General features: G+C 70.0%; 105 protein-coding genes and 2 pseudogenes (2 of these 107 running past the window's edge). 60 read left to right on the top strand and 47 right to left on the bottom strand.

Translation table 11 applies throughout. The annotated features are described in order from the left end of the window. On the top strand, positions 1-768 hold the 3' portion of the coding sequence (locus FNH13_RS14180; protein ID WP_143784021.1) for a 6-phosphofructokinase. Its footprint begins 381 nt before the window's first position; 768 of the gene's 1,149 nt are visible here — the last part of the coding sequence; the start codon falls outside the window, past its left edge; the stop codon is at positions 766-768. Here FNH13_RS14180 and FNH13_RS14175 read toward each other — a convergent pair. Further along, entirely contained in the window at positions 762-1,331 is a 570-nt protein-coding gene (locus FNH13_RS14175) for a hypothetical protein (RefSeq protein ID WP_143784020.1), read from the bottom strand. The genes FNH13_RS14180 and FNH13_RS14175 overlap by 7 nt on opposite strands. Positions 1,332-1,467: 136 nt before the next feature. Between FNH13_RS14175 and mreB the strand changes: the two genes are divergently transcribed. The 5 genes from mreB to FNH13_RS14150 all read left to right on the top strand — a co-directional run bounded on the left by mreB (position 1,468) and on the right by FNH13_RS14150 (position 7,473). Then, entirely contained in the window at positions 1,468-2,496 is a 1,029-nt protein-coding gene (gene mreB / locus FNH13_RS14170) for a rod shape-determining protein (protein WP_228266417.1), read from the top strand. Positions 2,497-2,504: 8 nt separating this feature from the next. Further along, positions 2,505-3,380, top strand: a complete 876-nt coding sequence (gene mreC, locus FNH13_RS14165; RefSeq protein WP_143784018.1) for a rod shape-determining protein MreC — start codon at positions 2,505-2,507, stop codon at positions 3,378-3,380. Further along, positions 3,377-3,865, top strand: coding sequence for a rod shape-determining protein MreD (gene mreD, locus FNH13_RS14160; RefSeq protein ID WP_143784017.1), 489 nt, complete (start codon positions 3,377-3,379; stop codon positions 3,863-3,865). The genes mreC and mreD overlap by 4 nt, the downstream gene beginning before the upstream one ends. Before the next feature lie 49 nt (positions 3,866-3,914). Beyond that, positions 3,915-5,963, top strand: a complete 2,049-nt coding sequence (gene mrdA / locus FNH13_RS14155; RefSeq protein WP_143784016.1) for a penicillin-binding protein 2 — start codon at positions 3,915-3,917, stop codon at positions 5,961-5,963. Positions 5,964-6,108: 145 nt separating this feature from the next. After that, entirely contained in the window at positions 6,109-7,473 is a 1,365-nt protein-coding gene (locus FNH13_RS14150; protein WP_143784015.1) for an MFS transporter, read from the top strand. Between the two features lie 18 nt (positions 7,474-7,491). On the opposite strand, the gene FNH13_RS14145 is transcribed toward FNH13_RS14150, so the two are convergent. Continuing rightward, positions 7,492-8,751, bottom strand: coding sequence for an aspartate aminotransferase family protein (locus FNH13_RS14145; protein WP_143784014.1), 1,260 nt, complete (start codon positions 8,749-8,751; stop codon positions 7,492-7,494). A gap of 137 nt (positions 8,752-8,888) precedes the next feature. Between FNH13_RS14145 and FNH13_RS14140 the strand changes: the two genes are divergently transcribed. Continuing rightward, positions 8,889-10,424 (top strand): NAD-dependent succinate-semialdehyde dehydrogenase, encoded by a 1,536-nt coding sequence (locus FNH13_RS14140; protein ID WP_165700124.1) that lies wholly within the window; start codon positions 8,889-8,891, stop codon positions 10,422-10,424. Positions 10,425-10,579: 155 nt separating this feature from the next. Here FNH13_RS14140 and FNH13_RS14135 read toward each other — a convergent pair whose 3' ends face one another. Continuing rightward, entirely contained in the window at positions 10,580-11,287 is a 708-nt protein-coding gene (locus FNH13_RS14135; RefSeq protein WP_228266416.1) for a GntR family transcriptional regulator, read from the bottom strand. Between the two features lie 6 nt (positions 11,288-11,293). Then, positions 11,294-12,025 (bottom strand): maleate cis-trans isomerase family protein, encoded by a 732-nt coding sequence (locus FNH13_RS14130; protein ID WP_143784013.1) that lies wholly within the window; start codon positions 12,023-12,025, stop codon positions 11,294-11,296. A 204-nt stretch (positions 12,026-12,229) separates the two neighbouring features. Between FNH13_RS14130 and FNH13_RS14125 the strand changes: the two genes are divergently transcribed. Then, entirely contained in the window at positions 12,230-13,750 is a 1,521-nt protein-coding gene (locus FNH13_RS14125) for an HNH endonuclease signature motif containing protein (protein ID WP_143784012.1), read from the top strand. 189 nt (positions 13,751-13,939) lie between these two features. On the opposite strand, the gene FNH13_RS14120 is transcribed toward FNH13_RS14125, so the two are convergent. Genes FNH13_RS14120 through FNH13_RS14105 form a run of 4 tightly spaced genes read right to left on the bottom strand, consistent with a single transcriptional unit; the run spans position 13,940 to position 18,494 of the window. Further along, complete coding sequence (locus FNH13_RS14120; RefSeq protein WP_143784011.1) at positions 13,940-15,187, bottom strand: M20 family metallopeptidase; 1,248 nt, start codon at positions 15,185-15,187, stop codon at positions 13,940-13,942. Positions 15,188-15,195: 8 nt separating this feature from the next. Then, positions 15,196-16,413: an aminotransferase-like domain-containing protein gene (locus tag FNH13_RS14115; protein ID WP_143784010.1), complete on the bottom strand. Its 1,218-nt coding sequence runs from the start codon at positions 16,411-16,413 to the stop codon at positions 15,196-15,198. A 36-nt stretch (positions 16,414-16,449) separates the two neighbouring features. Then, on the bottom strand, positions 16,450-17,673 hold the full coding sequence (locus FNH13_RS14110; RefSeq protein WP_143784009.1) for a M24 family metallopeptidase: 1,224 nt from the start codon (positions 17,671-17,673) through the stop codon (positions 16,450-16,452). Beyond that, positions 17,670-18,494 (bottom strand): maleate cis-trans isomerase family protein, encoded by an 825-nt coding sequence (locus tag FNH13_RS14105; protein ID WP_165700123.1) that lies wholly within the window; start codon positions 18,492-18,494, stop codon positions 17,670-17,672. Before FNH13_RS14105 ends, FNH13_RS14110 begins: the two co-directional genes overlap by 4 nt. Positions 18,495-18,559: 65 nt before the next feature. Here FNH13_RS14105 and FNH13_RS14100 point away from each other — a divergent pair, with 65 nt between their 5' ends. The 3 genes from FNH13_RS14100 to FNH13_RS14090 are packed head-to-tail and all read left to right on the top strand — an operon-like array spanning position 18,560 to position 21,507. After that, positions 18,560-19,543: a D-2-hydroxyacid dehydrogenase gene (locus tag FNH13_RS14100; protein WP_228266415.1), complete on the top strand. Its 984-nt coding sequence runs from the start codon at positions 18,560-18,562 to the stop codon at positions 19,541-19,543. Then, positions 19,540-20,973: an amidase gene (locus FNH13_RS14095; protein WP_321169199.1), complete on the top strand. Its 1,434-nt coding sequence runs from the start codon at positions 19,540-19,542 to the stop codon at positions 20,971-20,973. The genes FNH13_RS14100 and FNH13_RS14095 overlap by 4 nt, the downstream gene beginning before the upstream one ends. A gap of 27 nt (positions 20,974-21,000) precedes the next feature. After that, positions 21,001-21,507: a DUF3830 family protein gene (locus FNH13_RS14090; protein WP_143784007.1), complete on the top strand. Its 507-nt coding sequence runs from the start codon at positions 21,001-21,003 to the stop codon at positions 21,505-21,507. A 47-nt stretch (positions 21,508-21,554) separates the two neighbouring features. Here the strand turns inward: FNH13_RS14090 and FNH13_RS14085 are convergent, their stop codons facing one another. The 3 genes from FNH13_RS14085 to FNH13_RS14075 all read right to left on the bottom strand — a co-directional run bounded on the left by FNH13_RS14085 (position 21,555) and on the right by FNH13_RS14075 (position 23,485). Continuing rightward, the gene (locus FNH13_RS14085) at positions 21,555-22,229 is read right to left on the bottom strand and encodes a PepSY domain-containing protein (protein WP_143784006.1); all 675 of its coding nucleotides are present in this window, start codon (positions 22,227-22,229) and stop codon (positions 21,555-21,557) included. Positions 22,230-22,353: 124 nt separating this feature from the next. After that, the gene (locus FNH13_RS14080) at positions 22,354-22,737 is read right to left on the bottom strand and encodes an HNH endonuclease (protein ID WP_228266414.1); all 384 of its coding nucleotides are present in this window, start codon (positions 22,735-22,737) and stop codon (positions 22,354-22,356) included. Between the two features lie 43 nt (positions 22,738-22,780). Continuing rightward, entirely contained in the window at positions 22,781-23,485 is a 705-nt protein-coding gene (locus FNH13_RS14075; protein WP_228266413.1) for a class I SAM-dependent methyltransferase, read from the bottom strand. A gap of 66 nt (positions 23,486-23,551) precedes the next feature. Between FNH13_RS14075 and ppc the strand changes: the two genes are divergently transcribed. Further along, a complete protein-coding gene (gene ppc, locus FNH13_RS14070; protein WP_143784005.1) occupies positions 23,552-26,299 on the top strand; it encodes a phosphoenolpyruvate carboxylase in 2,748 nt (915 codons plus the stop codon). Positions 26,300-26,510: 211 nt separating this feature from the next. Further along, positions 26,511-27,059 (top strand): DUF488 domain-containing protein, encoded by a 549-nt coding sequence (locus tag FNH13_RS14065; protein ID WP_143784004.1) that lies wholly within the window; start codon positions 26,511-26,513, stop codon positions 27,057-27,059. A 5-nt stretch (positions 27,060-27,064) separates the two neighbouring features. Here the strand turns inward: FNH13_RS14065 and FNH13_RS14060 are convergent, their stop codons facing one another. After that, entirely contained in the window at positions 27,065-28,957 is a 1,893-nt protein-coding gene (locus tag FNH13_RS14060; RefSeq protein WP_143784003.1) for a hypothetical protein, read from the bottom strand. A gap of 58 nt (positions 28,958-29,015) precedes the next feature. Between FNH13_RS14060 and FNH13_RS14055 the strand changes: the two genes are divergently transcribed. After that, positions 29,016-29,849 carry an Fpg/Nei family DNA glycosylase gene (locus tag FNH13_RS14055; RefSeq protein WP_143784002.1) on the top strand — a complete coding sequence of 278 codons (834 nt, stop codon included), beginning with the start codon at positions 29,016-29,018 and terminating at the stop codon, positions 29,847-29,849. 210 nt (positions 29,850-30,059) lie between these two features. Here the strand turns inward: FNH13_RS14055 and FNH13_RS14050 are convergent, their stop codons facing one another. After that, on the bottom strand, positions 30,060-30,782 hold the full coding sequence (locus FNH13_RS14050) for a PIG-L deacetylase family protein (RefSeq protein WP_143784001.1): 723 nt from the start codon (positions 30,780-30,782) through the stop codon (positions 30,060-30,062). 179 nt (positions 30,783-30,961) lie between these two features. Here FNH13_RS14050 and rpsO point away from each other — a divergent pair, with 179 nt between their 5' ends. After that, positions 30,962-31,231 carry a 30S ribosomal protein S15 gene (rpsO, locus tag FNH13_RS14045; RefSeq protein WP_143784000.1) on the top strand — a complete coding sequence of 90 codons (270 nt, stop codon included), beginning with the start codon at positions 30,962-30,964 and terminating at the stop codon, positions 31,229-31,231. Positions 31,232-31,403: 172 nt separating this feature from the next. Next, entirely contained in the window at positions 31,404-33,977 is a 2,574-nt protein-coding gene (locus FNH13_RS14040) for a polyribonucleotide nucleotidyltransferase (protein ID WP_143783999.1), read from the top strand. Between the two features lie 110 nt (positions 33,978-34,087). On the opposite strand, the gene FNH13_RS14035 is transcribed toward FNH13_RS14040, so the two are convergent. The 6 genes from FNH13_RS14035 to FNH13_RS14010 form a co-directional block, all read right to left on the bottom strand. Beyond that, positions 34,088-34,327: a helix-turn-helix domain-containing protein gene (locus FNH13_RS14035; RefSeq protein WP_143783998.1), complete on the bottom strand. Its 240-nt coding sequence runs from the start codon at positions 34,325-34,327 to the stop codon at positions 34,088-34,090. Further along, complete coding sequence (locus tag FNH13_RS14030; protein ID WP_143783997.1) at positions 34,327-34,935, bottom strand: DUF2975 domain-containing protein; 609 nt, start codon at positions 34,933-34,935, stop codon at positions 34,327-34,329. The genes FNH13_RS14035 and FNH13_RS14030 overlap by 1 nt, the downstream gene beginning before the upstream one ends. A 503-nt stretch (positions 34,936-35,438) precedes the next feature. Then, positions 35,439-36,611, bottom strand: coding sequence for a heparan-alpha-glucosaminide N-acetyltransferase domain-containing protein (locus FNH13_RS14025; protein WP_165700121.1), 1,173 nt, complete (start codon positions 36,609-36,611; stop codon positions 35,439-35,441). Between the two features lie 5 nt (positions 36,612-36,616). Further along, entirely contained in the window at positions 36,617-36,925 is a 309-nt protein-coding gene (locus FNH13_RS14020; RefSeq protein WP_143783995.1) for an AzlD domain-containing protein, read from the bottom strand. Further along, positions 36,922-37,665 (bottom strand): AzlC family ABC transporter permease, encoded by a 744-nt coding sequence (locus FNH13_RS14015; protein ID WP_143783994.1) that lies wholly within the window; start codon positions 37,663-37,665, stop codon positions 36,922-36,924. The genes FNH13_RS14020 and FNH13_RS14015 overlap by 4 nt, the downstream gene beginning before the upstream one ends. Next, positions 37,662-38,228: a GNAT family N-acetyltransferase gene (locus FNH13_RS14010; RefSeq protein ID WP_228266412.1), complete on the bottom strand. Its 567-nt coding sequence runs from the start codon at positions 38,226-38,228 to the stop codon at positions 37,662-37,664. Before FNH13_RS14010 ends, FNH13_RS14015 begins: the two co-directional genes overlap by 4 nt. 120 nt (positions 38,229-38,348) lie before the next feature. Here FNH13_RS14010 and paaA point away from each other — a divergent pair, with 120 nt between their 5' ends. The 5 genes from paaA to paaE are packed head-to-tail and all read left to right on the top strand — an operon-like array spanning position 38,349 to position 42,052. Next, positions 38,349-39,353, top strand: a complete 1,005-nt coding sequence (gene paaA, locus FNH13_RS14005) for a 1,2-phenylacetyl-CoA epoxidase subunit PaaA (RefSeq protein ID WP_143783992.1) — start codon at positions 38,349-38,351, stop codon at positions 39,351-39,353. Next, positions 39,350-39,676: a 1,2-phenylacetyl-CoA epoxidase subunit PaaB gene (gene paaB / locus FNH13_RS14000; protein ID WP_143783991.1), complete on the top strand. Its 327-nt coding sequence runs from the start codon at positions 39,350-39,352 to the stop codon at positions 39,674-39,676. Before paaA ends, paaB begins: the two co-directional genes overlap by 4 nt. After that, positions 39,673-40,428, top strand: coding sequence for a 1,2-phenylacetyl-CoA epoxidase subunit PaaC (gene paaC, locus FNH13_RS13995; protein ID WP_143783990.1), 756 nt, complete (start codon positions 39,673-39,675; stop codon positions 40,426-40,428). Before paaB ends, paaC begins: the two co-directional genes overlap by 4 nt. A 5-nt stretch (positions 40,429-40,433) precedes the next feature. Next, on the top strand, positions 40,434-40,943 hold the full coding sequence (paaD, locus tag FNH13_RS13990; protein ID WP_321169198.1) for a 1,2-phenylacetyl-CoA epoxidase subunit PaaD: 510 nt from the start codon (positions 40,434-40,436) through the stop codon (positions 40,941-40,943). After that, the gene (paaE, locus tag FNH13_RS13985; protein ID WP_143783989.1) at positions 40,943-42,052 is read left to right on the top strand and encodes a 1,2-phenylacetyl-CoA epoxidase subunit PaaE; all 1,110 of its coding nucleotides are present in this window, start codon (positions 40,943-40,945) and stop codon (positions 42,050-42,052) included. The genes paaD and paaE overlap by 1 nt, the downstream gene beginning before the upstream one ends. 43 nt (positions 42,053-42,095) lie before the next feature. On the opposite strand, the gene FNH13_RS13980 is transcribed toward paaE, so the two are convergent. Both FNH13_RS13980 and FNH13_RS13975 read right to left on the bottom strand, forming a co-directional pair. Next, entirely contained in the window at positions 42,096-43,043 is a 948-nt protein-coding gene (locus FNH13_RS13980; protein WP_143783988.1) for a dihydrofolate reductase, read from the bottom strand. Positions 43,044-43,056: 13 nt separating this feature from the next. After that, positions 43,057-43,869 (bottom strand): thymidylate synthase, encoded by an 813-nt coding sequence (locus tag FNH13_RS13975; protein WP_143783987.1) that lies wholly within the window; start codon positions 43,867-43,869, stop codon positions 43,057-43,059. Positions 43,870-44,167: 298 nt separating this feature from the next. Here FNH13_RS13975 and FNH13_RS13970 point away from each other — a divergent pair, with 298 nt between their 5' ends. After that, positions 44,168-45,853, top strand: coding sequence for a ribonuclease J (locus tag FNH13_RS13970; protein ID WP_143783986.1), 1,686 nt, complete (start codon positions 44,168-44,170; stop codon positions 45,851-45,853). A 92-nt stretch (positions 45,854-45,945) separates the two neighbouring features. Here the strand turns inward: FNH13_RS13970 and FNH13_RS13965 are convergent, their stop codons facing one another. Beyond that, positions 45,946-46,731, bottom strand: coding sequence for a hypothetical protein (locus tag FNH13_RS13965; RefSeq protein WP_143783985.1), 786 nt, complete (start codon positions 46,729-46,731; stop codon positions 45,946-45,948). Further along, the gene (locus tag FNH13_RS13960; RefSeq protein ID WP_143783984.1) at positions 46,728-47,384 is read right to left on the bottom strand and encodes a SatD family protein; all 657 of its coding nucleotides are present in this window, start codon (positions 47,382-47,384) and stop codon (positions 46,728-46,730) included. The genes FNH13_RS13965 and FNH13_RS13960 overlap by 4 nt, the downstream gene beginning before the upstream one ends. Before the next feature lie 118 nt (positions 47,385-47,502). Here FNH13_RS13960 and FNH13_RS13955 point away from each other — a divergent pair, with 118 nt between their 5' ends. The 9 genes from FNH13_RS13955 (at position 47,503) to FNH13_RS13915 (ending at position 57,047) form a co-directional block, all read left to right on the top strand. Further along, positions 47,503-48,564, top strand: a complete 1,062-nt coding sequence (locus FNH13_RS13955; RefSeq protein ID WP_143783983.1) for an endonuclease/exonuclease/phosphatase family protein — start codon at positions 47,503-47,505, stop codon at positions 48,562-48,564. 494 nt (positions 48,565-49,058) lie between these two features. Next, positions 49,059-51,659 (top strand): FtsK/SpoIIIE family DNA translocase, encoded by a 2,601-nt coding sequence (locus FNH13_RS13950; protein ID WP_228266411.1) that lies wholly within the window; start codon positions 49,059-49,061, stop codon positions 51,657-51,659. 11 nt (positions 51,660-51,670) lie between these two features. Beyond that, positions 51,671-52,375, top strand: coding sequence for an ion channel (locus FNH13_RS13945; protein ID WP_143783981.1), 705 nt, complete (start codon positions 51,671-51,673; stop codon positions 52,373-52,375). Positions 52,376-52,404: 29 nt separating this feature from the next. Then, positions 52,405-53,388: a YeiH family protein gene (locus FNH13_RS13940; RefSeq protein WP_202878786.1), complete on the top strand. Its 984-nt coding sequence runs from the start codon at positions 52,405-52,407 to the stop codon at positions 53,386-53,388. A gap of 72 nt (positions 53,389-53,460) precedes the next feature. Further along, positions 53,461-55,047 (top strand): 30S ribosomal protein S12 methylthiotransferase RimO, encoded by a 1,587-nt coding sequence (rimO, locus tag FNH13_RS13935; RefSeq protein WP_143783980.1) that lies wholly within the window; start codon positions 53,461-53,463, stop codon positions 55,045-55,047. Next, entirely contained in the window at positions 55,044-55,643 is a 600-nt protein-coding gene (gene pgsA / locus FNH13_RS13930) for a CDP-diacylglycerol--glycerol-3-phosphate 3-phosphatidyltransferase (RefSeq protein ID WP_143783979.1), read from the top strand. The genes rimO and pgsA overlap by 4 nt, the downstream gene beginning before the upstream one ends. Positions 55,644-55,652: 9 nt before the next feature. Next, positions 55,653-56,219 (top strand): CinA family protein, encoded by a 567-nt coding sequence (locus tag FNH13_RS13925; protein WP_321169197.1) that lies wholly within the window; start codon positions 55,653-55,655, stop codon positions 56,217-56,219. A gap of 80 nt (positions 56,220-56,299) precedes the next feature. Next, positions 56,300-56,638 (top strand): helix-turn-helix domain-containing protein, encoded by a 339-nt coding sequence (locus FNH13_RS13920; RefSeq protein ID WP_143783978.1) that lies wholly within the window; start codon positions 56,300-56,302, stop codon positions 56,636-56,638. 22 nt (positions 56,639-56,660) lie between these two features. Beyond that, positions 56,661-57,047 (top strand): VOC family protein, encoded by a 387-nt coding sequence (locus FNH13_RS13915; protein ID WP_143783977.1) that lies wholly within the window; start codon positions 56,661-56,663, stop codon positions 57,045-57,047. 71 nt (positions 57,048-57,118) lie between these two features. Here the strand turns inward: FNH13_RS13915 and FNH13_RS13910 are convergent, their stop codons facing one another. The 3 genes from FNH13_RS13910 to FNH13_RS13900 all read right to left on the bottom strand — a co-directional run bounded on the left by FNH13_RS13910 (position 57,119) and on the right by FNH13_RS13900 (position 63,111). Beyond that, positions 57,119-57,970, bottom strand: a complete 852-nt coding sequence (locus FNH13_RS13910) for a DNA-formamidopyrimidine glycosylase family protein (RefSeq protein ID WP_143783976.1) — start codon at positions 57,968-57,970, stop codon at positions 57,119-57,121. 27 nt (positions 57,971-57,997) lie between these two features. After that, positions 57,998-62,821 (bottom strand): Lhr family ATP-dependent helicase, encoded by a 4,824-nt coding sequence (locus tag FNH13_RS13905; RefSeq protein WP_143783975.1) that lies wholly within the window; start codon positions 62,819-62,821, stop codon positions 57,998-58,000. A gap of 86 nt (positions 62,822-62,907) precedes the next feature. Further along, on the bottom strand, positions 62,908-63,111 hold the full coding sequence (locus FNH13_RS13900) for a hypothetical protein (RefSeq protein WP_143783974.1): 204 nt from the start codon (positions 63,109-63,111) through the stop codon (positions 62,908-62,910). A 165-nt stretch (positions 63,112-63,276) separates the two neighbouring features. On the opposite strand from FNH13_RS13900, the gene FNH13_RS13895 reads away from it, so the two are divergent. After that, on the top strand, positions 63,277-63,498 hold the full coding sequence (locus FNH13_RS13895) for a DUF3046 domain-containing protein (RefSeq protein WP_407669900.1): 222 nt from the start codon (positions 63,277-63,279) through the stop codon (positions 63,496-63,498). A gap of 14 nt (positions 63,499-63,512) precedes the next feature. Here the strand turns inward: FNH13_RS13895 and FNH13_RS13890 are convergent, their stop codons facing one another. Together FNH13_RS13890 and FNH13_RS13885 are read right to left on the bottom strand one after the other, a co-directional pair. Beyond that, a complete protein-coding gene (locus FNH13_RS13890) occupies positions 63,513-64,616 on the bottom strand; it encodes an aspartate-semialdehyde dehydrogenase (RefSeq protein WP_143783972.1) in 1,104 nt (367 codons plus the stop codon). 5 nt (positions 64,617-64,621) lie between these two features. Then, positions 64,622-65,962: an aspartate kinase gene (locus tag FNH13_RS13885; protein ID WP_143783971.1), complete on the bottom strand. Its 1,341-nt coding sequence runs from the start codon at positions 65,960-65,962 to the stop codon at positions 64,622-64,624. 173 nt (positions 65,963-66,135) lie between these two features. Between FNH13_RS13885 and FNH13_RS13880 the strand changes: the two genes are divergently transcribed. From FNH13_RS13880 to FNH13_RS13870, 5 genes and pseudogenes are all read left to right on the top strand, one after another. After that, positions 66,136-67,281 carry a PIN domain-containing protein gene (locus FNH13_RS13880; protein ID WP_143783970.1) on the top strand — a complete coding sequence of 382 codons (1,146 nt, stop codon included), beginning with the start codon at positions 66,136-66,138 and terminating at the stop codon, positions 67,279-67,281. 238 nt (positions 67,282-67,519) lie between these two features. Further along, positions 67,520-68,170: pseudogene (recA, locus tag FNH13_RS19995) on the top strand (recombinase RecA); the annotation flags it as partial. Then, positions 68,162-69,022: pseudogene (locus tag FNH13_RS19990) on the top strand (intein-containing recombinase RecA); the annotation flags it as partial. The pseudogenes recA and FNH13_RS19990, both read left to right, overlap by 9 nt. 171 nt (positions 69,023-69,193) lie before the next feature. Continuing rightward, positions 69,194-69,754, top strand: coding sequence for a hypothetical protein (locus tag FNH13_RS19845; RefSeq protein ID WP_407669982.1), 561 nt, complete (start codon positions 69,194-69,196; stop codon positions 69,752-69,754). Positions 69,755-69,759: 5 nt separating this feature from the next. Continuing rightward, positions 69,760-70,428 (top strand): regulatory protein RecX, encoded by a 669-nt coding sequence (locus FNH13_RS13870; protein WP_228266410.1) that lies wholly within the window; start codon positions 69,760-69,762, stop codon positions 70,426-70,428. A gap of 72 nt (positions 70,429-70,500) precedes the next feature. Here the strand turns inward: FNH13_RS13870 and FNH13_RS13865 are convergent, their stop codons facing one another. The 3 genes from FNH13_RS13865 to FNH13_RS19760 are packed head-to-tail and all read right to left on the bottom strand — an operon-like array spanning position 70,501 to position 73,222. Beyond that, complete coding sequence (locus FNH13_RS13865; RefSeq protein ID WP_143783968.1) at positions 70,501-71,493, bottom strand: LLM class flavin-dependent oxidoreductase; 993 nt, start codon at positions 71,491-71,493, stop codon at positions 70,501-70,503. A gap of 26 nt (positions 71,494-71,519) precedes the next feature. Beyond that, positions 71,520-73,094 carry a class I adenylate-forming enzyme family protein gene (locus FNH13_RS13860; RefSeq protein WP_143783967.1) on the bottom strand — a complete coding sequence of 525 codons (1,575 nt, stop codon included), beginning with the start codon at positions 73,092-73,094 and terminating at the stop codon, positions 71,520-71,522. Further along, positions 73,091-73,222: a hypothetical protein gene (locus FNH13_RS19760; RefSeq protein WP_267873002.1), complete on the bottom strand. Its 132-nt coding sequence runs from the start codon at positions 73,220-73,222 to the stop codon at positions 73,091-73,093. Before FNH13_RS19760 ends, FNH13_RS13860 begins: the two co-directional genes overlap by 4 nt. A 17-nt stretch (positions 73,223-73,239) precedes the next feature. Here FNH13_RS19760 and FNH13_RS13855 point away from each other — a divergent pair, with 17 nt between their 5' ends. Next, a complete protein-coding gene (locus tag FNH13_RS13855; RefSeq protein WP_143783966.1) occupies positions 73,240-73,695 on the top strand; it encodes a PNPOx family protein in 456 nt (151 codons plus the stop codon). A gap of 4 nt (positions 73,696-73,699) precedes the next feature. Here the strand turns inward: FNH13_RS13855 and FNH13_RS13850 are convergent, their stop codons facing one another. Next, positions 73,700-74,233, bottom strand: coding sequence for a DUF5709 domain-containing protein (locus tag FNH13_RS13850; protein ID WP_143783965.1), 534 nt, complete (start codon positions 74,231-74,233; stop codon positions 73,700-73,702). 92 nt (positions 74,234-74,325) lie between these two features. On the opposite strand from FNH13_RS13850, the gene FNH13_RS13845 reads away from it, so the two are divergent. Genes FNH13_RS13845 through FNH13_RS13830 form a run of 4 tightly spaced genes read left to right on the top strand, consistent with a single transcriptional unit; the run spans position 74,326 to position 78,237 of the window. Beyond that, entirely contained in the window at positions 74,326-74,931 is a 606-nt protein-coding gene (locus FNH13_RS13845) for a class I SAM-dependent DNA methyltransferase (RefSeq protein WP_143783963.1), read from the top strand. Positions 74,932-74,964: 33 nt separating this feature from the next. Beyond that, entirely contained in the window at positions 74,965-75,780 is an 816-nt protein-coding gene (locus FNH13_RS13840; protein WP_202878785.1) for a YoaK family protein, read from the top strand. Positions 75,781-75,803: 23 nt separating this feature from the next. After that, complete coding sequence (gene miaB, locus FNH13_RS13835; RefSeq protein ID WP_143783961.1) at positions 75,804-77,327, top strand: tRNA (N6-isopentenyl adenosine(37)-C2)-methylthiotransferase MiaB; 1,524 nt, start codon at positions 75,804-75,806, stop codon at positions 77,325-77,327. 7 nt (positions 77,328-77,334) lie between these two features. After that, positions 77,335-78,237, top strand: a complete 903-nt coding sequence (locus FNH13_RS13830) for a hypothetical protein (RefSeq protein ID WP_143783959.1) — start codon at positions 77,335-77,337, stop codon at positions 78,235-78,237. 659 nt (positions 78,238-78,896) lie between these two features. Here FNH13_RS13830 and FNH13_RS13825 read toward each other — a convergent pair. The 3 genes from FNH13_RS13825 to FNH13_RS13815 form a co-directional block, all read right to left on the bottom strand. Next, positions 78,897-79,169, bottom strand: coding sequence for a hypothetical protein (locus FNH13_RS13825; RefSeq protein WP_143783957.1), 273 nt, complete (start codon positions 79,167-79,169; stop codon positions 78,897-78,899). After that, the gene (locus tag FNH13_RS13820; RefSeq protein WP_143783955.1) at positions 79,166-80,242 is read right to left on the bottom strand and encodes a DNA polymerase III subunit beta family protein; all 1,077 of its coding nucleotides are present in this window, start codon (positions 80,240-80,242) and stop codon (positions 79,166-79,168) included. Before FNH13_RS13820 ends, FNH13_RS13825 begins: the two co-directional genes overlap by 4 nt. 66 nt (positions 80,243-80,308) lie before the next feature. Next, positions 80,309-80,779, bottom strand: coding sequence for a pyrimidine dimer DNA glycosylase/endonuclease V (locus FNH13_RS13815; RefSeq protein WP_143783953.1), 471 nt, complete (start codon positions 80,777-80,779; stop codon positions 80,309-80,311). A 93-nt stretch (positions 80,780-80,872) separates the two neighbouring features. Between FNH13_RS13815 and FNH13_RS13810 the strand changes: the two genes are divergently transcribed. The 3 genes from FNH13_RS13810 to FNH13_RS13800 all read left to right on the top strand — a co-directional run bounded on the left by FNH13_RS13810 (position 80,873) and on the right by FNH13_RS13800 (position 87,287). Next, positions 80,873-81,289, top strand: coding sequence for a hypothetical protein (locus FNH13_RS13810; protein WP_143783951.1), 417 nt, complete (start codon positions 80,873-80,875; stop codon positions 81,287-81,289). Between the two features lie 101 nt (positions 81,290-81,390). Then, positions 81,391-81,876 (top strand): helix-turn-helix domain-containing protein, encoded by a 486-nt coding sequence (locus FNH13_RS13805; protein ID WP_143783949.1) that lies wholly within the window; start codon positions 81,391-81,393, stop codon positions 81,874-81,876. A gap of 122 nt (positions 81,877-81,998) precedes the next feature. After that, complete coding sequence (locus FNH13_RS13800; protein ID WP_143783948.1) at positions 81,999-87,287, top strand: cell wall-binding repeat-containing protein; 5,289 nt, start codon at positions 81,999-82,001, stop codon at positions 87,285-87,287. A 75-nt stretch (positions 87,288-87,362) separates the two neighbouring features. On the opposite strand, the gene FNH13_RS13795 is transcribed toward FNH13_RS13800, so the two are convergent. Next, positions 87,363-91,625, bottom strand: a complete 4,263-nt coding sequence (locus FNH13_RS13795) for an FtsK/SpoIIIE domain-containing protein (protein WP_165700120.1) — start codon at positions 91,623-91,625, stop codon at positions 87,363-87,365. Positions 91,626-91,875: 250 nt separating this feature from the next. Between FNH13_RS13795 and FNH13_RS13790 the strand changes: the two genes are divergently transcribed. The 8 genes from FNH13_RS13790 to rpsT all read left to right on the top strand — a co-directional run bounded on the left by FNH13_RS13790 (position 91,876) and on the right by rpsT (position 97,093). After that, positions 91,876-93,114 (top strand): CpaF family protein, encoded by a 1,239-nt coding sequence (locus FNH13_RS13790; protein WP_143783944.1) that lies wholly within the window; start codon positions 91,876-91,878, stop codon positions 93,112-93,114. Further along, a complete protein-coding gene (locus FNH13_RS13785; RefSeq protein ID WP_143783943.1) occupies positions 93,111-93,977 on the top strand; it encodes a type II secretion system F family protein in 867 nt (288 codons plus the stop codon). The genes FNH13_RS13790 and FNH13_RS13785 overlap by 4 nt, the downstream gene beginning before the upstream one ends. Then, positions 93,974-94,903: a type II secretion system F family protein gene (locus FNH13_RS13780; RefSeq protein ID WP_143783941.1), complete on the top strand. Its 930-nt coding sequence runs from the start codon at positions 93,974-93,976 to the stop codon at positions 94,901-94,903. Before FNH13_RS13785 ends, FNH13_RS13780 begins: the two co-directional genes overlap by 4 nt. Before the next feature lie 80 nt (positions 94,904-94,983). After that, positions 94,984-95,172: a hypothetical protein gene (locus FNH13_RS13775; RefSeq protein ID WP_143785144.1), complete on the top strand. Its 189-nt coding sequence runs from the start codon at positions 94,984-94,986 to the stop codon at positions 95,170-95,172. Continuing rightward, on the top strand, positions 95,169-95,594 hold the full coding sequence (locus FNH13_RS13770) for a TadE/TadG family type IV pilus assembly protein (RefSeq protein ID WP_143783940.1): 426 nt from the start codon (positions 95,169-95,171) through the stop codon (positions 95,592-95,594). Before FNH13_RS13775 ends, FNH13_RS13770 begins: the two co-directional genes overlap by 4 nt. A 44-nt stretch (positions 95,595-95,638) precedes the next feature. After that, entirely contained in the window at positions 95,639-96,043 is a 405-nt protein-coding gene (locus FNH13_RS13765; RefSeq protein ID WP_228266409.1) for a pilus assembly protein, read from the top strand. Beyond that, positions 96,033-96,515 carry a pilus assembly protein TadG-related protein gene (locus FNH13_RS13760; RefSeq protein WP_165700119.1) on the top strand — a complete coding sequence of 161 codons (483 nt, stop codon included), beginning with the start codon at positions 96,033-96,035 and terminating at the stop codon, positions 96,513-96,515. The genes FNH13_RS13765 and FNH13_RS13760 overlap by 11 nt, the downstream gene beginning before the upstream one ends. 317 nt (positions 96,516-96,832) lie before the next feature. Further along, complete coding sequence (rpsT, locus tag FNH13_RS13755; RefSeq protein WP_143783936.1) at positions 96,833-97,093, top strand: 30S ribosomal protein S20; 261 nt, start codon at positions 96,833-96,835, stop codon at positions 97,091-97,093. A 193-nt stretch (positions 97,094-97,286) separates the two neighbouring features. Here the strand turns inward: rpsT and FNH13_RS13750 are convergent, their stop codons facing one another. Beyond that, a complete protein-coding gene (locus FNH13_RS13750; RefSeq protein ID WP_202878784.1) occupies positions 97,287-97,739 on the bottom strand; it encodes a CoA-binding protein in 453 nt (150 codons plus the stop codon). A gap of 94 nt (positions 97,740-97,833) precedes the next feature. On the opposite strand from FNH13_RS13750, the gene FNH13_RS13745 reads away from it, so the two are divergent. Continuing rightward, positions 97,834-98,853: an LLM class F420-dependent oxidoreductase gene (locus tag FNH13_RS13745; protein ID WP_143783935.1), complete on the top strand. Its 1,020-nt coding sequence runs from the start codon at positions 97,834-97,836 to the stop codon at positions 98,851-98,853. A 12-nt stretch (positions 98,854-98,865) separates the two neighbouring features. Here the strand turns inward: FNH13_RS13745 and FNH13_RS13740 are convergent, their stop codons facing one another. Then, on the bottom strand, positions 98,866-99,432 hold the full coding sequence (locus FNH13_RS13740) for a Uma2 family endonuclease (protein ID WP_165700118.1): 567 nt from the start codon (positions 99,430-99,432) through the stop codon (positions 98,866-98,868). A gap of 102 nt (positions 99,433-99,534) precedes the next feature. On the opposite strand from FNH13_RS13740, the gene FNH13_RS13735 reads away from it, so the two are divergent. After that, positions 99,535-100,695 carry an acyl-CoA dehydrogenase family protein gene (locus FNH13_RS13735; RefSeq protein WP_143783933.1) on the top strand — a complete coding sequence of 387 codons (1,161 nt, stop codon included), beginning with the start codon at positions 99,535-99,537 and terminating at the stop codon, positions 100,693-100,695. A gap of 182 nt (positions 100,696-100,877) precedes the next feature. Continuing rightward, complete coding sequence (locus FNH13_RS13730; RefSeq protein WP_143783932.1) at positions 100,878-101,669, top strand: class F sortase; 792 nt, start codon at positions 100,878-100,880, stop codon at positions 101,667-101,669. Between the two features lie 5 nt (positions 101,670-101,674). Here FNH13_RS13730 and selA read toward each other — a convergent pair whose 3' ends face one another. The 4 genes from selA to FNH13_RS13710 are packed head-to-tail and all read right to left on the bottom strand — an operon-like array spanning position 101,675 to position 106,293. Beyond that, positions 101,675-102,988: an L-seryl-tRNA(Sec) selenium transferase gene (gene selA / locus FNH13_RS13725; protein WP_143783931.1), complete on the bottom strand. Its 1,314-nt coding sequence runs from the start codon at positions 102,986-102,988 to the stop codon at positions 101,675-101,677. A 7-nt stretch (positions 102,989-102,995) separates the two neighbouring features. After that, the gene (locus FNH13_RS13720; RefSeq protein ID WP_143783930.1) at positions 102,996-103,889 is read right to left on the bottom strand and encodes a universal stress protein; all 894 of its coding nucleotides are present in this window, start codon (positions 103,887-103,889) and stop codon (positions 102,996-102,998) included. A 27-nt stretch (positions 103,890-103,916) separates the two neighbouring features. Continuing rightward, the gene (locus FNH13_RS13715; protein WP_143783929.1) at positions 103,917-104,942 is read right to left on the bottom strand and encodes a class I SAM-dependent methyltransferase; all 1,026 of its coding nucleotides are present in this window, start codon (positions 104,940-104,942) and stop codon (positions 103,917-103,919) included. 4 nt (positions 104,943-104,946) lie between these two features. Beyond that, positions 104,947-106,293: an LCP family protein gene (locus FNH13_RS13710; RefSeq protein ID WP_228266408.1), complete on the bottom strand. Its 1,347-nt coding sequence runs from the start codon at positions 106,291-106,293 to the stop codon at positions 104,947-104,949. A gap of 94 nt (positions 106,294-106,387) precedes the next feature. Between FNH13_RS13710 and FNH13_RS13705 the strand changes: the two genes are divergently transcribed. Beyond that, positions 106,388-107,359 (top strand): glycosyltransferase family 2 protein, encoded by a 972-nt coding sequence (locus FNH13_RS13705; protein WP_407669979.1) that lies wholly within the window; start codon positions 106,388-106,390, stop codon positions 107,357-107,359. 110 nt (positions 107,360-107,469) lie between these two features. Here FNH13_RS13705 and FNH13_RS13700 read toward each other — a convergent pair whose 3' ends face one another. Genes FNH13_RS13700 through FNH13_RS13690 form a run of 3 tightly spaced genes read right to left on the bottom strand, consistent with a single transcriptional unit; the run spans position 107,470 to position 109,681 of the window. Beyond that, positions 107,470-108,108 (bottom strand): 3-oxoacid CoA-transferase subunit B, encoded by a 639-nt coding sequence (locus tag FNH13_RS13700; protein ID WP_143783927.1) that lies wholly within the window; start codon positions 108,106-108,108, stop codon positions 107,470-107,472. Positions 108,109-108,111: 3 nt separating this feature from the next. Further along, entirely contained in the window at positions 108,112-108,906 is a 795-nt protein-coding gene (locus FNH13_RS13695) for a CoA transferase subunit A (RefSeq protein WP_143783926.1), read from the bottom strand. A gap of 49 nt (positions 108,907-108,955) precedes the next feature. Next, positions 108,956-109,681, bottom strand: a complete 726-nt coding sequence (locus tag FNH13_RS13690) for a TIGR03089 family protein (protein WP_143783925.1) — start codon at positions 109,679-109,681, stop codon at positions 108,956-108,958. Positions 109,682-109,742: 61 nt separating this feature from the next. On the opposite strand from FNH13_RS13690, the gene FNH13_RS13685 reads away from it, so the two are divergent. Continuing rightward, the gene (locus tag FNH13_RS13685) at positions 109,743-110,693 is read left to right on the top strand and encodes a DNA-3-methyladenine glycosylase family protein (protein ID WP_228266406.1); all 951 of its coding nucleotides are present in this window, start codon (positions 109,743-109,745) and stop codon (positions 110,691-110,693) included. A gap of 125 nt (positions 110,694-110,818) precedes the next feature. On the opposite strand, the gene FNH13_RS13680 is transcribed toward FNH13_RS13685, so the two are convergent. Then, positions 110,819-111,889, bottom strand: a complete 1,071-nt coding sequence (locus FNH13_RS13680; protein ID WP_143783924.1) for a coenzyme F420-0:L-glutamate ligase — start codon at positions 111,887-111,889, stop codon at positions 110,819-110,821. Next, a complete protein-coding gene (cofD, locus tag FNH13_RS13675; RefSeq protein ID WP_143783923.1) occupies positions 111,886-112,872 on the bottom strand; it encodes a 2-phospho-L-lactate transferase in 987 nt (328 codons plus the stop codon). Before cofD ends, FNH13_RS13680 begins: the two co-directional genes overlap by 4 nt. Positions 112,873-113,201: 329 nt before the next feature. On the opposite strand from cofD, the gene FNH13_RS13670 reads away from it, so the two are divergent. Next, positions 113,202-113,456 (top strand): WhiB family transcriptional regulator, encoded by a 255-nt coding sequence (locus FNH13_RS13670; RefSeq protein ID WP_143783922.1) that lies wholly within the window; start codon positions 113,202-113,204, stop codon positions 113,454-113,456. Positions 113,457-113,496: 40 nt separating this feature from the next. Continuing rightward, positions 113,497-114,432, top strand: the 5' end (the start) of a protein-coding gene (locus FNH13_RS13665) for a glycosyltransferase (RefSeq protein ID WP_143783921.1). The gene runs 2,220 nt beyond the window's last position; only the first 936 of its 3,156 coding nucleotides appear in the window; it begins with the start codon at positions 113,497-113,499; the stop codon falls past the right edge of the window.

Below are 114,432 nucleotides of genomic sequence, written 5' to 3'. Positions count from 1 at the left end.
GGCGGCGACGACACGCTGTCCTATGGCCTGCGGATGCACCAGGAGGGCGTGCCGACCATCGCCATCCCCAAGACGATGGACAATGACGTCAACGGGACCGACTACTGCATCGGCTTCTCCACGGCGGTGACGCGCGGGGTGGAGTTCATCCACAACCTGCGCACCTCCACCGGTTCGCACGAGCGGATCGCGGTCGTCGAGCTGTTCGGCCGCTACTCGGGTGAGACGTCCCTGATCACCGCCTACCTGGCGGGCGTGGACCGCGCGCTGATCCCGGAGGTGCCCTTCGACATCGACCGGGTCTGTGACCTGCTCATGGCGGACAAGGCCAAGAACCCGTCCAACTATTCGATGGTCACGATCTCTGAGGGGGCGACCCTGGCGGGTGGGGAGATGATGCTCTCCGGTGAGGCCGACGCCTACGGGCACCGCAAGCTGGGCGGCATCGGTCAGCTCACCGGCGAGCTGATCAAGGAGCGCACGGGTGAGGGCATCATCTATCAGCAGGTGGGTTATCTGATGCGCTCTGGCTCACCGGACTCCCTGGACCTGATGGTCGCCACGAACTACGCGGTCATGGCCGCCGACCTGGCCCTCGACGGCTCGACCGGGCGGATGGTCGCGCTGCGCAACGGCTCCTACTCCAGCGTGCCGATCTCGGTCACCGGCGAGGGGGTCAAGCGGGTCGACGTCGATGAGCTGTATGACGCGCCGAACTACCGCCCCACCGTCCGCCACGTGCGTGGCAAGCCGATGTTCCTCTACTGATCGGGCTGCGCGAGGGGCGCGGGGCGCTCGGCCGGGTGAGCCCGGGCGTGCTCCTCCTGCGCCTCGGCGCGCTCGCGCAGGTCGACGTGGAGCTGCACACACGCGTCGCCAGCTGGGAATCCATCAGGCCGGGGACGCCCGTGGTAGGCGTACATGATGATCACGTGGTCGGCCAGGAGCCAGAGCCAGGTGCCGCCGTGCTCCGTGGACTCCTCTGCCTCCGTCGGTATGCCCTGTGCCTGCGTCAGGAGGTCGGCCAACGCATGGGCCGCGGTCATCACCTCGTCGGAGGAGGACCCGCGCCAGAGGAACCAGTTGACGCCGACGAACTCGTCGCGGAACGTCCCCCAGCCGGCGTCCGCGGTGCCCCAGCCGTCCATCCTGGCGCGGGCCCAGCTGTGGCCGACGCCCCTGCCGCTGGTCCGCTTGGTGGCAGAGTCGGGGTCGATCCCGTGCCGTGTCAGCCACTGCCGTGACTCGTCGCCTGTCGTGGGCCAGGCCGCAGACATCATGTCCGCGAGAGTCCTCGCGACGTCGGCCGGTGAGGGGGTCAGCTCGGACATGGCCCTCAGTATGCCGTATGAGACTGCATGTGCTCGGTGGCTTGGATTCTCGCAACCGCGTGCGCTCGGTGGAGGGAAATCTCGCCACGCGTTGCGCTCGGTCGGGTGGGAGGAATGGTTGCGTAGGATCGGTCAGGTGAGCATCGGTCGGGGTCTGTTGGGGCGGGACCTGGCCCTCGATCTTGGCTCGAGCAACACCCTGATCCACCAGCAGGGGAAGGGCGTCGTCTTGGACGAGCCCACCCTGGTGGCCGTCGACGCGGCCACCGGGCAGCTCGTCGCCGGCGGTCAGGGGGCGGTGGAGATGCTGGGCCGCACCCCGGCGTCCGTGATCACCGTGCGCCCGATGGTCGACGGGGTCGTCACCGACGCGGACCTCACCGAGTCGATGCTGACCCACTTCCTGCAGCAGCTGCACATCTCGCGGCTGGTGCGTCCCCGCATGGTCGTCTGCGTGCCCAGCAGCGTCACCCCGGTGGAGCGCCGGGCACTGGAGGACACCGCCCTGCACGCGGGGGCCCGCCGGGTCTATGTCCTCGAGGAGGCGATGGCCGCCGCGATCGGTGCGGGGCTGCCGGTGCACGATGCGACCGCGAGCATGGTCGTCGACATCGGCGGCGGGACCACCGAGGTGGCGGTGATCAGCCTGGGTGGCATCGTCAATGCGCGCAGCCTGCGCGTCGGCGGCGACGAGGTCGACGAGGCGATCGTGGCCGGGGTCCGGGCCAGCCACAACCTGCTGCTGGGGGAGCGGTCCGCCCAGGACATCAAGTTCACCCTCGGCTCGGCCTATCCGATGGCCGAGGAGCAGGAGATGAGGGTGCGTGGCCGTGATCTGGGCACGGGCCTGCCCAAGACGGTGAGTCTGACCTCGACGCAGGTGCGCCGGATGATCGAGCCGGCCGTCCTGCAGATCGTGGACGTCATCAAGGCGGTGCTGGACATCTGCCCGCCCGAGCTGTCCGGGGACGTGCTCGACAACGGAGTGATGCTCACCGGCGGCGGTGCCCTGCTGCGCGGCCTGGACGAGCGGCTGCACCGCGAGCTCGGTGTCAAGCTGCTGGTCGCCGACGACCCGGCGCGCGCGGTGATCCGCGGAGCCGGGGCCTGCGTCGACGACTTCGCGGCGCTCGAGCGGGTCCTGGTCACCCCGCGCCGGGGCTGAGGGCCGGCGTGGCAACCACCCGCAGGCGTCTGCGCCGCCCGGACTGGGCCCGGCGGGGCACGGTGCTGCTCGGGATGCTCGTGGGGCTGACCGTCCTGGTGCTGCTCGCCGACCTGGCCCGTCCCGCCGTCACCGAGCCGGTCCGGCGCAGCGCGGCGAGCGTCTTCGCGCCCATCCAGGCCGCGATGACCGGCTGGACCGACGACCGGCTCACCGAGGTCACCCGGGAGCGCGACGAGCTCGACGCCCGCGTCAAGGAGCTTGAGGCGCAGGTCAGCACCCACGAGCAGCTGAGCAGCCTGGAGCGGTCCGCCGCGGGCTGGGGAGGCCACCAATTGCTGCCCGCGAGGGTGGTGGGCTTCTCCTCCGACAGCGCACCCGTCGGCGGGCGGACGGTCACGATCGACGTCGGGGAGGTCGACGGGGTCCGGCAGGACCAGACCGTGATCAGCTCCGACGGCCTGGTCGGGCGGGTGGTGCGCACCGCGCCCTCGAGCGCCGATGTGCTGCTGCTCGGCGGCTCCGACGTCGTTGTCGGGGTGCGCTTCGGCGCCGACGGGGCACTCGGCTCCGTCGACGGGCGCCCCGTCCCCGGACTGCCGGCACGCGCCCCCGGGGACCTCACCCTGACTGCTCTGGGAGACAGTCACATCGCCGTCGGGGACCAGGTAACCACCCTGGGCAGCCCCGACTCCATCCCGTATGTCGCCGCGATCCCCCTCGGCACGGTCACCGCTGTCGACCCGGACAGTGGGCAGCTCGGGCGCACCGCTGTCGTCCGTCCCCTCGTGGACAACGACACCCTCGACCTGGTCGCGGTGGTCCAGTTGGGTGGGCCGGGTCGCCAGTTCGGTGCGCCAGCTCCCGGTGAGAAGGGCCGATGAGCACTCTCCCCTCGGTCGTGGTCCGCGCGCTGCTGCTCCTCGTCGCGGTCCTCGTGCCCACCCTGTATCCCACCGGCATGCCGGGTCGCCCCGACCTCGTCCTGCTGGTCGTCGCGGCGGCCGCCCTGCTGCAGGGTCCGGTCACGGGCGCCCTGGTGGGCCTGGCCGGCGGATGGCTCGTCGACCTGGTGCCTCCGGGTGGGGAGCCGTTGGGCGCCTCGGCGCTGAGCTATGCCCTGGCCGGCGCGCTGATGGGCGCGGCCCGTCGCTGGGCGCCGTGGTCGCCGCTGGTCCCGTGGATTGCCGCAGTCGCAGGAGCAGCGCTGATCCAGGCCCTGCGCGGGCTGGTGTCCGCCGCCGGCGTGGGGGTGGCCCACCCGGTGGATCTCCTCTGGTCGGTGGTCGCGACGGCACTCTTTGCACTCCTGCTGCTGCCGGTGCTGATCGGCGTCGAGCGCTTCCTGCTGTCCAGGGGGTGGGCGTGAGCACGCGGGCCCTGGACGCTGCACCGGACGGCGTGCCCAGGGGGCGGGCATGAGCGCCTCGCGCCGGCCGCAGGTGCGGGTGCGGGTGCCGCGACCGCAGACCAGCCCGCCGGTCGCTCGACGACGTCGCAGCGTGCGCCCCCTCTGGGCGCTGGTCGCCGTGGCCCTGCTGCTCGGCACGGTGCTGGCCGGGCGGCTGGTGGACCTGCAGGTCGTGAACCACCAGCAGCTGGCCGGGCAGGCGGCGCAGGTCAACACCCGGGTGGTCACCGAGCCGGCGCTGCGCGGCAGGATCCTCACCTCAGACGGCACCGCGCTGGTCACCAACGCCCCGACCACGGTGGTGACCATCGACCCCACGACATTGCTGGAGTCCGACGACGAGGGGCGGGCGCTCATCGAGGACGTGGCCGCCGAGCTGGACCTGCCCGTCGAGTCGCTGTGGGGACGGACCCGACTGTGCGGGACGCAGGGAGCGCCGCCGGTGCCGTCCTGCTTCTCCGGCTCGCCCTACCAGCCGATCCCGATCGCCTTCGACGCCGACCCGGTGGCAGCGCTGGCCATCCTGGAACGCCCCGAGCGCTTCCCCGGGATCGCCGTGGACACCCGCCCGGTCCGGGACTATCCCCAGGTGAGCCTCAACGCCGCGCACGTGCTGGGCTATCTGGGGCGGCCCACGCGCCAGGAGGTCGAGGCCCAGGAGGAACTGAGCGCGGAGGACCTGGTCGGCCGCGCCGGGCTGGAGGCGAGCTACGACTCGGTGCTGCGCGGCACCCCCGGGCGCAGCACGCTCAGCGTGGATCCGCGCGGCGTGGTGACCGGCCAGCTCGATCACTCCGACCCGGTCAGCGGGCACGACGTGGTCACCCACCTGGACGCCGAGGTCCAACCGGCGGTTGAGCGGATCCTGGCGAACACGGTCCGACGCTCCCGCGCGGGTGGCTGGCCGGCTCCGTCCGCGGCGGCGCTCGTGCTGGACGTGCGCACCGGTGGGGTCGTCGCCTCGGCGAGCTACCCGACATACGACCCGCAGATCTGGACCACAGGTGTGACCCAGGAGGAGTATGACGGGCTGACCGGCGCGGACTCCGGCAACCCGTTGCTCAACCGGACGATCGGGGAGACCTTTCCACCCGCCTCGACCTTCAAGGCCATCTCCTTGCCAGCGGCGCTGGCCTCCGGTGTGGACCCTGAGGAGAGCTATCCCTGCCCGGGGGCGGTCAGCATCGGCGGCCGCCGGTTCACCAACTACGAGTCGACCGCCCACGGCTCGCTGACGGTGCAGCGGATCATGGAGGTCTCCTGCGACACGGTCTTCTACACCTGGGCCTACGACGAGTGGCGTGAGCAGGGAGGGCTGGAGCAGGATTCGGACCTGACCGACCCGTGGGTGCTCACCTCCGAGCAGTTCGGACTCGGGCAGACGACCGGGATCGACCTGCCTGGAGAGGCGGCTGGCGTGGTGCCCGGGCGGGAGTGGAAGCGGGCCTACTGGGAGGCGACGCGGGAGGAGAGCTGCGCGCGGGCCGAGTCGGGCTACCCGGAGGAGAGTGACCCCGACCGGCGGGAGTTCCTGGAGCTCTTGGCGCAGGAGAACTGCGTTGACGGCTGGCAGTACCGGCCCGGTGATGCCGCCAACTTCTCGATCGGTCAGGGCGACGTGGCGGTCACGCCGCTGCAGTTGGCGGTCGTCTACGCCGCCATCGCCAACGGCGGGACGCTCTGGGAGCCGCAGGTCGTCGATGAGATCCGGACCGGCTCCGGAGAACTCGTCGAGGACGTGGTGCCGGTGCCAGCCGGTGAGGTGCAGCTGGACCCCGAGGCGCTGCAGATCGTGCGGGACGGGTTGGCCGGGGTCAACACCAACGGCACCGGGTCACCGGCCTTCGCCACCTTCGACCTGGACCGCTATCCGGTCGCCGGCAAGACCGGGTCGGCCGAGTCCTTCGGGCAGCGGGCGACGGCCTGGTATGCCTCCTACGGCCCGACCACGGAGCCGGAGTATGCCGTGGTGGTCGTCATCGAGCAGGGCGGCATCGGCGGCGACATCGCCGCGCCCGCCGCCCGGCAGATCTGGGATCTGCTGGCTGAGCAGTAAGGCACCAGCGCTGTCGGATGGTGGCATCCCCGGCACAGGAGTAACTTGTCGGATTGTCTACAAAGGGACTAAGGGCAGGCGATGGGACGTCGCGGCGCTTCGGTGACTTCCTCGCTGGGCTCGAGAGCGCGAGACCAGGAGTGAGATGAGCACACCCAGCGCCACCCAGAAAAATGTCGACCCGTCCGTTCTGCGCAAGGCCATCGGTGCCTCCGCGATCGGCAACGCCGTGGAGTGGTTTGACTACGGCATCTATGCCTATGGCACGACCTATATCGCGATGGCACTCTTTCCCGAGGACTCCACGAACGCGGTGCTCTTCACGCTTGTCGGGTTTGCGCTGTCCTTCCTCATCAGACCGCTCGGGGGGATCTTCTGGGGTCCACTCGGCGACAAGATCGGTCGCAAGAAGGTCCTGGCCCTGACCATCATCCTGATGGCCTCGGCGACCTTCTGCGTCGGTCTCATCCCGTCATACTCCACGATCGGCCTGGCGGCCCCGATCCTGCTCTATCTGCTGCGCATCATCCAGGGCTTCTCTACCGGCGGTGAGTATGGCGGGGCGGCCACCTTCATGGCGGAGTACGCTCCGGACCGCCGCCGTGGCTTCTACGGCAGCTTCCTGGAGTTCGGCACCCTCGCCGGCTTCAACGGTGGCGCCCTGCTGATGCTGGGCCTGATCACCTTCCTCGACGAGTCCGCGATGCAGTCCTGGGGGTGGCGCATCCCGTTCCTGGTCGCCGGCCCGCTCGGCCTGGTGGGGATGTACCTGCGCTCCCGCATCGAGGACACCCCGGTCTTCCGCGAGCTGGAGGAGCGGACCGAGGAGGCCGAGGTCGGTGCCATGACCAAGCTCAAGGAGGTCCTGAGCGACTACCTGCCGCAGGTCCTCAAGCTCTTCGGCCTGGTCATCGCGCTCAACGTGGTCAACTACACCCTGCTCAGCTATATGCCGACCTACCTGCGCAACACCATCGACCTGGGGCAGGAGGGGGCCCTCATCGTGCCGATCATCGGTCAGCTCATGATGATGGTCGTGCTGCCCTTCGTCGGTGCCCTCTCCGACCGGGTCGGACGCAAACCCATGTGGGCCGTCTCCCTCGTCGGGCTGGCCGTCCTCGCCATCCCGATGTTCCATCTGATGGGCACCGGCCTGACCGGGGCGATCGTCGGGTTTGCGGTCCTGGGGTTGCTGTACACCCCGCAGCTGGCCACCATCTCGGCGACCTTCCCAGCGATGTTCCCCACCCAGGTGCGGTTCGCGGCGCTGGCGCTGTCCTACAACGTGGCGACCTCGCTGTTCGGCGGCACCGCGCCGCTGGTTAACGAGGCGCTCATCGAGAACACCGGCGACCAGATGTGGCCCGCCTACTACATGATCATCGCCTGTGTCATCGGCCTGCTGGCGCTCTGGAAGGTCGTCGAGACCAAGGGGGTCTCGATCCGTGGCTCGGAGGTGCCCGGCACGCCGGAGGCCTTCGCCGAGCAGGAGGACCTGGCCAAGACCTGAGCAGGTCAGGCGAGCAGGTCAGGCGCCGCTGAGAACCGCGGCGACCGACTCCTCCCAGATGCCGACCGCCTCGACGACGTCCTGCTCGCCGACGACCAGGGCGGGGATGAAGCGCACGCACTGACCCCAGGCGCCGTTGTTGAGCAGGATGAGGCCGCGCTTGGCCGCCTCCTGCTGGACCGCAGCGGCCGTCTTGCCGTCGGGGGTGCCGCTCTCGTCGCGGAACTCGTTGGCGATCATCAGCCCGAGGCCGCGGACATCGGTGATCTGCGGGTGCTGGGCGGCGACGTCCTCCAGGGCCGACTTGAGCTGCTTGCCGCGGGTCGCGCTGTTCTCCACCAGGCCCTCCTCCTGGATGACGTCCAGGGTGGCCAGAGCTGCGGCGCAGGCCACGGCGTTCGCGCCATAGGTGCCGCCCTGCGAACCGGGCCATGCCTTCTCCATCAAGGCGTGGGACGCGGCGATGCCCGAGAGCGGGAAGCCGGAGGCGAGACCCTTGGCGGTGACCACGATGTCCGCGCGGGCGTCGAAGTGGTCGCCGCCCCAGAACTTGCCGGTCCGGCCCCAGCCGGTCTGCACCTCATCGACCACCAGCAGGATCCCGTGCTTGTCGGCGCGCTCGCGCAGCCCAGCGAAGAACTCGGTGCTGGCCGGCACATAACCGCCCTCGCCGAGCACCGGCTCCACCAGGAAGGCAGCGGTGTCCTCGGGGGAGGACAACGTCTGCAGGGTGTAGTCCAGCTGGCGCAGGGCGAACTCGGTCGTCTCCTCCTGGGGCCAGCCGAAGTGGCCGGGGTCCGGGAAGGGGGAGACCTGCACACCAGCCATCAGCGGAGCGAAGCCGGAGCGGAACTTGGTGCCGGAGGTGGTCAGCGAGGCCGCGGCCACGGTGCGGCCGTGAAATCCGCCGTGGAAGACGACGATATTGGGCCGGTGGGTGGCCTGTCGGGCCAGGCGCAGGGCCGCCTCGATCGCCTCGGACCCGGAGTTGGCGAAGAACATCCGATCCAGCCCCTCGGGCAGCACCTCACCGAGGCGGTCGACCAGCTTCAGCAGCGGCTCGTGCATGACCGTCGTGTACTGCCCGTGGATCAGCTTGCCGACCTGCTCCTGGGCGGCCGCGACGACCTTGGGGTGGCAGTGACCGGTGCTGGTGACCCCGATGCCGGCCGTGAAGTCCAGATAGCGACGATCGTCTGCGTCGAACAGGTAGACACCCTCGCCGCGGGTGGCGACGACAGGCGTAGCCTGCTTCAGAACAGGCGAAAGCTCGGCCATGATTCCTCCTCGGTTGCTGCCCTCTCACGCTCGCGGGGACGCTCGTCGCCAGCGTGTTAGATTGTCGACAATCAGCGTATCGCATGGCCCGGAAGAGAATGCGACCCGAGGGGGATGCCCCCTGGAAGGAGCCCCGAATGACTCACCACGAGGGTGCCCAGGTTGACCCACAGAACGTCCAGGATGCCGGTGCCGGGTCGGCGTCGGCCCTGACCGACCGGGAGGCTGCCGTGGTGGCAGCTGTCCCCAAGCAGCTGCTGACCGGTGGACAGTGGCGTGACGCCGAGGGAGGGGCCACCTTTGAGGTCCGCGACCCCTCCACCGGTGCCCTGTTGTGCGAGGTGGCCGATGCGACACCGGCCGATGGCGTCGCCGCCCTGGACGCGGCGGTGGCTGCGCAGGCGGAGTTCGCCGCCATGTCGCCACGGGATCGGGCGGACATCCTCACCCGGGCGTTTGAGCTGCTGCACGAACGGATCGATGACCTGGCCCTGCTGATGACGCTGGAGATGGGCAAGCCGCTCGCCGAGGCCAAGGGTGAGATCACCTATGCCGCAGAGTTCTTCCGGCATTTCGCCGGTGAGGCCACCCGGATCAGCGGTGGCTACCAGACCGCCCCCGCCGGGGGTGCGCGCTTCCTGATCGCCAAACAACCCGTGGGTCCCTGCCTGCTGATCACCCCGTGGAACTTCCCGATGGCAATGGGCACGCGCAAGATCGGTCCGGCGATCGCGGCGGGCTGCACCAGCGTGATCAAGCCCGCCCAGCAGACGCCGCTGTCCATGCTGGCCCTCGGCCAGATCCTCCTCGAGGCGGGACTGCCCGCCGGCGTGGTCAACATCGTGACCTGCCACAACTCCGGTGAGGTCATGGAGCCATTGATCCGCTCCGGCAAGGCTCGCAAGCTCTCCTTCACCGGCTCCACCAAGGTCGGCAAGATCCTGCTGGAGCAGAGCGCCGACAAGGTGCTGCGCACCTCGATGGAGCTCGGAGGCAACGCACCCTTCATCGTCTTTGAGGATGCCGACCTGGAGGAGGCGGTCGCGGGCGCGCTCGCGGCCAAGATGCGCAACATGGGCGAGGCCTGCACCGCGGCCAACCGCATCTATGTACACGAGTCGATCGCCGACGCCTTCGGTCAGCGCCTCGCTGAGCAGATGGGCGGTATGACGGTCGGTCGCGGCACGGAGGAGGGGGTCAAGGTCGGGCCACTCATCGACCAGGCGGCGCAGGACAAGGTGACCGAACTCGTGGCCGACGCGGTCGACCGCGGTGCGCAGGTGGTGACCGGTGGTTCCGCCCCGGAGGGGGAGGGCTACTTCTTCACCCCCACCGTGCTGACCGGGGTCTCACCTGACGCGCGGATGGGCAGCGAGGAGATCTTTGGTCCGGTGGCTGCGATCACGCCGTTCTCCACGGAGGAGGAGGTCGTCGCCGCAGCCAACGACACGCCATACGGCCTGGTGGCCTATGTCTTCACCAACGACCTGCGACGGTCCCTGCGGGTCGCCGAGACGCTGGAGACCGGCATGGTCGGCCTCAACCAGGGCGTCGTGTCCAACCCTGCGGCACCCTTTGGTGGGGTCAAGGAGTCGGGCCTGGGGCGTGAGGGCGGCGACACCGGCATCGAGGAGTTCCTGGAGACCAAGTACATCGGCGTGGCGCTGGCCTGAGGTTCCGGCACGCTGGTCTGAGCAGGCACGCACGCTCAGGGTGCAGGCGTGGTGCTGGCCTGAGTTTCCTGCGCGCTCGTCCGAGCAGGCACGCACGCTCAGGATGCAGGCCCGCAACAGGACTGCTAGACAGAGGGACTCGGCTCTGACGCGTCCTAGGAGGTGGGACCCGGTCGGGCCGCTGTGACGGCTGTCGTCAGGCGCTCGACCGCGTCCGCCATGTGCGCCACGAGCAGCCGGTCCGTGAGTGCTGCGTCACCGTCGACAAAGGACTGGGCGATGGCTCGGTGCTCCTCCACCCGCACCTGGTCCCCAGGGGTGTAGAGGGGGGTGAGGGCCGTGATGCACATCCGCGTCTCCGTGATCAGGATCTCGTGCATCCGGGACAGCCGCGGACTGGCCGCCCGGGCGACCAGGAGTTCGTGGAAGGAGACGTCCGCCTCGCTCTGCACCCGCTGGTCGCGGGTCCGGGCCATCCGGTCGATCACCTTCAGCAGCGCCTCGCCGCTGCCGACCGGGTCTGCCTGATGGATCTGCTCAGCGGCGGCGCGCTCGACGGCCTGCCGCGCGACATACATGTCACTGACTCGCTCCGGGGTCATCTCGATGACGAAGAGGCCGCGGTTGCGGATCGAGATCAGCAGGCCCTCGGCGGTGAGGCGCTGCAGTCCCTCCCGCAGCGGGCCGCGGCTCACGCCCAGCTCCTTGGCCAGGTTGGCTTCCCCCAGTTGCGCGCCCGGAGCGATCACCCCCGTGGCGATCGCCTCGCGCACGCGACCGGCGATCATGGCCGGCGTGGACTCCTGCCGCAACGGGTCCATCCGCGGTCGGTCGTTCACCGGTGATTCGGTCTTGGTGGTCATCGCAGATCAGTCTCCTCCGCCGCGGGTGAACAGGGTGCCGAGCGCGCTGATGTGAGGGATCGGGCCGAGGAGGTTGAGGCCCTGCCAGATCGTGACCTGGTTGGCGGTCAGGACCGGCACCCCGGCCGCCTGCTCGAGGGGCTCGATCCACTCCAGCGTGTGCATCGCGGTGTCCGGCACCAGGACTGCCTGTGCGCCTCCGGTCAGGTCAGCGCCGCGCACAATCGCCTCCACCTCGGCATACCCGAGCGTCCCGACCTCGGCCGCCGTCACGATGCCGTGGCTGCCCATCGCGGTCACCTGGATGCCGCCACGACCCAGGTAGGAGACGAACTCCTGCGCGACATCCTCAGGGTATGACGCAGCAACACTGACGCGGGTCAGGTCCAGTGAGCGACAGGCCTCCACGAAGGCGATCGAGGTCGAGGAGGTGGGTAACCCCGTGGCTTGTTCCAGCAGGGCGACCTGCTCGTGCGCACCCTCCCACCCGAAGACGAACGAGCCGGATGTGCAGGCCCACATGATCACGTCGGGGGAGTGCTCAGCGAGCAGGACGCGGGCGCCCTCGGCCAGGCGCTCTGGTCCGCCGAGGTCGAGCAGGGCATCGACACGATGGGCGTCCTCGCCGACCGAGGTATGCACGAGGGGCAGCTGCAGGTCGCCACCGATCCGCGCCTCCAGGGCAGGGAAGTCGTCCTCGGCGCTGTGGCCGGGATACAGCAGCCCGATGGACGGCATAGTTCTCCTCTTGGTGGATTGTCGACAATAATAGGGGACTTTGCTCCGGACGTGGGTTCGACGATTGTCCACGGGTCAACCTGTGCTCTGTCGAGGCTCTGGGCGGTCGTGGTTGGTAGCGGTTTGCACGGGAAGCGTGCTCGCTCGTTTGTGGTGTTTGTGCTGGTCAGGGCATTGTCAGTGGTGGGTGGTTAGATCATCTGTATGAAGTCATCGGGAGTCGACACCACGGCCGGGCAGGACCTGGCCGGTGTCGACCTGCCCGGTGTCGACCTGCCCGGTAGCGACCTGCCCGGTAGCGACCTGCCCGGTAGTGACCTGCCCGGGGCTGAGGGCGAGGTGGTGGCGGGGTTCGGGGCGTGGGAGGCGGCGGTGCGCACCGACCTCGGTGAGGCTGGTGATCCGGAGAGTGCGCAGTTCTGGGCGTTGGTCGCCCAGATCGACCAGGCCGAAGCCGAAGCCGATGCCGGCGCTGATGGCGGCTTGGTGGGTGGGGGTCGGTGGGTGGACCCGGCCCAGGAACTGATGGTTGGGTTGGCCGGGGCCGGTGCCAACCTCGCCCGAGCCTCCGCGGTGGACGCTGAGGACCTGGTGCGGGTCTTCGAGCCCGGGATCGTCTCCGCCCTGGAAACGGTCGGGCGGGTCCGGGCACAGGTCGAGGGCCTGGGGTTCGCCCTGGCCGTGGAGGCCTCCACCCGAGGGCTACCCACCCAGGTCGGGTTGACGTTGGGCGAGTGGCTGCGGGTGCGCTGCCCGTGGATCTCGCGCCAGGAAGGCGCACAGATCGCCGACATCGTCCGGGCCGGGAAAACACCCTGGGGCACCCAGCTGGGCGCTGACGTCGCAGCCGGGATCACCCCGGTGCGGCGGGCGTGGCGGGTGGCCAAGACCATGTTCCGCCTCGCCGGATGCCTCCAGGTCGACCAACAGATCGACTACGCCCAGATCGCCACCAGCGCCGCAGCCAACCCCGACATCACCGACCCCGAGCTGGAACTGGTCTGCAAGAAACTGCTGATCGACCTGCTCGACAAAAAACCACGCGAAGACGCCAAACGGTTCGCACACGAGCTGCGGTGCGTCTCCCGCCGCCCGCTAGCCACCGGACTGACCCGCTTGACCATCGACGCCCCCGACGCCGACGCCGCCCTGCTCGAAGGAGTCCTCAACGGACCCCTGGCCGCACCCGCCCCGGCCCAGGACGGCACCGCCGACCAACGGTCCTGGGGACAACGGGCCTACGACGCCCTCATTATGGTCATCAACCGCGGCATGTCCAACCCCGGTTCCCCACCCTCCAGTGGGCGGGCCTCGGTGATGATCACCATCAAGGCCGACCCGACCACCGGCAAACCCGTCGGTGCCGGCGTCACCGCCCTGGGACAGATCCTCGACCCCGAACAAGTCGGACGCTTCGCCTGCACCGGAGACGTCACCCCCATCGCCCTCGGCGACTATGGCGAACCCCTCTACCTGGGCCGCACCGTGCGGCTAGCGACCCCGGGACAGTTCAAAGCCCTCCTCGTGCGCGACGGCGGGTGCACCTTCGCCGGATGCACCGTGCCCGGCACCTACTGCGACGCCCACCACCTCGCCTGGTGGTCCCGCGAAGGCGGCACCGACATCCTCAACCTCGTCCTACTCTGCCCACGACACCACACCCTCGTCCACGACAAAGACCTCACCGCCACCATCCGAGGATCCAACGTCACCTGGCACCTCTAACCACCACGCCCCACAGCCCGGCCCCACCAGCCGGGCCACAAGCACGCGCCCAGGGCCGCCATTGGCAGGCAGATCCTGGCCGGCACCCCAGACGCCGCCATGGCCGACCCGATCGTTCAGAGCGCCTACCTGGTGGGCACCATGAGGTCATCTCGTGCTCTCGTGCGTTGCCCGGTGTGCGGTGCCCACTCAGTCCCGCGGGCCGTCAGCGTGCGGCGATTCACCCAGCAGGCGGAGCGCGGTCAGGGCATAGACACGAGCCGCCACCACCAGGTCGTCGACAGCAACAGATTCGTCCGGGCGGTGAGCCTGGTCATTGACTGACCCTGGCCCCAGCACCAGCGTGGGGACACCGCCGTCACGGGCGATGAATCCGCCGTCGCACGCGGCTGTCCAGCCAGCCAGCCCCAGGTCCGGTCCACCGGACTCCTGCAGCGCCTGCTCGGTCACCGTGACGAACTGGTGCGCTGCGGCGGTCTCGAAGCCCGGCATCGACATCGGCATCGACATCTCGACGGTCAGCCCGTCATCGGCCAACCCGAGGGATCCGATCCTGGTGCGCACGTCGGCCAGCACCTGCTCCGCGTCCTCGCCGGGCAGCAACCGCCGGTCGGCGCTGATGAGCGCCTGGGCGGGCACGGTCGAGGTTCCCTGGCCACCGGAGAGCAGCCCGACGCTCCAGGTCGGTGGACCCACGAGGGGGTGGGCGTGCTCCTTCAGCTCGTCGTGCCAGCGGCGCAGGTCCTCCACGATGCGCGCCGCACCATAGATCGCGTTGCGCCCGTCGTCGGGTCGCCCCGAGTGGGCGGCCAGGCCGTGCACGGTGATCTCGACATAGCAGTCGCCCCGCGCCGCGATGATCGTCTGCAGATCTGTCGGCTCAGCGACGACGCACCCGAGAAAGGGCGGCCGGGGACCGGCATCGAGCTGAGCCATGTAGTGGCGGATGCCGAGACCGGTCTCCTCCTCGTCGACCAGTGCAGCCAGCTCGACCGGCCCGGACAGCTCCACGCCGGCCCGCCGCAGCGCGTCGAGGGCGATGACGCAGGCGGCCAGACCGCCCTTCATGTCAGCAGTGCCCCGACCATAGAGCCGTCCCTCCCGCAGGCCGGCCTCCCAGGGGCTGGCGCTCCATCCCTCGCCTGGGGGAACCACGTCGGTGTGACCGAGCAGCAGCAGACCTGGTCCGGCACCACCAGGCAGCTGGGCCGAGATGTTGGGGCGTCCGGGTGCGACCTCGGTGACCTCGATCCGCAGGCCGCGGGACCGGCACGCCTCGAGGAGCACCTGCGCGGTCGCCGCCTCCTCACCGGGTGGGTTGTGTCCGGGCGCCCGGACCAGCTCCTTGGTCAGGGCGACCAGGTCGTCCTGATCGATGAGTTCCAGGACTCGAGCCTCGTCCGGGGTGAGAGAGGGGCGGTCGTGGGTTGTCGGCATACGGGCGCTCAGGCCTGTGCGGCGAGCTGGTCCACCGCCCGGCGCAGCCGCGCCACGCCCTCGCGGATCCGGTCCGGCGGGGTCGAGGCGAAGCACAGGCGCAGGTCGTGGGGGAAGGCCTGGCTGGGGGAGAAGGCGTTGCCGGGGATGTAGGCAACCCCCTCGGCCAGGGCCACCGGGAACAACGCCTCGGTGAGCACCGGCTGCTCGAAGCTCACCCAGAGGAAGAAACCGCCCTCGGGGTCGGTCCACCGGGCGATGTCACCGAAGTGCTCGGTGAGGGACTCCTGCATGGCGACCTTGCGGCGGAGGTACTCCGCGCGCTGGGTGACTAGGTGCTCCTCCAGGTGACCACCGGCCAGGAAGCCGGCCACCAGACGCTGCGCCGGCAGGTTGGTGCACGTGTCCATCGCCTGCTTGGCGTTGATCAGCAGTTGTCCGAGCTCGGGAGCGGCGTCCACCCAGCCCACCCGCAGCCCGGGGGCGACGATCTTGGAGAAGGTGCGCACCGAGAAGACCAACGGGTCACCGCCGCCGAGCTCGCGCAGGGTGGGCAGTGGCTCGCCAGCAAAACGGAGCATGCCGTAGGGGTCGTCGTCGATGACGACGCTGCCCCAGCGGCGCGCCAGGTCCAACAGCCGGTGGCGTCGCTCGAGGGACATCGAGGCACCAGAGGGGTTCTGGAAGGTCGGGACGGTGTAGATCGCCTTGGGGGTGCGCCCGGCCGCCTCGACCTGTGACTCGAGTGAGTCCACGTCCAGGCCCGCGTGATCGACCGGCACCTCGAGCAGCTCGGCCTGGTAGGACAGGGCGGTGGCGCTGCCGTTGGTGTAGGTCGGTGACTCCACGACCACGAGGTCCCCGGGATCGACGAAGAGCTTGCACGCCAGGTCGAGACCCTGCATGCCGCCGGAGGTGATCGTCAACCGGTCGGAGGTCGTGGCGTCGCTGGTGCCCTCGAGCATGCTCAGCAGTGCCTCACGCAGGGCAGGGTCGCCCTCGGTGGCGGCATAGTCGAAGGCATCGGCCGCGTCTGGCCCGAGCGCCTGGGCGCCGATCTCGGACAGGATCTGGGTGGGCACCGCCTCGGCTGCGGGGCTGCCCATCGCGAAGCGCACGATGTCGTGGGTCTGGCTGGCCAGCAGCGAGGTGCTCGAGTCGATGACGGAGCCGACGAGGCCGGAGGCCCGCTCCGCAAGCGGCAGGGTCTGGGGCTGGGTGGTCATGGCGCCTTCCGTGGGTGGAGTGTGTATGTCGTGTGCTCAGGTCTTGATGGTCAGCCCACCAGGGACGTTGGTGAGTCGCTGCGGTCCGGTGGCCGTGACCAGGAGGGGCTCGGAGGTCTCGTAGCCCCACGTGCCCATCCACATGCCCAGGATGACGTGGAAGGCCATGCCGACCTCCAGCACGGTCTCCGAGCCATGGCGCAGGCTGACTGTCCGTTCGCCCCAGTCGGGTGGGTAGCCGATGCCGATGGAGTAGCCGATGCGGGACTCCTTGGTCAGCCCGTGCTTGGCGATCTCGCGGGTGAAGGCCGCATGGACCTCATGGGCGGTCCGCCCCGGACGCAGCTCCTCGAGCAGCGCGTCGCGGCCCTCGCTGACCGCGTCGGCACAGTCGACCAGGTGCTTGGGTGGGGGCCCCAGGCTCAGGGTGCGAGCCAACGGGGCGTGGTAGCGCTGATGGACCCCGGCGAGCTCGATGGTGGCCGCCTCCCCGGAGTGCATGACCCGGTCGCTCCAGGTCAGGTGGGGGGTGCCGGCGGTCGCCCCGGTGGGCAGCATCGGCACGATGGCCGGGTAGTCCCCGCCGAGACCGTTCAGGCCGGAGGTCTGGGCGCGCTGGATGTCGGCCACGATGTCGCACTGGCGCCGGCCCGGCTCGATCGCGCCGATCGCGGTGCGCATGGCGTGCTCGGCGATCCGTCCGGCGGTGCGGAGCATGTGCTGCTCGGCGGGGGACTTGACCAGGCGGACCCAGTTGATCAGCTCGGCGCTGTCGACGAGCTCGGCACCGGCCAGTCCCTCCTGCAGGGACAGATAGCCACGGGGGGAGAAGAAGTGCGCGTCGAGCTCGGCCGCGACCCGGCTGCCCGGGCCGGTCGGCAGCAGACCCAGCCCGACGGCGGTCTTGGTGACCCAGACCATCGGATGGGTGTCCGGACGGTGGACCAGCTCCTCGGGATAGCCGTGGATCTGGTGGGGTCCGAGGTCAGCGGTGTAGTGCGCGCCCTGCGCGTCCATCGCGCGCGCGAACAGGTGCGGTCCACCCTCGACCGGCACCACGAGGCACTGCGGGGTGTAGAACGACCACGCGTTGTAGCCGGTCAGGTAGTACATGTTGGCCGGATCGGTGACGACCAGTGCGGACAGCTCGCGAGTCGTCATCTCCGCCTGGACCCGCCGCAGTCGGGCTGCGAACTCACGTGGGGAGAAGGGCCTGCTGATCTCGGGGGAGACCCTCAGCCCGGTGATCGGTGCCGTCATGCAGGCGCTCCGTGGGTGGTGCGGTCCTCCGCGGTGGCGGGGCTCGCATCGTGCCCCAGGGGGGAGCGGCTCGCGGCTGCGTCGCGCGCTTCTGGTGCGAACAGAGGACCGTGCGTCAGCAACCGCTGGCCGGCGCCGACCGCGTCGATGCCGACGGCCCGCAGCGCCGCCCACATGGTGACCTGGTTGGCCGTCAGCACCGGGACGCCCAGCTCTGCCTCCAGCTCCGTGATGATGTCGAACGTGGGCAGGTTGGTGCAGGAGATGAAGACCGCGTCGCAGTCCGGGGTGAAGGTGCGGCGCACGATGTCGACAGTCACGGCATACGGCACGGTCCAGATCCGCCCCTCCAGGCCCAGGTGCCGGCTCCCGGTGACGGTGACCCCGGCCGCCTCGAGGAAGGTGCGCAGGCCCAGGCTGATGGTCGCGTCGTAGGGCGTGGCCAGGGCGACCCGGGCGACGCCTAGGTGCTGCATGGCCTGGACCAGCGCGCCGCTGGTGGTCACGGCCTGCGTGGCCCCGGCGGCCTCCATGGCGGCGACCAGGGCCTGCTCGCCGGTCGTGCCGCGGATGAAGCTCCCGGAGGTGCAGGCATAGGCGAAGGCGTCCGGCTGGATCGCCATCAGGTCCGCGGTGCAGCGGCTGACGACCTCGGGGTCTCCGATGACACAGGCCTGCTCCAGGGACACCGGGAGGGGCGCATAGGGGGTGCGGGTCAGGTGCAGTGTCACGCTGTCGGGGACCCAGCGCCACAGCTCCCGGTCCAGCGCGAAATCGTATGGCGCGATGACGCCGATCCCGACCATGCCAGTGGTGCTCATCTGCCCATGGTGCACTGAAATCACATTGTTGACAATCAGACACCACGATCCACTAGATTGGCCGCGTGTCCCGGTCCCGTCCCGTCATCGTCGTCCTGGGGGAGAGTGCCGACGACCGGCCCCCTTTTCTCGACGCGCTCGAGGGTCGAGCCGACCTGCGATTCACCGATGCTGCGGGTCTCGGCGAGGCTGTCCAGGGCGCTCAGGCGCTCTTCCTCTGGGACTTCTTCTCCACGGCGCTGTCCCAGGTCTGGGAGCACTGCGACGGGGTCGAGTGGATCCATGTCGCGGCGGCAGGGGTCGACAGTCTGCTCTTCGACGAGCTGCGCGACTCTGAGGTGACGGTGACCAATGCTCGGGGGACCTTCGACCGCCCGATCGCCGAGTTCGTCCTGGCCAGCGTCCTGGCCCAGGCCAAGCTCGTGCATGAGAGCTATCGGCTGCAGCAGCAGCACGTGTGGCGCCACCGCGAGACGCAGGGGTTGGCCGGCTCACGGGCCCTGGTGATCGGCACCGGTGCCATCGGGCGGGAGATCGCCCGCCTGTTGCGCGCCGTCGGCATGCAGGTGCGCGGCGCCGGCCGGACTGCCCGCGAGGGCGACCCGGACTTCGGCACGGTCGTCGCCAGCGCGGACCTGGCCTCCGAGGTGGGCTGGTGCGACCACCTGATCAACGCGGCGCCCCTGACACCGGCCACGACGGGACTCATCGACGCTGAGGTGCTCGCGGCCATGAAGGCGACCGCGCACCTGGTCAACATCGGGCGCGGGGCCAGCGTGGTGGAGGCAGACCTCGCCGCGGCACTGGCCGGCGGGCAGATCGCCGGTGCCTCCCTCGACGTCTTTGAGGTCGAGCCCCTGCCCGCCGACTCGCCGCTGTGGGAGGCGCCGGGGTGCGTCATCAGTGCCCACATGTCCGGTGACGTCGTCGGGTGGCGCGACACCCTGGCGAGGCAGTTCCTGGCCAACGCGGAGCGCTGGCTCGCCGATGAGCCCCTGGAGAACGTCGTGGACAAGCAGCTGGGCTATGTGCCAGGAGGAGCGCCGTGACCGGATCGGGACGTATGCCGCAGGGTCGGGACCTCTCGTTGTGTTCCGCCGAGGAGTTGGCGAGCGGCTTCCGTGTCGGGGAGTTCACCCCGGAGGACGCCGCCCGGGCGGCACTGGCGGCCATCGCCGTTCACAACGACACGGTCAACGCGATGGTCCTCGTCGACGAGGACGGTGCACTGACGGCGGCGCGCGAGTCGACCCAGCGGTGGGCGCGCGGCACGCCACTGAGCCCAACCGATGGCGTGCCGATGACGATCAAGGACCTGTTCCTGACCAGTGGGTGGCCGACGCTGCGCGGCAGCACCCTGACCGACCAGGACGGTCCATGGGAGACCGACGCGCCGTCTGTCGCGCGCCTGCGCGAGGCCGGTGCCGTCCTGCTCGGCAAGAACACCACGCCGGAGTTCGGCTGGAAGGGCGTCACCGACTCGATCCGCCAGGGGGCCACCGGCAACCCCTGGGGCGCCGGCCTGACCAGTGGCGGCTCCAGCGGCGGTGCCGCGACAGCGGTCGGACTGGGCATGGGCACCTGGTCGATCGGGACAGATGGCGGCGGGTCGGTCCGGATCCCCGCCTCGTTCACCGGGACTGTCGCCCTGAAGCCGACCTTCGGCCGGATCCCGCTCTTTCCGCCCAGTCCCTACGGCACGCTCTCGCACGCCGGCCCGATGACCCGCACGGTGCGCGATGCCGCGCTGCTGCTGGACATCATCGCCCAGCCCGACCCGCGGGACTGGGCGGCGCTGGACCGCCCGGCCAGCTCCTACCTGGAGGGGATCGAGGACGGCGTCGAGGGCCTGCGGATCGCCTACTCCCCGACGCTGAGCTATGGCACCAACGACCCAGAGGTTGAGGAGGCCGTCACCGCCGCCGCCCGGGTGTTCGCCGAGCTGGGCGCCCACGTCGAGCAGGTCGACCCGGACATCACCGACTGCGTCGACGCCTTCCACACCCTCTGGTTCACCGGTGCAGCTAAGGTCGTCGAGCACTATGGCGAGGGAGCCCTGGATCGCATCGACCCCCGTCTGCGGCAGGCTGTCATTGAGCTGGGCACGGACGTGTCGGCCTCCGATTACCTGGACGCTAGCGCGATCCGGATGGACCTCGGGGTGCGCATGGGAGCCTTCCACCAGCAGCACGACCTGCTGCTGACCCCGACGATGCCGATCGCGTCCTTCCCGGTGGGCCAGGACGCCCCCGACGGCTGGCCCTCGACGCTGTGGACGTCGTGGACGCCCTACACCTACCCGTTCAATATGACCCAGCAACCGGCACTGTCGGTGCCCTGCGGGTTCACCTCCGATGCCCGCCCGGTCGGTCTGCAGCTGGTGGGGCCACGGCACGCGGAGGCCCTGACGCTGCGCGCCGGTCGGGCCTACGAGCGGGCGACCGACTGGCACCTGGCCCGGCCCACGCTGCTGTCCTGACGGCTGCACTCACTCACGGAGGTTCCCATGGCCCGCTTCATCACCATCACCCTCGAGCAGCGCGGCGTGAGCTGCACGGCGCGGCTGCTGGACGAGGCCGCGCCGCGGACCGCCTCGGCCGTCTGGGACGCGCTGCCGCTGTCGGCGCCGGTCTTCCACGGCAAGTACGCGCGCAACGAGATCTATGGGCTCTATGAGCCGTTCGCCGAGCGCGACCCGGGCCGGGAGAACACCACGATCACCCCGATCCCCGGCGACCTCTGCTGGTTCACCTTCTCCGGGGACGACCTGGGCAACCCGGCCTATGGCTATGAGACCGAGGAGGAGCACCGGGCTGCCACCGGGATCATCGACCTGGCGATCTTCTATGGCCGCAACAACCTGCTGATCAATGGCGATCAGGGGTGGGTGCCGGGCAACGTCTTCGGCGAGATCACCGAGGGGCTGGCGGAGATGGCGGCGGCCTGCCAGGACGTGTGGATGGGCGGGGCGCGGGGTGAGACGCTGACCTTCGCGCGCTCCCACGAGGACTGAGCCTGCCCGGCCCGGAGGGGCGGCCCGACGACGCGGCCGGTGCCGCATCAGCTGTCGGTGCCGAGCACCTCGCCGGTCACGCTGATCAGCACCTCGATGTCGTCGCGCGAGTCGGTGTCGACGCTGACCTCCCAGTGGTGCGGGTTGCCGTCGTCCTCGCCCTCGAGCTCGGCGTCGTCGAGCACACCGCCGACCTCGGAGATGGCCAGTTCGATGGCGTCCTGCAGCGTGATCGTCGCCGCGTCCAGAGCAGCCCGGTCGTCGTCGTCCAGGTCGTCCTGCTCGGTCTCGAGCACCTCGGTGCCGTCCTTGCTGACGGTCACCTCGACGGAGTGGTCGTCGACGCGCACGTCGATCTCCCAGGTGCCGTCGTCGTCCAGGTCGTCGATCTCGTAGGCCGTCCCGCCGGTCTCGGCCTCGGCCGTGTCGATGGCGGCCAGGCCCAGGGCGGTCAGGTCGTCCGCCGCGCCGCCGGTCGCGTCAGCGGCGTCATCCGTGGCTGTGTCGTCGGTGGCGGTCTCGCCGGACCCGTCGTCGGCGGCGGTGTCGTCCGCCGCGTCATCCGTGGTCGTCTCGTCGGCGCCGGTTTCTGCCGGGGTGCTCGCGGAAGGGGCATCCGCGGGGGCGTCGGTGTCGGGCTCGCTGTCGCCACAGGCTGCCAGGCCGAGAGTCATGGTGAGAGCCAGAGCGGTGGTCAGGGTCAGTCGCTTTGAGTTCCTCATGGCATGAATTCTGGCAGGGCAAAGTGAGAGGCCTTCTCATGAAAAGGTTCTCATACTCTGCGGTATTGCGGCCGGGCGAGTGGTCGTCCGGTGCCCGTTGTCCAGGGGCCGCGGGTGGTGATGCTCAGGGCTCACGGGTGGTGATGACCGTGACGATCTCCGTGACGACCTCCGTGACAATCTCTGTGACGATCTCGGCCTGGCGCACCAGGAAGACGCGCTCGTCCAGTCTCTTGCGCCGCATCCACGTCGTGACCTCGGTGTTGCACTTGCTGGCGTTGCAGGAACCGCAGGCGGGCACGACGTTGGTGAGCGTGTAGCGCCCTCCACGAGACACCGGCAGCATGCAGTCCTTCTGGAGCCGGCCGTCACCATCGCCGCAGTACGCGCACCCGCCCCAGGCCCCGGTGAGCGCAGTCCACTGCTCGTCCGTCAGGTCGTGCTCCACCCTGGCCATCCGGGCCTTACGGCGGCGGGCGTAGACCACTGCTCGTCTGCGTGATGCCACGCGGTGAGGCTACCTCCGAAGCCCCACTCCGGGGGGTCCTGAATCAGTCGCGTGTCCAGGTGTGCAGGAGATAGCCGTAGCTGAGGTGCGTGCGATCCGGGTGGGCCCGCAGCCAGGTGCCGGCCACGTCGTCGGGAAACTCCAGGTGCAGCACCGCCTCGAGGTCTGCGCGAGAGTCGAACTCCCAGGAACTCATGACTGCGGTCGTGTGTCCACCCCTGCGCCTCCACCAGTCGCTGGCGTAGGTGTCCTGCCCCTGGCTGGCTGCCCAGAGGCTGGCCCGGAGGAGCTGTGCGAACTCTCCGTGCTCGGTGTCGTTGTCGATCACGACGAGGCTGCCACCGGGCCTGAGCACGCGCCCGACCTCGACCAGGCCCGGGGTGGGGTCGAAGTCCTGGTGCGGGAAGAAATAGGCGAAGCGGGCATGCACCACATCGACCGACGCATCCGGCAGCGGGAGGTGCTCGGCCGAGCCGTGTAGGACGCGGGCGTTCCCCGGCTGGTCCCCAGCCAGACCCAACAGCGAGGTGTCCGGCTCGACGCCGATGACTTCGGCCGCATCCTGGTAGCGCGGCAGCCAGAACCCCGATCCGCAGCCCAGGTCGAGCAGGACCCGGTCCTGCCACGGAGCCAGCTCCTGCAGTGCCGACCACAACTCACCGTGCCGGTCCATCGCGGCGTTCTCGACGTCATACAGCGCGGGGTTCGCGCCCTGGTTGCCGGATCGCACAAAGTCTGAGAGGTCCACGGGTCACATCCTGCGTCTGGAAGGACCGACCCCCAAACGGCAATGCGCGCTCGGTAGGCTCGCACGGTGAGCCAGGATCCCATCAGCCCCGAACTCCGTGCCGACGTGCGACGTGTGTCCACCCTGCTCGGCCAGTCCCTCGTGCGCCACCACGGGCAGGAGCTCCTGGACCGGGTCGAGGAGGTGCGCCTGCAGACCAAGGCCGGCCAGGCCGGCGACGAGGCGGCCGCCGCGCAGGTGCGAGAGCTCCTCGGCAGCCTGCCCCTGGAGGTGGCGACTGACCTGGTGCGGGCCTTCGCGGCATACTTCCACCTCGCCAACGCCGCCGAGCAGGTGCACCGGGTGCGCTCGTTGACGGACCGCCCGGAGGACCAGGGGTGGCTGCAGACCACGATCACGGCCATCGCCGAGGCGGGTGGTGCCGAGCTGCTCACCGACGTCATGGGTGAGCTCGACGTGCGGCCGGTCTTCACCGCCCACCCCACGGAGGCGAGCCGCCGCTCGGTGCTGACCAAGATCCGCCGGCTGTCCGATGAGCTCGCGGTGACCACCGAGGCCGGCAGCGTCGCGCGGCGCCGCCAGGACCGACGGCTGGCCGAGCTGGTCGACCTGATCTGGCAGACCGACGAGCTGCGCCAGAACCGGCCCACGCCGATGGACGAGGCGCGCAACGCGATGTACTACCTGGACGAGGTGCTCGCCGAGACCGTCCCTGACCTGCTGGGTGACCTGGGGGATCTGCTCGCCCAGCACGGGGTCGCGGTCGACCGGCGGCATCCGCCGGTGCGCTTCGGCACCTGGATCGGCGGCGACCGCGACGGCAACCCCTTTGTCACCCCGCAGGTCACGGCCGAGGTGCTCGAGCTGCAGCATCAGCACGCGATCCGGCTCGCCCTCGGGATGGTCGACGTGCTGGCCTCCCGCCTGTCCAGCTCGACGGTGATCGTCGACGTCGAGCCTGAGCTGGAGGCCTCGCTGGCCAAGGACCTGGAGCACCTGCCCGGTCTGGACCCGCGGGTCAAGGAGCTCAACGCCGCCGAGCCCTACCGGCTGAAGCTGACCTGCATCAAAGCCAAGTTGATGAACACCCGGAAGCGGGTGAACGCCGGCTCGCCCCACGAGCCGGGTCGGGACTATGCCACCACCAGCGAGCTGCTCGATGACCTGGACCTGGTCGCCGACTCGATGCGCCGCAACGGTGGTGAGCTGATCGCCGACGGACCCCTGGCCCGGGTCACCCAGACCCTGGCTGGCTCCGGCCTGCACCTGGCCACCCTGGATGTGCGGGAGCACGCCGAGCACCACCACGCCGCTGTGGGGGAGATGCTGGACGCGGTGGGCGGCCTCTACAAGCCGTATGCCGACACCAGCCGGGGCGAGCGCCTCGCCATCCTCTCCGCCGAGCTGGCCTCCCCGCGTCCGTTGCTGACCCCGTCCGCCCCACGTGTCCGCACGCTTGCCGTCTTCGACGAGATCCGCACCGCGGTCGCGACCTATGGGCCCGAGGTCATCGAGACCTACATTATCTCGATGACGCAGGGACCGGACGACATCCTGGCCGCGGCGGTCCTGGCCCGCGAGGCCGGACTGCTCGACGTGCACGGGGCTGCTGAGGGGCAGGACGCCTTCTCACACATCGGTTTTGCGCCGCTGCTGGAGACCGTCGACGAGCTGCGCGGCGCCGCCGAGCTCGTCGACGCGCTCTTGAGCACCCCGGCCTACCGCGAGCTGGTGCGCCTGCGCGGGGACGTGCAGGAGGTGATGCTCGGCTACTCCGACTCCAACAAGCAGTCCGGCGTGCTGACCAGCCAGTGGAGCATCCACCAGGCGCAGCGGGCGCTGCGCGACGTCGCCGCCAAGCACGGGGTGCGGCTGCGGCTGTTCCACGGCCGTGGCGGCTCGGTCGGTCGCGGTGGTGGCCCGACCTACGAGGCGATCATGGCCCAGCCGCACGGGGTGCTGGAGGGGGAGATCAAGTTCACCGAGCAGGGTGAGGTCATCTCCGACAAGTACTCCCTGCCGGCCCTGGCCAAGGAGAACCTCGAGCTGTCCCTCGCCGCGGTGCTGCGTGCCTCGGCCCTGCACCGTGACGCCCGCTCGACCGCCGAGCAGCTGCAGCGTTGGGGCGCCGTGATGGACTCCGCCTCCGACGCGGCCTACCGCGCCTATCAGGACTTGATCGACGATCCTGACCTGCCGGCATACTTCGTCGCCGCCACCCCGGTGGACCAGCTCGGGGCGCTCAACATCGGCTCCCGGCCCAGCAAGCGCCCGGACGCGGGCAAGGGGCTGGAGGGGCTGCGGGCGATCCCCTGGGTGTTCGGGTGGACGCAGACCCGGCAGATCATCCCGGGGTGGTATGGCGTGGGGTCCGGTCTGCGGGCCGTGCGCGAGGCCGGTCACGGGGAGACCCTGCGGGAGATGATGGAGCACTGGCACTTCTTCCGCGCCGTGGTCTCCAACGTCGAGATGACGATCGCCAAGACCGACCTGGACATCGCGGCGCTCTATGTCGAGACGCTCGTTCCCACCGAGCTGCGCCACCTCTTCGAGGACATCCGGGCCGAGTTCGAGCTCACCGTCGCCGAGCTGCGTGCCCTCACCGGGGAGGAGGACCTCCTCGATGACCAGCCGGTGCTGAAGCGGTCCCTGGCTGTGCGCGACCAGTACCTCGACCCGATTTCCTACCTGCAGGTGGAGCTGCTGCGGCGGTTGCGCGAGGACGACGGCGGCGGGGACCAGGTTGAGGAGCTGCAGCGTGCGCTGCTGATCACGGTCAACGGTGTTGCCGCAGGCCTGCGCAACACCGGCTGAGCCGCCCCCCGCACTTCGGCCGAGCCCGTGGGGTGGCGCTCCGGGACCTGACCCAGCGACCGGTGGACACGTGACGTCGACCTGTCACAGTGGAGGGAACTGAACAGACCAGGACCCACGGGAGGCACGTCATGAGCCAAGACTTTGCGGTCGGCGACCACATCGCGATGCACGAGGGCGACGCCCTGCACAGGGTGGACTGACCCGGCCGATGACGCACGCGCGGGAGATGTGGACAATCGGGCACTGGACCTGTCCGATCCCGACCTTCCTGGAGCCCCTGGACGCAGCGCGCATCGACCTGCTCGTCGATGTGCGGGCCCACCCCGGTTCGCGCCGCAACCCGCAGTTCGGCAGCGCCGAGATGGCGCAGTGGCTTCCGGAGCACGGCGTCGACTACCGCCACCTCCCGGCACTCGCCGGTCGGCGGCGCAGTCAGCCCGACATCGACCCCAGCATCAACGCAGGGTGGCAGAACGCCAGCTTCAAGAACTACGCCGACTACACGCTCACCGACGCCTTCCGTGATGGCTTGGCTGACCTCACCGAGCTCGGCCAGGCCCGTCGGGTGGCGATCATGTGCGGTGAGCCGATGCCCTGGCGGTGCCACCGCCTGCTCATCTCCAACGCTCTCACCGCCCAGGGGTGGACCGTGCGCCACCTGGTCGCCGGTGGCCCGACCCGTGAGCACGTCCTCGGGCAGTGGGGGGCGACCCCGACGGTGCACGACGGGCACGTCACCTATCCGGACCAGCCCTAGGTCGGCTATTCCTGTGGAGGTGCGGGCACGGGGCTGCCGACCTGGGCGTCGCCCACGCAGACGTTCACCGTGGGGTCGAGGCCGTCGATGACGACCTCTGACCCCCCTCCGACGAGGTGCACGGTGAGCTCGCCGAGCCCCTCGTGCAGCTCGACCTCTTGCGACGCGCTCCCGAGGCGGACGGTGCCCTGCGTGTCGCTACCTGCGAGATAGCCGATGCGCACTGCCCAGTCCCACTCAAAGGCGGTGTCGGTGAGTGGGACAGCCACGCGACCGCCCTCGGACTGCCAGCCGCAAAGACCCTCAAAGGGCTCGGGGGAGGCTATGCCGTCAACCCGCATCGCCTGGAAAGTGCCGTCCGGCGCGAGGAGAAGTGGTTGCGTGAACACCTCACGAGACGCCATGTCGCTGCGCTGCTGCTCGGCGGCAACGGGTGCGACGAACGAGTGCACGCTGATCCACTCGTCGAACAGGCCGTCCATCACCCCGTTGGGCACCTTGGTGTTGTAGACCTGGCTGCCCTCAGGAAGAGCGGCCAGGGACTGGCGCGTGGTCTCGACAAAGTCCTTGTGGGGATTTCCGGCAGCGAACTCGGCATAGCCGTTGGCGCTGTGCAGCGCGAGGGCCAACCACACCGTGCAGGCGACGCCACTGACCCAGACCAGCGTCGACCGGGGAACCGCCGCCAGCCAGCGTCGGGCGTTGGGCAGCCAGGCATCCTCCTCATCGTCCAGTGGCATGAGACACATGCCGACCACCACGATGAGCGGGACGATCGCGTCCGCGAGATAGCGCGTCTCCAGGGCAGCGGCCGGACCCGAGAGCGCGACCCTGCCGACTGCTAACGCCGTGATCGAGCCACCGACGTAGACCAGCAGCGCGAACCAGGCCCGTCCGATCCGCCTCCTCGTCAGCAGGGACAGGACCACAATCGCCCCGAACACGATCCAGCAGGCCCAGTCGAAGAACCGGGGCGAGTCGACCATCGCCCCGGCATAACTGACCGGAAACCAGTCCCACGGCCCGCCGAGCGCGCCGGGAATCATCGTCCGGAACAGGCTCATATAGACGAAGTCGCCGAGTTGATCAACAGACGGCGCGATCACGTCGGTGCTGGCCTCCGCACGGGAGGACCCGTCGAGATAGATCACCAGATAGACGACGCTCGCTGCGGCATAGCCGGCCCACACCAGCCAGGTGCGTCTGAGGAGTCCGAGGATGTCACGCAATGTGATCCGCAGGGTGGGGGAGACGGCCAGGCTGAGGACGGCGATGAAGGGGACGTAGATGACGATCTTTTCAAAGCTGGCCAGCCCGAAGCAGTACCAGAAGATTGCCCACACCGCGTCCTCCCACTTGCCCGAGCGCAGGTAGACAACGTGGTTGGCGATGCCACCGGCCAGGGCCGCGGTCAGCGGCAGCCAGATGATGGCCGCCGACAGCCAGGTGAAGGCCGGGATGGTCAGCGGTGTGAGGCAGTAGAGCGCGAACGGGATCAGGATGAGGCCCCGGCGTCCGAAGAGCTCGGTGAGCATCCGCCATACGAGAATCGCGACCAGCACCTGGGCGACCAGCATGGCCAGCATCGCCACGTCCCAGTTCCACGGCGCGACCTTGGTCAGCAGCCACATGAAGCCGAAGCCGATGGGCTCGAAGTGGCCGGTGTGCACCCGGGTGAGGTAGTCCCAGCCGAGCTCGTGCTCCACGGCCCGGCTCTGCAGCATGAAGTCGTCGGTGACGAAGTGGCTGTCGCGCAGGATGTTGAACCGCACCGCGACCATCAGCGCCACAATCGCCAGGAAGCCCGTGCGGATCGGATCGCGCAGCAGCCAGGGGGTCTGTTCGGCCTCCGGGCCGCTGTCGGAGACGTCGGTCGAGGGCGCCTCCGCGGTCGTCATGCCCGCAGTATTCACCACCCGGTGACGATTGCTGGGCAGGCTCTGTGACGATGTCGGCATGCCTGAGGGACACACACTGCACCGTCTTGCCGGGGAACTCACCGAGGCGTATGCCGGGCACGCGCCCTCGGTGACCAGCCCCCAGGGCCGGTTCGCTGAGGGGGCTGCGTTGCTGGACGGGCACCTGGTCGAGCGCGGCTCCGCGTGGGGCAAGCTGCTCTTCCTGCACTTCGCGGGCGAGCGGGTCCTCTATGTGCACCTGGGCCTGATCGGCACGTTCGTGCTCTCCCCGGTCGAGGGACAGTCAGACCCGCCAGTTACCGGGGTGGTGCGGCTGCGGCTGCTCGACGACCGCACGGTCGCCGACCTGCGCGGACCGATGGCCTGCGAGGCTCTCACCCCCGAGGAGGCTGAGGCGCTCGTGGCCCGGCAGGGCCCGGACCCGTTGCGTGTCGAGTCCGACCCAGATGAGGCCTGGGCCAAGATCCATGCCTCCCGCCGGACCATCGCCGAGCTGCTCATGGACCAGACCGTGCTGGCCGGGGTCGGCAACATCTATCGGTGCGAGGTGCTGTGGCGACTCCGGATCAAGCCCTCGCTGCCGGGGGAGCGGATCAAGGCGGCCACCTGGCAGGCGATCTGGGACGACCTGTCCGAGCTCATGCCCTGGGGCGTGCGCACCGGTCGGATCATCACCCGTGATGAGGTGCTGCAGGACGTCGCGGACGCGCTGGCTGCGGGGGAGGACCTGCGGACCGTCGACGTGCCGCGTGACTTCTCCGTCTACCAGCGCAACGGGGAGCCGTGCCTGCGGTGCGGCTCGCACGTGCGGCACAAGGTCGTGGCCGGGCGCAACATGTTCTGGTGCGGCAACTGCCAGCGTCGGAGCTAGTCCCACGCCAAAAATAGAGAGGTTTCGTCCCTGCCTCATGCAAAAACATAGCGGTTTCGTCTATGCCGCGGACGGGCGCGCGGATCTTCGCGAACGTCTCCGACCTTGCGGGGTGGACCCACGAAACCCCTGCAAGAAGGCGGGGTGGACCTACGAAACCCCTGCAAGAAGGCGGGGTGGACCTACGAAACCCCTATATTTTTGCGGGGGTCAGCGGCGGTTGATCAGCTGGGCCGCCCAGACCTTGTCGCCGTACTCCCGCAGGTGCTCCATCCCGAGGATCTCGGTGAGCAGCTCGCGGGGTGAGGGGAAGTCCGGGCCGAGCCCCTCGTTGTAGAGCTGGTGCGCCTCAAGGGAGGCGACGGCCAGGTCGAAGGTGTCCGTGACGTCGAGGTAGTGGGTCGGCTGCGTCGAGGCCGCGATCGCGACATAGCGGATCCCGCCCCACGGCTCGAGCCCCTCGCCGAGCAACTCGGGAAAGATCCAGCGGTTGCCGGCGTCGGCGCAGGCATCCATCGCCGCCAGCCCGACGGCGCGGTGGTCGGCCTGGTTGACGAAGCCGCCGGGGAAGAACTCCTCGAAGGTGCCGATCACCAGCAGCTCCGGTCGGACCCGGCGGATGTGCGCCGCGATGGCCTTGCGCAGCGGCAGGCCGTACTCCACGATCCCGTCCGTGAAGTCGAGGAAGTCCACCCGGTCGACGCCGACCTCGGCGGCGCCGTCACGCTCCTCCTGGGCCCGTGCCGGAGCCGCCTCCTCGGGGGACATGCCGTCGATCCCGGCCTCGCCCCGGGTTGCGAGCAGATAGCTGACGGACTTGCCCGCGGCAGTCCATCCGGCGACCGCCGCCGCGGTGCCGTACTCCAGGTCGTCGGGATGCGCCACCACGCACAGCGCGGACTGCCAGTCATCGGGGAACTCAGCGAGCGTCATACTCGTGAGTGTGGCGCACAGAGGCGGTTGCGCACCAGGCCAGAGGCGTGCCTCCGGGCGGATTAACACCGGAGGTCGGGCCGCTGATAGTCTGGTCGATGCCGTATCACCGGCCGCGGGTCCAGAGAGCCCTGGTGGACAAGCCCAGGCGCGCCGCGCAACGAACCAAGGAGATGCCAATGCCATTGGACACTGCTGTGAAGAAGCAGATCATGGAGGAGTACGCCACCGTCGAGGGTGACACGGGCTCTCCTGAGGTGCAGGTCGCGATGCTCACGCAGCGCATCAAGGACCTTACTGAGCACTCGCGGGCGCACAAGCACGACCACCACAGCCGCCGCGGTCTGCTGCTGCTCGTCGGCCGTCGCAAGCGCCTGCTGAAATACCTCGAGGCGACCGACATCGAGCGCTACCGCGCGCTGATCAAGCGTCTCGGCCTGCGCCGCTGAAGTTTCGCAGGGGAGCGGCTCCCATCCCGGGGGCCGCTTCTTTGCGTATGACGGGCTGGTCCCGTCAGGTGGGCATGTCCCGCCACGGGTGGGGAATCTCCCCGCCCCGAAGGAAACAGCCGGGCACAACGACGATGCTCCGAGCTGCTGGATGAGAGAAAAGGAGGACCCGATGGAGGGTCCAGAGATCACATTCGCCGAAGCCGTCATTGACAACGGTTCGTTCGGCACCCGCACCGTCCGGTTCGAGACCGGGCGGCTGGCCAAGCAGGCCGGCGGATCCGTCACCGCCTATCTGGATGACGAGACCATGCTGCTGTCGACCACGACGGCCAGCAAGCACCCGAAGGACCACTTCGACTTCTTCCCCCTGACGGTGGATGTCGAGGAGCGCATGTATGCCGCGGGCAAGATCCCCGGCAGCTTCTTCCGTCGCGAGGGTCGCCCCTCGACCGACGCCATTCTCACCTGCCGGTTGATCGATCGGCCGCTGCGCCCGACCTTCGCCAAGGGCCTGCGCAACGAGGTCCAGGTTGTCATCACCGTCCTGTCCCTGAACCCGGACCACCAGTACGACGTGCTGGCGATCAACGCCGCGTCGCTGTCCACCCAGATCTCGGGCCTGCCGTTCAGCGGCCCCATCGGTGGTGTCCGGATCTCGCTGATCGACGACCAGTGGGTCGCCTTCCCCAACTTCAGTGATGCCGAGCGCTCCACCTTCGACATGGTCGTGGCCGGCCGCGTCGTGGGTGAGACCACGGACGGCAACGGCAATGCTGTCCCGGATGTCGCGATCATGATGGTCGAGGCCGAGTCCACCGAGGCCACCTGGGACCTGGTCAAGACCCTGGGCAAGACCGCGCCGACCGAGGAGGTCGTCGCTCAGGGCCTGGAGGCCGCCAAGGGCTTCATCGCCACCCTGTGCAAGGCACAGTCCGAGCTGGCCTCTTCGGCCGCCAAGGAGGTGCAGGAGTTCCCGCGCTTCCTGGACTACCAGGACGACGCCTACGCCGCTGTCGAGGGTGAGGTCAAGACGGACCTGTCCGCCGCGCTGCAGATCGCGGGCAAGGCTGAGCGTGAGGACCGCATCTCCGAGATCAAGACGGCCATGAAGGGCAAGCTGCTCGGCCTGCGCTGGGACGCCGCAGGCGACTCGGATGTCACCGAGGACGCGCCGTTCGCCGGTCGCGACAAGGAGCTCGACGCGGCCTACCGCGCCGTGCAGAAGGAGCTGATCCGCGAGCGGATCATCACCGAGAAGATCCGCATCGATGGTCGCGGCCTGGCCGACATCCGTGCGCTCAGCGCCGAGGTCGAGGTCATCCCGCGCGCCCACGGCTCGGCCATCTTCGAGCGCGGCGAGACCCAGATCATGGGCGTCACCACCCTCAACATGCTGCGCATGGAGCAGCAGCTGGACACCCTCTCCCCGGTGACCCGCAAGCGCTACATGCACAACTACAACTTCCCGCCCTACAGCACCGGTGAGACCGGTCGCGTGGGCTCCCCGAAGCGTCGCGAGATCGGTCACGGCGCGCTCGCCGAGCGTGCCCTGATGCCGGTCCTGCCGACCCGCGAGGAGTTCCCCTACGCGATCCGTCAGGTCTCCGAGGCCCTGAGCTCCAACGGCTCGACCTCGATGGGCTCGGTCTGCGCGTCCACGATGTCGCTGCTCAACGCCGGTGTGCCGCTGCGCGCCCCGGTCGCGGGCATCGCGATGGGCCTGGTCTCCGTGGAGGTTGACGGCAAGACCGAGTATGCCGCGCTGACCGACATCCTCGGTGCCGAGGATGCCTTCGGTGACATGGACTTCAAGGTTGCCGGCACGCGGGAGTTTGTCACCGCCATCCAGCTCGACACCAAACTGGACGGCATCCCCGCCTCCGTGCTCGGTGGTGCGCTGACCCAGGCGCACGACGCGCGTCTGCACATCCTGGACGTCATGAACGAGGCCATCGACGTGCCGGACGAGATGAGCCCCTACGCTCCTCGCGTCATCGCGGTCAAGGTCCCCGTCGACAAGATCGGTGAGGTCATCGGCCCGAAGGGCAAGATGATCAACCAGATCCAGGAGGAGACCGGCGCCGACATCTCGATCGAGGACGACGGCACCGTCTACATCGGCGCCACCGACGGCCCCTCGGCCGAGGCAGCTCGCGCGGCGGTCAACGCGATCGCCAACCCGCAGATGCCCGAGATCGGTGAGCGCTTCCTGGGCACCGTCGTGAAGACGACGACCTTCGGTGCGTTCATCTCGCTACTCCCGGGCAAGGATGGGCTGCTGCACATCTCCGAGATCCGCAAGCTCGTCGGCGGCAAGCGCATCGACGCCGTCGAGGACGTCATGTCCGTGGGCCAGAAGGTCCAGGTCGAGCTCAAGGAGATCGACCCGCGCGGCAAGCTCTCGCTGGCTGCTGTGGTCGCGGACAACGGTGACGACACCGCTGCCGCGACGGCCGAGGCTCCCGTGCTCGACGAGGGTGCCGCCACCCCGGAGGCTCCGGCGCACGTGCCGGCCGCTCCCGAGGACGCACCGGCGGAGGAGGCCCAGGCTCCGGTCGAGACCGACGGCGACACCCAGGGTGACGCCGACGGTGACGACTCCGACAACGACTCCGACAACGACTCCGAGGGTCGGGACCGCCCGCGCCGCAACCGCCGCCGTCGCGGTGGCCGTGGCCGTGGTGGCAACGACTCCGGTGGCGACAACGCTGGTGGCGACGACTCGGGCAACTCCGAGGACTGATCCACCTCAGGTCTGACCCCTCCCGGGTCGGACCGCCTCCCGCACACACCAGTGGCCGGGTCCCCGAGGGGGCCCGGCCACTGGTGTGTGTGGGGCTTGGGCCACTGACGTCAGCGGTGCCGCAGCCCCAGGACGTCTCCCGGCTCGCACTCGAGCACGTCGCAGATGGCCGTCAGTGTCGAGAAGCGCACGGCCTTGGCACGATTGTTCTTCAGGACCGACAGGTTCACGATCGTCACGCCCACCCGCTCCGCCAGCTCGGTCAGCGTCATCCCGCGGTCCAGGAGGAGTTCATCCAGGCGCGAGACAATTCGGTGGCCCTCGGAGCCATCGATATCGGCCGGGGTCATCAGACGAGCCCCTCGACGTCGTCGGCCAGGAGGGCGCCCCGGCGGAAGAACTCGGCGAGGCACAGCAGCAGCAGCCCGACGCCGATGAAGGCCAGAGGCAGTGACGCGCTCGCCAGGAGCGGACTGCCCGCCCCCAGGAGCTCCTGACCGTCCATCGCCAGGGCCATCGTGCCGAAGCTGTCGGCCATCCCCGTCACGGCGCCCCCAAACAGCACGATCAGAGCCGCAGCCATGAGCCATCGGGCGTTGCGCCGGTGAAAGGGTGTGCCGGTCCGCAGGGACCGGACGACCTGGAGCAGGCAGTATGCCGCGCCGGTCACCACCGCGGGCCCCAGCACCAGGGGTGCCGCGGCCAGCAGCACCTGACCCGTGCTGGCCCCGGTCAGGGTGAGCTCACCTTGCGTGGTCTCGAGGACGGCACCGGTCGCAGAGCCCAGGGGCTGCTGGGTGACAGCGACCGGGATCGCGATCTCACGGTCGGTGAAGAGATTGACGAGCGCGATGGCGCTGAGGATGACGGCCACCAGCATGACCGCCAGCAGCAGGCCCTCGAGGATGATCTGGCTGGGACGGTCCCACCCGGCGATGCGACGGACTCTGGCTGACATTGAACTCCCCTTATCGACAATCGATGTTATCGATAAACATATGCATCGAGTATCGATATGTCAAGAGGCAAAAATCGAGGCCGCCCGGGTGGGGCGGCCTCGATGCGTTGGGGGGTTTCAGGCAGCGCTGCGCGGAGTGTGGCGGGCGTGCTTGGACTCGCCGACGTGCCAGCGCATCTCCATGTGAGTGTGGCCGTCTGTGTCAGTCACGGGGACCCAGCTGACCAGTGGCGCCTGCGGCTTCGTGTCGCGGATGCTCTGCGCCTTGACCATTGCTGTCACCTCTCGTTCATCTTCTGTTTACCTACCGTACCGCGTAAAGACATGAAAGGCCAGCCATATGCCTGACGAGCGCGTTTCGGGTGTGCCTGGTGAGGGGTGTGAGGCTCATGTGACTCATGAGGTGAACGGAAGGTGAACTGAGGGCGTCGAGACGTCGGGCGGGGCAGGCTGGGACGGATCGACCCGGGCGGGTCGGAACGGGTCGACGGGCGACCGCTCGGTCACTGTCGGTGTGGGCCCTCGCGGGGGTAGCCGTCGCGCACGGCTCCGCTGACCTCGGACACGAGGAGCTCCAACGGGCCGCGCATCCTGGTGAGGGCGAAGGCAGCGCCCACGACGAGGGCACCGACGATGTGCCACCGCAGGTCCAGCGCCCAGTCAGCGTGCCCGCTGGCCGCGTCGCTGCGTCCGGCGGCGACGAGGAGGACGTGCACGGCAAACAGGGTCAGAGTCATGGTGCCGGCCCCCGCGGCGACCTGGACCCAGCGCCGCCGTGAGCCGAGGGCCTCCACCGCCATCAGGCTCGCCCCGATGATGAGCATCGACGTGCCGATCGTGTGGGTCAGGTCGACGATCGACCCACTGTGCGGTGACCACACCCACAGCCACGACCAGGATCCGGTCGGGGTGGTCCCGTAGAGCCCGATCCGCAACAGGTGCTCGAGATCGGCCCAGGTGTCCACCTGGCCCCGGTCGAAGGTGATCATCAGGTGGTCTCGCACCGTCTCGCTGCGGGTCATCAACCGGGCCACCGCGAGGCCGAGCAGTCCCAGCCACGCCCCGATGACGAACAGTCGGTGCCGGACGGCGGCAGAGCGCAGGTCGAGTCGGCCGATCGCCATGCCGGCAAATAGATAGGTGGCCCAGGTCAGCACCGGGTAGTAGCCGGTGACCGTCAGCTCGGTGAGCAGCAGGAGGGGGTCGGCCAGCGAGGTGGGGTCGGGGACCACGAACTCCGGTGCGGGCAGGTGGGGGCGCACGGCGAGGCTGGCGATGGGGGAGAGCACGCCCCAGCACAGGGCGAGGATGGCCAGGGACCGTGCCGACCAGGTGATGACCGGGATGGCGACCAGGAAGAGGGCACCATAAAAGGTCAGGATGACGGCCAGGCCGGAGTCTGGCGCGCCGAGGAAGAGTCCGATCAGCGCGATGAGGAGGGCGCGGGTGGCCAGGGCGAGCCGGTTTCCCGTGGTGGTGCGGTCAGGACGTGGGCGGGTCGTGAGCGCGATGGAGACTCCGGCCAGCACGGCGAAGAGGGCCGCTGACCGGCCAGCGGTGATCTGAAACCAGGTGTTGACGCCGCCGGGGCCGTCGTCGCCCTGCGCGAGGTGGGCGGTGATCATGCCGAGCAGCGCCAGGCACCGGGCCAGGTCAATGCCGACGATGCGGGTCATGGGCATCACAGGAAGGCTCGCACGAGCGCAGCGGTCACCGCCGCTGCTGCGACGACCAGCAGGAATGGTGCGCGCAGGATGAGCAGCAGGACCGCCACGGCGACACCGGCCGCGCGGGCGTCCAGGACCGGGTGCCCCTCGGTGGTCAGCACCGCCTGGGTCACGATCAGGGCCGAGAGCAGGGCAACCGGCAGCAGTGGCGTCACGCGGTGCACCCACGGGATGTCCAGGACGTGTTGGGGGACCAGATAGCCCGCGAGCTTCAGGCCGTAGGCCAGCGCGCAGGCGGCGAGCATGGCAAGCCACATCGTCATGGAGCGAGCGCCTCCTCAGCCTCGGTGCTGCGGGTGCGTCGCGGCAGGCCCACCAGCAGGGCCGCCAGCACAGCGGCCAGCACCGGGACGCCGGCAGGGGCGAAGGGGGCGGTCACCACGGTGATCAGCACCGCGAGGGCGGCGACGGCCAAGGGGTCCCGTCCGCGCAGCCGGGGCCAGAGGAGCCCGACAAAGGCTGCGGCCGCGGCAGCGTCGAGCCCGTAGGTGCGCGGGTCTCCCATGGCCTCTCCGGCGATGGCGCCGAGGAAGGTCGTGGCGTTCCACAGCACGAAGATGCCGGCGCCGGTCAGCCAGAAGCCGATCCGCTGCTGTCGGGGCTCGGCCTGGGTGATCGCGACGGCGGTCGACTCGTCGATCGTGAGGTGGGCCGCCAGTGGTCGCGCCCACCGGTGGACACCCAGCAGCTGCGAGACCTGCAGTCCGTAGAAGCCGTTGCGCACCCCCAGCAGGGTCGAGCTGGCGACGGCGGCGATGGGACTGCCGCCGGCCCCGATGACGCCGAAGAAGGCGAACTGCGACCCGCCGCTGAACAGCAGCAGGGACAGTGCCATGGCCTGGAGCACGGACAGCCCCGCAGCCACGGCGAGGGCTCCGGCGGTCACCCCGTAGAGCCCGGTGGCCAGTGCGACTCCCAGGGACTTGCGGATGACGGCACGGTCCTCGGTGGAGCGGTCCGCTGATTCGGAGACCCCAGTGAGTGGCGCCTGCTCGGGCGTCACAGCTCCGCCCGGACCCGGACCTCACGGATCGTCTCGCCCGCAGGCCCCACGACCCGCTCCCGCCAGGCGCCGTCCGGCACCAGGCCGGCAGCGTCGGTGAAGGCGCGGGACTGCTCGTCCAGCGACGGCAGCCACGCCAGCACGGCGGTGCGGTCCCCGGCCCGCAGGGTGTCGGCGGCCGCGTTGAGCAACCGGGATCCGTGACCGACCCGGCGCGCATCCGGGTGCACGGCGAGCACTGCGAGCTCGCCGTCCGTCGCGGTGACCGACTCGTCGGTGACCTCGGCCGGGCCGATAGCGGCGAAGCCGACGACCTGGTCTCCGGCGCAGGCGACCAGCAGCCGGTGCAGCGGGCTGGGCGGGTCCTTGAGGGACTGGCGCCAGACCGAGGCGAAGGCCGGTGCCTCGAAGGTTTCCAGGACCTCGGCAGGGACGGTGTCGGCGAAGGCAGCGCGCCAGACGGTGGCCTGGACCAGCCCCACCGCGGGTGCGTCGCTGACGCGGCCGGTGCGGACGCTGGCGTCGGCAAGGGGTCCGGGCTCGTGGTGGTGGTGGGAGGTCACCCCTCCAGTGTCCAACACCAGCCTGGCGGGTCTGGCACGGGTCGTGGTGTTGTGACACTTGATCCGCCACATGACGACGTGAGTGTTACACAATAGCCCGTCGTGCGGCATACTGGAAGCATGTATGGCAACGACTTCGGTGAGCCCCTGAACGCGGCCGAGACCTCTGACTACACCGACGTAGTCCAGGAGTACTTCGACGGCCTGATCGGTGCGGACAAGCGGATCGAGCCGCGCGACGCCATGCCCGAGGGCTATCGCAAGACGCTCATCCGGCAGATCGCCCAGCACGCGCACTCCGAGATCATCGGCATGCAGCCAGAGGCCAACTGGATCAGCCGCGCCCCGAGCCTGCGGCGCAAGGCGATCCTGATGGCCAAGGTGCAGGACGAGGCCGGCCACGGGCTCTACCTCTACTCCGCCGCCGAGACGCTCGGGGTGGACCGCGAGGAACTGCTCGACAAGCTGCACAACGGCCAGCAGAAGTACTCCTCGATCTTCAACTACCCGACGCTGACCTGGGCCGATGCCGGGGCGATTGGCTGGCTGGTCGACGGCGCCGCGATCATGAACCAGGTGCCGCTGTGCCGCTGCTCCTACGGCCCCTACGCCCGGGCGATGATCCGCGTGTGCAAGGAGGAGTCCTTCCACCAGCGTCAGGGCTTTGAGATCCTCTGGACACTGTCCAACGGCACCGAGGCACAGAAGGCGATGGCCCAGGACGCCGCTAACCGCTGGTGGTGGCCCTCGCTGATGATGTTTGGCCCGCCCGACACCGGCGAGGCCGCGGCCCCGGGCGGGCACACCGAGCAGAACATGGCGTGGGGCATCAAGCGGTTCAGCAACGATGACCTGCGACAGAAGTTCGTCGACATGACGGTCCCGCAGGCACAGAAGCTCGGGCTGACCCTGCCGGATCCCGACCTGGCCTGGAACGAGGAGCGCGGCCACTGGGACTTCGGCCCCATCGACTGGGACGAGTTCTGGCGGGTGCTCAAGGGTGACGGCCCGTGCAACGAGCAGCGGATCACCCACCGCCGCACTGCCCACGAGGACGGCGCCTGGGTGCGCGAGGCAGCCAACGCCTATGCCGCCAAGGCGGCCGCGAAGCAGGAGGTTGCATGACCGCCGACGACCAGACCGCCGCCGTGCAGCCGCAGGGCAGCCGGGACAACTGGCCGCTCTGGGAGGTCTTCGTCCGGGCCAAGCGGGGGCTGTCGCACGTGCACTCCGGGTCCTTGCACGCGCCCGACGCGGAGATGGCGCTGCGCAACGCGCGCGACCTCTACACCCGTCGCCAGGAGGGAGTCTCGATCTGGGTGATCAAGTCCGCTGACATCACCGCGAGCAGCCCCGACGAGCGGGACAGTTTCTTCGACCCGGCCGCCGACAAGGTCTACCGGCACGCGTCGTTCTATGACGTGCCCGAGGACGTGGAGTACCTGTGAGCGACGCCCACGCGTCATACGTCCTCGGTCTGGCCGACGACGCCCTGATCTATGCCCAACGGCTGGGGGAGTGGCTCACCCGCGCCCCGCAGATCGAGGAGGATCTGGCGCTGGGCAACATCGGCCTCGACCTGCTCGGGCAGGCCCGTGCGCTGTTGACCCGGGTCGGGGAGCTCGAGGGCGAGGGACGCGACGAGGACGACCTGGCCTACCTGCGCGACGAGCGCGAGTTCCGCAACGTGCACCTGGTCGAGCAGCCCCGGGGTGACTTCGGTCAGGAGATGGCGCGGCTGCTCTGGTTCGCGTCCTACCAGCACGAGCTGTATGCCGCGCTGCTCACCTCCTCCGACGAGGTCGTGGCCGGCGTCGCCGCCAAGGCGCTCAAGGAGGTCGACTATCACCGCGACCACGCCGGCCACTGGGTTGTGCGGCTGGGTGACGGGACACCGGAGTCGCACGAGCGGATGCAGGCCGGGCTCGAGGCGGTGCTGCCCTATCTGGCAGAGCTCTTCGACGACGACGAGGCCAGCTTGCGAGCTGCCGAGGCTGGTGTCGGTGTCCTGCCGTCGACGCTGCACGACGCCGTCGTCGCGCACGTCTCCGTAGTGGTGGCGGAGGCGACCCTGGACCTGCCCGACGACTCGCGCTGGCGCTCTCGTGGTGGCCGCGAGGGGGTCCACTCCCAACCGATGGGCTATCTGTTGGCGGAGCTGCAGCACATCCACCGCAGCCACCCCGGGGCGAGCTGGTGAGCGCGGTGGCGACGGTGCTGACGGCCGCGCAGGTGGCCGAGCTGGAGCAGAAGATCCGCGACATCCCGGACCCCGAGATCCCGGTCATCTCGATCGACGATCTCGGCATCGTGCGCGACATCAGCGTGGATGCGGACGGCGGCTTGGTGCGGGTCACGATCACCCCGACCTACAGCGGGTGCCCGGCGGTGCAGGCGATCAGCGACCACATCAGCTGGACGGTGCGACAGCAGGGCCTGGAGGCGGAGGTGGACACCACACTGTCGCCGGCCTGGACCACCGACTGGATGAGCGAAAAGGGCCGGGAGTCGTTGCGGCGCTTCGGGATCGCACCGCCCACGGGGACACGCCCCGCCGGGCCTGTCGCGGTCGGACTGTCGGTGCGCCAGGTCGCCTGCCCGACCTGTGGGTCGCTGGAGACCGAGGAGCTGTCCCGCTTCGGGGGGACGGCGTGCAAGGCGCTGCGACGCTGCCTGACCTGCCGGGAGCCGTTCGAGGAGTTCAAGGCGATCTGATGCACCTGACCACCACCAAACCCAAGCGGACGCGGGCCATCTTCCACGCGCTCACGATCAGCCGCGTCGAGCCACTGACCGACGAGGCCATCGCTATCAGTTTCACGATCCCCGACGGGCTGCGTGACGACTATGTCTTCGAGCCTGGCCAGCACCTGACCCTGCGGGCCACGGTGGGCGGCGAGGAGGTCCGTCGGTCCTACTCGATCTGTGTCTCCCGGCTGCGCGCGCGTGAGACCGGGGAGCTGCGGGTCGCGACGGCACGGGTGCCCGAGGGTGCCATGTCCTCCTGGCTGCACGAGAGTGCCGAGCCCGGTGAGGTGCTCGACGTCATGACGCCGATCGGCGGCTTCACCTGCCCGACCGACCCCGGCGCTGCCCGGCACCACGTGGCGATCGCGGCCGGGTCGGGGATCACGCCGGTGATGTCACTGCTGACGACCGCGCTGGAGGAGGAGCCGCACTCCCGGGCCACTCTCATCTTCGGCAACCGGCGCATCGACACCATCATGTTCCTCGAGGAGCTGATGGACCTCAAGAACCGCTTCCCCGACCGGTTCACCCTCTTCAACGTGCTCTCCCGCGAGGCCCAGGAGGTCGAGCTACTCAGCGGACGCATCGACCGGGAGCGTCTCGAGGGCTTCTTCGAGGCCTTTATTCCGGTCGACGACGTGGACGAGTGGTATCTCTGCGGGCCCCTCGGCATGGTCGAGACAGCCCGGGAGGCACTGGCCGTGCACGGGGTGGACAGCCAGCACGTGCACCACGAGGTGTTCCACGTCGCGGACGCGCCGCCACCACCGCCTCCGCCGCCTGCTGACGCCACACCGCTGGCGATGGTCACCGTCACGCTCGACGGACGGATCACGCAGGTGCCCGTGCGCAGCAGGTCGGAGTCGATCCTCGCCGCCACGTTGCGCGAGCGCTCCGATGCGCCATTCAGCTGCACCAACGGTGTCTGTGGCACGTGCCGGGCACGGGTCGTCGAGGGGGAGGTCACGATGGACCGCAACTATGCGCTCGAGCCGGACGAGGTCGCGGCCGGCATCGTGCTGACCTGCCAGTCGCACCCGGTCACCGATGAGGTCGTGCTGGACTACGACGCCTAACCTCCGCCTAACCTCGGATTTTCGGCGGGCGCCGCCGCAATGATCAGCGCCGCCTGAGGTACTCCACCCAGGCGAAGCCGTCCTGCACGTCGCGGCTGTCCTCCCGCCACAGGATCGGATCGATCGCGGGGAAGGTGACCGGGCCCGCTGGCTCTTGCTCGACGTGCGTGATGATCAGCCGGGTGGCGGCCTCGATGGTCTGCTCATAGACCTGTCCGCCACCGGCGATGAACACCTCGGTGTCGCCGGCCATCAGCAGTGCCTCGGGCAACGAGTGGGCCACCTCGGCGCCCCGCGCGGACCACTCGCGGTCGCGCGTCACGACGATGGTGCGCCGGCCAGGCAGCGCACGGCCGATCGAGTCCCAGGTGCCGCGCCCCATGACCATCACACCGCCCATCGTGGTGCGTTTGAAGAACGCGAGGTCCTCGGGCAGGTGCCACGGCATGGAGGCCCCGTCGCCGATGACGCCGTTGCGGCCGATGGCAGCAATCAGGGTCAGCGTCTGGTCGAAACCCCGGGTCAGCAGGACCGGCCGCGTGCCGGAGTCGGGTGCCGCCTGCCCGCGCAGGTGCTCCAGCACCTGACGCTCGTGGGGGACCGTGTGTTCTGGCAGGTCCGCCAGGGGCCACCACCGCAGGTCCTGAGCCTTGTCCGGCTCGGTGATCGCCGGCTCGCCGGCGACATCGGAGGCGGTGAAGAACAGGTCGATGCGCTGCTCGATCGGCCCACCCAGCACACAGCCCCGCTGCAGGACCACCGCCAGGCTCACCTGGCCCGGTGAGATGGTGAGGCCGAGCTCCTCGGCTGCCTCCCGGCATACGGCCTGGTCGGCGGGCTCGCCCGCCTCGACGTGACCGGCGGCCGCACAGGCCCACCAACCCTCCATGTAGCCGGTGGTGCCCCGCAGCTGCAGCAGCACCTCGGTGCCGTGAGGGCTCTCGCGCGTCAGCACGAGGTAGGCCGCCGGGACGACGGAGAAACGGGGCATCAGGGCGGACCGCTCACACCGCGATGGGAGCCTTGATGGTGGGTGCGGCGACGTAGTCCCGCACCTCAATATCCTCCAGCTCGAACGCGTCGATCGCGCGAACTTCGGGATTGAGCCAGAGCGTCGGCAGCGGCCCGGGCTGGCGGGTCAGCTGCTCGTCGGCCTGCTCCAGGTGGTTGGAGTAGAGATGCGCGTCGCCGAGGGTGTGCACGAACTCCCCGACCTCAAGGTCGGTCACCTGGGCGACCATGTGGGTCAGCAGAGCATAGCTGGCGATGTTGAACGGCACGCCGAGGAAGATGTCGGCGCTGCGCTGGTAGAGCTGGCATGACAGACGGCCCCGGCCGCCCTCGACGCCCGGCGCGACGTAGAACTGGAACATCGTGTGGCACGGGGGCAGCGCCATCTGGTCGACATCGGCGACATTCCACGCGGTGACGATGTGTCGCCGGGAGTCGGGATTGGTGCGGATCGACTCGATGACCCGGGCGATCTGGTCGATCGTGCCGCCGTCGGGGGTGGGCCAGGAGCGCCACTGGTGCCCGTAGACCGGACCCAAGTCGCCGTTCTCGTCGGCCCACTCGTCCCAGATCGAGATCTTGCGCTCGTGCAGCCACTGGACGTTGGTGTCGCCGCGCAGGAACCACAGCAGCTCTCCGGTGATCGAGCGCAGGTGCAGCTTCTTGGTGGTCAGCACCGGGAACCCCTCGGTGAGGTCGAACCGCATCTGGTGTCCGAAGACCGACAGCGTGCCGGTGCCGGTGCGGTCGTCCTTGCGGACGCCCTCGGTGCGGACACGCTCCAACAGGTCGAGGTACTGGCGCATGGCAGAACTGTAGTCGGAGCCGCCGACGGCGAGCGGGTGGAGACCGCACCAGGTGCGCCCCAAGGCGCCAGAGGAGGCTCCGCCACGCACTGTGACGCGGATCACACCTCACTGATATGGTTTATTCAATCAGTCTGGGCGAGAGTAGTCATCGATCGCGCCGCTACCCGGACCCCCCGAGCGGGTGGCGGCGCGATCACCTCAGAGCGCTCAGCTGCGGCACCTCATCGAGGACGCGCACGACAGGCGAGCAGAACACCCTCACCGCGCACCACGTGCCAGGCCGTAACCTTGCCGCATGAGCCACCCGCATCCTGAACTCACTGCCCCCGGTCCGCTCGCGAAGAACGGGGTGCGGGTCGTCGCCCTCGGTGGGCTCGGCGAGGTCGGCCGCAACATGGCGGTGGTGGAGTATGCCGGCAAGCTGCTGATCATCGACTGCGGCGTGCTCTTCCCCGAGGACGAGCACCCGGGCGTGGACCTGATCCTGCCCGACTTCGAGTATCTCGAGGGCCGCTGGGACGACATCGTCGCCATCGTGCTCACCCACGGCCACGAGGACCACATCGGCGCCGTGCCCTACCTGTTGCGCCGCAAGGGTGATATCCCCCTGATCGGCTCCCAGCTCACGCTCGCCCTCATCGAGGCCAAGCTCAAGGAGCACCGGATCAAGCCCTTCACCCTCGGGGTCAAGGAGGGTGACCGCGAGACGTTCGGTCCGTTCGACTGTGAGTTCATCGCGGTCAACCACTCCATCCCCGACGCGCTCGCCGTCTTTGTGCGCACCCCCGGCGGCACGCTGCTGCACACCGGCGACTTCAAGATGGACCAGGTGCCGCTGGACAACCGGATCACCGACCTGCGTGCCTTCGCCCGGGTGGGGGAGGAGGGCGTGGACCTCTTCATGACGGACTCGACCAACGCCGAGATGCCGGGGTTCACGACGGCGGAGCGCAACATCGCCCCGGCGATCGAGCGCGTCTTCCACCGTGGCGAGCGGCGCATCATCGTGGCCTGCTTCTCCTCGCACGTGCACCGCGTCCAGCAGGTGCTGGACGCCGCCGAGGAGTCCGGGCGCAAGGTCGCCATGGTGGGCCGTTCCATGATCCGCAACATGGGCATCGCCGCCGACCTGGGTTATCTGCGGGTGCCGGACGGGGTGCTGGTCGACCTGGGTCGGCTGGCCCAGCTGCCCGACGACCAGCAGGTGCTGATCTGCACCGGGTCGCAGGGCGAGCCGATGGCGGCGCTGTCCCGGATGGCCAACCGGGACCACAAGATCGACGTGGGTGAGGGCGACACCGTCCTGATGGCCTCCTCCCTGATCCCAGGCAACGAGAACGCCGTCTACCGCGTGATCAACGGTCTGACCCGGCTCGGCGCCAAGGTGGTGCACAAGGGCAACGCCATGGTGCACGTGTCCGGTCACGCCAGTGCGGGGGAACTGCTCTACTGCTACAACATCGTGCGCCCCAAGAACGTGATGCCGGTGCACGGCGAGTGGCGTCACTTGGTCGCCAACGGTGACCTGGCGATCGCCACGGGCGTGCCGGCCGAGAACGTGATCCTCGCCGAGGACGGTGTGGTCGTCGACCTGATCGACGGTCAGGCGCGGATCGCCGGTGCGGTCGACGTGGGCTACATCTATGTGGACGGTTCCTCGGTCGGTGGCACGACCGAGGGTCTGCTCAAGGACCGCCGGATCCTGCGCGACGAGGGATTTGTGACGGTCATCCTGGTGCGTGACGCCTCGACCGGCAAGGTCGCCGCCGGCCCGGAGATCCAGACCCGGGGCTTCGCGGAGGACGCCGCCGTCTTCGACAAGGTGCGCCCGCGCCTGGAGGCCGCGCTGGAGGAGGCCCGCCAGAACGGGGTCACCGACACCCACCAACTGCAGCAGGTCATCCGCCGGACCGTGGGGTCCTTCGTCGGGGGCAAGCTGCGTCGTCGTCCGATGATCATCCCCATCGTCATCGACGCCTGAGGCACCCGGGTGGGGCGAGTCACCCCGGGACGTATGCCGGGTGCTCGCCCGGGCGCATCCCCACATCTGGCCTCAGGGCAGGTGGGTGACCCTCACGCCAGGTGCGCGACCGCCAGCGCGGCGAGGGCGACCAGCCAGCTGACGAAGCTGCCGATCAGGAAGTACTCGGTCACCTGGTCGATGGGCGCAGCCGTGCCGTCGCTCGCGGCCTGCTCGCGGCGCTCGGAGTCCCGGCTGGCGCGCTGCAGCTCGGGCCAGCGGATGAGGCCCTTGGCGGCGATCACCACACTCGCCGCGGTCACCTGCCCAGCCAGGCCGAGTCCCAGGATGAACACCCGCTCCATCGGGCCGAGGAGCCGGCCGCCCCGCAGGCGGTCGGCCGCCTGCGGGCCCCCTCGCGGGTCCAGGGCGCCGGTGCGCGCCAGGACCAGCCGCACGACGGCATTGCCGGTGGAGAGCTGGGTGAGGAAGAGGCCCAGCAGCAGGACCGCGCGGGTGGGGTCGATGGCCCCCAGGGCGGTGATGCCCGACCAGTCCAGCCACCTGGCCAGCGGTCCGGCGACGTTGGAGGCCCATCCGCTGAACAGCACGGTGACCCCGACGCCGGCCGCGAGGGCCGCCAGGGCCAGCCCCTGCGCGCTGTCCGAGCGCTCCGCCCGATCCACCAGCACCGCCCACGCTCCGGTCGTGACGCCGACCACACCCAGCAGGGCGACGTCGCCCCACCCGTCCAGGTCGGCGAGCAGAGCCAGCGCCGCGATGGACGTCAGACCGACCAGCGTTCCGGCCAGCCGCCCGATGGTCGGCCGAGATCCGTCGCGGGCAGCCACGAGGTCGGTGAGGCCGACGGCGACGAGCAGGAGGGCGAGTGCGCTCACACGACCGCGCGCAGGGACTGGGCTGCAGCGGTCGCGATCGCCAGACCGTCGTGCTTGCGTCGTTGGTTGACCGCCTGCCGGGTCAGTCCCAGCTCCTCGGCCAGGCGGGCCTGGGTCCGGCCGTGCAGGAGTCCGTCCAGGATGTGTCGGGAGCGCCCGTCCATCAGCCCGATCAGATGGTCCTGGCACAGCAGCGCGGCCGTGATGGCCTCGGACGAGGGGCCGGTCGCCACCTCCTCCGCCGGACGGTATGCCGTGCGCACGCTCTCCCATCCGGCCGTGCTCTGCTGGTGCTCGACCCACTCGATGGCGGCACGGGCCGCCCACCAGGCCGGGCCGTCCTGGGTCCCCTGTGTCTGGTCCAGGACGGTGACCTCACCCCAGCCCACGCCGACCCGGACGTCGATCTCCGGGTCGAGTCGCAGTCGGAGCAGCAGCGCGGCATACAGCGCCTCGCCCACGGTGGCGAAGGTGCCCTGGAACTCGTCACCGGCGGTCACCTGGACGTCGTCGACGGTGTCCAGCTCGGCGCTCACCGCGGCCAGCGCCGAGGTCAGGGTGTCGTGCAGCGCCTGACGATCGTCCGCGGACCGGGAGCCGATAACATCGCCGAGCAGTGTTGCGAGCAGCGGTGCGCCCGCCTGGTCGGTCATGGGCGAAGTCTAGCGAGAGTCACCAAGACAAGCAATATCCTTGATTCTCCAAGCAAGCAACCTCATAGCTTGCTTCCGAATGGGAGCAATCGTTCAGCTGGACCGTTAGGCTGCCCGCGTGCGCAGGTGGGCGGGAGACGTGGGGTGGCTCACCGTCCTGGGGTGGCTCTGGTGCTCCGGCGTCGCGGCCCTGTGCCTCGTGCGCTTCCTCGATCTCACCGGGCCGGTGCCCGCGATCCAGGCGGCGCTCCCGATGGCGCTGCTCAGCCTGCTCGTGCTGCTGGTCCTCAGCCTGGTCGGGCGCGAGCCGGTCCTGGCGGCCGCCACCGGGCTGCTGCTGCTCGTGGGAGCCGTCGGTGCCGCGCCGTGGTTCTGGCCGCACCGGGCGGGGCCGTCAGCCGACAGTGACACGGTGGTGCTCGCCGCGAACCTGGAGTTCGGCCGCGGCAGCATGGCAGAGATCGTCGAGCTCGTGCGGGAGCGCGACGTGGACGCACTGGTCCTGCTGGAGGCGACCCCGGCGACCGCCGAGCGTCTGGCTGACAGCCCCCTCACCCAACTCCTCCCGCATGTCTCCGGCACGGTCCGGGACGACGCCGGCGGCACGTTGGTGCTCACCGCGGACCCGCACGTGGAGCTGGCCGACCCGCCGGACAGCACCTTCACGCAGGTCGCGGTCCGGGTCGAGGGGCCCGCGAGCGGCGGCTGCTCGGGCGAGGAGCAGGGACGGGGCCGGAGCGACGAGCAGGGGTGGGACCGGGGCGAAGCGAGGAGCGGAACCGTCGGTGCGGGCACAGACGTCGATGCGACCGTGGGACAGGGCTGGACCCTGGTCGCGGTCCATCCGGCGCCACCGCTGGTCACGACGTCCAGCACCTGGCGAGCCGACCTGAAGGCACTCGAGGCCTGGGTGGCGGCCAATGACGACGACTGTCTGGTCCTGGCCGGGGACTTCAACGCCTCCCAGGCGCACCCGGCCTTCCGCGCCCTGGCTGCAACCCTGACCCACGCGCACCGGGAGACCGGGGCAGGATGGGTGCGCACCTGGCCGATGGGATCGCGCCTGCCCCCGTTTGTTCAGCTGGACCACGTGTTGGCGCGCGGTTTTGGCGTGGAGGAGGCCGGGGTCGCCGACGTCCCCGGGAGTGATCACCGAGCCGTGTGGGCGCGGTTGCGCTGACCCGGCGACTGCCGCATCGTCGACGTGGCAGCGACGGATCCTCGGTGTGCCAGAGGGGGCGAAGGCGCCCGCGGAGTCCAGTGCGCCGCGTCCGAATCCCGAGGATCAGGCGTGTGACGCGTGATACGCACGTGAAAGTCAAGTACCGTGCGAGGGTGGCGAATAGTGCGACGACCCGACGCTCCTCCGGTGGCAAGGCGACCGGAGCCGGTGCGCAGTCGTCGACGCGTCCGCGCACCACGACCGCCCGTGCCACCGGGGGCGGCGCCCGCTCAGGCTCGACCAAGGGCCCGGCCAAGGGCTCTGGACGCGCCGGGAGCACGGGACGCACCGCGAGCTCGAGCCGGGGCGGCAGCGCCGGCCGCCGCACGTCGCGAGCCAGCCGGGGCACGAGCGCAGCTAAGCCGCAACGCACACACCCACCGTTGCCCTGGCGGATGGCACGAGGGACCTGGATGGGGATGGCGACAATGACCGGAGGAGCAGTTCGCAGCATGAGTGCCAGCACCGAGGACCCCGAGGGCGGTCACCGTCGCGACGGCCTGGGCTTCCTGCTCCTGGCGCTCGCCGTCGTGGTGGCGATCCGCGAGTGGTGGAACCTCGAGGGTCCCGTGGGCGGAGCCATCCACGCCGTCGTGGCGGGCACCTTCGGACGCGTCGGCCTGGCCCTGCCCATCGTGCTCTTCCTGTTTGCGATCCGCCTGCTGCGCTCCCCAGCGAGCACGGCAGCCAACAACCGGATGGCCGTCGGCACGATCGCGCTCACCCTCGCGGCGACCGGCCTGACGCACGTCGCTCTCGGTTCGCCGGACTACGGCGAGGGGCAGGCTGCCCTGCAGGACGCCGGCGGTGTCGTCGGCTTCATCGTCGCCAGCCCGATCACCGCCGCGCTGACGCACTACGGCACCATCGCGCTGCTCAGCCTCCTGGCCTTCTTTGGTGTCCTGGTCCTCACCGCGACGCCGGTGCACCGCATCCCGCAGCGGCTGAAGGCGTTTGAGGCGGCGCTGTTCGAGACCCACCACGAGGCTGATGAGGCCCCGGCCCCCGACCGTCCGGCACGCCGCAGGCGCGGCGAGGTGCCCGGAGACCGCGACGGGGACGAGGCCTTCGAGCAGGCTGCCGAGGTGCAACCGGGCTCGGCCAAGTCCCTGCGCGCCCGTGCCTATGCCCGCAAGCAGCGCGATGCGGCAGCGGCGGAGGCGGGCGAGACGACCACGGAGGTCGGCGACACCCCGCGCGCTCGCGCCAAGGGAGGCGCCCAGTCCGACACCCCAGCACCCCAGGGGGCAGCAGCGCAGCCCGGCAGCGGCGATGCCGACACCACCGCGCCGATCCTGCGCCCGGGGCAGAAGCGACCCGGCCCCAGGGAACAGCTGGAGGCCCCGCCGACGACCCCGCTGCCGCAGCGCGTGGAGCAGCTCATGCTCGCCGGCGACGTGACCTACACCCTCCCGGACAACTCCCTGCTCGTCGAGGGCGCGCCGCACAAGTCCCGCTCGGCCGCCAACGACAAGGTGGTCGACGCCCTCACCGGGGTGCTCGACGACTTCGGCGTCGACGCCCAGGTGACCGGCTTCATGCGCGGCCCGACGGTCACCCGCTACGAGGTCGAGCTCGGCCCGGGTGTGAAGGTCGAGCGCATCACCGCGCTGTCCAAGAACATCGCCTATGCCGTCGCCTCCGCCGACGTGCGCATCCTCTCTCCGATCCCCGGCAAGTCCGCCGTTGGTGTCGAGATCCCCAACACCGACCGCGAGAACGTCAGCCTCGGTGACGTGCTGCGCTCCAACGCAGCCCGCAACAACACCCACCCGATGGTGATGGGCGTCGGCAAGGACGTCGAGGGCGGCTATGTCATCGCCAACCTCGCCAAGATGCCGCACCTGCTGGTCGCCGGCGCCACCGGCTCCGGCAAGTCCAGCTTCATCAACTCGATGATCACCTCGGTCCTGATGCGCTCCACCCCCGACGAGGTCCGCATGGTCCTGGTCGACCCCAAGCGGGTCGAACTCACGGCCTACGAGGGCATCCCGCACCTGATCACCCCGATCATCACCAACCCCAAGAAGGCCGCCGAGGCGCTGGCCTGGGTGGTCAAGGAGATGGACACCCGTTACGACGACCTGTCGGCCTTCGGGTTCAAGCACCTCGACGACTTCAACAAGGCCATCCGGGCCGGCAAGATCACCCCGCCCCCCGGCTCGCAGCGGGTGCTGCAGCCCTACCCCTACCTGCTGGTCGTGGTCGACGAGCTGGCCGACCTGATGATGGTCGCTCCGCGGGACGTGGAGGAGTCGGTCGTCCGCATCACCCAGCTCGCCCGAGCGGCAGGCATCCACCTGGTCCTGGCCACGCAGCGTCCGTCCGTGGACGTCGTCACCGGACTGATCAAGGCCAACGTGCCCTCCCGCATGGCGTTCGCGACCTCCTCGGTCACCGACAGCCGGGTGGTCCTGGACATGCCGGGAGCGGAGAAGCTGATCGGCCAGGGTGACGCGCTGTTCCTGCCGATGGGTGCCTCCAAGGCGATGCGCGTCCAGGGAGCCTGGGTTGCGGAGTCCGAGATCGAGGGTGTCGTCAAGCACGTTACCGGCCAGCTCAAGCCGATCTATCGCGAGGACGTCACGGTCGCGCCCGTCAAGAAGCAGGTGGACGAGGACATCGGCGACGACCTCGACCTGCTGCTGCAGGCTGCCGAGCAGGTCATCACGACCCAGTTCGGGTCAACCTCGATGCTGCAGCGCAAGCTGCGGGTCGGCTTTGCCAAGGCTGGTCGGCTGATGGACCTGATGGAGTCGCGCGGCATCGTCGGGCCGTCCGAGGGCAGCAAGGCCCGCGACGTGCTCGTCAAGCCCGACGACCTGGAGGTCACGCTCGCGCTGCTGCAGGGCAAGGAGCCGCCGGCCGAGGAGCCTGCGGCACAGGGCGGTCCGGACTATCTGGACGACGATGACGTGGCCGACGCCGGTGACCACCACGATGGCGGCGGTGGGCAGCGCACGTATGCCGATCCGCTCGCCGGGTCGGACGAGCAGTATGACGCGGCCGAGGAAGACTCCGAGGATGCCTGGGCGCTGACCGGGCGCGAGTAGAGTCACCAGCCGTGTTCACCTATGCAGGAGCCGCGGGCGCGACCTGGTGGCAACGTTGGTTCACGGCCCTGCGGGACCATCCCTCCGGGGTGCTGCTGGTCGTCCAGCTGCTCGGGGTGCTGATCTTCCCGTTCACCGACCAGGATGGTCTCGGACGGACCTTGCTGTCGGCCTTCGGGCTGGTGGTGCTCGGCATCGCGGTCCTCGCGGTCAACAAGACCCCCTCGACGCGGATGGTCGCCTGGACCCTCGGCGCCCCCGTGCTGGTGCTGACCGTCCTGGAGGCGGTCTTCCCCACCCATGACACGGTCATGCTGATCAGCTACATCTTCCATGCGATCTTCTACTTCTACACGGCCGTCTCGCTGCTGCGCTACATGTTCTCCGACGCGTGGGTCAGCCGCGACGAGCTGTTCGCGACCGGCGCGTGCTTCACGGTGCTGGCGTGGGCCTTCGCCTACACCCACGGCGTGGTGCAGATGATCTGGCCCGGCTCCTACGTCCACGCCGGGCACGGCGGCCCGCTGAACTGGATGGACCTGCTCTTCCTGTCATTCACGACGCTGACCAACACCGGCCTGTCCGACGTCACGCCAGCCGCCGACGCAGGGCACGCTCGCTCGATCCTGATGCTGCAGATGCTGGCTGGCCTCAACTACATCGCGCTGGTGGTGGCCCGGCTGCTCGGCCTGACCCTGCTCAAGGCCCGGCGCTGAGCGCGTCCCCGGCCTCGCCGAGCCGACCCGTGACGCGCCTGGCCCCAGGGCTCCTGCTGGCAGGGGGCCTTGGTCTGCTCGCCCACCTGCTCGGCGCCCAGGTGCCGGTCGTGGGCGGCCCGGTCTTCGGCATACTCCTGGGTCTGCTGGCGGGAGCGTTGCTGGGCTCGCGACCTGCGCTCACGCCCGGGACGGCCTTCGCGGCCAAGAAGGTGCTCCAGGCTGCCGTCGTGCTGCTGGGGCTGCGCCTCTCCCTCGGTGAGGTTGCCCGGATCGGCTTCGAGACGTTGCCGGTGATGCTCGGCACCCTCGCCCTGGCACTGGTCGCCGGTCCGGTGATCGGTCGGTGGCTGAGGGTTCCGGGCCAGATCCGCACGCTGGTGACCGTGGGCACCGGCATCTGCGGAGCCTCCGCGATCGCGACGATCAGTGCCGTGACCGGGGCCGGTGGTGTGGCGGTGGCCGTGTCCATCGCCGTGATCTTCACCTACAACGCCCTGGCCGTGGTGCTCTTCCCGGTGCTCGGCCACTGGCTGGGCCTGTCCCAGGAGGGCTTTGGGTTATGGGCCGGCACGGCGATCAACGACACGTCCTCCGTCGTGGCCGCAGCCACGATCTACGGGGCTGTCGCGGCCTCGGCGGCGGTGGTGGTCAAGCTGACCCGGACCCTGATGATCATCCCGATCGCGGTGGGGCACTCGCTGGCCCGGGCCCGACGGGAGGGGGCCGGGGAGGCGGGGATGCCGTGGCGGGCGCTCATCCCCCCGTTCCTCGTCCTGTTTCTGGTCGCCACCGCGATCAACTCCGCCGGGCTCGTGCCTCAGGGCTGGAGCGAGCCGGTGGGGGAGGTGGCCGCCTACCTGACCACGGTGGCGCTGACGGCGATCGGCCTGGGCACCCCGGTGGCGGCGGTGCGGGAGGCAGGGTGGCGCCCGCTGGCCCTCGGCGGCATCCTCTGGGCCGTGGTCGCGATCAGCGCCCTCCTGCTGATCCGGTTGACCGGTCACTGGTGATCGGCCGCCGCTGGGCCCGCGACCAGCCGCAGCGCGTCACCGGGGGCCCCGTGCTCGCCTAAGGTGGACCCCATGAGTTCTCCCGTGATCGACCCTGCTGCCCCTGGGCGGACCGTGGCGCTGGTGACCCTCGGCTGCTCCCGCAACGAGGTCGACTCCGAGGAGCTCGCCGGGCGGTTGACCGCCGGCGGGTGGACGCTGGTGGAGGACGCTGCCGAGGCGGACGTCGCGGTCGTGAACACCTGCGGTTTCGTAGAGCAGGCCAAGAAGGACTCGATCGACGCGCTGCTGGAGGCCAGTGACCTCAAGGAGACCGGCCGGACGCAGGCCGTCGTCGCCGTCGGCTGCCTCGCCGAGCGGTATGGCGAGCAGCTGGCCGAGCAACTGCCCGAGGCCGATGCGGTGCTCGGCTTCGACTCCTACCAGGACATGTCCAGCCAGCTCCAGGCGATCCTGGACGGGCACAAGCCCGCCTCGCACACGCCGCGCGACCGCCGCACCCTGCTGCCGATCTCCCCGGCCGCCCGTCAGGACGGGGCCGGCGCGGTGGCGCTGCCAGGGCACCAGCAGATCCAGCCGGCTGACTTCGTCACCACCAACAGTCAGGGCACGGATGAGGTCGGCACGGCCTCCGGTCCACCCGTGATCCGGGCCCGCCTAGACGGACGGCCCTGGGCACCGCTGAAGATCGCCTCCGGCTGTGACCGGCGGTGTGCGTTCTGTGCCATCCCGATGTTCCGCGGCTCCTTCGTCTCCCGCCGCCCGCACGAGATCCTGCAGGAGGCCCGCTGGCTGGCCGAGCGCGGGGTGCGTGAGGTCTTCCTGGTCAGCGAGAACACCACGTCCTACGGCAAGGACCTGGGCGACCTGCGTCTGCTGGAGCAGATGCTGCCGGAGCTCGCGGCGATCGAGGGGATCGACCGGGTGCGGGTCTCCTATCTCCAGCCCGCGGAGATCCGGCCCGAGCTGCTCGATGTGATGGCGCAGACCACCGGTGTGACGCCATACTTCGACATCTCCTTCCAGCACGCCTCCGGCCCGTTGCTGCGCAGGATGCGGCGCTTCGGCGACCGGCAGTCCTTCCTGTCCCTGCTGCGGATGGTGCGTGAGCGGGTCCCGCAGGCGGGCATCCGCTCCAACGTGATCGTCGGCTTCCCCGGGGAGACCGAGGAGGACGTGGCCGAGCTGACCGCCTTCCTGGAGGAGGCTGAGCTCGATGTCGTCGGAGTCTTCGGCTACAGCGACGAGGACGGCACCGAGGCCGAGACCTATGCCGACAAGCTGCCCCAGGAGGTCATCGACGCGCGGCTGGCCCTGGTCACCGAGCTGGTCGAGCACCTGACGGCCCAGCGTGCCGCAGACCGGGTGGGGGAGACCATCAGCGTCCTCGTCGAGGAGATCGAGGACGAGGACGGGGAGCTGGTCGTTGTCGGCCGCGCCGAGCAGCAGGGACCGGACGTGGACGGCTCGACCGTCCTGACGGACTGGCCGACCGGCCGCGTTCCTCGTGTCGGTCAGATCGTCGCGGCCCAGGTCGTGGACACTGAGGGTGTGGATCTGATCGCCCGGGTGCTCGAGACGCACGACGCGGCTGTGTCCGCTCCTGCGGCCGAGCAGGACCGCCTCGAGGTAGGCGTGGGGCAGGTCCGGACGTCGTGACCACCCCCCCGGATCCGGCTGCGGTGCCTGTGGCGCCCAGGGCCAGCGCGTGGAACCTGCCCAACGCGCTCACCGTGCTGCGGATCTGCATGGTCCCGCTGTTCCTGTGGCTCCTGCTGTCGGAGTCGGGGGAGTCCGAGGGGCACCGGTGGTGGGCGGCGGTGGTGTTCCTGGTCGCCAGCCTCACCGACTGGCTCGACGGGGACCTGGCACGCCGACGCGGGCTGGTCACCAACTTCGGCAAGATCGCCGACCCGATCGCCGACAAGGCCCTCATGGGGTCGGCCCTGATCGGTCTGTCGCTCCTGAGCGAGCTGCCCTGGTGGATCACCGTGGTGATCCTGGTGCGCGAGCTGGGCATCACGGCCCTGCGCTTCTGGGTCATCCGCAGCGCTGTCATCGCGGCGAGCAAGGGCGGCAAGCTCAAGACCCTGCTGCAGGCCATCGGCCTGCTCCTCCTCATCACACCGCTCACCGGGGCCCTCAGCACGCTGGGGCTGTGGATCATGTATGCCGCCGTGGTCGTGACCGTCGTGACCGGCGTCGACTATGTCGTGCAGGCGCTCCGGTTGCGCAGGAACGCCGCAGGGCGCTGAGATGGTGCTGTGACAGCCACCGAGTCCACTCCCTCCGGTCAGCGACGACCTGACCCCACCGAGCTGGACGCCCCCGACCCCGGCCGGGTGGATCCCGTGGCCGGGCGGGTGATCGCCGACCTCGGCAGGAGCGGCCACACGATCGCCACCGCCGAGTCGCTCACCGGGGGGCGGGTCTGCGCGCTGCTGACCACGGTGCCCGGTTCGAGCTCCGTCGTCCTCGGCGGCGTCGTCAGTTACTCCTGCGAGCTCAAGGTCAGCGTCCTGGGAGTCTCCGCGGCGGTCCTGGCCGAGCAGGGTGCCGTGTCCGCGGACACGGCACTGCAGATGGCTCAGGGGGTTTGCCGGGTCACTGGTGCCAGCGTCGGTGTCGCCACCACCGGGGTGGCCGGCCCCGACCCCAGTGAGGGCAAACCGGTCGGCACCGTCTTCGTCGCGGTGGCGGTCGGGGAATCGTGGGGCAGGGTGCGAGCGTTAACCCTGCACGGCTCGCGGGAGCAGATTCGGGCGCAGAGCGTCGACAGCGCCCTGGATCTGGTGCTTGAGGCGCTGGCGGAGTCCGGCGACACGGGCTAGCGGGACAATCCGGGAGGGCTCCTGTCGGCCCGACGTTGTACGGTTGAGACATCCAAGGACGGGATGAGGGAGGTTCGGCAATGATTCTCTTGCGACGCGAGTTGGGCGACGTGCTCCGTGAGGAGCGTCAGCACCAGGGCCGGACCCTGCGCGAGGTGTCGGCCTCTGCCTCCGTCTCGTTGGGTTATCTCAGCGAGGTCGAGCGCGGCGAGAAGGAAGCCTCCAGCGAGCTCCTGGCCTCAATCTGCAAGGCTCTCGACCTGCCGCTGTCCCGGATGCTGACCGACGTGGCCGACAAGATGAGCCTGGCCGAGGCCGCGGACCAGCAACTGACCAGCGTGCTCACCGACGGTCTGGCCAAGCCGATCCACCACGACGCAGTCATGTCCAAGCGTCGGCTGATCAGTTCCGCCGCCTGAGCTTCACCCTCTCCACCGAATTATGCGACTGCACCACATGCAGGTCTCCATGCCCCCGGGCGGGGAGGAGCAGGCCCGGGCGTTCTACGCGCGCGCCCTGGGGATGGTCGAGGTGGAGAAGCCACCTGAGCTCGCTCGTCGGGGTGGCTGCTGGTTCCGGTCCTATCGCGGTGACCAGGTCACCGCCGAGATCCACGTGAGCGTCGAGGAGCCGTTCGTGCCGGCCCGCAAGGCCCACCCAGCGCTTGAGCTGGACAGCATCTCCGAGTTGGAGAGCCTGGGGCAGCGGGTCGCCGCGGCCGGCTTTGACGTCTCCTGGGACGAGCGGCATACCTTCGACGGCTATGAGCGGTTCCACTGTCGAGACGGGTTCGGCAACCGCGTGGAGATCCTCACCGCTGCGAACTGAGCGGCGGAGTCGGCGGTGAAGTCCGCGGCAGCGTCAGCGGGGGGAAGTCAGCGGCGGGGCGGACAACCTGGCTACTGCTGACAGGTGGGGCAAAAACTGACTACTCTCTCCTGGGGCTGCCGGCCGATTGGCCGCTCTTCGATTGGGGTGCCGCAGCGCCGGCACGACCGACCCCGCCGACCAAAGACCCGATAGGTGCCCGGCAACCACCCGTCCGCCGGGCGCTGCCGCAGAGGATCAGCAGGGGGAGCGTGCCCCACGCGACAGGAACGCACCATCCACAGGCGGGCGGTGTCGACCACCCGGCCAAGCACCTCCGGGTCCAGCTCGCCGACCGGGGTCCATGGGCTGACCTGGTGCTCGTGCAGGGGCTCGCTGGCATAGATCGTCCCGATCCCTGCCAGGTTGCGCTGGTCCAGGAGCGCCTCAGCGACCGCACGGGTCGGCTCCGCGCGCAGGTTGCTCAGCGCTAACTCCCGGTCGAAGGCGCGGTCGAGCACGTCAGGGCCGAGGTGACCCACCAGCCGTCCCTCGTGCCGGGTCTCGATCAGGTCCAGCATGCCCAGACTGTCACCGACGGCGAGATGCGCCGCGGTCCAGAGGACCGCGCGCACCGTGTGCCGACGGGTGGCCGGGTGTTGCGGGGTGGCCCTGTGCTGTGGGGAGTCCGGGGAACCGGCGGCGGTGGCAGCGGCCAGCACGCGCCACGACCCGTCCATCCGCAGGTGGCTGTGCAGTGTCACACCGCCCTCGAGTCGGTGCAGCAGGTGCTTGCCGCGTGGGATGACCTCGATGGTCGTGCGGCCGGACAGGTCTCGCGTGGCGAGAGCCGGCACGCGCAGGTCAGATCCCAGCAGCACCGCACCAGCGAGGGCGGCGTGCAGGCGGCGGGCTGTGCGCCAGACCGCATCGCCCTCAGGCATGGCACCTGCTCCGCGGGGTGCGCCGGCTCATCGGCGCAGCCGCAGTCCCTGCGGGGCCGTGTGGAAACCAGCCTGCTGCAGCGCGCTCCCGAGCGGGTGCGTCGAGCTGAGGGCACTGACCCCGTCGATCTTGCCCACCGTCAGGGCAGCCAGGTGGCCACTGCGGACCCGGGCGGCGAGGGCGGCAGCCACGGCCGTGACGACCTCGCCGTCATCGGTGTAGGTCAGGGCCGTCCGGCCACCCCGCTCGAGATAGAGCACCAGCTCACCGTCCACCGTCACTACCAGGGCGCCGGCCTTGCGGCCCGGGCGGTGACCGGTGGTGGCCTCCGGGCCGGGAGCCTCTGGCGCCACGCGGTCGGGCCAGGGCACGGCGGCGCCGAACGGGCTGGCCGGGTCGGTCGCGGCCAGCACCAGCGCCGCCCCATCGCCCGTGCCCAGTGCCCGCAACCGGTCGACAGCACCGGTGGAGCCAAACTGCGAGGCCCCCAGGTGCTCGACGAAATAGCCACGGCGGACCCGCCCCGCCTCCTCTGCGGTCGCCAGCACCCGATAGACACCGGCGAAACCGCCGGGCACGGACTCGGCGACCACGCTGCCCCGGGTCAACACGCCATAACGGTCCAGCAATTGCTCGGCGGTCGCCACCGCCCGGGCGGTCGCGTCGGTCTCGACGACCGGCAGCGCGGACCAGCGGCCCACTCCCGTGGGCGGGCCAGACCGCGTCGGAGCCGTAGGACGGCTGGCGCGGGGAGTCAGCGCAGTGCCCCGGGACCAGCGGGTGGAACGCGTTCCGGACTGACGACTGCGGTGCGCGCCGCGACCACCCGAGACCAGTGCGCGGACCGGGGCCAGGGTGTCCCCGGTGACCCGACCCGCCCAGACCTCGGCCCACAACTCCGCGAGCAGGGCGGCATCGTCGGTGCGTCGCAGGGTGTCCGCCAGGGCGCGGAAGAAGAACGCACCTCCCTGCTCCAGCAGCTCCAGGAGCTCGTGGGGTGGGGTCTCCCCGGGGCCGCCATCCGGTGCCGGATCTCCCTCCGGCGGGGCCATCGTGAGGTGAGCCGTGTCGGCCAGGTGCAGCGAGATCCACCCGTCGTCGCCGGGGAGGGGTCCGTGTCCCTGCCAGAGCACCTCGCCGGAGGTCATCAGTTCGTCCAGCATTGCCGGGGAGTAGTCAGCCACCCGGGCCGGCAGCACCAACGACTCCAGACCGCTGGCCGGCAGTCGCGCTCCCGCCAGCTGCTCGACCGCACGGTGCACCCCGTGGCTGCCGCGCAGCGCACCGACCGACTGCCAGACCGGCAGGAACCTGGCGAAAACCTCCTGCGTGACCGGCTCGACCTCCTGACGCAGCGCAGCCAACGACCTGCGCCGCAGCAGGCGCAGCACGTCGGCGTCGCACAGGTCGGGCGCAGTCTCCCGCGGGTCCGGCGACCCGGTCAGCGGAGCCAGAGCGCCCTGCACCAGGCGTCCGTCGACGACCAGCCGCCGGACGACGTCGGAGAGCACGGCCTGACCGAGCCCCAGTCGCTCGGCCAGGGCCGCGAGACGGTAGGGCGTGTGCGTGCGCGACCAACGCACCACCAGGTCGGCGAGAGGATCCGGGACGGGCTCGAGGAAGGTTGCTGGAAGACCCGGCGGCACAGCCACACCCAGGGCGTCGCGCAGCCGGGCGGCGTCCTGGGCGTCGGCCCAACGGTCCTCGCCCGCGATGCGGACCGCGATGACCTGACGCAGCCCCGCCAGTGCGTCCAGCCACGAGAGCACGGTGTCCCGCAGGTCCGGTGTCGTGCGTTCCTGGATCTCCTCGAGCGACTGGGGCCCGAGGGTGCGCAGCAGGTCGAGCACGTCCTCGCCGTCGCGGGCGTGCCGCTCAGGGACCAGCCGTTGCAACTCTGCCTCGGTGCGCGCCACGACCTCCGGGTCCAGCAGGTCGCGCAGCGCAGCGCCCTCCCCGCGGCCGAGCAGCTCTGCCAGCAGCGTCGGATCCAGCGACAGCGCCGCCGCGCGCCGCTCGGCCAGTGGGGAGTCGCCCTCATAGAGGAACTGCGCGACATAGCCCATCAGCAGCGAGCGGGCAAAGGGTGAGGCGGTGCGCGTCTCGACGGTCACCAGGCGCACCCGACGAGCCGCGACGTCACGCATCAGCTGAGCCAGGGCCTCCACGTCATAGACGTCCTGGACGCACTCGCGGACCGCCTCCAGCACGATCGGAAAGCTCGGGAACTGGGCGGCGACCTGGAGCAGCTGCGCCGAGCGTTGCCGCTGCTGCCACAGGGGCTGACGCCGGTCCGGGCGACGGCGAGGCAGCAGCAGGGCCCGCGCCGCGCACTCGCGGAACCTGGCGGCGAACAGCGCCGAGCCACCGATCTCGGTTGTGACCAGGTCGTGCACCTCGTCGGCGTCCATGACGAGCACCTCGGCCAGGTCCCGGTCGAGCTGCTCGACGTCCGCCAGCTCGGGCAGCCGCAGCACGATCCCGTCGTCCGCGGCCATGGCCTGCACGTCGGCGCCATAACGCTCCCGCATCCGTGCCCCGATGCACAGCGCCCAGGGAGCATGCAGCGGCGTGCCGAACGGACTGTGGATCACGACCCGCCAGTCGCCGATCTCGTCACGGAAGCGCTCGACGACCACGGTCCGGTCATCGGGGACCTGACCGGTCGCCTCGGCCTGCCCGGTGACGTAGTCGAGCAGGTTGGTCACGGCATACTCGTCGAGCCCGAGCTCGGCCAGTCGCGGCCGGGCGCGGTCGGGGGAGGCGGCCACCTCGCGGACGAACGCGCCGACTGCGGCCCCGAGCTCGGCGGGGCGACCGAGGGCGTCGCCCTTCCAGAACGGCAGCTTGCCCAGCTGGCCGGGCGCGGGAGTGACCAGGACCCGGTCGTGGGTGATGTCCTCGATCCGCCACGACGTGGTGCCCAGGGTGAAGACGTCGCCGACCCGGGACTCGTAGACCATCTCCTCGTCCAGCTCGCCCACCCGCCGGCCGGGGCCGTCGCCCGTGGCGAGCATCACGGCATACAACCCCCGGTCGGGGATGGTGCCGCCGCTCATCACGGCCAGGTGCTGGGCGCCGCGTCGCGGGCTGAGCGTGTTGCCGATCCGGTCCCAGACGATCCGGGGCCGCAGATCGGCGAAGTCCTCGCTGGGATAGCGCCCTGCCAGCATGTCGAGGGTCGCCTCGAACAGGCCCCGCGGCAGCGCGGCGAACGGAGCGCTGCGCCGGACCAGGTCGAACAGTGCGTCGACCTCCCAGTCGTCCATGGCGACCATGGCCACCACCTGCTGAGCGAGCACATCCAACGGGTTGGCCGGCACCCGCTGGGCCTCGATCAGCCCCTGGCGCATCCGGTCCACGACCACCGCCGTCTGCAGCAGGTCGCCGCGGTGCTTGGGGAAGAGAACCCCGTGTGAGACGGCCCCGACCTGGTGGCCCGCGCGTCCCACCCGCTGCAGCCCGCTGGCCACGCTCGGGGGGCTCTCCACCTGCACGACCAGGTCGACCGCTCCCATGTCGATGCCCAGCTCGAGCGAGCTGGTCGCCACCACCGCCGGGAGACGGCCCGTTTTGAGAGAGTCCTCGATGTCGGCGCGCTGCTCGCGACTGACCGATCCGTGGTGGGCCCGGGCCAGGACCGGTGGTGCGCCTGAACTGGCCCCGGCCTGCGCCATGACCTGGGCCGGCGGGCGGCGTGATGTGTCGCCTTCCCGCTGCGGTATGCCGTCAGACGCCTGCTCCTGCTCCTCCCAGATCTCGTTGAGCCGGCTGGTGAGACGCTCGGCGAGGCGGCGGGAGTTGGCGAACACCAGGGTCGAGGTCTGCTGGGCGACCAGGTCGACGATCCGCGCCTCGATGTGCGGCCACACGGAGGCACGTTCGGTCGGGTCCTGCGCAGGCATCGACCAGTCGAGGTCCTCCAGGTCCGGGAGATCGTCGAAGTGGTCGGGCCCCTCGCCCTGACCTGCGTCGTCCGGTGGTGGATCGTGGGGTGAGAAGTCGTCGTCTGGTGGGTCGTGCGGTGAGAAGTCGTCGTCCGGTGGTGCGTCCTGGGGCGGAGGCTCCTCGCCCGTCGGGGGTGCGGCGGCTGCTGCCCCGGGATCGGTCATATCGGGCACCGGGACAACGACCCGCAGGTCCCAACGCTTGGTCGACGTGGGGGAGACGGTGGTCACCGGGCGACCGCCGGTGAGGAAGCGGGCGACCTCCTCGCTGGGACGCACGGTTGCTGACAGCCCGATGCGCTGCGCCGGCTCGGGCAGCAGCGCGTCGAGCCGGTCCAGGCTGAGCGCCAGATGCGCTCCGCGCTTGGTGCCGAAGACCGCGTGCACCTCGTCGATAATCACCGTCTCGACCCCCGCGAGGGCCTCCCGGGCTGCCGAGGTGAGCAACAGGAAGAGGGACTCGGGTGTGGTGATCAGCACGTCCGCACCGGAGCGGGCAAACCTGCGACGGTCGGCTGCGGGCGTGTCACCCGAGCGCACCGCCACGCTCACCTGTGGTGCGGGCTGCCCGAGCCGGGTGGCGGCGTGGCCGATCCCGACGAGCGGGGACTGCAGGTTGCGCTCGACGTCGACGGCCAGCGCCTTCAGCGGAGAGACATAGAGCACCCGACAGCGCGGCACGTCGGCCGGGCGCGGGTGAGTCGCGATCCGGTCCAGGGCCCACAGGAAGGCCGAAAGAGTCTTGCCCGACCCGGTCGGGGCAACGACCAGCGTGTGCTCACCACGGCGAATGGCCTCCCAGGCGCCCTGCTGGGCCTGGGTCGGCTCGGCGAAGGACGCGCGGAACCAGGCCCGGGTGGCGGGCGAGAAGTGGTCCAGCACGGACGGCGACGGCTCAGGCATCGCTGGTCACTCTGCCACGCGCCACCGACAGCGGGCGGACGGCTGGGGAGCCCCCGCCGGGGTCGGCCGGGGGACCGACGCCTCGGTCAGTTGTGGTTGTCGTTGCGCTGAGGAACCAGGCGTGGGCGGGTCGCCGTGACGATCTCGTTGCCGTAGGCCCCCGTCACCGGCGGGGGAACGGGGCGCTCCATGTCACGCACCACGTGGTGCATGGTCAGATGAGGCGGCTGCCAAATCTTTGCCTTGATCAGCAACTTCTGCCACCACGCAAAGTCCTGCTCTGGTCGCACCGTGTCCTCCATCTCGCGAGCGGCCTTGGGTCAGCCACCAGTCAGTGACCATCGTCTCACGGCATCCTCTCACCCGCTGAGGGGCGGGCTCACTGGTGTTGGTGTCGGCGCCACGACATATCGTGCGTCTATGAGGTCACCGAGGAGCAGTGCCAGCTGATGCGAGTGAGCGAGTTCTGGCGTGCCGTGGAGGACGAGTTCGGCGGTCCCTACGGGCGCTTCCAGGCGACCAGTCAGGTGCTCAGCGCCCTCGGCGAGCGCACCCCGGCCGAGGCGATCGAGGCCGGGTTCACCGTGAAGCAGGTGTGGATCGAGTTCTGTCGGCACATGGACGTGCCCGAGGAGCGGTGGCTGCCACAGGACGTCAGGCCCCGACGTCGGTCCTGACCTGGTGATCTCGGTCAGTGACCCAGCAGGCCGCGCTCGAGCACGGCCTCGGCGAGCTGCACCGTGTTGAGGGCCGCGCCCTTGCGGAGGTTGTCGTTGCTCACGAAGAACACCAGACCGCGGCCCTGCGGCACCGACTGATCGGTGCGGATCCGTCCGACGAAGGAGGGGTCGGCTCCCGCGGCCTCCAGCGGAGTGGGCACGTCACTGAGGGCGACGCCCGGTGCCCCGGCGAGCACCTCGCGAGCCTCGTCCGGCGAGATCGCCCGGCCGAACTCGGCATGGATAGACAGGGAGTGACCGGAAAACACCGGCACCCGCACGCAGGTGCCCGCGACGGGCAGGTCGGGGATGCCCAGGATCTTGCGCGACTCATTGCGCAACTTCTGCTCCTCATTGGTCTCACCGGACCCGTCATCCACCAGGTCGCCCGCGATCGGCACGACATTGAAGGCGATCGGTGCGACATACGTCGAGGGTGCTGGCAGCGTGATCGCGCGACCGTCGGTGGCCAGGGCCTCGAGCTCCTGGCTCGCGCCCGCGCGCACCTGGCCGGCCAGCTCGGCCACGCCGGCCACGCCACTGCCGGAGACGGCCTGGTAGGTGGTGGCGATCAGCCGCTGCAGCCCGGCCACATCATGCAGCGCCTTCAGCACCGGCATGGCCGCCATCGTCGTGCAGTTGGGGTTTGCCACGATGCGCGGAGCGCCCGGTGCCACAGCGGAGTCCAGCGCCTCGGGGTTGACCTCGCTGACGACCAGCGGGACCGCGTCGTCCATCCGCCACGCGGAGGAGTTGTCGATGACCAGGGCCCCTGCCTCGGCGAAGCGCGGAGCGTGCTGCTTCGAGGCGCTGCCTCCGGCGGAGAACAGGGCGATGTCGATGCCAGACAGGTCGGCGGTGGCGACGTCCTCGACGACGATCTGCCGGGTGTCGGCAGGGGCCCCGGCCCACCAACCGTCCCAGGGCAGCTCACTGCCGGCGGAGCGCGCCGAGGCGAAATAGCGCACGCTGGCGACCGGGAAGCCCCGCTCGGCGAGCAGGCGACGCAGCACCGCACCCACCTGACCGGTCGCCCCGACCAGGGCGAGGTTCACGCCTGACTGAGCGTTCGACATACTGCTCACCGTCCTGTTCCGCCGTAGACCACGGCTGTTGAGTCGGCGTCGAGACGGAAGGCGCTGTGCACGGCGCGCACCGCCTCCTCCACGACGTCCTGATCGGTGATCACCGAGATGCGGATCTCGGAGGTGGAGATCATCTCGATGTTGATGCCCGCCTCCGCCAGCGCGACAAACATCCGTTGTGCCACAGCGGGGTTGGAGCGCAATCCGGCGCCGATCAGGGACAGCTTGCCGACATGGCTGGTGTAGAGCACGTCCTCGACGCCGAGCTCCTGCTGCAGGTCACGCACGGCTGCCACGGCTACCGCCCCGTCGACCTCGGGCAGGGTGAAGGAGATGTCGGACAGGCCCTGCGGGGAGGTGGAGACGTTCTGCACGATCATGTCGATGCTCACGCCAGCGGTCGAGACCGCACCGATCACCTTCGCGGCCGCCCCCGGACGGTCGGGAACCCCGACGACGGTGATCTTGGCCAGGGAGGTGTCGTGGGCGATGCCGGAGATCAGGGGGTCTTCCATGGTGTCCTCGGTCGTGATGGTGTTGGTCGTGATGGTGTCGGGGGTATGACGGGCGGTCCCGTCCTTGTGCAGACCGCCGGTGAGCGGACGGTCGACCAGGATCCAGGTGCCCTCCTGGTCGGAGAAGCTCGAGCGCACGTGTAGCGGGACGCTGAAGCGGCGGGCGTACTCCACCGCCCGCAGGTGCAGGATTTTGGCGCCGTGCGCGGCCATCTCGAGGGTTTCCTCGATGGTGATCCGGGTGACCCGGCTGGCCGTGGGCACGATGCGCGGGTCCGCGGTGTAGAGGCCGTCGACGTCGGTGTAGATCTCACACACGTCCGCGTTGAGCGCTGCGGCGAGGGCGACCGCGGTGGTGTCCGATCCGCCCCGCCCGAGGGTGGTGATGTCGTCGTCATCGGAGACGCCCTGGAAGCCGGCCACGATGGCGACCTCTCCCCGGGCCAGGGACTCGGCGACCCGGGACGGGGTGACGTCGAGCAGCCGCGCGCGACCGTGAGAGCTGTCCGTGCGCATGCCGGCCTGCTGGCCGGTGAAGGAGCGGGCCGCGGTGCCGAGGTCCTGGATCGCCATCGCCAGCAGGGCCATCGAGATCCGCTCACCGGCAGTGAGCAGCATGTCGAGCTCACGCTCGGGTGGTCCGTTGGGGCTGACCTGGGTGGCCAGGTCGAGCAGGTCGTCGGTCGTGTCGCCCATCGCGGACACGACGACAGCGACGTCGTCGCCGGACTGGTGGGCGGCGACGACACGCTGGGCGACGCGACGGATCGCGTCGACGTCGGAGACCGAGGAGCCTCCGAACTTCTGAACGAGAAGAGCCATGGGTGCTTCCGAGCGCAGGGAGTATGACGAGGGGCTGACGCCGTCGTCAGTGCTGGTCAGTCTACGACTGCTCGCCCTCGTCGAGCCGATCCGGTCGGCAGGGTCGGTGCGCACCACCCCAGCCAACCCGGGGTGCGCCGCGCGGAGGGGGGGCGACGTCGTAGGTTAGGGGCGTGGCTAACGAAGAGCGCATCGCGATGTTCCTGGACTACGAAAACCTCGCGCTCGGCGCGCGGGACCACCTGGGTGGGGAGTTCGAGCTCAAGCCGATCACCGACGCCCTCGCCGAGCGGGGGCGGGTCGTGGTGCGCCGGGCGTATGCCGACTGGTCCTACTTTGACGAGGACCGCCGGATGCTCACCCGGGCCCAGGTCGAGCTCATCGAGATGACCCAACGGATGGGTGCCTCCCGCAAGAATGCCGCCGACATCAAGATGGCCGTGGACGCGATCGAGATGGCCTTCTCCAAGGACTACATCTCCACCTTCGTCATCTGCACCGGGGACAGCGACTTCACCCCGCTGGTGCTCAAGCTGCGCGAGCTCGACAAGAAGGTCATCGGTTTCGGGGTGCGGGACTCGACCTCCAAGATGTTGCCGCCGGCCTGTGATGAGTTCCTCTACTACGACAACCTCGAAGGGGTGGAGCCGCTGCCGGCCAAGGAGGTGGCGGCAGCCAGGGCACGCTCTGGTGGGAGCAGCTCAGCCGGTGACAAGAAGTCCGGCCGTGGCAAGAAGAACGACAAGACCTCGGGGTCGGACCCGGTCGCAGCGCCAGCCGCCGAGCCAGCCGCCGGAGAGGATGTCGAGGAGGTCACCGCGGAGGAGACCACGCAGCCCGACCTGGCCGTCCTGGTCGCCCAGACCCTCAGCGGACTGCAGAGCAGCCAGGGAGGCGAGATCACCGCGTCGGTGCTCAAGCGGACCCTGGTGCGCAAGGACCCGACATTCAGCGAGGCGGACTACGGCTTCCGCGCGTTCGGGGAGTTGCTGCGCCACCTGGCCGACCGCAATGTCATCGAGCTGTCCCAGGGGCCCGCCAAGGGAGACCCCGAGATCCTGCTGCCGGAGACCGGTGACAAGGACGAGGCCTTCGCGCTGCTGCGCTCGGTGGTGGAGGAGTTGTCCAAGGGGCAGGAGAGCGTGCCGCTGTCCGGACTGAAGGACCAGCTGCGTCGCAAGGAGCCCGGCTTCTCGGAGAAGAAGCTGGGCTACCGCTCCTTCCTGCAGTTCAGCCGGGCAGCTGCCACAGAGGGGGTCATCGCCCTCGACTGGAGCGATGTTGACAAGGACTACCTGCTGGAGTCGGTAGCTTCCTGAGCCTCTCGCCACGTCGTGGGCGTGTCGCCGGGAGTCGCACACACTTTCGATTACTGTGGTCCACAGGTGCCTGCGGGACACCTCTTCCGTCCACAGGTTTGGTCGTGACCGGGGGAGTGTCGGTGGGGGCATCTAGCGTCTGACAAGACACGGATGAGTACGCGACCCAGTGGGGGTCGGGCACGCCGCGGTCGGTCGCCGGTAGGCGCGCCCACCCACGAGTGCGAAGGAGCAGGATATGGCAGCACGACCCAGCAAGCCCGGTTCGCCGGTGCAGCAGATCCACGGGGACAAGAGCAAGGCGATCGAGTCGGTCCTTGCCCAGATCGAGAAGGCTCACGGCAAGGGTGCGGTGATGCGCCTGGGCGATGACATCCGTCCGCCGATCGCCGTCATCCCCACCGGCTCCATCGCACTGGACGTCGCGCTCGGGATCGGCGGGCTCCCGCGAGGTCGTGTGGTGGAGGTCTATGGACCGGAGAGCTCGGGAAAGACGACCGTGGCGCTGCACGCCGTGGCCAACGCGCAGAAGGCCGGTGGCATCGCGGCCTTCATCGACGCGGAGCACGCGCTCGACCCGGAGTATGCGAAGAATCTCGGCGTCGACACCGACGCCCTGCTGGTCAGCCAGCCGGACACCGGTGAGCAGGCCTTGGAGATCGCGGACATGCTGATCCGCTCCGGCGCGCTGGACGTCATCGTCATCGACTCGGTGGCCGCGCTGGTGCCCCGCGCCGAGATCGAGGGCGAGATGGGCGACAGTCACGTTGGACTTCAGGCCCGCCTGATGTCACAGGCGCTGCGCAAGATCACCGGTGCGCTGAGCACGACCGGCACCACCGCGATCTTCATCAACCAGCTGCGCGAAAAGATCGGTGTGATGTTCGGCTGCTTCTCCTACAGCACCCAGGTCACCCTCGCGGACGGCACGACCGAGAAGATCGGCAAGATCGTCAACCAGAAGTTGCCGGTCGAGGTGCGCACCTACGACCCCGCCACCAACAGCATCGTCAACCGCCCCGTCACCAACTGGTTCAACAACGGTCCGACCGAGCGGTTCCTGCAGTTCACTGTCGCCCGGTCCGGCGGCAATGGCCGCTCGCAGTTCGCAGCGACCGAGAACCACCTGGTGCGCACCCCGGGCGGCTGGTGTGAGGCCGGTGAGTTGATCGCCGGAGACCGGGTGATGGCATCCGAGACCGCACGGCTCAGCGACACCCAATGGCAGACCATCCTGGGTGGCCTCATGGGTGATGGGCACCTGGAGCCCAACACCCGTGGCCGCTCGGGAGTCCGCTACCGGTTGGGACACGGAGCCGAGCAGGTGGACTACCTGGACTGGAAGGTCTCGATGTTGGGCAACATCGGGCACTCGCGCACGATCCAACCGACTGGTGCCGTGCACGTTGACTTCCAGGCGCTGCCCGAGCTCGGTGAGCTGCGGGATGTCGTCTACTTCGGCGACGGCAAGAAGCACATCACGACCGACTACCTGAAGGCGCTGACCCCGTTGGCGCTGGCCGTGTGGTTCATGGACGACGGCTGCTTCACGGTCCGGAGCAAGGGGGCGCAGGTGCGGACGGCCGGCGGGAGCGGGAGCGTCGAGTTCGGTGTCGAGTCGATGAGCCCCGGGTCGCGGGATCGCCTCGTGGACTACCTGCGCGACGAGCACGGCGTGGAGTGCGGGTGGAAGGTCCGTGGCGCGGCGCAGAAGGCCGTGCTCCAGATGACCACGGCGGGGTCAGCGCGCTTCCAGGAGATCGTGGCCCCCTACGTCCACCCGTCGATGGACTACAAGCTGCCGCCCCGCCTGCGCGGTCAGTTCGCGGTGGAGCCGGAGTTCGTCGAGCCCCGGGACGTCCTGGTTCCCAACCGGGTGCTCGAGGTGAAGATCACGCCGCAGACACGGTCCATGGACCGGTTCGACATCGAGGTCGACGGCACTCACAACTACTTCGTGGACGGCGTCATGGTGCACAACAGCCCCGAGACGACCACGGGTGGCAAGGCGCTGAAGTTCTACGCCTCCGTCCGGTTGGACGTCCGGCGCATCGAGACGCTCAAGGACGGCACCGACGCGGTCGGCAACCGGACCCGCGTCAAGGTCGTCAAGAACAAGGTCTCCCCGCCGTTCAAGCAGGCCGAGTTCGACATCCTCTACGGCCAGGGCATCTCCCGCGAGGGAGGCCTCATCGACATGGGCGTGGAGCACGGCTTCGTGCGCAAGGCCGGTGCCTGGTACACCTACGAGGGCGACCAGCTCGGCCAGGGCAAGGAGAACGCCCGGCAGTTCCTCAAGGACAACCCGGACCTGGCCGACGAGATCGAGCACAAGATTAAGACCAAGCTCGGTGTGGGCCCGCGCCCCGAGGGTGAGGACGTCATCGACGCCGAGCTCGCGGCCGTGGGCGATGACCGCGCGGTGCCCGCTGGCGTCGACCCGCGGACGGGTGAGGTCTCGGTCAACTTCTGATCGATATGACGGACAGTTCACCGGGCGGGCCCGGGCCGAGCGAGCGCTTGGCCCAGGCCCGCCGGGCTCTCGAGGCCGCTGAGCACGAAGCCAGCGAGGACCGGGCCAGGGAGGACGAGGCCAGCGAGGACGAAATCCGGGTCGGCGCGCGCGACCGGGACGTTCCCGAGCAGGCGCGAGGGGACACCGAGCCGGACCCGCACGACGTGGCTCGCCAGATCGCCCTGCGCCAGCTGACGATGGCGCCACGCAGTCGCAAGCAGCTGGAGGACAAGTTGCGCCAGCGTGGCTGCGAGGACGACGTGGCACGGGTCGTCCTCGACCGGCTGACCGAGGTTGGCCTGGTCGACGACGAGGCCTATGCCCGCATGCTCGTGCGGAACCGGCAGGAGACCCGCGGGTTGGCCCCGCGTGCGCTGGCCCAGGAGCTGCGTCGTAAGGGCGTGGCTGACCAGATCATCGAGGACACCCTGGCTGACGTCGACCCCGATGAGGACGCCGATCGAGCCCGGGCACTGGTCGAGAAGCGGCTGCGCACGATGCGTGGCCTCGACCGGCAGGTCCAGACCCGACGGCTGGCCGGCTTCCTGGCCCGCAAGGGCTACGACAGCAGCCTGACCTTCCGGGTGATCCGTGAGGCTCTCGACGGGTTGCCGGAGCACCAGCGCGACTGACCCGAGGCCGCAGGTCGGCCTCGGGTCAGTGGGTGAGCGGGGAACAGGTCGCGCAGTGTGAGCCGGTGTGGGCTACATGTCCTCGACCTGCGGCATGATCTCGTTCTTGAGCTGCTTCATGTCGTCCATGGTCTTGGAGACGGGCACGTCCTGGAAGGGCGGCCACAGCATCGGCATGGTCATGCCGGCCTCCTTGTAGCTCTTGAGCCGGTCGGTGATCTGCCGAGCGCTGCCCACCAGCAGGTTGGTGCCCTTGCCCTGATCCGACTGGTCGACGTCCTCGTCGGTGATGGTGAACCAGATCATGCTCGACATCTCCAGGTCGTCGATGGAGCGTTCGGTGTCGAGTTTGTCGAGCTCCTCGGCGATGGCCGTGCGCCAGGTGGCCAGTCCCTCCGGGGAGTCCTGGATCCCGATCCAGCCGGACAGGCCATATTTTGCGACCCGCTTGGCCGACCGCGCCGGGTCCTTCAGGCCGCTGAAGAAGATCGGCGGGAACGGCTTCTGCACCGGCTTGGCCCCGAAGCCTGAGGGTTCGAAGTCGGCGAACTCGCCGTGGTACTCGAAGACCTCGTTGGTCCAGATGCCCTGCATGATCTCCAGCGTCTCGCGCACGTGAGCGTGGCGGCGCGGGAACAGGTGCGGCACGCTGGCCGCAGCGAACTCCTCAGGCATCCAGCCGGCTCCGATGCCCACGTTGAGCCGCCCGTTGCACAGGTGGTCGATGGTGGCCAGCTCGGTCGCCAGGACACCCGGTGCACGGTAGGGGGTGTCGGTGATGCTCATGCCGATCCGCAGCGTGGTGGTCTTGGCGGCGAGCCACGGCAGGAGCGGCCAGCCCTGCAGCCACTCACCGCGCGAGGACACCGGCAACTGCTTCGGGAAGCCCTCGATCATGCCAAAGGAGTGCTGCAGCTCCCCGCGGTCCGAGGCCTCGGGCACGACGATGCGGTCCAGGGTCCAGACGGAGTCAAAGTCGAGTTCCTCGGCCAGGTCGGTGAGGTCCGACAACTCCTGGACGGTCACCTTCTCGCGGAAGTTGGGCAGGTAGAGAGCGAGCTTCATTGCGGGTCTCCTAGAGGGTTGGATGATCACGGGCCGTGCGTTGAGCTGGTGTGGTCCTGAGGTGGTTCGGCCTCGGCGCGGAGCTGGTCACGCAGCTCGCGCTTGACGACCTTGCCGTAGTTGTTGGTGGGCAGCGACGTGAGGAAACGGTAGTCCTTGGGGCGCTTGTAGCGAGCGATGCGCTCCAGACAGGCCGCGTCCAGCTCAGCCGGGGTCGGAGGCTCAGCACCCGCAGCGGGCACGATGAACGCGACCAGCGACTCTCCCCACTGCGGGTCCGGCCGTCCGGTCACCGCGACCGCCTCGACGGCGGGGTGGTGCAGCAGCGCCTCCTCGACCTCCCGGGGATAGATGTTCATGCCTCCACTGATCACCAGATCCTTCGACCGGTCATGCAGCGTGAGATAGCCGTCCTCGTCAAACGCGCCGACGTCCCCAGTGTGCAGCCAGCCGCCGCGCAGGGCCTCGGCCGTCGCCTCCGGAGCCTCCCAGTAACCCGGCATCACCACGTCGCCGCGCACCAGCACCTCACCGATCTCCCCGGCCGGCAGGTCGTGATCCTGCTCGTCCACGACACGGACCTCAACATCTGTGCGGGGCGTCCCGACGCTCTGCAGCCGCTGCTCGTGGCGCGGATGGGTCACATCCGCATGGTCAGCCTTGGACAGCCCGGTGATCGTCATGGGGGTCTCGCCCTGGCCATAGATCTGGGAGAACTTGGGCCCGAAGACACCGAGGGCGTGCTGCAGGTCCGCGAGATACATCGGTCCGCCGCCGTAGATGATCGTGCGCAGGTTGGACAGGTCGGCACTCACCAGGTCCGGGTCGGTGGCCAGGCGCCGGACCATGGTGGGGGCGGCAAACAGCGACATCCCGGACCACCGGCCCAGCAGTGCCGCGATCTCCGCGCCGTCCACACCACCGGAGACCGGGAGGACGCTAGTGGCGCCGCGGGCGATGTGTGGCAGACCATAGAGCCCGGAGCCGTGGGACAGGGGCGCCGCCTGCAGGATGCTGTCCCGCGAGGAGATCGGGTCGATGTCCGCGAAGTAGCTCAGCGAGGCCATCAACAGGTTGCGGAAGGTCAGCGTGGCGCCCTTGGGCTGACCGGTCGTGCCGCTGGTGTAGAACAACCAGGCAGGGTCCTCCGGGCGGCGGTCGATCCGGGGACCATCCGGGGCAGCCAGCAGTCGGTCCCAGTCCTTGCCGGGGGCCACCACGACCGTGCGCAACGAGGGGACGGTGCCGACCAGTGACGTCACGTCCTCAGCGTGCTCGGTGTCGGTGACGACCACCGCTGTCCCACTGTGTCCGAGGACGTAGGCGATCTCCTCGGGGTGCAGCCTGGCGTTGACCGGCACGGCCACCAGCCCGGCCTGCCAGATCGCGAACTGCGCCTCGAGATATTCGGGACGGTTGCGCATCACGATCGCCACCCGGTCCCCGGTCGCCAGCCCGAGCTGGCCGCGCAGGCCACCCGCGAGCGCGGCCGAACGCCCGGCCCAGTCCCGCCAGGTCGCGTGCACCCGTTCGCCCTCCGCGATCGCCGGGTCCTCGGGGCGCTGCCGCGCGTTGCGCGCCAGCCACGCGGAAACGTTCATCGGCGTGCTCCACAGTGCTCGCAGATCGTGACCACCCGGTGCTCACCGATCGGACCGAGGAGGTGCTCGTCAAACGGGTCGCGCCGGTGCTCGGCGACGAGGGCCAGAAGGTGCGCGGGGGCGGGCATGACGGCATCGTAGTGTAATGCGGATCACAGCGGAGCAGGCCCACACCATGCTGGGGGCCGGCGACCACGGCGTCCTGGCCACGGTGCATCGGGAGCGTGGTGTCGACGCCGTCCCGGTGGTGTATGCCGCGTGGGACGGCTTCGTCGGAGTCCCGATCGACCGGGTCAAGCCCAAGGCCTCCACGCTGCTGCAGCGGGAGCGAAACCTGCGCGCCGACCCGCGAGCAACGCTGGTGATTGAGCACTGGGACCGGCTGGACTGGTCCGCCCTGTGGTGGGTGCGCGCCAACCTCCGCTTCGAGGCCGACCCACCCGCCCCCACCGAGACCGCCCTGGCTGACCGACTGGCCGCCACCTATCCGCAGTATGCCGAGCACCCGTTTGTGCGGGTGCTGGTGCTGCGCATCACCGGTGTCACCGGCTGGTCCGGGATGTCAGACCCAGGAGATCAGACCCAGGAGAAGGGCAGGTAGGACCTCAGTCCTCGAGCTCGTCGTCATTGCCCTCGTCGTCATTGACCTCGTCGTCAGTGTCGTCAGAGACGTAGTGCATCGCTGAACCCTCGGGGGATGAGTCCGGGTTGCCGGTCGAGCGCGCCACCATGTCCTTCTCGGAGTCCTCGCCCTGACCCTCGTCCGGGGCCACGAGCTTGGTGACCGGCTCGTCGGACTCGCCCAGCCAGTCCCGGTCAGCCGGGATCGAGTCCTGGTCGTCGCCCCCGACCCGCCCCTCAACGTCCATCCCGCTCTCGTTGTCCGGGGCCCCGTAGGCAGAGTCGGGGTCCGGGACCTCCTGCAGGATGCGCTGCTCGATGGTCTCGTCGGTCCGCTCCTCCTCGGCGGTCGTGCCCCACGCGATCGAGCCGTGCAGCCGGTCCGGCGTCTGGTATCCCACATCCAGTGGGTCCCGGTCGCCGATCAGGGTGTCCTCAGGCTGCAGCTGGTCCTCATCGTCGAGGCTGTAGGTGCCGTACTCACCATCGAGGTTCTCCCGATTGGGCTGGTCGCTCATCGCGGACTCCTTTCGTTGCCGGGTGGCTATCTCCGACCCTAGACCCACACGGGAGTGCTCGCCTCGCGTCCTGCCGTGGCAGGCTGGGCCGCATGGCGAGCGAGCACTTCGACAGCAGAGCGGCAGAGTGGGACACCGACCCGGCCAAGGTCCTGCGGGCCCGGCAGGTCGCCGACGCCCTCGTGGCGGCGATCCCGGTGCCGCACGGCGCCAGGCTCCTGGAGTACGGCGCAGGAACCGGCCTGGTCAGCCAGGCGCTGCGGGAGCACGTCGGTCCGATCGTGCTCGCCGACAACTCAGCCGGGATGCGCACCGTCATGCAGCGCAAGATCGACGACGGGGCCCTGCCCGACGCACAGGTCTGGGACCTGGACCTCGAGCAGGACCCGGTGCCGCAGGAACAGTTCGACCTGGTCGTCAGCTCCCTGGTGCTCCACCATGTCCAGGACCTCTCGCGGGTGCTGGCCGGCTTCGCGGCCCTGCTGCGACCGGGCGGGCACGTGTGCATCGCCGACCTGGACCGTGAGGACGGCTCGTTCCACGATCACGACTTCGGTGGCCACCACGGGTTCGACCGGTCCGAGCTGGCGGACAGCCTGCAGCGTGCGGGGTTCACCGACGTGACGATCTCCGACTGTGGCTCCATCGACAAGGAGGGCACGGCATACTCCGTCTTCCTCGCCGTCGCGCAGCGGTGAGAGCTGTCCTGGGCGCGGTGCGGTGAGCACGCCATGATGCAGTCGCCTCCGGAGCCCGAGCCGCACGACCTCGAGCCGGCCCGGCTGCGCCACCGCGAGGCGGTGGGGGCCTACGGCCGGCAGCTGACCGGTGCCACCCGCAGCGAGCGCGGCAACAGCCACCTCGCCTTCGTGATGACCTTTGTCGCCGGTGCCATCAACGCCGTGGGCTTCGTCGCGGTCGCGATCTACACCTCGCACATGACGGGCATGACCGCCACGGTCTCCGACCACGTCGCCGCGGGCGAGTGGCGGCTGATCCTCCCGCCGAGCACCGCTGTCGTCTCCTTCATCCTCGGCGCCGCGAGCACAGCCATCCTGTTCAACTGGATGCGTCGGCGGGAGACCTCTGGACGGTTCGCGATCGTGCTGGTCCTGGAGTCCCTGTTGATCCTGCTCTTCGGACTGCTGGCCAACAGCCTCGACGCCGCCGGGGCAGAGCTGCTGATCATCGCGGTGCTGGGCTATGTCATGGGACTGCAGAACGCGCTGATCACCAAGGTGTCCGGTGCCCGGATCCGGACCACGCACGTCACGGGAATGGTCACCGACATCGGCATCGAGTTGGGCAAGGCGACCTATCGCAACCGCCGCGCCGGGACCCCGCCGGTGGAGCACGACCCCGCGAAGCTGGCACTGCTGACCATCCTGGTCCTGCTGTTCTTCGTCGGCGGGGTGATCGGCGCGCTCGGCTACATCTGGATCGGCTATCCGACGGTGATCCCGTTTGCCCTCGTCCTGCTCGCCGCGGGCACCCTGCCCGTGGTCGACGACGTGCGCCGCGCCCGCCGGCTCCGGCGCTGGCGCTGACCGCGGTTACCCTTGTGGGTGCTATGGACACTGCTGTGAAGACCTATGACGTGCGCACCCACGGGTGCCAGATGAATGTGCACGACTCCGAGCGACTCTCGGGCCTGCTGGAGACCGCGGGGTATGTCGAGCTGGCCAGTCTCCCCGAGGGGGAGCGTCCGGGGACGGCTGACGTCGTGGTGTTCAACACCTGCGCGGTGCGGGAGAACGCAGCCAACAAGCTCTATGGCAACCTCGGCCAGCTGCGGCCGGCCAAGCTGGCCAACCCCGACATGCAGATCGCGGTGGGTGGCTGCCTGGCGCAGAAGGACCGCAGCACCATCGTGTCCAAGGCACCGTGGGTCGACGTGGTCTTCGGCACGCACAACATCGGCTCCCTGCCGGTGCTGCTGGAGCGGGCCCGGCACAACAAGGAGGCCGAGGTCGAGATCCTGGAGTCCCTCGAAGTCTTCCCCTCCACCCTGCCCACCCGGCGCGACTCGGCATACTCCGCCTGGGTGTCGATCTCCGTGGGCTGCAACAACACCTGCACCTTCTGCATCGTCCCGGCGCTGCGCGGCAGGGAGAAGGACCGCAGGCCCGGTGAGATCCTCGCCGAGATCGAGGCGCTGGTCGCCCAGGGGGTCGTCGAGATCACCCTGCTCGGGCAGAACGTCAACACCTACGGCGTCGAGTTCGGCGACCGTCTTGCCTTCGGCAAGCTGCTGCGCGCCTGCGGGCAGATCGAGGGACTGGAGCGGGTGCGCTTCACCAGCCCGCACCCGGCGGCGTTCACCGACGACGTCATCACCGCGATGGCGGAGACGCCCAATGTCATGCCGAGTCTGCACATGCCGCTGCAGTCCGGCTCCGACAAGGTGCTCAAGGACATGCGTCGCTCCTACCGCAGCGCGAAGTTCCTCGGCATCCTGGACAAGGTCCGTGAGCAGATCCCGGACGCGGCGATCACCACCGACCTGATCATCGGCTTCCCCGGCGAGACGGAGGAGAACTTCCAGGAGACCCTCGAGGTGGTCCGGGCCTCCCGCTTCTCCTCGGCGTTCACCTTCCAGTACTCCATCCGGCCCGGCACCCCGGCCGCCGAGTTCGAGGACCAGGTGCCCAAGGCGGTCGTGCAGGACCGTTTCGACCGGCTCATCGAGGTGCAGGAGGAGGTCTCCTGGGCCGAGAACCGTGCGATCGAGGGCCGTGAGGTCGAGGTCCTGGTGTCCCCCGGCGAGGGCCGCAAGGACGCCGAGACCCAGCGCATGTCCGGTCGGGCCCGGGACAACCGGCTGGTGCACTTCGCAGTGCCTGAGGGCGGCGTCGTCCCCCGGCCGGGCGACATGGTCAGCGTCGCGGTCACCTATGGCGCACCCCATCACCTGGTCGCCGACTCGGGTGTGCAGGGCGGACCGTATGCTGTGCGCCGCACCCGCGGCGGGGACGCCTGGCAGGCGCTGCAGGACACTCCCGGTTCGGGTCGCCCGGCGGTCAGTCTCGGGATCCCGTCCATCGGTCGACCGGCCACCCCGGAGGTCACCACCGCCCCGTGCGCGGTGTCCTGACCCACCGGTGCGCCGCGGTCCTGCTGCCCAGGACGTGGGGCCGGTCATCACCTGGCGTCCGGTCGGGCGCGCCGAGCTGCTGGAGGTCAGTGGCGCGGACCCCTATGTCACGTTCGCGGTGGGCGCGCAGGCGCACGCGGTGGTGGGCGAGCACGGCTGGGCGGTGCTGCACCCGTGGCGGCCGACGGGCCACTGGGGTGGCGGTGCCTTCGTGCACCCCGGTGCCCCCGCCGACGCAGAGTCCGCAGCGCTCAGCGCCCTGCTCGCCCGGGCCCCGGACACGGTGCTGGAGTGGTTCTCCACCGCTCCGGGACGCGCACTCCAGGCGCCCGCCGGACTGAGCCTCGGGGGATCGGGCCGCTGGGACTTCCTGACCACTGACACTGCGCCGTCGATCAGGGACGAGGCAGCTCGGACCGCGGCCGACTCATCCGAGGTGCACCTCGTCGAGCTCGATGATGCCCGGGACGCTGCTGAGATCGAGGACTTCGGCAGGGAGCACAATGCCGACTTCGAGGGTTTCCCGGGGTGGGGCTTCGCGGAGCTGTGGCTCGGCCTGCGGGACAGCGCCGGTGCCCTGCGGGGAGTTGGCGGGATGCACCTACTGGCCACCGACGTGCCCCACCTCAGCGGCATCGTCGTCGACCGCCGGCACCGTGGGCGAGGCCTGCACGGACCACTCGTTCCAGACCCGGACGCTTCAGCAGGCCTGAGGGCTCAGCGCGATGCCGGGGCCGGTGGGACGAGCGCCTCGACCAGGTCGGCCGCCACCAGGACGTCACCGACCGTGAACTCCACCGTCTCGCCGCGACGGGAGGCGAGGACCTGGGTGGCCAGCTCGGCATACTCCGGATGCTGCGCCACCACCCACGCACCGGCCTCGCTCTTGGAGGGGATGGGGCCGCCATAGCTGGCCCCCGGGTCCAGGAACATCGCCAGGCGGGGGGCGCCGAGGACGACCCAGTGCAGCGTCTCCGGGGTGTCCACCAGGTCCTCGGCGCGGCGCTCGGCCAGCGAGTGCCGCAGTCGGCGGGCGAGGTCACTCCAATAGCTGCGCAGGTTGTCATGACTGTGAGTCTGCGCCGCGTCACGGTCGGCGGCGATCTCCACGTCCCCGGGATAGTCACCGGCGACCCGGACCGCGTGCGGCAGGGTGAACCAGGTGAGCGGGTGCACCTCACCACCGGGTCGGTCCAGGATCAGCTCCCCATCGATGCTCTGCGGCAGCTCCCGGCCCGTCTCCGGTGGCTCGGCCAGCTCAGAGATGTCGAGATAGGTCGTGTCATAGCGCACTCCGGGAAAGCTCTCGGCCAGGGCGGCGTGCACGGACCGCAGGGCGGGTGCATCGTCGGCGTCCGCGGGCCCGTCCAGGAGCGTGACCGTGTCGATGTCCGAGTCCACCGTCAGGTCCCGCAGCATGGTCGACCCGGTGAGCCACACCGCGCGCACCCGGTCGGCACCCAGTGCCGCGGTGACCAGGTCGTGATGTGCCAGCGCGACCAGGTGGGCGCGGTCGAGCAGATCCTCATGGTCCATGCCAGCGAGTCTAGGCAGGCGACCGCGGCGGGCTCAGCCCGGTCCGAGCTCGGTGAACCGGCTGAAACAGCGGGAGCAGGCACACAGCTCGAGACGGTGGGAGGTCCCGGCGTTCCACGGGGAGCCGGGGCGGTAGAGCGTCTCCGGCTCCCAGTCCGGAAACGCCCAGGTCTGCACCAGCACCGGCTCGGGGTCGATGTCGCCGGCCCCACGGCAGCAGGCGCAGGCGGTGTAGCCACGGTCGCCACCGTGGTGCGAGGTCTCCCGGTGCCGACACCCCCGGCACACGTGCAGCAACACGCTCACGGCGCGGGCTCTGGCCGGATCGGCATGACCAGCGACACCAGCGCGCCGTCCGGGGAGCGCAGGGCCAGCGGGGCGATCTCGCCGTCGGCGGGCAGCACGGCATAGCCCGCGCCCACCGTGCTGGCCGCCTCCCACAAGAAGGCTCGGTCCACCAGCAGCCCCTGGCCGGTGGACTCGGTCACCCCGGTGTCGTCCAGGTGCACGTGCGGCTCGGAGCGTGTCGCCAGACCCGCGAGTAGGTCGGCGACCGGGACGGTCCTGGCCCTCACCTGGCCGGGGTCCTCGTCGTGCAGCAGCCTGCGATAGTCCGGGAAGTCCAGGTCGAGGGCGTCGCCCTCGAGGTGAGTGCCGTTGACCAGGGTGGCCGAGAAGCCGGTGGGCGAGAGGCGCAGCGTCACCGGGGAGGTCGCGGCCGTCGACGTGTCGTGCTTCGAGGTCGTCGTCGACTCCCACAGCGCCCGGCGTACGCGGTCGACCAGGGCGGTCGGCAGCAGTGACCGGCGGCTGCTGTCGTGGCCTCCCGGGGCGCCGTCCACCTCGGCGACGGCCAGGCGGTAGCGGTCCGTGGCGATCAGCCGCAGCCCACCCGCATGCGGCTCGAGCAGCACCGCGCAGAGCATCGGGAAGTCGGGGTCGGCGGAGGCTGCGTACCGCACACTGTCGATGGCGCGTGCCAACGCGCTCGCCTCGACCGTCAGCTCCAGAGCCCCCTCAGGGCCGCTGGTCAGCAGCCCGCCGAGCCTGCTCACCTCGCGGCGGGCGTCGCTGAGGCCATCCTCCAGGCGCCGCAGATGAGCATCCAGCAGGTCCACGGCAGCCGCCGTGTCCGGCAGGGCCTCCAGGACCGCGGCCATCTCGGCCACCGGCATGCCGACTCGTCGCATCCCCGCCAGGAGCCGGGCCACCCGGACCTGCGCGGGGGAGTAGCGGCGGTAGCCGGTCTGCGGGTCGACGTCTGCCGGGACGAGCAGGCCCTCGCGGTCGTAGAAGCGCACGGCGCTGACGGTCAGGCCGCTGGTCCGGGAGAGCTCGCCGATGGGCAGCAGCCGTGGCTCGCGGTGGTGGTCGGTCACGCCCCCTACTGTGCGCCCTCAACCAGGTTGAGGGTCAAGGCGCTCGCCGGGCAGCGGCGTGGCCGGTCACGGTGCCGGATGTGGACGCTCCCACCAGGCAACCGGCCCGGGGACGACGGCAAACAGCGGGTGGACCTCGACGTCGGCCGCGGACAGCCCGGCCCAGGCCTCGGCGGTCTCGGGGCTGCGGGATCGCAGCTTGCCCATGAGGTGGTCCCACTCGTAGGCGACCTGCCCCGCCGGGACCGCAACACGCCCGGCCCAGTCAGCCCAGGCCAGGGCGTCGACCAGCGGGCGGTCCACGCGCGCCAGATCGAAACGGTAGCCACGGGCGGTGGCCTCCTCCCGCACGCCCGTGAGAAAGGCCCCCACACTCGCCAGCGGGTCCTCGCGGTCGCGGAACCGGGCCAGCTGCGGGTGCTGGGTGTAGCCCCGGGTCCGTCCCGCCAGAACCGCTTGGGCCAGGAGCGCCTCTCGCCAGGCGGCCGTCAGCCCGGGACGATCGAGATAGCGGGGATGCAGAGACCAGAGGCGCACCCGGTGAGGCTACCGGCGCCCGGCCACCCGGCGACGCCAGTGCGCTAGGCCACCGGGCGAGGCCAGTGCGGGCTCGGCGATTACCCTTGCGCCATGCCTGCAGCCTCGTCCCCACCCACCGACCGTGAGCTGCTGCTCGGCCGCGTCGCCGCCGTGCTCCTGGGGACCGAGGTGGTGGCGATCGCGGGCTTCGCTGTCTTCTATCTGGTCGAGCTGGTGCTCGGCGAGGGCAGTGACCCGATGATCGTGCTGATGTCCGCGGTGACGATGCTGGTCTTCGTCGTCGGGCTGGGCTACGCCACGGTGGGGTTGTGGACCCGGCACCCACGGGCGCAGGCGCCGGCCATCGCGTTCAACGTCATCCTCGTGCCGCTCGGGATCGCGATGTTCCAGTTCGCCTCACCGTGGCTGGCCGCAGCGGTGCTGATCGGCGCGGTGGCCACGATCGCCTCGACGTTCCTGATGGGCACCCTGGACGGCTCGGCGGTCAGCCGGGGCGCCAGGCCCTGACAGGTCGCCCTCGGCTCACACGTGGTCACCAGGAGGGCGCAGGACCGGTCGGAAAAAAGAAGTGCTGGACCCATCCCCGTCGGACGGGCCAGAATCGTGCCGTGCACCCTTTGCCGCACCCAGACGCCGCGTCGGCGACGATCGTGCTGATCGTCTCCTCGGATGCTGGTGAGCGCGATCGGCTGCGGCGCTGTGTGCCGCCTGGTGTCGCGGTGCACTGCGTGGCCACCGAGGGGGAGGCGCTGGAGAAGCTGGGGTCTGGTGCCGGAGGAGTCACGGCTGCGCGGCCGGTGGCCACCAGCAGGCCGGGGGTGCAGCTGCTGCCCGACGGCGCCCTGGTGGCGGGAAACCTGGTCCGGCTCACCCCGCTCGAGCACGCCATGCTGCGGTGCCTGCTCACACCGACCGGCTCGGTGTGGAGCCTGCTCGCGCTCAGCGAGCAGGTCTGGGGGACCTCGTTCGTGGGGAACGGGTCCCAGGTCCGCGCGGTCCTGAAGCGGCTGCGTCGCAAGTTGCTCATGGCCGACGCAAACGTCCAGATCGAGGCGGTCCGAGGTCGCGGACTGAGGCTCATCGACGGCCCCTGAGCCGGTCCGGGAAACTGCCCCACAACTGCCCCAGTGAGTCCGTAGCGGAGCCCGTCTGATCCGCCCTACGGTGCCGTCATCCGGGCTATCAGTGGCCCGGTCACGGGGACAGGAGCGGGCACATGAGCAGATCAACGGTGGGGAGGGGGTGGACGGCTGCGGCGGCGGGACTTGCGCTGCTGGTCACCACGATGGGCGCGGGCGCAGCACAGGCGGATGCACGGCCTCTCAGCAGCGCCCCCGCGTCCGACGACACCGTCGTCAGCGCGGACGTCCTGGCTGACCTGGAGGAGCGGGGCCGGGCCGACTACTGGGTGCGCTTCGACGCACGGCCGGACCTGGGCTCGATGCAGCAGATCAGTGACTGGGACGCGCGCGGCCAGGCGGTCTATGACGCCCTCGCGGAGACGGCGGAGGCGAGCCAGGCTGGGCTGCGGGCCGAGCTCGACGCGAGCGGGACGGCATACACCCCCTTCCTGATCACCAACGCAGTCCTGGTCCGGGCCGGCGACGAGGAGTCCGTGCGTGAGGCGGCCGCCCTTCCCGGGGTCGAGGGGATCTACCCCACCCGGGACTACGAGCCCCCGGATCACCGTCCCGGGAGCCTGACCGAGGTCGGCCCGTTGGCCACCGAGTGGGGGATCTCCGACATCAAGGCCGACCAGGTCTGGTCCGACGTCGGCGTGCTCGGCGAGGACATCGTGGTCGCCAACCTGGACACCGGTGTGCAGTTTGACCACCCCGCGCTGGTCAACAGCTATCGCGGCACCAACGGTGACGGCACCTTCAGCCACGACTACAACTGGTTCGACGGAGCCAACTTCTCCCCGGACGAGCCGGCTGACTATGACGGTCACGGCACCCACACCGTCGGCACCATGACCGGTGACGACGGGGGCAACAACCAGATCGGCGTGGCGCCCGGGGCACACTGGATCGCCGCGGGCACGGACTGGAGCGATGCCTCGCTCTTCGCCGCCGGTGAGTGGTTCCTGGCCCCCACCGACCTGGAGGGTGCCAACCCGGACCCGGCGATGCGTCCGCACATCATCAACAACTCCTGGGGCGTGCCCGGACTCACGGACCCCTTCATGCCGGACATCCTGGCGGCCTGGGAGGCCTCCGGCATGTTCGGCGCGTGGGCGGCGGGCAACGAGGGCCCGTCGTGCGACACCCTGCGCAGCCCACCCCTGATGCAGATGACCTATGCCACCGGGGCCTACAACTCCGCCCGCGAGATCAGCGACTTCTCCAGCCGCGGCCCGGGGGAGAACGGGGAGACCAAGCCCAACATCGCTGCCCCCGGAGAGGGCGTGCGCTCCTCCGTGCCGGGCAACGCCTATGAGATCTTTGACGGCACCTCCATGGCTGCTCCGCACCTGGCCGGCTCGATCGCGCTGATGTGGTCCGCCTCGCCGGCGATGATCGGCGACGTGGCGGGCACCAAGGAGCTGCTGGACGAGACGGCGAGCGATGCCCCGGACCTGCAGTGCGGCGGCACCGAGGACGACAACAACGTCTACGGCGAGGGCCGGTTGGACGCCCTCGAGCTGGTGCTGGCCGCCCCGGTCGGTGATGTCGGCACGGTCGAGGGGACCATCACCGACGCCACCAGTGGCGACCCGATTCCTGCCGTGCGGCTGACGCTGACCGGCCCGCAGACGCGCACCGTGATCAGCGGCGCCGACGGGGCCTTCCGTGTCCGCGTGCTGGCCGGTGACTACACCGTCACGGCGGAGAAGTTCGGGTGGATCTCGCAGACGACGACCGTCAGCGTCCCGGCGGAGGGCACCGTGGCGCTCAACCTGCAGCTCGAGGCAGCTCCCACGGGCACCCTGTCCGGCACGGTGACCGACGGGTCGGGCCACGGCTTCCCGCTCTATGCCAGGGTCAGCATCTCTGGCACGACCCTGGCCACCTTCACCGACCCGGTGGACGGGAGCTACAGCCTCGACATTCCCCTTGACACCTACGTGGTCGTCGTCGTCGACGCGCAGTATCCCGGCTACCAGCAGGGAACCCGCGAGGCGCAGCTCAGTGGCGACGCCGTCGAGAACTTCGCGCTGGTGGTCGACTCGATCTCCTGTGTCGCCAACGGCTACTCGCCGCACCACGACGGGGTGACCGAGACGTTTGACGAGCCGACAGCGCCACCGGGCTGGACGGTCGTGGACGACATCGGCAACGGTCAGGTCTGGGTCTTTGAGGACCTCAACTTCTGGGGCAACATGACCGGCGGCGAGGGCGGCTTCGCGGTCGTCGACAGCGACTACTACGGCCCGGAGGGGCAGCAGGACACCTCGCTAGTGAGTCCGTCATACGACCTCAGCGACATGGGCAACCCGGTGCTGAGCTTCCGGCACTTCTATCTGCCGGTCGGCGACCGGGCTGACGTGGATGTCAGCCATGACGGTGGCGCCAGCTGGACGACCATCTACACCGCTGGTGAGTCCGAGGGGGTGCAGGAGGTGCTGGAGGTGCCGGTCGTCGCGGACATGTCCGACGTGCGCGTCAGGTTCCACTACGAGGCCGCCTGGGGCTGGATGTGGCAGGTCGACGACGTCTTCGTCGGCAACTATGCCTGCCTGCCGGACCAGCCGGGTGGCTATGTGGTCGGCAACGTCTCCTCCACGCTGACCGGCGACCCGGTCCGCGGGGCCACCGTGACCAGCGTGGAGGCCCTCCAGGACCGGGGCATTACCGTCGACACCCCGGCCGACGAGCACCTGGACGACGGGTTCTACTGGCTGTTCAGCACCCTGACCGGCACGCACCCGTTCGAGGCGACGGCCCGCCGGATGAGCACCGAGACCCAGGACGTCGCCGTCCCGGACGGCGGCGCCGTCCGAGCCGACTTCCAGCTCAGCGCGGGCATGCTGGAGGTGGACCCTGAGCAGATCGACACCCAGGTGATGCTGGGCGAGGCGGACACCGTCGAGCTCACCGTCACCAACGCCGGCGACGGCACGGCCGAGGTCGAGCTGCGGGAGGCCGCCGGAGGGTTCGAGATGCTGCGTGCCGACGGCAGCCGACTGGACACCAGTGATCTCGGACCGGGGGCACCGCTGCGCACGGTCGAGGCTGACGTCTCCTACGGCGCAGCAGCGGAACGTGCTGCGGCCGAGCCGGCGCAGCGGCAGCCCGCCGGACCGGCGGAGGAGCCGTGGACCGACCTGACGTCCTACCCCTTCGAGGTGATGGACAACAGGGTCGTCAACCTCGACGGGGAGTGGTTCACCATCGGCGGCACCGACGGCTTCGCCGGCACCGCCGACGTCTTCCGCTATGACGCACCGACCATGTCGTGGACGGCTGTCGCCGGACTTCCGGAGCCGCTGTCCGCGATCACGGCTGGAGTGGTCAACGGGCAGATCGTGGTCAGCGGCGGGTGGAGCGAGGACGGCAGCACCAGCGCCCGCACCTATGCCTACGACCCTGGGTCGGACGCGTGGTCCCAGGTGGCTGACAACCCGTCGGCGGTGTCCGGAGCGGGGCAGGCGGTCCTGGACGGCCTGCTCTACTCCGTGGGCGGCTGCTCGACGGGCGACTGTGTGCCGATGAGCTCGGCCGTGACGGCCTACGACGCGGGCTCCGACCAGTGGCTGGAGGTGGCCGACTATCCGGTCGAGGCAGCGTTCCTCTCCTGCGGTGGCCTGGGCGGGGCCCTGGTCTGCACCGGCGGGGTCAGCGACGCCTCCGACTACGCGGCGACCTACTCCTACGACCCGGCAGCAGACGCCTGGTCCGAGGTCGCGGAGGCTCCCTTCACCTGGTGGGGCAGCTCGTATGCCGTCGCGAACGGCATGCTGGTGGTCACCGGCGGCATCGTCAACGGTGACATCTCGAACGAGGCGCTGGGGTATGACCCTGCTGCCGACGAGTGGGTGGACCTGCCCAACCCGAACACGCCGGCCTACCGCGGCGGTGCCGCGTGCGGCTTCGTGCGGGTTGGTGGCGATGTCGCGGGGTTTGTCCCCACCGATGCGGTGGAGTACCTGCCCGGCTTCGACGACTGCGGCTCGGCCGGTGCAGATGTCGACTGGCTGTCCCTGTCCGAGACGAGCACGGTGCTCGAGCCGGGTGAGTCGTGGACGGTCGAGGTCACCACCGACGGTGCGGTGCCGCAGCCTGGCACCTACACCGCTGGGATCCAGGTGCTCGGCGGCCTGCCAGGCACCGACCCGCAGGTCCCGGTCACGATGGAGGTTCTCCCGCCGAGTGCCTGGGGCAAGCTGATGGGCACGGTCAGTGCGGAGTCCTGTGACGCCGACCTGTCTCCGCTCCCCGGAGCCGCGGTGACCCTGGTCCCCACGGACGGGGGCGAGCCTCGGTGGTATCTGGTGACCGATGCTGACGGCGCCTACGCGCGGTGGATCGACACCCGGGTCGGGGAGCTGGAGATCTCGGCCTTCAAGGCTGGGTATTACCCGGAGTCGGTGGTCATGGCGATCCCGCGAGGGCTGGTCACCGTGCAGGACTTTGAGTTGCTCGACGCGCAGTGCGAGGCGCCGGTGCCGATCCACCCCGACGTGCAGCGACTGTCCGGTGCTGACCGCTACGCGACGGCCGTGGCGGTGTCCTCCCACTACGAGCCGGGTCTGGACACGGTCTTCCTCGCCACTGGCACGGACTTCCCGGACGCGCTGACCGGAGCGGCTGCGGCCGGGAGCCAGGACTCCCCGGTCCTGCTGACCAGGTCGGACAGGTTGGTGAACGTGACCGCGGACGAGCTGCGTCGCCTGCAGCCGGACCGGGTCGTCGTGCTCGGTGGGACGATGGCGATCTCCAACACCGTCCTGCAGGACGTGAAGGCCGTCACCGGCGCGAGCGTGGTGAGGTGGTCCGGCGCCAACCGCTATGAGACCGCCGCGGCGATCTCGGGCAGCTTCACCAGTGCCGACGTGGTCTATGTGGCCACCGGAGCGGACTTCCCGGACGCACTGGCCGGATCGGCACGCGCGGGTGCCCTCGATGCGCCGGTGCTGCTGGTGCGACACGGCTCCGTGCCGAACGCCACGATCGCCGAGCTGGAGAGATTGTCACCCACCACGATCCGGGTGCTGGGCGGCGAGACGGCCGTCTCAGGGCAGGTGGTGAGCACGCTGGGCGGCTATGGCACGGTCGAGCGCCTGGCCGGTGGTGACCGTTATGAGACAGCGACCCTGATCTCGGGCGATCACGACACCTCCCGCTTCGCCTTCGTCTCCAACGGGACGGCCTGGCCGGACGCGGTCACCGCCGCGGCGCTCGCCGGCCGTTGGGACGCACCGCTGCTGCTGGTCAAGCAGAACGCGGTGCCCGCGGTGACCTGGGGCGAGCTGGACCGCCTCGACCCGGAGTCCGTGTATGTGATGGGCGGCAAGCAGATGGTGTCGGAGCAGGTCGTGGGCAGGCTCCGGACTCTCGAGTAGGGCGCGTCCGCCCCTGGCGTGTGACGGGTCGCGCGCCAGGGGCGGGTGGTGGCATCGGGGAGCCATGCCCTGGTCTCACACGTGTGCCACCTGCAGCGCCGTGCACACTCCGCGCACGACCAGGACGCCCCTGCCGGGCAACGGCTCGTCGCCCGTGGGGACGGTGGCTCCCAGGGCCGCCCCGTCGGTGGGCGCGGAGGGTTGGAGCACGATGCCGGTGCGCTCGCGCTGGACGCGGGCTCCCAGGCCGCGAAAGCCTCCGAAGTCCTCGGGACCGCCGGTCATGACCAGCAGGCGTCCGCTGCACCCCTCGGTCGGGGCAGGCTCCTCGAGCCAGGAGAGCAGCGTGTCCTCGACGGTGGTCTGCGCGAAGCGGTCGATCCCGTCGACCGTCACCAGCACGCTGTGCGCACCGGTGGGTGCTGAGCTGGTGTGGGTCGGGTCGCTGCTCTGGTGCAGGGCGGAGCGCAGCGTCGAGGGGTCCCGAAGGTGGTCGGGGCTCACCTGCACCACAGACCACCCGAGGGTCCCGGCCGCGGCCTCCAAGGTCCGCAGGGTCGTGGTCCGTCCGCTGCCGGGAGGGCCCACGACACCCAGCATGCTGCCGGACGGTGGCAGTGGCAGCCCGACGGGCTCGGCCGCGTCACCACCGACTCCCAGCAGCAGGACACCTGCCGATGCTCCGGTGATCTCGTCCAGGGGCACGGTGCGTGGCAGTGGGCGGAAGGCGGTCGGTCGAGGTGGGCCGGTGGATGGCCCGTTTCCAAGCCGGCTGGTGAGGGCTGCCACCTGCGCTGCGCCGTCGGCGTCGGCCCCGACGACGGCGACCTGACCCACCACACCGTCGCGGAGTCGGACCGCCCGACCTGGGGGCATCGTCGCGGGCACCTGTGACCGGGTGAGACCGGCCATGAGCAGGTCCGAGTTGTCGCTGAGCCGCAACGCCCACATCTCGGGCAGGAGCGGCGCGATCCGCCCGACCAGCAGCGAGCGGTCACCGGTGACAACGGCGACCACTCCGACGGCCTGACCCTCGCGCAGCACTTGCAGGATCTGTTCGAGGGGGCGACCACGGTCCGTCTCGCCATAGAGCTCGGCGAACCGTGGCCACCCGTCGATGACCAGGAGCACGAGCGGCCACGGGTCGTCACCGGTGCTGTGCTGCTCCTGCAGGGAGGTCAGGCCGTGCGCCGCAAGTGCTTGCTGTCGATGGGCCACCAGGGTGCCCAGATGGTCGATCACCCGGCGGCCGCGGACCACGTCACGGGCGCCCAGCACCGCCCCGACCTGGACTGACTGGTCCAGGGGCCCGAGCGCGCCAGCGAGGTCGAAGGCATAGACATGGGTGTCCGCCGAGTCTCGTGCCAGGAGCGCAGCGAGCACGGTGCGTGCCACCGTGCTGCGCCCGGAGCGGGTGGCCCCGGCGACCCCGAGGTGCCCGTCGGTCAGAGGCCGCCAGCAGTGAACCGGTTGGCGTTGCTGGGCCGGGAGGTCGGTCAGCATCAGCGGGACCTCGATCTGGGTGCCGTCGTCGTGGCCTGAGCTGAGCTCCCCGAGGGTGACCAGGGCGGGCAGGCCCGGCAGCCACGGGGAGGGCGGGGGCACGGCACCGATGAGCTGCGTGGCACGGACCGTTGCTCCTGCGGCGCACGACAGGGTGGTCTCCTGGTCGGTCACCTGCGACCCCACCTGCGACACCACCTGCGACACCACCTGCGACACCGACTGCGACACCGACCCTGACTGCCCGGCATTCTCGTGCAGGTCCGGAGCCCACACGTCGGACACGCACATCACGCTGAGCCGGAGTCCGGCTCCCACACCGCCGGCGCGGTGCGCCGACGAGGCGCTGGCGACCTGCACGAGCCGGGCCGGGGAGGCGCCAGTGCGGATCAGGGCCCGGCCCGGGATCCCCTCAGGGAGGTCGGCTGCAGCCGGGGAGTCGATGACGTCATAGGAGTCTGAGCCGTCCCGGACGCGCAGCGCGATCCGCAGGTTGACATTGGCCCGGACGTCGGCAGAGACCACCCCACCGGGTCGTTGCGTGGCCAGCACCAGGTGGACCCCCAGGGAGCGTCCCAGTGCGGCGATGCGCACCAGGCCGTCCAAGAAGTCGGGCAGCTCCTCGGCCAGGGCGCGGAACTCATCGATCACCAGGACCAGTCGGGCGAGGCGCTGCTCACTGCCCAGAGCCTGGTATGCCGGGAGGTCGGGTGCCCCTGCCTCGGCCAGGATGCGCTCGCGCCGTTTGAGCTCGGCGGTCAACGAGGTGAGTGCCCGGTCGGCCAGGTGTGGGTCCAGATCGGTGATGAGACCCACCACGTGCGGCAGGGCGGACGCCTCGGCAAAGGCGGATCCACCCTTGTAGTCCACCAGGACCATGACCAGCTCGTCTGGCCGGTTGCCTAGCGCAAGCGAGGTGACCAGCGTGCGCAACAACTCGGACTTGCCGGACCCGGTGGTGCCGGCCACCAGAGCATGTGGCCCGTCCCGTGCCAGATCCAGCCAGATCTCGCCAGTCGGCCCCATGCCCAGCAGGAAGCTGGTGGTGCGGGGGTTGGCGCGCCACGTGCGTTCGAGGGTGGCGGAGTCGATCGGGACCGGGACGATGGAGCCGAGGTCGACCTGGTCAGGCAGGCCACTGCTCTCCCCTTCCGCCCCTCCTGTGGTGAGCCCCGCCAGGGCGCGAGCAGCCCGAACGGCGCGTGGCAGCGAGAGCAGGTCGGGGCGTGCGCTGAGCTGGTGCCGTCCGCTGCTGATCTCCAGACGATCCTGGGTGACGGTCACCACCGTCGCGGCGTCCGGAGCCTCGGCCACGGTGCGGCACAGGATGATCGGGATGGAGCACGGCACGTCTGATGGCTGGTCTGCAGCGGAGCCCGGGGGCTTCTCGGACGTCGGACCGCCGGCAACCGCCACGAGTCGGTTGGGCCGTTGAGGCTGGGAGCTCACCCCCGGATGAGGTGAGGTGAGGTCGAGCACGGACACGCTGGCCCGTGGTGTGCCGGGGCCCGGAGCGTCAGCGTGCGGCAACCAGGCCAGCCAGTCCCACGAGGTCTCGGGTCCACTGGTGGATGCGGATGTCTCTTCGGCGTCATGCCCAGGAGAGCGCCGTGAAGGCTCGGGGTGCATGAGCTCGATGCTGAGCTCACTCGGGGCGTGGAGCACAGCGAGCTGCACCAGCACGCTCCGCGCGAGCGCACGGGTCACCCCCGCCGGGCCGACCAGCACGAGACCTCCGTCGAGGTCGACCTCCAATGGCAGGTGGTCTGCCTGCTGCGCCGAGCCGTCCACCGTGACTGCGGTGGTGTTGCGGCCGAGGCCGAGTCGGCATACCAGCCGGGTGGCCCGCCGGCTCCACAGCAGGTCCCCGGTGCTGTGCGCCTGCTCCAGCAGCTGCGCCAGATCAGGCACGCGTTCCCGTCGCACCCGCGCCTCCGCTCTCAGCGCCTGATCTGTCACCGCACTCAGATCGGCGAGCGAGCGCTGGTGAGCTGCCCGTGCCGCAGTGCACTCGCGGCGATAGCGTCGACGGTCTCCGACGTAGCCACCCAGCGACATCGCCGGGGCCATCAGCCCAAAGAGCATGAGCGCCGGCATGGACAGGACAACGGCCAGGAGCACGGAGACCGCGACCGGCAGCAGCCACCCCAGTGCTGCCGGGGCGGTCGGCGCCGTGGGCAGGGTCAGCTCAGGGGTGGTCAAACTGACGGCGACCAGGGGCTCGGGGTCGCGCGTACGGGGCGCCACCACGACCCGGCCGGCGCCGTCGGGGCGCCCCCTGCGCATCGTGGCCAGTTCAGGGCTCAGCTCGAGACAGGTTGCGCCGGCGCGCAGCGGCACCCCCGGTGTCCACACGGTGGGGCTCTGCAGCAGCACCCCGCCGAGGCTGGTGCCGTTGGTCGACGATGCGTCCTCCACGAGGACGCCGTGCCGAGTGGTCGAGACGGTGAGGTGGTGGCGGGAGAGACCAGGGTCGTCCACGACGATGTCGCAGAAGGGGCCACGGCCGACCGTGAGTCGACCGCCGGGCCTGACCGGATAGGACCCCGAGACGTCCGGGCCAGCGGTGACTCGGATGCGCACCGGAGCGCGGCGCTCGAGCTGGCCCCCGGGTGTTGCCGGCCGGATGGTTGCGCCGTGGATCAGTGGAGGTGACCCTACGAGCAGGTGAGGAGTGAGCGGCACCGAGGCACCGGCATACTCCACCACCAGGTCCCCTCCGGGCAGGCGACAGGGCAACGCGGCGGCGACCTCGGACCAGAGTGTTCCCGGGGACGCTCGGATGCTCACCGTCTGGATCCGCGGCCCGTCGACGAGAGAGATGCGCAGCTGCACGTCTCCGATGGTGCAGCCTGAGCGGGGGCACGTAGGAGACTTATCCACAGGGACCCGACGGCAGCCAGAGGGAGGGGACCGGACCTCTAGTTATCCACAATTTGGCCTGTGTCCCGTAAAGACTGTGTCAATTCTGTTTACCTCGTCGTGGGCACACGGTTATCTGGAGCCCCACGGGGAGGACCTCTCTCCGTGACGTGGTGGCGGACCGGCGGTGAGGGCCGGGGAGAGGCGGCGGGGGGTTCTGACCGTGCACGCAACGACTTTTCAGTCCCTGGAGGGCGAGGTACGGGAGCTGATCAGGGCTCGGCGCCTCGATCCATCGATCGATGACGTGGCCCTCCGTCAGGTCGTGCGCGAGGTCGTCGCCGGGTTCGACGAGCGAGCGCTCCAAGGGGGTATCCGGCCACTCACAGACCCCGACGAGGCGGGGCGTCTGCTCCTGGAGTCGGTCGCTGGACTAGGACCGTTGCAGCAGTACCTCGATGACCCGCACGTCGAGGAGATCTGGATCAACGAGCCGGGGAAGGTCTTCGTGGCCAGGCACGGTCGGTCCGAGCTGACCCCCACTCTGCTCACTGAGCAGCAGGTGCGTGACCTGGTCGAGCGGATGCTGCGCTCCTCGGGCCGCCGCGTGGACTTGAGCAGCCCTTTTGTCGATGCCGCGCTCCCGGACGGTTCGCGTCTGCACGTGGTCATCCCGGACATCACGAGGCGGCACTGGGCGGTCAACATCCGTAAGTTCGTGGTGGCGGCCGATGAGCTGGGCGACCTGGTGCGGCTGGGCACACTGACCCGGGAGGCGGCGGCGTTCCTGGCCGCCGCGGTCGAGAGCGGCCTGAACATCCTGGTGGCCGGTGGCACGCAGGCTGGCAAAACCACCATGCTGAATTGCCTTGCGGCCGCCATCCCGCCCACCGAGCGGGTGGTCTCCTGCGAGGAGGTTTTCGAGCTCAAGATCCCGCTGCGTGACGTGGCAGCACTGCAGTGTCGGCAGGCCAGTCTGGAGGGCACGGGGGAGGTGCCGTTGCGTCGCCTGGTGAAGGAAGCGCTGCGGATGCGGCCCTCGCGGATCCTGGTGGGCGAGGTGCGTCAGGAGGAGAGTCTCGATCTGCTGATTGCCCTCAACAGTGGGCTACCCGGCATGTGCACCGTGCACGCCAACAGTGCGCGTGAGGCCGTGACCAAGATGTGCACGCTCCCGCTCCTGGCCGGGACCAATGTCGCCAGCGGATTTGTCGTCCCGACGGTCGCCAGCTCGATCGACCTTGTCGTCCACCTCGCCCTGCACACCGACGGTCGACGCCGGGTCCAGGAAATTGTCGCACTGCCCGGGCGAGTGGAGGCCGACGTGGTCGAGGTCGCTGACATCTTTGTGACCCGTCAGGACGAGCTCGTTCGTGCGGAAGGTTTCCCTCCGCACCAGGAGCGTTTCGCCCGTGCCGGTCACAACCTGTCGACGCTGCTGTCTGGCGGTGCACGTCGATGAGTGGCGCCATGGTGGGTCTGACTCTCGGATTAGGCCTGGCGTGCATCTGGTGGTCCTTCTGGCCACGTCCTGAGCACGCCCCCCAGCGTCGTCGGATCGCGCTGCTGGACGGGCTCGATGACGATCTCGTGCTCGCGGGCATCCGTGCGGTGCGCTGGCCCGGTCTGCTGGCGGTCTGCCTGATCGGGGGAACGATCGTCCTGGTGCTCGCCCTCGCGCTGACCCGTGTGCCAGCTGTCAGCCTGGCGTTCGCGGTGATGGCTGGTGCGCTGCCCCTCGTGGTCGTGCGGGCCCGGGCGCGTCGGCAACGCTCCCGGCTCCGGGAGGTGTGGCCGGATGCTGTCGACCACATAGCCTCCGGGGTCCGAGCGGGGCTGTCGTTGCCGGAGGCCCTCATCCAGCTGGGTCAGCGCGGACCTTCGGAGCTCAGGCCGGCGTTCGAGGCGTTTGGACACGACTATCGGGCCAGCGGACTGTTCACCGACTCCCTGGACCGTCTGAAGGAGCGCATGGCAGATCCGGTGGCGGACCGCCTCGTCGAGGCCGTGCGGCTGGCCCGCGAGGTCGGCGGCAGCGATCTTGGGCGGGTGCTGAGGACGCTGTCGACGTTCCTGCGTGAGGACGCGAGGTCGCGGGCCGAGCTGGAGGCACGACAGTCCTGGACCGTGAACGCGGCACGGCTGGCGATGGTCGCGCCCTGGGTCGTGCTCCTCCTGATGTCCACGCGGGGGACAGCCCTGCAGGCCTACCGCGAACCGACCGGAGTCGTCATCCTGGTCGTCGGCGCCGTGCTCTCTGTCGTGGCCTACCAGGTGATGGTCCGGATCGGTCGGCTACCCGAAGAGCAACGGGTTCTGCGATGACCGGGCCACTGGTTCTCGGTGGGCTCCTAGCTGGTGCCCTGGCCACTGGGCTGTGGCTGATCCTCGCGGGGCTGCCCCGCCCTGGACGCTCCGACCTGGCTGCCCGGATCGAGCCATATCTGGACAAGCTGCCGGGCGAGAACTCCTCGTGGCGGCGTGCCACGGAGCCGTGGAGTCTCACAGACTCCGTGACCAGGCTGGGGAGGAGGGCAGCCCGTCTCGTGGACCGGGTGTTCGGTGGAGCTGACTCGGTCAGTCTGAGGCTTCAGCGCGCCGGGTTGCCTCCTGATGTCGAAGGATTTCGGATCCAACAGGTGCTCTGGGGCACGGCATCGGTGGTCGTGGTGTCCATCCTCGGGTCCGTCCTGATCTGGACCCGGGGAGTGAGCCCGACCGCACTGATCGTCGTCGCCGTCTCTGCCGCACTGGGCGGAGTCCTGCTGCGCGACCAGCTGCTGACCCGTGCCGCAAGTCGACGCGAGCAACGGATCATGGGCGAGTTTCCTGCGATTGCCGAACTGCTGGCGCTCTCCGTGACGGCAGGGGAGGGCACCACTCAGGCCTTGGACCGGGTGGCTCGCCTGTCCCGAGGTGAGCTCGCCTCCGAGCTGGAACTGTGCCTGGCTCAGGCGAGGACGGGCGCCACCATGGCCGAGGCTCTCCAGGGTCTTGGGGCACGGACGGGCCTGGGCCCCATCGTGCGTTTCGTCGACGGCCTCGTGGTCGCCATCGAGCGAGGCACCCCGCTCGGTGAAGTGCTGCGTGCCCAGGCTCAGGACGCCCGGGAATCAGCACGACAGCAACTCATCGAGGAGGGCGGGCGTCGAGAGATTCTCATGATGATCCCGGTTGTCTTCCTCGTCCTGCCCGTCACGGTCCTGTTCGCCGTCTACCCCGGCGCGTCCTTACTGCGCCTGACCGTCTGACCTCGACACCGACTCTTTCGCGACCGACCCAACAAGGAGAAGAACACATGCAGGCACTACTGCACCGGCGCAGCCGCGTGATGCGAGCAGCAAGCGCATACCGGGCACGGCTCAGTGACTGGAAGGCGCAGCCCGAAAGAGGTGATGTCCCGGGCTGGGTCCTGATCACGATCATGACGGCTGGACTCGTCGCCGCGCTGTGGCTGGTGGCCGAACCACTACTGTCCGACCTGTTCGTCTCGGCCGTGTCGGGTGTCAGCGGGCCATGACCCCGGCCCGGGCCGGTGACCCGGACTCCCGGTCCCGCTGGGGCGCTCGCCGCGTCGAGGTTGGAGCCGCGCCCGTCGAGTTCGCCCTCGTCTCGGCCCTGCTCGTGCTCCTCTTCCTGGCCGTTGTCCAGATTGGCTATGCGCTGCACGTGCGTAACACGGCCACCGCCCACGTGATTGAGGGCGCCCGGGTGGGGGCGCGGGCAGACAACACTCCGGCTGACGGAGTGGCACGAGCCGAGGAACTACTGGCTACGACGCTTCCTGGCCGATATGGCACCACGATCTCTGGTGCTCGAGCGGACGTGGGTGGTGTCGCCGTGGTCCGGGTGTCGGCCGACCTGCCCTTACCGGTCCTAGGTCCCCTCGGCATCCCGGGCACGATGACGGTGACGGGCCAGGCCTACGCGGAGGACCAATGATCCTGCGGTCACGGTCGCATCCCGGTGACCCTGAGCGAGGGTCGATGCTCGTGGAGACCGCCTTTCTCCTCGTGCTGGTCGTGCTGCCACTGTTCTATCTGGTCGCCACCCTGGGTCGGCTTCAGGCAGGTGCGTATGCCGTCTCTGCGGCGGCGCGCGAGGGCAGTCGCACGTTTGTGGCCAGCGTCGATGACGCGACGGGTCACGCAGCCGCCGAGGTGGCAGCATCCTTGGTGCTGGATGCTCACGGCTTCAGCTCCGCGGATGGCGGCATCTCGCTGACCTGTGAGTCCAGCCCCTGCCTCACTCCTGGCAGCACGGTGCAGACTCACGCGACCGTCGCCGTGGAGCTGCCACTCGTGCCCGACTTCCTCGATGGTGCGCTCCCCACCTCGATCACCCTGTCCTCAACTCATGTCTCGCCGGTGGATGAGTTCCGTGAGCAGTGAGGAAAGCTCCTCATCGGGAGAGCTCGGGGCGGATGGCCGCGAGAGCGGTCAGATCAGCGTGCTGCTCATCGGCATGGTCTCGATCGCTCTCTTGCTCATCCTCGGCGTGGTGGGCGCCACATCGGTCCAGCTCAGCCGCATCCACCTGCTCGATGCTGCGGATGCCGCAGCTCTCGCGGCTGCGGACACGGTCGACACCGACAGCCTCTATGAGCATGGCCTGGGAGAGGGAATCCCGCTGACCTCCGCCGGGGTGACCCAGGCTGCTGGAGATCACCTGTCCCGGCAGCCGCTGCCTGATCGACTCAACTCCTGGGCCATTGCACCGGGGACCGGCACGCCTGATGCACGCACGGCTGTGGTCAGGCTGCAGGGCGAAGCGCAGATACCGGTGATCAGCACCATCCTCCGCTCACTGGGCGGCAGTGTGTCGATCACCGTCGAGTCCCGCGCCCGCTCGGAACTGGACTGACATGGCCGGGGGGGGGCGAACTGGACTGACATGTCCGGGGGCCGAACTGGACTGGCACGGCCGGGGGCCGGCGACTGACTGCTCCACGGCATACGGCTGCGCCTGCGCCCGCTGGTGGGGTGCTCACCGGACCAGCCCCGCCTGAGTTTGTCCGGTTCCGCCGCGGACTGGTAGATTTGATCCTTGCGTGCGCGCTACAGGTCGTGCGCGCATGCAGCACAACTCTCACGAGACTCACGCAAGGGTGCCCCACGCCCGGTCCCGAGTCTCGTGTGTCGCCCTCAACGACACAATCCGACCAAGCAGGAAGACTCTTCGTGGCAAACATTAAGTCCCAGATCAAGCGCATCAAGACCAACGCCAAGGCGACCGAGCGCAACCGCGCTCACAAGGCCGAGCTGCGCACCTGGATCCGCAAGTTCCGCCAGGCGCACGCCTCCGGTGACGCCGAGGCGACGCAGAGCGCTCTGCAGGCCGCCTCCCGCAAGCTGGACAAGGCTGTGTCCAAGGGCGTCATCCACAAGAACCAGGCGGCCAACAAGAAGTCTGCGATGGCCAAGCAGGCTGCCTCTCTCTGAGAAGCCTGAGACCACGACGCGAGGGCGTCCACCCGGATGGGTGGGCGCCCTCGGTCGTCGTTGGGCCACGCGCGCTGCGTTCGGTGGGGTGAGATCGCACCACGCACTGCGCTCGATGGGGTGAAACGCACTACGCGGTGCGCTCGGTGGCGTGAATCGCACCACGCGGTGCGCTCGGCCGGGGGAGTAGCAGTCAGAAGCCGCTGGGGGTGCTGTACTCGATCTTGGGGCAGGTGTCCATCACGACGCTCAGGCCGGCGTCCTTGGCCCGCTGCGCCGCGTCCTGGTCGACCACGCCGAGCTGCAGCCAGATCGCGGTGATGCCCAGCCGCGGTGCCTGCTCGATCGCCTGGTCGACGACGGCGCCCACCCGCGAGGAGTTCACGAAGCAGTCCACGACGTCGACGTGGGTCCCGTCCGGGATGTCGGCAAGGCGGGCAAAGCCCTGCTCGCCCAAAGCTGCCTCCGCGCGCGGGTGGATCGGGATCACCCGGTGCCCCAGTGACTCCTGCAGGAATCGGGCCACTCCGTAGGCGGTGCGGGTGCGGTTCTGCGACAGGCCCACCACCGCCCAGGTGCTTGAGGTGTGCAACAGCCGGGCGATGACGCTGTCGTCGTTGCGGTGCAGGCGACGGGTCTGGGTCATGTCCCCAGTATCTCTCGTCCCGGGGGGCCTAGCGATCGGGTGGGTGGTCGGGGCCCGTTATGCGCACCCTGATCTCCCGACATACGTTAGGCGCATGCGCTTCGGAATCTTTGTGCCCCAGGGCTGGCGGATGGACCTGCACGGAATCGCCCCGGCCGACCAGTGGCAGGTGATGCGTGACCTGGCGGTCCGCGTGGACGAGCGGCCGGCGTGGGAGTCGCTGTGGGTCTACGACCACTTCCACACCACCCCTGAGCCGACCGAGGACCCGACACACGAGGCCTGGACGCTGATGGCAGCCTTCGCGGCCGTCACCTCCCGGGTGCGGCTCGGGCAGATGTGCACGTGCATGAGCTACCGCAACCCGGCCTACCTCGCCAAGGTCGCGGCGACCGTGGACGTCGTGTCCGGCGGCCGGATCGAGATGGGCATCGGGGCCGGCTGGTATGAGCACGAGTGGCGCGCCTATGGCTATGGGTTCCCGCGGGCCGGGGAGCGTTTGGCGATGCTGCGCGAGGGGGTCGAGATCTTCAGGCAGGCGTGGACCACCGGATCCGCGACCCTGGACGGGGAGCACTACCAGGTCGACGGCGCTCTCGTGCACCCGCGACCGCTGCAGGGCACGAGTGTCCCCGGCTCGGAGGCCAACGGCATCCCGATGTGGATCGCCGGCGGTGGCGAGAAGAAGACGCTGCGCATCGCGGCGGAGTATGCCGACTACACCAACTTCGCCGGTGACCTGGAGGGCTTCACGCACAAGTCGCAGGTGCTGGCCGGGCACTGCCGGGACATCGGCCGCGACGTCGACAGCATCGTGCGCAGCTCCAACTTCAACACGATCGTCGGGCGTGACGAGGCTGAGGTCGAGGAGCGGCTGAAGTGGTTGCACGACCACCTGATCAAGACCGGCCACACCGAGGACAAGGCGGACCAGGCGGTCGAGAGCATGCGTCGGCAGCCGGCCGTCGGCACCCCTGAGCAGATCGTCGAGCAGATGGGCGCGCTGCGAAGTGCCGGACTGGGCTACGCGATCCACTACTTCGCCGAGACCGCGTGGGACACCTCGGGGGTCGAGCTCTTCGAGACCGAGGTCATCCCCGCGCTGGCGGGGTAGCGGCCGGCGAGGTCAGCGGACCAGATCGGCAGGGCAGAGCGTGATCTCGACCGGGGTGATCGCGGTCCATCGATCCTGGCCGACGACGTGGGCCTCCTCGCGATAGGCGCCATCGGGACCGAGCCGATAGACGGTGATGGACGGGGTGTTCGGTGCCATCACCCAGTAGTGCTCGACTCCCGCTGCGGCGTAGGCGTCGCGCTTGATCCCGAGGTCACGCCGCCAGGTTGATGCGGACAGCACCTCCACGATGAGGAGGGGCGGGCCGCTGAGCGCGATCTCTCCGGGGGAGAAGGGCGCGACGAACAGATCTGGCTGAAGCAGAGTTCCTGTCCCTGGGACGTCAAGGTCCAGGTCCAGGGGAGCAGTGAGGATCGCCATATCGCTGAGCGGTATCGACTCCAACAGCGCCATGAGTCGGCGCACCACGTGTTGATGCAGGACTGAAGGTGACGGTGTCACGAGAATCTCACCGTCCAGCAACTCGTAACGGGCGTGGTCGTGGCGACCTTCCCGGAACGCCTCGAACTCGGCCCGGGATACCCGGTGCTCGTGTGCGTGATCGGTGAGCGTCGGCATACTCATCATGCTTCCCCTTCCCAGGCATGACCGCAACCATGCCAGGATCAGGGAGCCGGAGGCTGGCTCCGTCCACAACCGCTGGGTGGGTAGGCTGCGCACATGAGCGATTTCGACCTGTTCCGCATCTCCGAGGACCACGAGGCACTGCGTGAGGCGGTGCGGGAGGTCTGCGAGAACAAGATCGCGCCGCACGCCGCCGATGTGGACGAGGAGAGCCGCTTCCCGCAGGAGGCCCTGGACGCCCTCCAGTCGACCGACTTCCATGCCCCCCACATCGCGGAGGAGTATGACGGGGTTGGCGCCGACGCACTCGCCACCTGCATCGTCATCGAGGAGGTCGCGCGGGTCTGTGCGTCCTCCTCGCTCATCCCGGCCGTCAACAAGCTGGGCACGATGCCGCTGATCCTCGGTGCCAGTGACGAGATCAAGGCCAAGTACCTCCCGCCGGTCGCGCGTGGCGAGGCGATGTTCTCCTACGGCCTGTCCGAGGCGGGCGCCGGCAGCGACACCGCCGGCATGAAGTGCAAGGCGATCGAGCAGGCCGACGGCACCTTCCTGCTCAACGGTCAGAAGTCGTGGATCACCAATGCAGGGGTCTCGGAGTACTACACGGTGCTCGCCGTGACCGATCCGGAGGGGGAGCGGGGGCGCAACGTCACCGCGTTCGTCGTCGAGAAGTCCGACGAGGGCTTCACCTTCGGCAAGCCCGAGAAGAAGCTCGGCATCAAGGGCTCGCCCACCCGCGAGCTGCTCTTCGAAAACTGCTCGATCCCCGGGGACCGCATGGTCGGTGCACCGGGGGAGGGCCTGAAGATCGCGCTGCGCACCCTGGACCACACCCGGGTCACCATCGGCGCCCAGGCCGTCGGCATCGCCCAGGGTGCCCTCGACTTCGCGCTGGGCTATGTCAAGGAGCGCCAGCAGTTCGGCAAGTCGATCTCGCAGTTCCAAGGCGTGCAGTTCATGCTCGCCGACATGGGCATGAAGCTTGAGGCTGCCCGCCAGATGGTCTATGTCGCCGCCGCCAAGTCCGAGCGCAACGACCCTGACCTTCCCTTCTTTGGCGCAGCCGCCAAGTGCTTCGCCTCGGACGTCGCCATGGAGGTCACCACCGATGCCGTGCAGCTGCTCGGTGGCTACGGCTACACCAAGGACTTCCCGGTCGAGCGGATGATGCGCGACGCCAAGATCACGCAGATCTACGAGGGCACCAACCAGGTGCAGCGCATCGTCATGGCGCGCCAGTTGCTCAAGGGCTGATCCGGCAGCGGGCCACTGGCCCACGCCCGGCCGACGGCTGACCACGCCGTGACGGTCAGACTCTCGCGGAGCTGAGAGATCGGCCGACACACCGGCCAGACGGTTCCCTTTGTCGCGATCCTTGCGCATGCTGGTCACGGCAGTTAACCAGAGTGACTGATGTGACTGGAGGGACGGGGAGAGTGACGGCGCAGCCCGAGCTACCGCGCGTGGGGAACCCGTGCGGCGACGCCGCAGGTCCCGCCGATGGCCACCAGGACATCTCCGAGCCGCCAGACGACTGGGGACTGCCCGAGCACGGCGGGCCGGATGGGCAGCGCGGTGACCCGGCGGCGCGCCCCCGCCCGGTGAGGCGTCCCCTCTCCGCGGAACGTCGGGCGCTCTATCGGCGGCGCCGCATCGTCGCCGGGATCCTGGCGCTGCTCCTGATGCTCCTGCTGGTCCTCGTCATCCAGGGCGCCGCCGCGCTGCTGACCAGGCTGACCGGTCCCAGCGAAGCAGTCGCTGCCCCGGCGCTGCTGGCCGCAGCCGACAGTCCGGTGCAGTTGAGCGTCCCTGCGGTGGGGGTCAGCCTCCCGCTGACAGGGACGGGTGTCGACGACAGGGGCCTCATCAATCCACCTGCCGGACAGGCCATCTGGTATGCCGGCCACGACCGGGTCGCTCCTGGCGACCTGGGCACCGCCGTGGTGGCTGGCCGGGCGACCGGAGACGACGGAGAGGCGACCCCGTTTGCCAAGGTCACCTCGCTCACGGAGGGCGACCGGATCGTGGTGACCTTCGGCGACGGGGTCACCCTCGAGCTGGACGTCGTCAGCACCGCCCTGGTCGCCCGATCAGACCTTGAGTCCGTCGAGGTCCTGTGGGACGACCAGCGGGAGACCCGCCGCGTCGCGCTCGTCACCTCCGACGAGGTCGCCGATGCCGACGGGGACAGCCGCGGCTCCTTCCTGGCCGTCGCTGAGCTGGGCTGAGTCCCTCAGGCTCGGCCAGCATCGAGGGCGGACAGCACTGCTGCCGCCACCGCGTCGTCCGACTCCTCGGGCACGCACCGCAGGTCGAGCAACAGCTCATCGGCCTCGACCCGACCGACCACGGCCGGGTCGCCGGTGCGCAGGGGCAGGGCGAGCTCAGCAGGCAGGGCCACCGCCCACCCGGGGAGCACCACCCCCGGCGCACCGCCGCCACCGACGAGCCCGTCGTGCCGGCGCAGCCGTCCCCCCACCTGGGAGGCCAGCGCGCTGGCCCGGTGCTGGAGCTGTCCCTCAGGGGCCGTGCGATAGGTGGTCACCGGGGCCGGGCCACCGCGCAGGGTGGCCTCCAGCGCGGCCAGGGTGAGCTTGTCCACCCGCAGCGCCCGAGCCAGCGGGTGCCGACGCAGCCGCTGCACCAATCCCGTCTCACCCAGGACCAGACCGGCCTGCGGCCCGCCGAGTAGCTTGTCGGCGCTGGCGGTCACCAGCTGGGCCCCGGCCCGGAGCGCGCTCGTGGCGTCGGGCTCGTCGGGGAGCTGCGGGTCAGGCGCCAGCAGTCCCGAGCCGATGTCCACGATCACCGGGGCATCGAGGGTGGCCAGGTCTGCCACCGCGACTTCGCTGCTGAACCCCTCGATCCGGAAGTTGCTGGGGTGGATCTTGACCACGGCACCGGTCTCGGCGCCGACCGCTGCGGCATAGTCGGCCAGGCCCGTGCGGTTGGTCGTGCCCACCTCCCGCAGCCGCGCGCCCGTGGAGACCATCAGGTCGGGCAGGCGGAAGCCGTCCCCGATCTCGACGAGCTCGCCTCGGCTGACCACGACCTCCCGCCCTGCGGCCAGGGTGGTCACCGCGAGCAGCAGGGCCGCAGCACCGTTGTTGACCACGAGTGCGTCGGTGCCCTCGGGCAGGGCTCGCCGCAGAGCAGCGAGCACACCCTCTCCCCGGGTCCCTCGCTGACCGGTCTGCAGGTCGAACTCCAAGTCGCTGTAGCCAGCGGCCCGGACGACCGCCTCGATGGCGTGGTGCGACAGCGGGGCTCGACCCAGGTTGGTGTGCACCACCACGCCTGTGGCGTTGAGGACGGGGCGTTGTGCGGAGGAGGATCCCGGCAGTGCGGCGATCACCTGAGCCAGCACGTCCTCGGGGGCGATCTGCCCCTGACGGGCCAGGTCCTGGGCCGCGTGGATGGCCTGCAGTATGTCGGAGCGCCCGAGGTGCGGTGAGGCGGCGGTCAGCGTGGGGTGAGTGAGCAGATCATCCGTGCGCGGGATCCGGCGTCGAGGATCGTCCTGACCGTGCGGGTCCGGAGGCGTCATCACGACATCAGCGGACGATCAGCACGGGCACGGTGGCCAGGTGCAGGACGGCCCGACTGGTCGACCCCAGGAGCAGGCTCGCCAGGTCACCCCGCCCACGTGCCCCCACCACGAGCAGGGCCGCGTCCGCAGACTCCCGCGCGATGGCTTCTGCGGCACGCCCCTCGGCCAGCGCGGAGGTGACCGTCAGATCCGGTTGAGCCTGGGTGGCTGCCTGCACAGCGCTCTCCGCGACGCGGGCAGAAGCCGTCCGCACCGCCTCCTCGGCCTCGGCAGGGGAGCCCAACCCCGCCGGTGGCCGGGCGTACCGGTCCTGCGCGGGTCGTTGCCAGACGGTCAGCACCCGCAGCGGCGCACCGTAGTGTGCTGCCAGCTCCGCGGCCTGCTCGACGGCCTTCGCCCCGCTCTCCGAACCGTCCGTGGCCACCACCACCCCGGCTCCGGGGCCGGGCAGCGGCAGATCCGCCGCACCCGGGACCAGGACGACGGGGCACCGCGCGTGAGTGGCGACGTGAAAGGCGGTGGATCCGAGGAGCACGCCGGCGACCCGCCCGTGCCCGCTGTTGCCGACCACGACCAGTCGGGCGCCGACGGAGTGCTTCTCGAGGGCAGCAGCTCCGCTGGCCAGCGAGGAGGCGGTGCGCACCGCCAACCCCGAAGCGGTGGCTCGGGCGACCTCGGCGCCCCGCTCTGCCGTGGCCAGGGACGCCTGGTGCGCCTCCTCCGGGGTCCACAGCCCGACCCCGGCGTCGGGGACGAACTGGATGTGGTTGGACGCGCACACGACGACGAGCGGGGCCTGCCCGCGCTCGGCGGCCCGTGCCGCCCACTCCACGGCTGTCGTTGCGCGGTCCGAGCCGTCGAAGCCGACGACGACGGGGCGGGAGTCCTGGCTGTTCATGGTCGCTCCTAGGAGGGGTCCGGAACCCTATTCTGCCAGGTCAGCAGCGCTGGCCTCTGGTGGGTGGACTGGCGGGTGGACGGAGCCTGCGCGGCGGTCCGCGACCAGGTGTGCCTTGACCACCAGCAGGTCCTCACTGGTCAGCTGGTCGTAGGGAGGCACCAGATCCAGCCCCTCCACCTGCCGGGCCTTGCGGGTCGTCAACTGCTGACCGGTCACCAGCCAGCCGCTCTCGCGCAGGAGCCGGCGGTAGTCACTGATCCGCAGCCGATTCTGGTAGGCGAGAGCATTGTTGGCCAGACGCCACCGGCCCGGGCTGAGCGTGAGGAAGTGGAACTCGGTGATCCGCGGGTCGAAGCCGGCGTAGTGGTCGGCGAGGTCGATGTAGTGACTCATCCTGGCGTCGCTGGTGCCGACACGGTGAAAGGCCGCGAAGATGCCGCGGAGCACCTCGGCGGGGATGTGCTCCAGCGTGTTGTTGGATACGAGGAGCTGCGCCCCGCTGGCGTCCGGGACGGCGCTCAGATCCTGCGCGTCGCCGATCCGCGCTCGCACACCCAGGGGGGCGAGGAGCTGTGCGGCACTGCGCTCCCGGTTGTCAGCGAGCAGCTCCTGCAGCACCGCGACCCGCTGCGGCGAGGCCGCCGCGAGGCGGCCACTGGTGAGCAGGTCGTGCAGCACCTGCATGCTCAGCCGCACCCGCTGCGCGTCCAGGTGCTTGGCCTTGTCGAGGGTGAGGACCGTGGCGCCGTGCAGCGCCAGGCCGAGCGGCACGAGGGGGAACCACCCGGTCCCGAGCTCGAGCACCCGGGTGTCACCCACGTCCTCGCCGGGGCGGCGGTGCAGGGCGGCGAGGTGCTGCTCCACATGGCGCCACTTGCCCAGCGCGTAGGCCTCGGTGAGGTAGGGACGGCGCAGCCGTCGCCGCAGCTGGTCATCGATGCGGTGGGCTCCGGGCAGCGCGGCCAGCCCGCCCTGCGCCATCGCCTTCAACCACCACCGGTTCAGGGATCTGCGACCTCGTGGGTCGTGGGTCACGGCGCGCGTCGGCACACGATCACGGCTCGATCGACAGCGGATCGCCCGTGCGGAGCGCCTCGAAGAGCTCAGCCGCCTTCGCCTCGTCCCACAGCACGCTCGATCCGGCGTTGGTCTGGTAGTTCGCGTCCGCGACCGGAACGGTGACCGACTGACCGTCGCCGTTGGAGATGGAGCGCATGCCGCGTGCCATCTGCACGGTCTCCCACATGGAGGTGTCCTCGCCCAGGGTCATCGCGGAGCCGGTGGCGGTGCCCACGTCGTGCAGGCGCCACGGGACCAGCACGGTGCTGGGGGTCGCCATCTCGTGGGTGAGTGCCGCCAGGAACTCGCGCTGCCGCTCCACCCGGCCGAGGTCGCCGCGCGGATCGCCATAGCGCATCCGGACGTAGTTGAGCGCCTCGGCGCCCTCGAGGACCTGGCAGCCCGCGGGCAGGTCGAGCCGGGTCTTGTCGTCCTGGACCGGCTCGTCGAGGCACATCCGCACACCGCCCACGGTGCTCACGACGTGCACGAACCCGCCGAAGCCGATCTCCAGATAGCCGTCGATCCGCAGGTCGGTGGCCTGCTCGACCGTGTCGACCAGCAGCTTCGGGCCGCCGCTGGCATAGGCGGCGTTGATCTTGTTGGCGCCGATCCCCGGGATGTCGACGTAGGAGTCCCGGGGGATGGAGACCAGGGTCGGGGTGCCCGAGTCCGGCAGGTGCAGCAGCATGATCGTGTCGGCGCGTGATCCCTCGGCGTGCCCGGTGACCAGGTCGTTGCGTTCCGCTCTGGTCAGGTCCTCGCGGCTGTCGGTGCCCACGAGCAGGAAGTTGCTCCCGGAGCCGGCGGCCGGTCGGGCGCTGTTGGTGGGGGCGGCATCGACCCGCTCGATGGAGTTCCAGATGCTGGCGACGGCCCAGATCATCGAGCCGACATAGGCCAGGACCAGCAGGAGCAGGATCGCGAGGGTGCGCCGCAGGGCATAGCGCTTGCGGGTGCGTCGTCGCGGGGGACGCCCCCCGGGGCCCGCGGGGCCCCCGGGACCTCCGGGGCGCCCCGGAGGGCGGTGTTCTGGGTGACGGTCGCGACCGGCCAGCTCACCGGCATACTCCCGCTCGACCCACTGCTCGTCGGCGAACTCATCCTCGGCGTAGCCGTAGTCAGCCGCCGTCGCGCGCCGCCCTGCGGGGAGCTCCCGCGTGCGGTCATCAAACCCGTCGTAGCCGGGCCCACCAAGGCCCGCGTGGTGCTCGGAGCCCTCGTAGCCGTCCTCGGGACCGTCTTGCCAGGAGTCCTCCGGCCGTCGACCAGCCGAGCGCCCACCCGAGCCGCGCGGTCGCGGCATCGGGCGGGTCCAGTCGTCCTCAGGATGGTGTGGCACGCCCGTCAGGGTAGGCGTTCGATCTGGGTGCATGTTGCGTCCCACGCCGGATCGGCCCGTCGAAGCCGCGTCGACCAGTGCCGCAGGTAACCTCATCGACGTGACTGATCCCCGTCCTGCCGTCTCCGTCATCATGCCGATCCTCAACGAGGAGCGGCACCTCGCCGAGGCGGTCGGGTCGGTGCTGGCGCAGGAGTATGCCGGGGAGATGGAGGTCGTGCTGGCCATCGGACCGAGCAGGGACCGCACCCAGGAGGTCGCCGAGCAGCTGGCTGCGCAAGACCCGCGCCTGACCCTGGTGGCCAACCCCTCCGGGCGCACCCCGGACGGTCTCAACGCGGCGCTGGGGGCGGCCTCGCACGAGATCATCGTGCGGATGGATGGTCACGGAGAGCTCTCCGAGGGCTATATCGACGCGGCCGTGCGGATCCTGGAGGAGACCGGCGCCGCCAATGTGGGCGGGGTGATGCTCGCCGAGGGGCAGACCCACTTCGAACGCGCCGTGGCCGCGGCGATGGGCTCCCGGCTCGGGTTGGGCGGGGCCCGCTTCCACGTCGGTGGGGCGCCGGGCGAGGCCGAGACCGTCTTCCTGGGGGCCTTTCGCCGGGACTGGCTGCGGCGTGTGGGTGGTTATGACTCCTCCTACGCGCGCGCCCAGGACTGGGAGATGAACTGGCGCATCCGGCAGGCGGGCGGGGTGGTCTGGTTCACCCCGGAGCTGACCGTCACCTACCGCCCACGCCGCGACCTGCCGGCCCTGGCCAGGCAGTACTACCGCACCGGTCAGTGGCGCCGCTTCCTGGTGCGCCAGCACCCGGAGTCGGTCAGCGCCCGATACCTGGCCCCGCCGACCGCCCTGGTGGGTGTCGTGGCCGGTGCCGTCGGTGGGCTCGTGTGGCGCCCGCTGCTGGCCCTGCCCCTGGGATATGCCGGGCTGGTCGTCGTCGGCGGGGCGGTGATCGGTGCCAAGCACGGACCCCGCGTTGCCGCGCAGGTCCCGGTGGTGCTGGCCACGATGCACCTGTCATGGGGGTCCGGTTTCTTGCGGGGGACCACCGGCGACTGACCTTGTGCAGCGACTGACGGGTGCAGCGCTGGCCCGGGTGCAGCGACTGATGGGCGGGGACCGTCGGGTCCCCGCCCGTCAGCGCAGCAGCGTGGGTGGAGCTGTGCGGGTCAGGCCAGGTCGACGATGAGCGTGGGTCCGGTCTTGTCCTGGACCTCCTCGGGCGTGACGCCCTCGGGAACCTCGCGCAGGACCAGACCCTCGTCGGTGACGTCGATCACCGCGATGTCGGTGATGATGCGCTGCACGACGGCCAGGCCGGTGATCGGCAGCGAGCACTCCTGCACGATCTTGTGGGTGCCGTCCTTGGCGACGTGGTCCATCAGGACGATGACTTTCTTGGCGCCCAGGACCAGGTCCATCGCGCCGCCCATGCCCTTGACCATCTTGCCGGGGATCATCCAGTTGGCGATGTCGCCGGCTGCGGAGACCTGCATCGCGCCCAGGATGGCGGCGTCGACCTTGCCTCCGCGGATCATGCCAAAACTGGTGGCCGAGTCGAAGATCGATGCTCCGGCACGCAGCGTGACGGTCTCCTTGCCGGCATTGATCAGGTCGGGGTCCTCGTCGCCCTCATAGGGGTAGGGGCCCACCCCGAGGATGCCGTTCTCGGACTGCAGGACCAGCTCGACGTCGTCGGGCACATAGTTGGGCACCAGGGTCGGCATGCCGATGCCGAGGTTGACGTAGTCGCCGTCGCGCAGCTCCAGGGCAGCGCGGGCAGCCATCTCCTCGCGGGTCAGTGCCATGGCTCAGGCCTCCTCAGTGTTCGCGGCCGGACGCGGCCGGGTGGTGCGCTTCTCGATGTCCTTGGCCGCGACCTGCTCAGGGGTCAGTGCCAGCACCCGCTGGACGTAGATGCCGGGCAGGTGCACGTCGTCGGGGTCGATCTCACCGGGCTCGACGAGCTCCTCGACCTGTGCGACGGCCACCCCGGCGGCCATGGCGCACAACGGGTTGAAGTTGCGGGCGGACTTGTTGAAGACCAGGTTGCCGTGACGGTCGCCCTTGGCGGCGTGCACCAGCCCGAAGTCGGCGAAGATCGAGTCCTCGAGCACGTATTCGCGGGTGTGGCCACGGACGGTGTACTCGCGCTTCTCCTTCGGCGGAGAACTCTTGATGACGTTGCCCTCGGAGTCATAGAGCCAGGGCATGCCACCCTCGGAGACGAGTGATCCCACCCCGGTGGGTGTCCAGAACGCGGGGATGCCGGCGCCGGCCGAGCGCATCCGCTCCGCCAGGGTGCCCTGCGGGGTGAGCTCGACCTCGAGCTCGCCGGACAGGTACTGCCGGGCGAACTCCTTGTTCTCCCCGACATACGAGGCGATCACCCGGCCCACGCGCTGGGCGGCGAGGAGCACGCCCAGGCCCGCGCCGTCGATGCCACAGTTGTTGGAGACGAGCTCCAGGTTTGTGGCGCCCTTGGCGAGCACGGCATCGATCAGGACGGCGGGGATCCCGGAGATCCCGAAGCCCCCCACGGTGAGGGTCATGCCGTCCTCGATGCCCTCGACGGCTTCCTCTGCGCTGCTGACAACCTTGTCCATGCGACCAGACACTACCGGTGCCCTGACGCTCGCCGGTGGGCGGGCGCCGCTACGTGCGCAGGGTCACTCCCTCGCTCGCCAGTCGCCCGTCATCATCTGCACCGGATCCGCGCACCAGGACCAGGGATGAGCCGGCGACCAGGGCGTGCAGCAGGTGCTGCAGGAGGTCGTGTGCCGAGTCGCTGGTCACCAGGACGCGGGAGCCTGGCGGCCACCGGTGGTCCGCGTCCGCAAAGGGTGCGAACAGCTCTCCGTAGGAGGTCCGGGTGCCTTCGTGGACCAGGGCGGCGTCGTCCTCCTCCGGCTCGTCCCACGGGGAGAACCCGTCGCCAAAGCTGGAGACCTCCTTGGCCTCGTCCATCACCCCGGAACGCAGGTCGCCGACATACTCGCGGGCCAGCGCCGCGAGGGTGACGGCCACGACCTCGTCCGCGTCCTCCGCGGTGGGGGAGTCCGGGGTCGTGGTGATCAGCACGTCGGCGCCCTCGTGGGGGTCCAGCGTCAGGGTGGCGCCGACGGCCCACACGGCCAGGGCCCAGTAGCAGGCGCGCCAGTGCGGGGACGGCAGGTCCAGCAGCACCACGGACCCGCGCTGCACGTCAAGCCCCTCCTGCAGCGCGTTGGCGGCCTTGGCGACCCAGTTGTCCAGCACGCGGCGCGAGATCTCGATGCGCTCGCCCTGCGTCGGTCCGGGGGTGTCGTCATAGAACGTCACGGCGGGCCGGGTGGGGTCCTCCCGGACGAGGTCGGTGAGCGCCTGGTGAGGGGTGAGCACGGGGTCACGCTAGCCGAGACCGGGCGTGCTCGTCGGATCACGCCGTGTCATTCTGGCGCTTGTGACAGTCCGGACCACCTCGATGCGACCCCTGGCGCGGATCTGGGTCCCGGGGCGGACGGTCGACATCGTGGCGACCTGGGGACCGCTGCGTCGCGGGGCGGGCGACCCGACCTGGAGGTCGGAGGAGCGGGCCCTGTGGCGTGGGGTGCGCACCCCACGTGGGCCGGTGACGCTGCGCCTGGCCGTCCGCGCCTCCGAGGGGCGGATCGCCTGCCACGCCTGGGGATCGCCCGAGGCGGCGGACTGGCTGCTGGACCGGGTGCCCCAGATGCTCGGCCAGGACGACAACATCTCGGGCTTTGTGCCGCACCATGCACCGGTCGCCGCGGCCCTGGCCCACCGTGGCGTCGGCTGGCGCGTGCCCCGGACCGGCCTGGTGCTGGAGTCCCTGGTGCCGGCGATCATCGAGCAGAAGGTCACCGGGCAGGAGGCCTTCGCCGGCTATCGGCGCCTGGTGCGCCGGTTCGGCGAGATCGCTCCTGGCCCGGGCGGTGAGTTCGGGCTTTATGTCGCCCCCGACGCCGAGCGCCTGCGCCAGGTGCCGTCCTGGGAGTGGCTGCGGATGGGCGTCAGTCCGCAGCGCGCCGACACCCTGATGCGGGTCACCCGTGTGGCCGAGCGCTTGGCGCAGGTCACTGACCTGCCACTGCCGCAGGCGCATCGGCGGCTGAGAGCCGTGCCGGGGGTGGGTGTCTGGACGGCCTCCGAGACCGCACACCGGGCGCTGGGGGATGCCGATGCGGTGAGTTTCGGGGACTATCACGTGGCGAAGAACATCGGGTGGGCGCTGACCGGTCAGGAGGTCGACGACGACGGCCTCGCCGAACTGCTCGAGCCCTACCGGGGGCACCGCTACCGGGTGCAGCGCCTGCTCCAGCTGGCCGGGGCGATGCGCCCGCGCAGGGGCCCCCGCATGGCCCCCCGCACCCACCTCCCCACCCATTTTTAGAGGGGTTTCGTAGGTGGCTCACGTCTTTTTGGAGGGGTTTCGTCGGCGGCTCGCGTCTTTGTGGAGGGGTTTGGTAGGCGGTCGGTGTGGCCTTGGTGGTCAGGCGCCGACTGGAGCAGAACCCGTCACGCGGTCGCGCGAGTGACATGCACGCCGGTGAGTCCCTCGCTGGCCAGCGCCACCTCGAGACGGGCAGCCACCCGCCCGGCCACGTAGGGGTCCTGGGCCTGCACCGTCAGCTCGCCCGAGCCGCCCGGCACCGGCGTCACCGACGCCGCGCCCTCCCCGTGCACGGCGAGGCGGATCGCGCGCTCCAGCCGATCGGCATACTCCTCCGGTGCAACATCCGGGATGCCGACCTCCTCCGCCGCGGCGGTGCCCGGCGGGACACCCAGCGCTGTGCGCACCGCCTCCACCGAGCCCAGGGCGAACCAGTCACCGGGCCCGGTGCGCACCAGGACCCGAGCCCCGGCAGCGCCGGGGTTGCTGACTGTGCCTGGGGTCAGGCCACGCACCAGCACGGCGGGAACCCCAGAGGCCTTCCCCTTCACCAGGTCAGCCGCGGCGGCGATCTCGTCGGCCACGGCGCGGGAGGTCACGGCGAGCGGACGACCGTCGGCGTCCTCGCCTCCGCGCAGGTCGTCGAGGACCCCCACGGAGCAGGCCCCGAGTGCGAAGTCGGTCTGGCCCGCCCGCCACGGGCGACCTGCGGTGTCGGTGACCACGATCCCGATCTGTGGCAGGGGGTCCGGCGCAGAGGCGGTGAGCAGGGCGGCATACAGCTCGCGGGCGGCCAGGTCGGGGTCCCGCGGCAGCAACAGCAACCGCTCATCGGGACCGGTGTTGGACGCATCGATGCCGGCACCGGCCATCACGGGGCCGGCGTCCGCCTCGACGATGCGGGTGATGCCGCCGGGCGTCCGGCGCTCGGCCACCACCCGGGTGGCGTGTTCGAGGACCACCTCGGCCCGAGCCTGGGGATCCTCGCGCAACCCCTGCGCCTTGGAGATGATCTTGCTCGAGACGGCCAGCACATCGCCGTCGACAAGCGTCAGGCGCGCGCGGTGCAGGGCCGAGCGGAGCAGGACGCCAAGGTCGTCGCCGACCCCGACCTCCGGTATGCCGTGCAGCGGGTGGATCGTGACCGTCCCGGGGGCGGGGGGTCGGGTCTGCCGGCCCGGAACCTGCAGGCTCATGCGGTGCGCGGGGCGGACAGGTCTGCGGACAGGTCCAGAGCTGCACCCGCGATGCGGGCAGCTCCCGCCACGTCCCGCATGCGCAGGTCCAGGGAGCGCACTGTCGGCCGGGTGCCGGACATGCTCCCGGCGTCCGCGTCGTCGACCAGCCACCCGTCGAGGAAGTCTGCGTAGAGGCCGGCCACGCCGGCCGCGCTGACCTCGACATCAAGGGTGGCCAGACACGCATCGGCGTGTCCGCGGACGGGCGCACCGCCGATGATGGGGCTGACTCCCACCACCGGTGCTCGGGAGCCGCGCAGGGCGTCTCGGAGTCCGGGGATGCCCAGGATGATCCCGATCGAGACGACCGGGTTGCTCGGGGGGAGCAGGATCACATCGGCGGTGCGCAGCGCGTCGAGCACCCCCGGGGCTGGCGGTGCCTGGGCGAGTCCGGCCACAGTGAACCGGCGGGCCGGCACGGCGGCCTGCATCTGGACCCACCACTGCTGGAAGTGGACCGCACGCTCGCCCTGGTCACCGTCGTCCAGGACCACGTGGGTCTCGATCGGGGTGTCGGTCGCCGGCAGCAGCCGCACGCCCTGCTCCGGCAGGCGCCACCGCTGCGCGAGACGTGTGGTGACCTCGCTGAGGGACTGACCCTGGCCCAACCACTGGCTGCGGGCAATGTGCGTGGCGAAGTCCCGGTCACCGAGCCCGAACCACTGGGGCAGGGCGCCCAGGTCGGCGAGCTCCTGCTGCACGGTGTGTGAGTCACCGACCCGGCCCCAGCCCTGCCCCTCGTCGACGACGCCGCCGAGGGTATAGAGGATGGTGTCCAGATCGGGACAGATCCGCAGCCCGAACAGGGTGATGTCATCGCCGGTGTTGCCGATGACTACGACCTCGGAGTCGGTGTCCCCGCGCACCTCGCGGAGCTCGTGCAGCAACCCTCGAACGAAGCGGGCCCCCCCGACGCCGCCTGCCAGGGCCGTGATTCTCATGCGGTGTACCTCATGGACCGATCCTCGCACCCGAGCCGGGCAGCGTCGGCACCCGTGTCCGAGACAGTGGCCCGGAGGGGGCTGAACCCTGCGTTTTCGACGTTGTGGAGACCTCGTTTGGGCCGCTCAGCGGTGCGGCTATTGGCTGTTGGGCTGGTCTTAGGAGCCCTCCACGTGCTCCGAGGCGGCCTCCTGAGGTCCTGCATCGTGCGAGGTCAGCGACGTTTAGCAGACGAGGGCTTGACGGATGGGGATGACACGCGTGTAATTCTCTTGTTGTTACTTGTGCTGGGTGAGGGTTTGGAGGAACCGTGCACGAGCTGGAGATCATGACATTTTTGACGAGCACCGACACCGAGTCGGAGGAGGCATCGTGGCAGGAGCGCGCCCTGTGTGCGCAGACTGACCCCGAGGCCTTCTTCCCCGAAAAGGGTGGCTCGACCCGCGAGGCCAAGAAGGTCTGCGTCGGGTGCGAGGTGCGCGCCGAGTGCCTGGAGTACGCCCTGGGCAACGACGAGCGCTTCGGCATCTGGGGCGGCCTGTCCGAGCGAGAACGCCGCAAGTTGAAGAAGCGCGCCGTCTAAGGCGGCCGCCCACATCGTGCCAGCCACACCCGCAAGCCGGGTGCGCGATCGTCCGCGCGTCCCGGTGGCGGACCTGACGGTCCTCCTCCTGACGCACCCCGGAGGCCCGGTCGCCCTGCAGACCCTCGACGCCCTCTCCCTGCAGGACCGGCACCCCTCCCGCGTGGTGCTGACCGGACTGGACCCCAACGACCCCGAGATCGCTGAGACCCGGGCGCACCCACTCATCGCCGACGACGGCGTCGAACTGCTGGTCCGGGAGCCCCTGCGTGACTCCGAGGGCGGTCCGGCGCCACTCTGGCAGGTCATCGAGGACGCCCGCGACGGGCTGCCTACTGAGCCCGGTCACTGGCTGTGGATCCTGCACGACGACTCCCAGCCCGAGCCGGATGCGCTCGCCCACCTCATCGAGGCAACCCGGCGCTCCAGCGGGGTCGGGATCGTCGGACCCAAGCTCGTGCGTGCGGATGATCCCAGACGTCTGGTCTCGGTCGGCCACCACCTCACCCGGGGCGGACGCGTGGTCGATGCCCATGTCGCCCGTGAGTTGGATCAGGGACAGCACGACGAGCGCGTCGACGTCATCGGGGCCCCGCTGCCGGGCCTGCTGGTCCGCAGCGACGTGCTGGCCCAGGTTGGTGGCATCGACAAGGCCTTCGGAGACGGTGCCGAGGGACTGGACCTGTCCTGGCGCAGCCACCTGGCGGGCCACCGCGTCGTGCTCGCCCCCGACGCCATCGTCCGGCAGGCGGAGAACGGCCATCCGCAGCCCACCCTGACGACTCGTCGGCGAGTCCGGCAGGTCGCTCTGGCCCGAGGATCCTGGTGGGCGAGCCCGTGGCGTGCTCTGGGCATCCTGTTCACCTCGGTGTTGGCCGGGCTGGGCCTGCTGCTGGTCAAGCGCCCGTCGCAGGCGGCCGCCGAGTTCGCCGACTCCGGCGCCGTGCTGGCACCGTGGCGCGGGGTGGGGGCACGG

The sequence above is a fragment of the Ornithinimicrobium ciconiae genome (assembly GCF_007197575.1).
Taxonomy (GTDB): Bacteria; Actinomycetota; Actinomycetes; order Actinomycetales; family Dermatophilaceae; genus Ornithinicoccus; species Ornithinicoccus ciconiae.
The sequence above is the reverse complement of the archived record's forward strand: the minus strand, read 5'-3'. Positions and strand labels throughout refer to the sequence as shown.

Coding starts and splice junctions, on each gene's coding strand:
- FNH13_RS14175 (WP_143784020.1), bottom strand. CDS start 1,331: ATGTCCGAGCTGACCCCCTCACCGGCCGACGTCGCGAGGACTCTCGCG.
- mreD (WP_143784017.1), top strand. CDS start 3,377: ATGAGCACTCTCCCCTCGGTCGTGGTCCGCGCGCTGCTGCTCCTCGTC.
- mrdA (WP_143784016.1), top strand. CDS start 3,915: ATGAGCGCCTCGCGCCGGCCGCAGGTGCGGGTGCGGGTGCCGCGACCG.
- FNH13_RS14150 (WP_143784015.1), top strand. CDS start 6,109: ATGAGCACACCCAGCGCCACCCAGAAAAATGTCGACCCGTCCGTTCTG.
- FNH13_RS14145 (WP_143784014.1), bottom strand. CDS start 8,751: ATGGCCGAGCTTTCGCCTGTTCTGAAGCAGGCTACGCCTGTCGTCGCC.
- FNH13_RS14140 (WP_165700124.1), top strand. CDS start 8,889: ATGACTCACCACGAGGGTGCCCAGGTTGACCCACAGAACGTCCAGGAT.
- FNH13_RS14135 (WP_228266416.1), bottom strand. CDS start 11,287: ATGACCACCAAGACCGAATCACCGGTGAACGACCGACCGCGGATGGAC.
- FNH13_RS14130 (WP_143784013.1), bottom strand. CDS start 12,025: ATGCCGTCCATCGGGCTGCTGTATCCCGGCCACAGCGCCGAGGACGAC.
- FNH13_RS14125 (WP_143784012.1), top strand. CDS start 12,230: ATGAAGTCATCGGGAGTCGACACCACGGCCGGGCAGGACCTGGCCGGT.
- FNH13_RS14120 (WP_143784011.1), bottom strand. CDS start 15,187: ATGCCGACAACCCACGACCGCCCCTCTCTCACCCCGGACGAGGCTCGA.
- FNH13_RS14115 (WP_143784010.1), bottom strand. CDS start 16,413: ATGACCACCCAGCCCCAGACCCTGCCGCTTGCGGAGCGGGCCTCCGGC.
- FNH13_RS14110 (WP_143784009.1), bottom strand. CDS start 17,673: ATGACGGCACCGATCACCGGGCTGAGGGTCTCCCCCGAGATCAGCAGG.
- FNH13_RS14105 (WP_165700123.1), bottom strand. CDS start 18,494: ATGAGCACCACTGGCATGGTCGGGATCGGCGTCATCGCGCCATACGAT.
- FNH13_RS14090 (WP_143784007.1), top strand. CDS start 21,001: ATGGCCCGCTTCATCACCATCACCCTCGAGCAGCGCGGCGTGAGCTGC.
- FNH13_RS14085 (WP_143784006.1), bottom strand. CDS start 22,229: ATGAGGAACTCAAAGCGACTGACCCTGACCACCGCTCTGGCTCTCACC.
- FNH13_RS14065 (WP_143784004.1), top strand. CDS start 26,511: ATGACGCACGCGCGGGAGATGTGGACAATCGGGCACTGGACCTGTCCG.
- FNH13_RS14060 (WP_143784003.1), bottom strand. CDS start 28,957: ATGACGACCGCGGAGGCGCCCTCGACCGACGTCTCCGACAGCGGCCCG.
- FNH13_RS14055 (WP_143784002.1), top strand. CDS start 29,016: ATGCCTGAGGGACACACACTGCACCGTCTTGCCGGGGAACTCACCGAG.
- FNH13_RS14050 (WP_143784001.1), bottom strand. CDS start 30,782: ATGACGCTCGCTGAGTTCCCCGATGACTGGCAGTCCGCGCTGTGCGTG.
- rpsO (WP_143784000.1), top strand. CDS start 30,962: ATGCCATTGGACACTGCTGTGAAGAAGCAGATCATGGAGGAGTACGCC.
- FNH13_RS14040 (WP_143783999.1), top strand. CDS start 31,404: ATGGAGGGTCCAGAGATCACATTCGCCGAAGCCGTCATTGACAACGGT.
- FNH13_RS14035 (WP_143783998.1), bottom strand. CDS start 34,327: ATGACCCCGGCCGATATCGATGGCTCCGAGGGCCACCGAATTGTCTCG.
- FNH13_RS14030 (WP_143783997.1), bottom strand. CDS start 34,935: ATGTCAGCCAGAGTCCGTCGCATCGCCGGGTGGGACCGTCCCAGCCAG.
- FNH13_RS14025 (WP_165700121.1), bottom strand. CDS start 36,611: ATGACCCGCATCGTCGGCATTGACCTGGCCCGGTGCCTGGCGCTGCTC.
- FNH13_RS14020 (WP_143783995.1), bottom strand. CDS start 36,925: ATGACGATGTGGCTTGCCATGCTCGCCGCCTGCGCGCTGGCCTACGGC.
- paaA (WP_143783992.1), top strand. CDS start 38,349: ATGTATGGCAACGACTTCGGTGAGCCCCTGAACGCGGCCGAGACCTCT.
- paaB (WP_143783991.1), top strand. CDS start 39,350: ATGACCGCCGACGACCAGACCGCCGCCGTGCAGCCGCAGGGCAGCCGG.
- paaE (WP_143783989.1), top strand. CDS start 40,943: ATGCACCTGACCACCACCAAACCCAAGCGGACGCGGGCCATCTTCCAC.
- FNH13_RS13980 (WP_143783988.1), bottom strand. CDS start 43,043: ATGCCCCGTTTCTCCGTCGTCCCGGCGGCCTACCTCGTGCTGACGCGC.
- FNH13_RS13975 (WP_143783987.1), bottom strand. CDS start 43,869: ATGCGCCAGTACCTCGACCTGTTGGAGCGTGTCCGCACCGAGGGCGTC.
- FNH13_RS13970 (WP_143783986.1), top strand. CDS start 44,168: ATGAGCCACCCGCATCCTGAACTCACTGCCCCCGGTCCGCTCGCGAAG.
- FNH13_RS13960 (WP_143783984.1), bottom strand. CDS start 47,384: ATGACCGACCAGGCGGGCGCACCGCTGCTCGCAACACTGCTCGGCGAT.
- FNH13_RS13950 (WP_228266411.1), top strand. CDS start 49,059: ATGAGTGCCAGCACCGAGGACCCCGAGGGCGGTCACCGTCGCGACGGC.
- rimO (WP_143783980.1), top strand. CDS start 53,461: ATGAGTTCTCCCGTGATCGACCCTGCTGCCCCTGGGCGGACCGTGGCG.
- FNH13_RS13920 (WP_143783978.1), top strand. CDS start 56,300: ATGATTCTCTTGCGACGCGAGTTGGGCGACGTGCTCCGTGAGGAGCGT.
- FNH13_RS13915 (WP_143783977.1), top strand. CDS start 56,661: ATGCGACTGCACCACATGCAGGTCTCCATGCCCCCGGGCGGGGAGGAG.
- FNH13_RS13910 (WP_143783976.1), bottom strand. CDS start 57,970: ATGCCTGAGGGCGATGCGGTCTGGCGCACAGCCCGCCGCCTGCACGCC.
- FNH13_RS13905 (WP_143783975.1), bottom strand. CDS start 62,821: ATGCCTGAGCCGTCGCCGTCCGTGCTGGACCACTTCTCGCCCGCCACC.
- FNH13_RS13890 (WP_143783972.1), bottom strand. CDS start 64,616: ATGTCGAACGCTCAGTCAGGCGTGAACCTCGCCCTGGTCGGGGCGACC.
- FNH13_RS13885 (WP_143783971.1), bottom strand. CDS start 65,962: ATGGCTCTTCTCGTTCAGAAGTTCGGAGGCTCCTCGGTCTCCGACGTC.
- FNH13_RS19845 (WP_407669982.1), top strand. CDS start 69,194: ATGGACCGGTTCGACATCGAGGTCGACGGCACTCACAACTACTTCGTG.
- FNH13_RS13870 (WP_228266410.1), top strand. CDS start 69,760: ATGACGGACAGTTCACCGGGCGGGCCCGGGCCGAGCGAGCGCTTGGCC.
- FNH13_RS13865 (WP_143783968.1), bottom strand. CDS start 71,493: ATGAAGCTCGCTCTCTACCTGCCCAACTTCCGCGAGAAGGTGACCGTC.
- FNH13_RS13860 (WP_143783967.1), bottom strand. CDS start 73,094: ATGAACGTTTCCGCGTGGCTGGCGCGCAACGCGCGGCAGCGCCCCGAG.
- FNH13_RS19760 (WP_267873002.1), bottom strand. CDS start 73,222: ATGCCCGCCCCCGCGCACCTTCTGGCCCTCGTCGCCGAGCACCGGCGC.
- FNH13_RS13855 (WP_143783966.1), top strand. CDS start 73,240: ATGCGGATCACAGCGGAGCAGGCCCACACCATGCTGGGGGCCGGCGAC.
- FNH13_RS13850 (WP_143783965.1), bottom strand. CDS start 74,233: ATGAGCGACCAGCCCAATCGGGAGAACCTCGATGGTGAGTACGGCACC.
- FNH13_RS13845 (WP_143783963.1), top strand. CDS start 74,326: ATGGCGAGCGAGCACTTCGACAGCAGAGCGGCAGAGTGGGACACCGAC.
- FNH13_RS13840 (WP_202878785.1), top strand. CDS start 74,965: ATGATGCAGTCGCCTCCGGAGCCCGAGCCGCACGACCTCGAGCCGGCC.
- miaB (WP_143783961.1), top strand. CDS start 75,804: ATGGACACTGCTGTGAAGACCTATGACGTGCGCACCCACGGGTGCCAG.
- FNH13_RS13810 (WP_143783951.1), top strand. CDS start 80,873: ATGCCTGCAGCCTCGTCCCCACCCACCGACCGTGAGCTGCTGCTCGGC.
- FNH13_RS13800 (WP_143783948.1), top strand. CDS start 81,999: ATGAGCAGATCAACGGTGGGGAGGGGGTGGACGGCTGCGGCGGCGGGA.
- FNH13_RS13785 (WP_143783943.1), top strand. CDS start 93,111: ATGAGTGGCGCCATGGTGGGTCTGACTCTCGGATTAGGCCTGGCGTGC.
- FNH13_RS13780 (WP_143783941.1), top strand. CDS start 93,974: ATGACCGGGCCACTGGTTCTCGGTGGGCTCCTAGCTGGTGCCCTGGCC.
- FNH13_RS13775 (WP_143785144.1), top strand. CDS start 94,984: ATGCGAGCAGCAAGCGCATACCGGGCACGGCTCAGTGACTGGAAGGCG.
- FNH13_RS13770 (WP_143783940.1), top strand. CDS start 95,169: ATGACCCCGGCCCGGGCCGGTGACCCGGACTCCCGGTCCCGCTGGGGC.
- FNH13_RS13765 (WP_228266409.1), top strand. CDS start 95,639: ATGCTCGTGGAGACCGCCTTTCTCCTCGTGCTGGTCGTGCTGCCACTG.
- FNH13_RS13750 (WP_202878784.1), bottom strand. CDS start 97,739: ATGACCCAGACCCGTCGCCTGCACCGCAACGACGACAGCGTCATCGCC.
- FNH13_RS13745 (WP_143783935.1), top strand. CDS start 97,834: ATGCGCTTCGGAATCTTTGTGCCCCAGGGCTGGCGGATGGACCTGCAC.
- FNH13_RS13740 (WP_165700118.1), bottom strand. CDS start 99,432: ATGCCGACGCTCACCGATCACGCACACGAGCACCGGGTATCCCGGGCC.
- FNH13_RS13735 (WP_143783933.1), top strand. CDS start 99,535: ATGAGCGATTTCGACCTGTTCCGCATCTCCGAGGACCACGAGGCACTG.
- selA (WP_143783931.1), bottom strand. CDS start 102,988: ATGACGCCTCCGGACCCGCACGGTCAGGACGATCCTCGACGCCGGATC.
- FNH13_RS13720 (WP_143783930.1), bottom strand. CDS start 103,889: ATGAACAGCCAGGACTCCCGCCCCGTCGTCGTCGGCTTCGACGGCTCG.
- FNH13_RS13700 (WP_143783927.1), bottom strand. CDS start 108,108: ATGGCACTGACCCGCGAGGAGATGGCTGCCCGCGCTGCCCTGGAGCTG.
- FNH13_RS13695 (WP_143783926.1), bottom strand. CDS start 108,906: ATGGACAAGGTTGTCAGCAGCGCAGAGGAAGCCGTCGAGGGCATCGAG.
- FNH13_RS13680 (WP_143783924.1), bottom strand. CDS start 111,889: ATGAGCCTGCAGGTTCCGGGCCGGCAGACCCGACCCCCCGCCCCCGGG.
- cofD (WP_143783923.1), bottom strand. CDS start 112,872: ATGAGAATCACGGCCCTGGCAGGCGGCGTCGGGGGGGCCCGCTTCGTT.
- FNH13_RS13670 (WP_143783922.1), top strand. CDS start 113,202: ATGACATTTTTGACGAGCACCGACACCGAGTCGGAGGAGGCATCGTGG.